Here is a 114673-nt window from a genome sequence, read left to right as displayed (position 1 = left end):
CCAAGCAAGCCGATGTTGATATTGCCCGATACCTTGCGATTGATGTGCTGAACCTCAACCCGAAAGCCCTCGGCCGCCGCCACTAACCGACGCGCCGCGTCGATAAACTGCCCACCCTTGGGTGTCACCGAAAATCCACCGCGCCCACGCTCGCACAGGCGAAATCCCACCCGCGCTTCCAGCGTCGCCAATTGCGCGCTGATGGTGGGTTGAGTGGTATTGAGCGCTGTCTGCGCGGCCGAGATACCGCCCGCCTCAACTACAGTCAGAAAGACCCGGATTAGACGCAAATCCAGTTCCGATACAGTGCCCAGCATGTATGCCTCCGAGTTTCGCTACATAGGCGCGAATCTATGTAAACAGTGCGCCTGCGATATTTTACCGTTCAGACCAACCTCCTACATTGCAATGAAACCGGCGCATTGCCCAGAAAAACAACAATTGCCAGCATAGGAACATTCATATGTCAGGGTCCCCACAGTCTGCGCACGCCCTTGAAGCGAGCGGCGGGTTGGCCATCGAAGGCCACTCGATCGATTACATTCCGGAAAACGAACGTCACGCCAAACTCAGCAGCCAGGGACCTTTCTGGTTTCTGGGCAACTTCCACTTCTTCACCATCTCGATCGGTTTCGTCGGCCCAAGCCTCGGCCTGTCGGCGCTGTGGACTATGTTGGCCGGCGCACTGGGCATCATGTTCGGCACCATCTTCATGGCCTTCCACGGTTCGCAAGGTCCGGAAATGGGCCTGCCGCAAATGATCCAGTCCCGTGCACAATTCGGTTATCGCGGCGTGATACTGGCCCTGATGGCGACGATGTTTGTGTTCGTCGGCTTCAATGTGGTGAACATCTCGCTGATCATGAACGGCCTCGAACATGTGTTCGGCATCGACCCGACCATAGTCGCGGTGGCGGTCGTGCTGATCGGCGCATTGCTGTCGATCTACGGCCACGACCTGATGCACAAAGCCTTCAAATGGGCGTTGCTGGCCACGTTGCCGCTGTACGCGCTGGTCACCATCGCCCTGATGTTCGGCGCTGGCCAAGAGGGCGTCACCCCAGCGGCGGACCTCGGTTTCAACTGGGTAGCGTTCGCCACGCTGTTTGCCATTGGCGCCAGCTACAACATTTCCTATGCGCCCTATGTCTCCGACTACTCCCGCTACCTGCCGAAAAACACCAGCAGACCAAAACTGATCGCTGCCGTGTTCATCGGAGCCTCGCTGTCCGGCAGCTGGATGATCGGCCTCGGCGCGTGGCTGGCGCAGCAGCTTAAAGCGGTGGACGCGCTGGTGGCGTTGAGCCAGGTCGGGTCTTCGATGATTCCTGGGTTGGGCAATGTGCTGGTGATCGTCTCGGTGGCGGGGTTCCTGCCGATCATCGCGCTCAACACCTACAGCGCCATGTTGACGCTGCTGACAGGCGTCGACTCAATCAACAAAATCACCCCGACACCCCGCGCCCGGATCCTGTCCATCACTGCGATTAGCGTGGTGCTGCTGACCTGCGTGCTGTCGATCAAAGGCGACGGCATCGCGTTGCTGAACACCTTCCTCGTACTGCTCCTGTACTTCCTCGTGCCCTGGACCGCCGTCAATCTGGTCGACTACTTCTTCGTGCGCAAAGGCCGCTACGCGATCCCGCACTTCTTCACGCCGAAGGGCATTTACGGCGCCTGGCAATTTCGCGGCATCGTCTCGTACCTGATCGGCTTTGCCGCGATGGTGCCGTTCTTCTACATCTTCGATGCCGCGGCCAACAAAGAAGTATTTGTTGGCCCGCTGGCACGCATGCTCGAAGGCGTGGACATCGCTTGGCTGGTGGGCTTGATGGTGTCGGGCCTGACGTACTTTATCCTCAGTCGATCGCTGGACCTCGCGGCGGAACGTCGGGTCATCGATTCAATTACCGAGGGCGACATCATCTCCATGACCAAACTCACTGTGGAGGAGGTGCGTTGAACACTGCAAAAAATACTGTAGTTGCTTGCTGCCAGGTGGCGCCGAAAATCGGCGACCTCGCGTTCAACCGCACACTCACCGAACGCATTATTCGTTCGGCGGCGCGTCAAGGAGCGCAAATCGTGGTGCTGCCTGAACTGGTGCAAAGCGGCTACGTGTTCAACGACCGTGACGAAGCCTTTTCCTTGGCAGAAACAACCGAAGGACCGACCTTGCGTCTATGGACGGCGCTCGCCCGTGAACTGAACCTGGTCGTGGTCGGCGGTTTTTGCGAGCGGCTGGAAGGTGATGAACTGGCCAACAGCGCGGCGATGATCGACGCAAAGGGTTTGCGTGCCGTGTACCGCAAAGCGCACCTTTGGGATGCTGAGTCTGAAATTTTCAGTGTGGGTAACGCCGCTCCACCGGTAGTCGAAACGGTTCATGGACGAATCGGGATGTTGATTTGCTACGACCTGGAGTTCCCCGAGTGGGTGCGACTTCCGGCATTGGCGGGTGCTGAATTGCTTTGCGCGCCGGTTAATTGGCCGGATGGACCGCGGCCACCTACTGAACGTCCGGCGGAAGTGGTGCGGGTTCAGGCGAATGCTTCGGTTAATCGGATGTTTATTGCTGCGTGTGATCGGCATGGGCATGAACGCGGTGTTGGTTGGGTGCAGGGTTCGGTGATTGTCGATGCGGATGGTTATCCCTTGGCAGGGCCGGCGGAGCAGGGGAGTGAGCAGATTTTATTGGCAGCACTGAATCTTGGTGAGGCGCGCAATAAGCGAATCAGTGCACGCAATGATTTGCATCGGGATCGGCGGGAGGGGTTGTATGGAGGTGTCAGGGAATGACGTGGCAGCCCGATCCTGTTCGGTTACCAGGTGCCTGAACTGTTGACGACGTGAGCATTGCACCACGTGAGAACGTGAGAACGGGGACCGTGAGAACGGGGACGGATCTATTTTCCACAAGGTGGCGATAGAATAAATCCGTCCACTTGTTCGCGCATCCAACCCATTGCCGGCAGTCAGGAATGTCTGCAAAAGCGGTAACTCGCCTGAGTGGGGAGGCCACACCTCAGATTATTAAAACGATGTGAAGAGGTAAGTTGCTATTAAGCGTGTCTCGTCGATATCTCTGGCGTCGTCACTACGATAGGTTGCGTTTCTCAACCGTACAGAAAAGCCTTTAAGCTTTCCCTGGAAGGCATAGCTCACATCCACATCGCGCTCCCATTCCTTTTCAGTGCCGACTTTCTTCAATCCATCTCCATGGGTGTACGCGGTAAAAAAGTTCAGCCCAGGAACACCCATGGCTGCAAAGTCGTACCCGTACCGAAGCTGCCAGCTACGTTCGCCTGCACTTGCGAAATCGTGGTATTGCACGTAGTTCGGTAGGTAGGGGTTATTGATGTAAGGAAAGCCGGTTGCGCCCTCCATAACCTGATAGGCCGCTAAGACGCTATGCCCATTGCCTAAGGTGTAGCCCAGCGAAGCAGCGTATGCACGGTTATCAACTTCTCCGGCTTTGGCTGCGCCAACATCACTGCTTGCGAAAGCACGCAGATCAGTAGTCAACGTGCCTGTTCCGATTCGCGTGCTGTGTATCAATCCAGCGAACTGCTGACGGTAAACATCATCAAGTTCGCCATAAAAGTACGTCGCACTCAGCTCGGGTGTCAGCTTGTATGTGCCGCCGCCATATCGGTAGTAGTCGCCGATGCCAGTTGCACGATATCGTCCGTCCTTTACCGCAAGGTTGATGTCCTGAAGATCGGTTGAGTCAGGTGTGATCGTCTTATCGAACTGGGCCAAGTTTATGGTAAGGCGGTCGACGTCAGTAGAGGTAATCTGCCAACCTTGAAACGTCTGGGGGAGCAGCCGGCTATTGTTGTATTGCAGCACCGGTACCTTTGGCAATGACATCCCGTAGCGCAACGAAGTCTCGGATATCTTGAGTTTTGCGCCATAACCTGCTTTTGAGTATTCGTCAGCGGCCTCACCGGAAGCTCGTTTGGGGAGGAGGCCGCTACCAGAGCGATCTGGACTCGAATCCAGCTTGTAGCCTGCAAAGATCAACGCGTCAGCGCCGAAGCCAATGATTCCTGGTGTGTATCCTGATTCATAGTTGAGCAAAAATCCCTGAGCCCATTCTTCTTTTTTCGATACGCCAGCTCCCTGGCGATAATCACCGTTGTAATAGAAGTTTCGGGCTTCTAAACGAATTTTACTATCAGCGATGAAGCTGTCGGCCATAGAGGTGTCGATGTAGAACGATACGGATGCAAGCACAGCTACATATAAGGCGCGGTTCATTTTTATTATTTTCCTGACGCAGGGAGTCGCTGCTCGGTAGTAGACCGAACAGAGACTTTCTAGGGATGTTGTGATCGATAAGGCAGAAGGGTTACTGCTTAGTACCAAGTTCCTTGGCGAGTTTGTCGCGATCTAGCTCCTTCTCCCAAGCTGATACAACCAGTGCCGCGACACCGTTGCCAACCAGGTTAGTCATGGCAAGGCCGGTACCCATGAAACGGTGGATTCCCAGAATCAGCACCATGCCTGCTACAGGGACAAGTGGGACCACCATCAAGGTGCTGGTTAACATGACAAAGGCAGCACCTGAGACACCGCTGGCACCCTTGGAGGTGAGCATGGCCACGATAACCAATGTCAGTTGCTGCGAAAGTGACAGGTCGATGTTCAGCGCTTGTGCGATAAAAAGAACCGCCATCGTCAGGTAGATGTTAGTGCCGTCGAGGTTGAATGAGTAACCCGTAGGAATGACCAAGCCAACAACGGGTTTTGAGCAGCCCAGACGCTCCATCTTTTCCATAATTTGTGGCAGTACCACTTCAGAGGAGCTGGTTCCGAGAACGACCAACAGTTCCTCTTTGATGTAGGAGATGAAGCGAAGAATACTAAACCCACAGACTCTCGCCACACCGCCCAAAACGACGATCACAAACAATGCGCAAAGCACGTAGAAGCTGCCTACCAGTTTCATCAGTGGCAGCAGTGAGCCAACTCCGTAAGTACCTACGGTGAAAGCGATGGCGCCGAATGCGCCGACAGCGGAGAGCTTGGCAATGATGTGTACGATGCGAAAGAACACGCCGGAGAGACCTTCGATCATGTCGTAGACCGGCCGGCCCTTTTCACCCATAGCTGACAACGAGCATCCGAAAAGCACTGAGACCAGCAATATGCAAAGGACGTTGCCCTCGGCAAATGCCTGCACAAATGTCGAGGGGATGATTCCCATCAGGAATTCGACCATATGCATGTGTTGTGCTTTTTCAGCGAATCCGGTGACCGCCGATGCATCCAGGGTATTGACGTCCACATTGAAGCCACCACCTGGATTGAAAAGGTGACCACCGATAAGGCCAATCAGCAGCGAAACGGTCGAAATCACTTCGAAGTAGAGCAGTGCTTTGCCACCTACTCGACCAACCTTTTTCAAATCGCGCATTCCTGCGATGCCAGTGACGACTGTGCAGAAAACTACTGGGCCGATGATCATCTTGATTAGCTTGATGAAAGCATCACCCAGCGGCTTAAGGTCAGCGGCAAAGGTGGGCCAAAAGTGGCCGACGGCGACGCCTGCGATAATCCCTAGAAGTACTTGAAAGTACATTGCGCGATAGAAGGGCGGCTTGGTCTTCACCTTGATCGGAACGGTTACTTCGACCTGAGCGGTTGCTGGGCTAGGATTCATGGCGGTCACTCACTGAAAGTCTTATTTTTGGAGGTGCAGCGAAGGCTGTTGCGGTTATCGTCCGTAAAGCTTCATGGGGTTCTCGACCAATAGCTTTTGACGCAACTGAGGGTCGGTACAGAACTTGAACATCAGATCTACTAACTCCCCGTCGTTGGGCATATCTTTGCTAATGTTCGGATGCGGCCAGTCAGTGCCCCACAGCACGCGGTCTGGAGCGATTTCAATCAGTCTCTCTGCAAAGGGAACCGCGTCTTCGAATGGGCGACGGCCCACTGATACCCTTTCCGCGCCACATACCTTCACCCACGCCAATGGATTCTCCATCAGTTGCTGCAAGGCAATGAAGGACTGCTGCTCAATGCCATCCTGAGCTTTGACCCGCCCCATGTGATCGATGATGAAAGGTACGGGGATACGCGCGAGTCTTTCCGAGTAGGTCAGGATGTCTTGCGCATCAAGGTGTAGGACTACATGCCATCCCAGATCAGCCAGGCGATCAACAGTGCTGTCAAAGACATCCAGGTCTGGCGCGCCACCCAGATGTGCAACGAAGTTGAATCGCACCCCACGAACACCTCCAGCGTCCATCTCGGCAAGCTGCTTATCGGTTTCACTGCCGTCCACGATGGCTATCCCTCGATACCGCCCTTCGCTACGAGCGATAGCGTCCAACATCGCGCGATTGTCGCTGCCATGACAGCTGGCTTGGACAATCACACCACGAGTGAACCCCAGGTGGTCGTGCAACGCCCGCAAAGTTTCAAAAGGTGCGTCGGGCGGTGTATAGCTGCGATCTTCGGCATAGGGAAATTCAGCCCCGGGGCCAAATACATGGCAGTGGGCATCCCAAGCACCCACAGGAAGTGACTGCATAGGTTTTGTAGGATGGGAATCAGGTGCGAGGCAGGTTTTCATCTCGTGTCCTTTGGTCATTGTTAGCGGAAGCGATAGCCCCGATGGTGGCGGTCTCTACGCTCGACAACAACCAGATGCGGGCTCTAGCAGTTATGCTGATTTAGCATGCGCTTGCTTAGGCTATGCAGATTTCACGAACCAGAGCCATTGTCTCTACTGCCAAGCGAGACAAGGGGCGTTGCTCAAACGTGCCGATGAATAGATGTGTCTGGATAGATGGATCAACGATCTGCGCAGCTTTGAGCCCCTCCAGTTTCCCGTCTCTATTAGCGAGAGCCGAGCGAAAAAGCACACCGTAGCCCATGTTGAGGTTGATGAGTTCCAGCAGTGACGGAATGCTATCGATTTCCAGACATACGTTGAGGTGCACTTCGTGACGTGAGGCTTCACTTTCGATGAGACGACGTATGGAGTGAGGTTCGCTGGGAGTGATCAAAGGGTATTGACCCAAGTCTTTCATCGCTACCTGGGCGGGAAGGTTCGAGTGCTGGCCACCGATGAGCATCAGTGGCTCTGAATGGATGTGCTCATACTGCAATTGAGCGCTGTGGCCAGGATTGAAGAGTAGGGCGAAATCCAGGCGACCGAGTAGCAGCCACTCGCGCATCGAGTGAGTCAGACCCTCTTTGATCCCTAATATGCAGTCGGGAAAGCGTTCGCGAAAGGCCGATACCAGTGCCACGGTGTGTCGTCGGGAAATGCTGGGAGGAAGCCCGACGACCACTTTGCCCGACAAGGTATCGCGTTGTTCGCGGAGATCCTCACGAGCCACTTGCACTTGACGCAAGATTCCTTTGCCATGATCGAACAAGCGTTGTCCGGAAGCGGTAAGCAATACCCCTCGACCATTTCGCAGCAGTAGATGCTCCTGCAGTTCGACCTCAAGTTGCCTAACTTGACGGCTGACAACCGACTGGGAAATGTTCAGTACAGCCGCCGCCTTGGTGAAACTTCCGAACTCGGCCACCCTTACGAAACATTCGAGCTGTTTTAGATCCATGAGCGCGACTCTGGTAAAAGGCTATGTTACCGCTTTTCCTATATAGCGCTTTCACGGGCTACTGGACTGCCATACAACGTGTCGATTAGGTTTGGCCAGTCGAATGGCTCAAGACTTGGGTAACCGATATCAGCGTCACGCATGGCGTCGACGAGCCCTTTTTGAGCATCGACGATGGCAAGACTCATGTTCGGAACAACGTCTACGTCGCGAGAAGTTTTCGCCACCTCCTTCATTTCCTCAGATCGACGCCGACCATGTTCGGCCACACGACTTATCAAGTAGTGAGGCAGAGTGTCGTCCCAACCCATTTGCGGGAAACTTTCGTGCAACGACGCCAGCACCTCATCCTCGGCATGGTACTGGCGAGCAGTACTCAGGCATTCGGTTGTGAGCGCTTCCAGGCCTTTAATCATGATGCTTCGACACATCTTGATTGCTGATGCTACGCCGATCACGTTGGCCACTACCCGCACGTTCATTCCTAGCTCGCCCAATCGTTCGGCAACCTGGTCAGCACGTTCGCCGCCCAAAAGAATGGGGGTTTTCAAGCGCTGGGGGGGGACTGGTGCCATGACAGCCGCATCGATGTAATCGATGCCGTATTGCTGCATGGCCGTAGCCGCTGCACGCTTCGTAGAGGGGGCGACCGAGTTGATGTCGATGAACAGTTGTCCACGCCTCATCAGTGGCGCCGCGTTCAGTGCGACTTCGAGTGCGTTATCCGCCGTGACTGCTGATATTACCCACTCGCCAAGCGCTATCGCCTGAGCCGCACTTTCACATAGTTGAACGCCACACCGTTGAGAGCGAACACGCAGTGCAGTTCGTTGAGCAGGATCTTCAAGGAGTCGATCATAGGCGTAGATTTTTACATCCAGCGCGGCGAGGTCTTGGCCGAAAATAGCGCCTGCTTCGCCGAAACCGATTAGAGACAAGGTTGTGGTCATTATGATTTCACCGAGTTTTGCCAGATATCGCCAGGGATGAGAACGTTACCGTCGAACAGAAGTCGGGCCGTGCGCACCAATCCGCACCCGGCTACCTGACCGGCAATCAAACGAAGCTCGACCGTAAACTCTCCCGTTGGATGCTCAACAGACAATTGCACTCGATCAGCTGTTTCCACTTGGGCTAGGTTGCTTGCAACTGTCCCCCCAACCTGGCAAGCAGAGGCGACACTGACAGCGCCGAACACCCCGATCGATGTGTGACAGCGATGAGGAATGAAGGTACGGCTGCAAATTGCGCCACCATTGCGAGGGGCAGCTATCAATGACATTTTCGGTACTGTGCGCTCGCGGACATCCCCCAGATTCATCAAAGGGCCCGCTTGCAGTCGGATTGATTCCAATAACGCTTTGAGCTCGATGTTGGCGTCCAATTGCTCGGGGAGCTCGTAACCCGTGCAACCCACATCAGCGGCCCTGATCAGTACAACAGGCATCCCGTTGTCGATACACGTGACTTCGATACCGTCGATGCGATCAATGGCGTGACCAGTCGGTAGCAGTGTTCCGCAACTGGAGCCGGCAATGTTTTCAAACTCGACAATCAGTGGGGCACTGGTGCCTGGAACACCGTCGATTCGAGTCTCACCAGCGTACTCAATGATGCCGCCTGGCGTGGGTACATTAGCTACAGCGATCTGGCCGGTATTGACCATGAAAATCCGCACGCTTGTCTGCGATTTGTCGGTGTTTATCAGCCCACGCTCAATCGAAAATGGGCCGACGCCAGCGAGGATGTTTCCACAGTTCTGGCCGTAATCAACTTGAGCTTGATCGACTGAGACCTGGGCAAACAGGTAATCGACATCCGCATCCGGACGATCTGAGCGACTGATGATTGCGACTTTGCTGGTCAGAGAGTTTGCCCCACCGATGCCGTCGATCTGGCGTGCATCGGGAGATCCCATGACGGCCAAAAGTACTCGGTCACGCAGCTTGCCTTCGGGCGGCAGGTCGTCGGCCATGAAGTAAGCACCCTTGGAGGTACCTCCACGCATCAAGAGACACGGAATACGAGTCTGGTGCATGAAGGTTATCCTTGCAGGTCAGTGAGACTGTCGTGGTATCTCAGGCCTCGGTCAGCGAGCTTCTGACGCATCTCGTAGATATCCAGCCCCAATTCACCCGCTGCCAGGCGTACGCGTTTCTCTTCTTCGAGCCGAGCGCGTTTTCGGCTGGTTTCAAACACTTCGGGTAACTCGTCTCGGCGGACAACGACTACGCCATCATCGTCTGCCACGATAACGTCTCCGGGCTCGACCAATTGGCCAGCGCAGATGATTGGCACATTGACTGAGCCCAGGGTTTCCTTGACGGTACCCTGGGCATGAACTGCCCGCGACCATACCTTGAAGCCCATGTCGCGTAGTGTTCGGGTATCGCGTACACCGGCGTCAATGATCAGGGCGCGTACTCCCCTGGCCATTAACGAGGTGGCGAGCAAGTCGCCGAAGTAGCCATCGGAGCAGGGCGACGATGTCGCGACCACAAGAATATCGTCGGGTTGGCATTGTTCGACTGCTACGTGAAACATCCAGTTGTCACCAGGCGCGACCAACACGGTTACCGCTGTTCCGCTAATGCTCTGGTTTTGCTGGATCGGGCGAATGGCGCAATCTAGCAGGCCTTTACGCCCCTGGGCTTCATGCACGGTGGCAACCCCAAAGCGATCCAGTTCGTCGATCAACGCCGAGTCAGCACGGGGAATATTGCGTACGACAATGCCGGTTTTTCCGATCAATGTGCTCATGCCAAGTTCTCCGTTACCCGTGGGAAGATGCTTTGGTAGCCCTCTGCGTAAACGATGTTGCGGGTGGAGGCGATGCCCACGTTGCGTTTGGCCTGCACTCCACGTTGCAGCGCAACACGGGTGTAGTACTCCCAGAGATGTTCCTGGCCTGCCATGCACTGGATGGCGGCATATTTTTTGTCCCAGACCTCAGTGATATCCAGCAGTACATCCGGGCGCCATTCACATTGCTCAGGCTGATGGGGTTCGAAACTGTAGACAGGCGGGGCCCCCACAATTTTCTCGCCAGGTTTGTAGCCTTCAGCCTGGGCGATGATGCGGGCTTCCTGCGTCAGGTTCATCGCTAGCGGGTGATCATAGTTGTAGGGGTCTTTGATCGAGTGACTGAGGACAAACTCCGGTTGAACGCGACGAAATACATCGGCTAAGCGAAACAGCGTTTCTTTGTCGGCCCGCATCGGGTAGTCGCCGATATCGAAAAACTCCACGCTCGCGCCAAGGATCTCCGCTGCGGCTTCAGCCTCGCTGCGACGCGCTGTTTTGACCTTGTCTTCAGACATATCGCCTTTGCGCCAGAGCTTGGCCGACTCACCTCTCTCTCCATAGGAAAGGCACACGATGTGAACAGCGTGACCTTGTTGAGCATGCAGGGCTATGGCGCCACCAGCGCGCCAAACGAAGTCGGCAGAGTGGGCGCTGACAACCAGTGCGGTTTTTGTTTTTTCGATCATTGGAGGGCTCCTTTTGCGGTTGTTTGATAGAGCCCACGTTCGCATTTGAGGAGGGAGTTGAATAATGCGTTCGGCGGTAGTGGGTATACGTTTTACTTATCGCGATGGGTTCTGCATGTTGTGCATCTGCTTCCTCGAAAATTCGGTAGATGCACATGCACAGTCTTGAACTACCGAATCTCATGCAGATTCGGGCGTTCCTTCGTGTCGTCGAATACAGAGTGTTTCCAAGGCATCCGCTGTCCTTTTTCGTGGTCAGCCTGTTGTGACGCTCTCCATCCATTCTTTAGAGAAACGGCTCGGTATTTCGCTGTTTGAGCGACACGTCGATGGTATGCGTCTGACTGAGTATGGTGAGTGCATCGTGCATCGTGCATCGTGCCTCGGACTAGCAGGGCAATGGATGCGTTTTTCGCCCACATCGGCATCACTGTACCTAGCCCAGTGATTGAAACGGGCGATTTGGCGATTTTGCGCGGCGTGTTGTTACGTTCAGACATGCTCGCCGCCAAACAGCTTGAGAGGTTCATAGCTTGCATGGCTTTGACTAGCCTTCAGACATGGCAGCCATTCGTCTGCAAGACGACTCGACCCTTCTTGACAGCCGAGTCGTCTGGGGAAATACTCGACGCAAAATTCATATAGATGACTATATAACAAGGTGAATAAAGTCCATGAGTTCTCTCCCCAGTGATACTCGCCTGCCGCTCTACCAACGCCTGCGTGACCAATTGGCTGAGCAGATCGCCAACAATCGCTGGCGTCCTGGTGAGGCGATTCCTACCGAGGCTGTGCTTTCAGCGGAGTACCAGCTGTCTACCGGCACGGTGCGAAAAGCAATTGATGCGTTGGTCAGTGAGGGCATTCTGGAGCGTCAGCAGGGGCGAGGGACTTTCATTCGCCGACCGCAGTTTCAATCCTCTTTGTTCCGCTTCTTTCGTTTCCAAACTGCTTCCGGTGAGCGCCAGGTACCGGAGAGCCGCATCCTCTCGATCGAGCCAGTTGCCGCACCCTCGGCCGTAGCGCAAGCGCTAGGATTGCCGGTCGATGCGCCGGTAATTCGTATTGTCCGTGTGCGTCTGCTCGATGTTAAGCCAGTGCTCGCTGAAGAAATCTGGTTGCCCCGCAACCGCTTTCAGCCGCTTCTGGAGATCGACCTGAGTCGCAAAGGGCCGCTGCTTTATCCGATTTACGAAGAGGTGTGCGGACAGGTTGTCGCATCGGCCGAAGAAACGCTGACCGCTGAATCAGTGAATGACCTGCATGCTCGATTGCTGCAAGTACCCGTAAACAGTCCGGTGGTGGTGATTGAGCGTCTGGCCCGGGATTACGCCGGTACGCCACTGGAGTGGCGCCGTTCTCGCGGGCACGCAGAGCACTTCCGCTACAGCGTGGATATTCGCTAGCGCCTGCCCGTGTAGCGAATTGTTCAGCGACGCCCAGGTCGTCGCTGGTTTCCTGATTGTTTGCCAAAACTGGCCCTGTAGCGGTGCGGTTCGCTCTCGGCTGCCTTACGTTCTACTTATAAGGATAAGAATCATGTTTAGCTGGTATCGCCAAGTCACTCCTCGGGAGCGCAAAACGTTTTGGGCCTGCTTCGGCGGATGGTCGCTCGACGCATTGGAAGTACAAATGTTCGGCCTGGCGATTCCAGCGCTGATCGCCGCTTTCGCACTGACCAAGGGCGATGCGGGGCTGATCAGCGGAGTTACGCTGGTGACATCAGCCATCGGCGGTTGGGTAGGGGGGACATTGTCCGACCGTTACGGCCGTGTGCGCACGCTGCAGTGGATGATTTTGTGGTTCTCTTTCTTCACTTTTCTTTCCGCGTTCGTCACCGGATTCCATCAGTTGCTGGTCGTCAAGGCACTGCAAGGCTTCGGTATTGGTGGAGAATGGGCCGCCGGCGCAGTACTGATGGCCGAGACCATCAACCCTAAATTTCGTGGCAAGGTGATGGGCACAGTGCAGAGCGCCTGGGCTGTGGGTTGGGGGCTGGCGGTCGGTGTATTTGCGTTGATTTACTCGTTCGTGCCGCAGGATATGGCCTGGCGTGTGATGTTTATCGTTGGCTTGCTGCCGTCGTTCCTGATTATCTGGGTACGGCGCAATGTTGAGGAGCCTGACAGTTTCCAACGTCTGCAAAAAGAAAAAGCCATCCCGCAAAGTTTCTTCAAATCCCTGGCAGGTATTTTCCGTCCCGAACTGATCCGCGTGACACTATTCGGTGGCCTGTTGGGCTTGGGCGCGCACGGTGGTTACCACGCGGTGATGACCTGGCTGCCGACGTTCCTCAAGACTGAGCGTAACCTTTCGGTGTTGAACTCTGGTGGTTACCTGGCGGTGATCATCTTCGCCTTCTGGTGCGGGTGTGTGGTCAGTGGATTTTTGATCGACCGCATTGGCCGTCGTAAAAACATCGTGCTGTTTGCGTTGTGCTGTGTCGTCACTGTGCAGTGCTATGTGTTCCTGCCACTGACCAATACCCAGATGCTGTTCCTGGGATTCCCGCTCGGATTCTTCGCGGCAGGCATTCCAGCCAGCCTCGGGGCATTGTTCAACGAACTGTACCCCGCTGACGTGCGCGGCGCCGGTGTGGGTTTCTGCTACAACTTTGGCCGGGTGCTCTCCGCGGTCTTCCCATTCCTGGTCGGTCACATGAGCGACTCCATGTCCTTGGGGTCTGCGATCGGTATCGACGCAGGAATTGCCTATGGTGTAGCGGTGATCGCGGCGCTTTGTCTACCGGAAACCCGTGGTCGTGCCCTCGAAGCCTCGAATACTTTGGTGCAATCCACGGTCAACGGTAACGAGAGTGCGCGGGCCTGATGACCCTTACCTTCGAATGATGAAAGCCATGCCTGATACCTGTAATACGCCGATCACCGGCATCGATTCCCATGCTCACGTGTTCAATCGTGAGCTGAACCTGGCCGCCGTGCGGCGTTATACCCCTGGCTACGACGCCACGCTCAAGAACTACCTGGCGCATTTGCGAGCCCATGGTCTGAGTCATGGTGTGTTGGTGCAGCCAAGTTTTCTGGGTACCGACAACAGCTACCTGCTAGACGCGTTGCGCCAGGCGCCGGAGGCGTTAAGAGGGGTCGTGGTGCTGGATCGTGACATCAGTCGCGATGCATTGAACGACATGGCTCGGATTGGTGTGGTGGGCGTTCGCTTGAACCTTATGGGGAAAGTCTTGCCTGACTTTCGCGACGCTGCTTGGAAGGACTTCTTTGGCCACATCGCTGAACTGGATTGGCATGTGGAGTTACACCGCCACGTGGAGGATTTACCGAAATTGATCCGTCAGCTGATGCCATTTGGCATCAAACTCGTGATCGATCACTTCGGTCGTCCGGATGCCCGTTTGAGTGTTGATCAACCAGGCTTTCGCGAGATGCTAGAACTGGGGGTAAGCGGGCAGGTATGGATGAAAGTTTCCGGCATCTATCGATTGGAAGGAACGGATCAACAGAACCTGAAATTTGCTCGGATTGCCTTACCACTACTGTTGCAGGGTTTCGGTGTGCGCCGTTTGGTTTGGGGCAGCGATTGGCCACACACCCAGCATGAAGACAGCATTGGTTTCGGTACGGTGGTGGAGCAGTTTCAAGCGCTGGAGTGTTCGACTCAGATTATGCGGTCGTTGCTAGTGGAAGCTCCCGGAGAGTTATTCGGTTTTCATTCTGGCTGTGAACTGTTGACTCTCGGCGGTTAAGGAGAGGGCTGTTAAAGCCCGAACACCGGCGAACTCGTCGAAAGGGCCCGTTGAGGGGCCCATTTCATTAAGCGAAATGAAGCGAGTCCACATGAAACCATGCCTAAAGCCCGCAAAAGCGGGCCTTGGGTTGCAAACCGGAATTACGATTAGCGTGCAGTCAACGCCGAGTAGCTGTTCATCAAGTTGCGATAGTTTGGAATGCGCTGGGACAAGAGATTACCCAGGCCTTCGATGTCGTTGCGCCAGTCGCGCTGTAGCTCACAAGCCACCGAGAACCAGTTCATCATTTGCGCACCCGCCTGTGTCATACGGTTCCAGGCTGCCTGTTGCACAGTAGTGTTGAACGTACCGGAAGAGTCGGTTACTACGAACACGTCAAAACCCTCTGCCAGTGCCGACAAGGTCGGAAAGGCTACACAGACGTCAGTGACCACACCGGCAATGATCAACTGCTTGCGACCGGTGGCCTTGATTGCCTTGACGAAATCTTCGTTATCCCACGCGTTGATTTGGCCTGGGCGGGCGATATAAGGCGCGTCAGGAAACATCTCTTTCAGCTCCGGCACCAATGGACCATTTGGGCCTTGCTCGAAGCTGGTGGTGAGAATGGTCGGCAGCTCGAAAAAACTGGCTACGTCTGCCAGGGCCAGCACGTTGTTCTTGAACTCGTTGGGTGAAAAGTCCTGAACCAGAGAAATCAGGCCGGTCTGGTGATCGACCAACAGCACTACTGCGTCGTCTTTGTTCAAGCGGTTGTAGGTAGCGTTGCTCATGATGAAGTCCTTTTGAAGTGAGTGAATGTTGTCGTTCAACATGGGCTCAGATTAAGGATCTGGAGGGTGGGGAAAAAGCAGGTGAAATGCGTTTAACTGTCAACTGAGATGAGACAGTTCAGATCATTCTTGAATTGGAGGTGTTTTGAGGGCGATGCCTGACCTGCTTCCTCTTCTTTCTTGGGCGGTATGCAAGAGGGCGCGCTAAAATTTTGCGCCGTATCGTTGCCGTATCCATTGAGAAAAATGTCATTGCTTTTGAGTGAATGGTTTAGGGGAGCCATTCAAGGGTATAGGGGAGAGCTTTTATCGTCCGTGCGGGAATTGATCAGAACTTGAAACGCCTTATCGATTAATTTGACTTGTCGTAGCGAACATTAATGCGCTGATACGCAGCAAGCAGCATCTTGGGAACTTGGTTATCGGTGTGCTTTCTTCAGTCCTCTCAAGCACACATTCGCCGTCTGCACAGCGGCCTTTTCATCCACAGCGCTCGCTCAGATCACTTTAACGGCCCGTCCTATGAACTGAATCGGTCCTGTGGGTTTGCCAGTCGGCGATCCATTGGGGTTTTCCAGCGTCAACTCAAAAAGTTGGTTGGGTTCCAGCGGTGGCAATCTATCCAGGGGTACAGAAAGCGTTTGTCCAGGTTTGACCAGTCCAAGGGATACCGGACCTTGCCAGCCGTCACCCTTGGTCCAGAACTCAAGTGCTTTGTCGATTGGGACTTGCGCGACCCCTAATGGTATCAGTTGGATTTCTCTTGGGCTGCTGGCCTGTATCACCCAGCCGGGCGCCTGATTCTGGGGAGCCACCAGAACGACCAGGTAGGTGGTCGGATTCACCGGCGCTGTTTGTGTCAGCAGCATTGTTCCGAGCAACAACGCTGCGGCCAGACCTGTCCCCGCCAGCCCACGCCATAGCGGCAGAAGGTTCCACCATGAGATTCGCTGCGCGCTGGCCGTCACTCGTGGTGCTCGTCGGTCAATGCCGTTCAAGCTGCGCTCGATACGCCCCCAGAGTAATGCAGTAGGTGTTTGCGGTTCAGCCAGTTCGGTCAACGCAAGCAAACGTTGTTCCCACGCATCCACAACCGCTCGCAAATCGGCGTCATGAGCGAGACGCTTTTGTACTTCGCTACGACGCTCTGCCGACAACGTGCCTAACACATACTCACTCGCCAGCTCTTCAATGTTGTCGGGGCTTTCATCCTGTGGGCTCATGGTCATCTCATGCACTCGCGCAATGCCACCAGACTGCGTTTGATCCAGGCTTTGACGGTCCCTAGCGGTGCGCCCAGTTTCTGTGAAATTTCTGAGTGCGAATAGCCGTCGACATACGCATGAAGGATGCAGTTGCGACGTGCCGGCTCCAGTTGCTCGAGGCACACATAAATACGCCCTGAACGGGCTCGATAATCGAAGGCATCCACATCCTCCAGCGATGCCTCCATGGACGCTGAATCTTGCAGTGCTGTTTCCCGTTGCTCACTGACTTGTACCTCCCTGGCGCTATCACGCATGAAGTTGAGCGCCATATGCCGCGTTACGCAGAAAATCCAACCACGGGCAGAGCCTCTCGCCGGATCGAAACTGGCGGCACGGGTCCAAATCTTGATAAAGACATCGTGCACGATGTCTTCGGCCAGGGCGTTATCACGAGCGATGCGCTTGGCAACACCCAAAAGACGAGCACTTTCCTGCTCATACAAGTCCCGCAGTGCCTGCTGCTCGCCTCGGGCGCAAGCAATCAGGCAGGCTTCATAGTCAAAAAAGGGCTCAGGCAAGGACAAGGTTTTCAGCCATCAGCAGGTGGTAAATACCCCAGCCATAGGGCTGGGGTTGCATCGAAACAGAGTAGACGACTTGTGCGCCGACAACCTGGTCTGGATCGTTGGCTTAATTGGCTGCCCAAAAAATATAGTCAGCCTGATATTTCACTACCTCCCGTTTGCCTCTGTTTGCGGCGGAGCATTCGGTCATGGGCGCTACGCCTCCCTTAATGGCCACCCGCTGGATGTAACTGACACCGTTCATCGCGCCTTTACCTTCAGCAGGGTTGGCCTTGACCAATTGATAAGGGAGGTCGCCGGTACCCGAGGGGGCCACTGCCAGTTGTGTCCCTGTGATTTTAGAGCCGTCCTTAGCTTGCCAGGTAGCAGGCGGTCCGAAGTAAGTGCCAACCTGTATGCCGTTGCGATCATTGAGTACCGCTTTGGGGCCGACGAAAGTCCACTCAGTCTGGCCAATGGCGTTAGCCTTGTCGCGACACTCATACGTGATTTCGCCCGTCCCCACGGTCTCCAGCGCGATCTTATGACCGTCCGGGACCCTGATGGTGTCGGGCAGGTCTGTTTGCGCATAGGCAGCTGGCACAGTGACCAACAGGCAGGTAGCTGCAAGCGTAGTACTAACAGTGCACAGGAATCGTTTCGCGTTCATGCAAGTCTCTCCAGAAAGTGGTCAGTTCAGCAGCTATGGCTACTACCTTTACTACCCGCGGGAGGATTATCTGGATGCACCTGATTGAAAAAATATCTGTGGAGAAAAAGTCGTAGCGTAGACCCGCCAATTTGAACGACGGACAGGCGCAGTGTGGAATGGCGGCTTCTGGCCCAGAGTGTGTAAAAACGCCCGGACAAACCCTTGCTATGATTTCTGAGAATTTCATCGCAAGGGAACCCATGAAACGGTTTATCCAGGGTGAACACCGAGGTCAAAACACCTTACTTCCCGAAAGCCTCGACGACTATGTCAGCGATACCCATCCGGTACGCATGGTTGACGTTTTCGTCGATGAACTCAACCTGGCCAAGCTGGGTTTTGATGGCGTCATTCCAGCCGAAACCTGCATACCACCCTGCGATCCTGCTGAAGATCTATATCTACGGTTACCTCAACCGCATTCAGTCGAGCCGACGCCTTGAGCGAGAAGCCCAGCGCAACGTCGAGCTGATGTGGTTAACCGGGCGTTTGATGCCCGACTTCAAAACCATCGCCAACTTCCGAAAAGACAACAGCAAAGGCATTCGTGGGGTCTGCCGCCAGTTCGTTGTCCTGTGCCAGCAGTTGGGGCTTTTCGAGGAAAACCTGATCGCCTTCGACGGCAGTAAATTCAAGGCGGTGAACAATCGTGACCGCAACTTCACCAGCGCCAAACTAAAACGGCGAATGGAAGAAATTGAGTCGAGCATCAACCGTTACCTGACTGCGCTTGATGCGGCTGATCGGAAGGTTCCAACTGCCTCCGTGCTAGATGCCACGCGTCTGGAAGAGAAAATCGCGAAACTTAAAACTCAAATGAAAGAGCTTCTGGTGATCGAGGTTCAGCTCAACGAGTCGCCTGACAAACAGGTCTCACTGACCGATCCTGACGCCCGTTCGATGAAGACACGCGGCAACGGAATCGTCGGCTACAACGTGCAAACAGCGGTCGATACCCAGCACCATTTGATCGTGGTTCACGAGGTCACCAACGCTGGTTCTGACCGAGACCAACTCAGCTCGATGGCGAAGCAGGCTCGGGAAGCGATGGCCTCAGAAACGCTATCGGTACTGGCTGATCGAGGCTACTTCAAGGGCGAGGAAATCCTTGCCTGTCACGACGCAAACATCACCGCCTATGTACCAAAGCCAATGACCTCCAGTGCCAAGGCGGAAGGACGATTCAATAAAGATGCCTTCGTTTATGACCCGACGAAAAACGAATATGTCTGTCCGGCGGGAGAAGCGCTGATCTGGCGCTTCTCAAGCGTTGAAAAAGGCATGAATATGCACTGCTACTGGAGTTCACGTTGCCAGAGTTGCGCGCTAAAACCCCAGTGCACACCGAGTACGGAGCGGCGAGTCCGTCGCTGGGAACACGAGGCCGTGCTGGAGGAAATGCAGCGTCGAATGAATCATGCACCTGACATGATGCGAGTTCGAAAAAGGACTGTTGAGCATCCCTTCGGGACGCTCAAACAATGGATGGGCTCGAAGCACTTCCTGACTCGTAAGTTGGTCGGAGTCAGCGCGGAGATGAGCCTCAACGTGCTCGCCTACAATATGAAACGAGTCATGAAAATCATCGGTACAGAAGGCTTATTGAAAGCGATGGCGACGTAAAAGCCCCAGCATGCTGCTCCAAGAGGCGCTAAAGCGCTTAATAAACGCTTTGCAGCGCTACCGGTGCTAATCATGGCAAATGTTTAGGTAATCGCCTCGCCCAAGAGCGCTGGGCTTAGGCGTCCCTGATACGAAAGTGTTTTTACACACTCTGGACCCAAAGCTGACGTTCGAATTCATCATTCTGGAGCTTGCAGGCATTGATCAGGCGCTATTGATATCTGTTGTTGACGCTCATTCGGGCAATTGACGCGTGCATGGATATGCACATATAGTCCTCCGCATGACAAACCGAATCTCTACACGTTCCCGTGCAATTGATGCTGCAATCGACTCTCTCGATGGAGCCTTCTTCAAAGCTCTGTGCGAGCCGTCGCGGGTAGCTGTGCTCAAGCGAGTCATGCAACTGGGGCGTGCGGATATCGGCGAGATCGCTGAAGGATTACCTCAAGAGCGTTCAGTGGTGTCCCGTCATCTGCAAGTGCTATTAGAGGCGGGCATTGTCCGCGCTACCAAGGTCAGTAGGCAGATGTTCTACGAGGTAGATGGGCCGGCGGTGTTGGCACGGCTCGAAGCCATGCTTCAGCACATGAAGAGTCTGGCTCCGTTTTGCTGCCCTGGTGTATCTGAGTAGTTTTTTTATCATCTCAATATATGCATGAGTGCGCACACATGAACATAATTAATGAGCCCGCGGATGTCATCGTTATTGGTGCGGGCCAAGCTGGGCTCGCGTGCGGTTGGCATCTGCGGCAGCAGAATCTCAGTTTTCTCATATTGGATGCTGAGAGCCAGCCAGGTGGAAACTGGCGCAATTACTACGACAACCTGAGATTATTTTCTCCTGCTGCTTACTCGTCTTTACCTGGGATGCCCTTTCCAGCGGAAGCTCAGCACTATCCGCTACGCGATGAAGTCGTACGTTATTTGGAGCATTACGCGGACGCTTTCCAGCTACCCATTCGGCAGAACATACGAGTCCAGAGAGTGAGTAGGGAGGATGGACTCTTTTTGCTTCAGGCATCTGATGGTCAGCGTTTCTGCTCAAGAGCGTTGATCGTTTGCACTGGCGGATTCAACCAGCCGTTCATCCCTGACATTCAGGGGCTGGGGAGTTTTCGCGGGCAACGTTTACACAGTGCTGATTACCGAAATGTCGACGGCTTCAGTGATCAACGAGTAGTGGTCATAGGTGCTGCCAACTCAGCTGTACAAATTGCCCATGAGTTGGCTCAAGTCAGCAGCGTCGTATTGGCGACAAGGGAATCGATTCGGTTTTTTCCGCAAAAGATCCTCGGTGTGGACTTTCATGCTTGGCTCAAGTGGACAGGGATGGAGAAGACTCGTTGGCTGAATGATCAAAGTACCCCTGTACTGGATGATGGTAACTATCGTCGAGCCATGAAGCAGGGACTTTTTGAGCGCAAGCCGATGTTCACGGAGGTAACGTCAACGGGCGTGATCTGGGCTGATGGGCAGCACACTGACGTGGATAGTTTGGTTTTCGCGACCGGGTTTCGTCCGAACCTTGGTTTTTTGGCAGGTCTGCACGTGGCGGGCAATGAAAGCCTCACCCAACGCAACGGGAAAGCGGAGCATGTACCGGGTTTGTATTTTGTGGGATTACCGAAGCAGCGCAACTTTGCTTCGGCAACCCTTAGAGGCGTTGGGCCGGATGCTTCTCACATCATTCCTGGCTTGATGCGCTTCATTCACAATGCATCGGCCCCAGTGTTCGCTTGATGCAGAATCTGGGTGAAACCCATGGCCCATACGAGCCTGGAGCGATTGATCGGAGGATGAATCTGCTCTGGAAGTGTCACAACCGGTGCGTCCATTTTTTGTTGTCAGTGACAACAAGCTAACGCCTTCCTTTGGCTATCGTCAATCGAGAGATCGGTGTTGACGATTTCGGGAAATCAGGATTACTGTTGCACCTAACAACTAATTTGTGACGGTTATGACGAAGCGAAAAATCGATCAGCTCACTCAGGATTCCGAGGACTTGTACGAGGCGTTGAACCAGTTGGTTCGCGTCCATCAGTTCCGTGATCGAGATCGGATCTGCTGTTACGACGTGTCGGTGACCCAGTGCTATGCCGTCGAAACGCTGGTTAAAAGGGGCGCATTGCGCCTTCAGGTCTTGGCGCAAGAAATGTTCTTGGACAAGAGTACGGCGAGTCGAGTGATAGATACCCTGGAGCGCAAAGGGTATGTGTCCCGCGTTGAGGATGATGAAGATCGGCGTGCGGTGCGAATTCAGGCAACGGATTCTGGACGTGAGCTATACGCGAAAATCAGAGCGGACCTGATAGCTGAGGAGCGAGCGATGATTGAGAACCTGTCAGCTGAAGCCAGGCAGGGAGCACTGAGTTTGCTGAGGCAGATTACGCGGGCCACGGAGATTCGCTGCGGGCTCGTGAGTGAGTGCTGCCCAGCCGTGAAGAGTAAGGATTGAAAGGGAAAAATTTCCCTTTTTTGCCAATAATGTTGTTACTGCCAACGTAATGGGGCTCCAACGATGCGAGTTCGTTTAGCTGAACCGAAAGACACTGTTTCGATAGCTGCCATCTACAACAGGGGGATCGAGGAGCGCAGTTCTACGTTTGAAACGACTCCTCGAAGCCCGGCAGACATGCTTGATCGCATCAAAACAATGGAGCGTTTTCCAGTGTTGGTCATGGTCGACGAGGCAGATCAGGTTGTTGGCTGGGCTGGGCTCAGTAGTTATCGCGCTCGTGCCTGTTACGACGGCATTGCGGATTTTTCTATTTACCTGGACCGCAGCGTTCGCGGCCAGGGACTCGGCAAACAGTTACTTCAGTCACTGCTGAAAGAAGCCGAAGTTCGCGGATTCTGGAAAGTCCTTTCACGCATCTTCACCTTCAATCACGCCAGCCTCGCATTGTGCGAAACCTGCGGTTTCCGCCAAGTTGGGGTGTATGAAAAACACGCCTGCCTTGAAGGACGCTGGCTCGACTGCGCGATTGTCGAGCGCCTGTTCCCGAACAATCAGCCAACCTGAAGAAGGAGTTGATCATGGATAACGCTCACCTTCCCGTCGCCATAATCGGTGCCGGTCCAGTGGGCCTGGCGGCAGCTGCTCACCTGCTGGCGCGAGGTCTCACGCCGCTGATTCTGGAAGCGGGCCCGAAAGCGGGGTCCAGCATTGAAAAATGGGCGCATGTGAAGATGTTCTCTCCGTGGCAGTTCAATGTGGACAAGGAGGCGGCCAAACTTTTGCTGGCCGATGGTTGGACTCCACCACCGGAGAGCGAGTATCCAACGGGCCGTGAACTGCTGGATTGCTTTGTTCGACCTCTCGCGGACCTCGATCAGATCAAGCGTCACTTGCAGCTCAATACCCGTGTTCTGGCAGCCACTCGCGTCGGTCAGGATGTGATGAAGACTCAGGGCAGATCAGCAGCTCCTTTTTTACTGCGTGTCTCAGGGTCAGCGGGTGAACAAAATGTGCTGGCCAGTGCTGTCATTGATGCCTCGGGCACCTACCTGACACCAAACTGGATGGGCGCCCATGGCATCCCGGCCTTGGGCGAGATCGAGCATGCGGAACACATCGAGTATGGCATTGCGCAGGTGCTGGGTCGTGCGCGGAATCGCTATGCCAACAAAAGAGTGCTGGTGGTGGGTGGTGGTCACTCCGCGTTTAACGCCCTACAGGATCTGGTGCGTCTGATTCAGGAGGCACCGCAAACCAAAGTGCTCTGGGCGATCCGGGGTAATTCTCTTGAGCGCATTCTGGGTGGTGGTGCGAATGATCAATTGGAAGAGCGCGGAAAGCTCGGCCTGAAGATTCGCCAATTGCTAAGTGACGGCGTGATCGAGCTGTTCAAAAACGTCGCTATCGATAAGGTTGTAGGCAATGGCCAAGGGTTGGTTGTGAAGGCGGGAGACCAGATACTTCCACCTGTGGACCAAATCATTGTGGCGACTGGATTCCGACCTGACATGAGCCTGCTCGCCGAGTTGCGAATCGCACTTGATCCCGCAACTCAAAGCGCAGTGTTGCTCGCTCCAATGATCGATCCCAACGAGCACAGCTGCGGTACGGTCAGACCTCATGGCGCGATAGAACTTGCCCATCCTGAGGAAGGTTTGTTCATTGTTGGAATGAAGAGCTATGGTCGGGCGCCTACGTTCTTGTTGATGACTGGGTATGAGCAAGTTCGCTCTGTCATCGCGGCGCTGGCGGGTGATTGGGGTGCGGCCAAAAGGGTTGAGCTGATCCTCCCGGAAACGGGCATTTGCAACTCGGATTTCGATGAAGTCGATGATCGCTTGAAGGCTTCGGCAAGTCAGACGTCTTATTGTGGCACCGGAGAGACAATCCTTGAGGCAGCGCCTCGTACCTCGCCGGGTTGTTGCAAAGCCTAGTGCGCAGCTACCGAACCCGCCCTCGATGACCGGGGCTGGTTAGGGGCGACCTTCTTATTTTCTTTTGCACGTCCAGGTAGTCCTTGAACCAAGGAGCGACCTATTTCTGCGTGAGTGACAGATTCATTACAGAAACCATATATACACCGCCGCAGATATTTGAAGAGACACGGAAGGCTGGCTAGCGCCGTAATACACAGCTTTCATTGAAGGTGCTTGGCGGGGTCCAATCGTTTTGATGGATTAATGGGTCGCTGGCTCTTTACCTTGCATGCGGAAAAACATATATTCGTTAAATCGCATATGAGCTGAGGCTTCACAATGGCCAGCAAAGCCCGTGTCCTGTTCGTCTGTACTGCCAACGCTGCACGCTCCCAGTTGGCCCAAGCGTTGCTGAGGCATACCGATTCGGAGCATTTCGAGGCGTTCAGCGCCGGCACAACCCCAACTCAGGTAGATCCGCGCACCTTCGAGTCGCTTTCACACATCGGTGTGAGCACCGAAGGATTACGTAGCAAGTCGATAGACGAGTTCGGTGGTGAGCGTTTCGATTACGTCATCACCTTGTGTGATAAAGCCGCAGCGGAATGCCTGTCTTTACCTGGAACGGGTGAGGCATTGGCCTGGAGTTTTGAAGACCCGGTCACCAGCACCAAACCCGATGCCTTCCGTCACACCCTTCACGAAATTCATGAGCGCATCAAGATGTTCGTCTTGGTCAAAAACAAACATTGAGAAACGATATGGCTGACCATCTGACACCGACCACTGTTTTCAAATGCCTGGCTGACGACACTCGGGTCCGCACGATGATGCTCATCACTCGTGAAGGAGAGCTTTGTGTTTGCGAGCTGACCTGCGCGTTGAACGAGAGTCAGCCAAAGATCTCCAGGCACCTGGCGCAACTGCGTACTTGCGGCCTGTTGTCGGACCGTCGGCAAGGCCAATGGGTGTATTACCGACTGCACCCGAATCTCCCTGATTGGGTTCATCAAGTGCTGACCACCGTGCTGGAAAGCAACAAGCACTGGTTGAGCCCTGATGCCAAACGCCTTGATGAAATGGGTGACCGTCCTGAACGGGCAGTCGTGTGCTGTGAAAGCAAAATCGCCTGATTCCGCCTTCGACTACGAGAACGCTCGATGAAAATCCTGTTCCTCTGCACTGCCAATTGCTGTCGCAGCATCCTCTGTGAAGCGGTCTTCAATCACTTGGCACCGGAAGACATGAAAGCCTACAGCGCGGGCAGTCAGCCCAAAGGTGAAGTGCATCCGTTGAGTCTCAAGACGTTGGAAAACGCTGGTATGTCGACGCTCGGGCTGTTCAGTAAGTCCAGCGATGTCCATGTGAACCTGGCTCCTGATTTCGTCATCACGGTGTGCGACAAGGCTGCCAGTGAGGCCTGCCCGGTATTTTTTGGACCCGCCACCAAAGCCCACTGGGGGCTGGCTGACCCTTCTGAATACCACGGAACTCAAGAAGAGATTGAGGCGGCTTTTGAAGCCACTTTGGAGCAGATCAAAACCCGTATTGAAGCCTTCCTGGCTTTACCGCTATCCCAACTGAGTGCCGAGCAGCTCAAGGCAGAGCTGGCCCTGATTGGCACGCTGTAATCACAGGAGCAATGATCATGAGTAAAAGCCGCCTTTCCTTCCTGGACCGTTACCTGACCCTATGGATTTTTCTCGCCATGGCCTTGGGCATCGGTTTGGGGAGCCTGTTCGAAGGCTGGCCGCAGTGGCTCAACAGTCTTTCTGTGGGCACAACCAACATCCCCATCGCTATCGGCTTGATCGTGATGATGTATCCGCCTCTGGCTAAGGTTCGTTATGAGGAGCTGCCGGAAGTCTTCAAGGACAAGCGCATCCTTGTTTTGTCTTTGGTGCAGAACTGGGTCATCGGACCGGTACTAATGTTCGCGCTGGCGATCATCTTCTTGCGGGACCAGCCGGAATACATGACGGGCCTGATCCTGATCGGGTTGGCGCGTTGCATCGCGATGGTGCTGGTCTGGAATCAGATCGCAGGTGGCAACAATCAATATGTCGCCGGGCTGGTGGCGTTCAACAGCATCTTCCAGATCCTGTTTTTCAGCGTGTATGCCTGGGTCTTCCTTGGGCTGTTGCCGCCGCTGTTCGGGCTGGAAGGTAGTGTGATTGAGACCAGCTTCGTCAGCATTGCCGAGTCGGTTTTGATCTACCTGGGTGTGCCGTTCCTGGCCGGCTTCTTGACCCGCAAGATCCTCATCGCCCGTAAAGGCGAAGCTTGGTTCCAGGAGCGCTTCATTCCAAAGATCAGCCCGCTGACGCTGGTGGCACTTCTGTTGACCATCGTGGCCATGTTCAGCCTAAAGGGTGACGTGGTATTGCAATTGCCGCTGGATGTATTGCGTATCGCGATCCCGCTCACAATCTACTTCGTTGTGATGTTTTTCATCAGTTTCTGGATGGGCAAGCTGCTCAAGGCGGATTACCCGCGCACCACCGCACTGGCTTTCACAGCCGCAAGCAACAACTTCGAACTGGCGATTGCCGTGGCCATTGCCACCTTCGGCCTGGCTTCCCCGGTCGCTTTCGCCACGGTGATTGGTCCGCTGGTGGAAGTACCGGTACTGATTTCCCTGGTCGGTGTGGCCCTTTGGCTGAAACGCCGCTGGTTCGATGAATCCAAGAGCGCCATTGCGCAGGACAATGACTATGTTTGATGACCATATCCCCCAACTCGCTACCGAACTGGTTGATCTCCCATCGACAGACAAACTCGGTATCGAAAAGACCTCCATCCACAAGCCGCGCATTTTGCTGCTGTACGGATCGACCCGTGAGCGCTCCTTCAGTCGTTTGCTGGTAGAGGAAGCCGCTCGGTTGCTGGAGCACTTCGGCGCCGAGGCGCGGATTTTCAATCCGTCCGGTTTGCCGCTGCCAGACGACGCTCCCGACGATCACCCCCGTGTGAAGGAACTGCGCGAGCTGATGCTGTGGTCCGAGGGGCAGGTTTGGTGTTCCCCGGAACGTCACGGCTCGATGAGCGCGGTCTTCAAGGCGCAGATCGACTGGGTGCCACTGGCGATGGGCGCGGTACGCCCGACCCAGGGCAAAACCCTCGCGGTCATGCAGGTATGCGGTGGCTCGCAGTCGTTCAACGTGGTCAATCAGCTGCGCGTGCTGGGACGTTGGATGCGCATGTTCACCATCCCCAATCAGTCCTCCGTGCCGAAGGCCTATATGGAGTTCGACGATAACGGCCGGATGAAACCTTCTCCGTTCTACGACCGTGTCGTTGATGTGATGGAAGAGTTGGTGAAATTCACGCTGCTGCTTCGCGACCGCCAGGACTACCTGGTGGATCGTTATTCCGAACGCAAAGAGTCAGCGGAAGAACTCATGAGACGTGTCAATCAGCGCTCCATTTGAGGATTTTTCACCGTGCAACAACACCCTTATTCCGTACTGCCGCTGGCTCAGTTCAATGGCCAATTGATCTTCACCCCGTGCCCAGGCACGAAGGGCACCAGGCCTTTCGAGGCGTTGCAAACACTTAAGGATGCGGGCGCATCGGCGTTGCTGACGCTGATGCCGACCGAGGAGTTGCTTCAGAACGAGATCGACCTGCTGCCCGAAGAGTGCCAAATGCTCGGCATCGAGTGGTTTCACCTGCCAGTAGAAGATGATCAAGCGCCTGGCGAAGCATTTAAAGCCGCATGGGAACAACACCATCCACGACTTAAGCAGCTGCTGGCCGAAGGAAAAACCATTGCCATCCATTGCAAGGGCGGATCGGGTCGTACCGGTTTGATCGCGGCTCAACTGTTGATCGAGAGCGGTGTGCCATTCAGCGATGCCATCCGCGATGTTCAGTCGTTGCGTCCGCGGGCCATCCAGCATCCTGCCCATATCGAATACATCGGCCAGTTCGACACTCAGTCGAACTCCCACTGACAACAGATACAGAGCACAACAACATGACTATCAAAGTTGGCATCAATGGTTTCGGTCGGATCGGTCGCCTCGCGCTGCGAGCAGCCTGGGGCTGGCCAGAATTCGAATTCGTGCAGATCAACGATCCAGCGGGTGACGCGGCGACCCATGCGCACCTGCTGAACTTCGACTCGGTGCATGGCCGTTGGCAACACGAAGCCAGCGCAGAAGGCGATCAGGTGGTGATTGGCGGCAAGCGCATCAAGGTGACCGCTAACAAAGCGATTGCCGACACCGACTGGTCAGGTTGCGATCTGGTGATCGAGGCCAGCGGCAAGATGAAAACCGTGGCGGTGTTGCAAGCCTACCTGGATCAGGGCGTTAAGCGTGTGGTGGTTTGCGCGCCGGTGAAGGAAAAAGGGGCGTTGAACGTCGTCATGGGCGTCAACCATCAGTTGTTCAAACCGGCTGAACATCGCATCGTTACCGCCGCTTCGTGCACCACTAACTGTCTAGCGCCCGTGGTGAAAGTCATCCACGAGAAACTGGGTATTCGTCATGGCTCGATCACCACTATCCACGACCTGACGAACACCCAAAGCATTCTCGATCAACCGCACAAGGATCTGCGTCGTGCGCGTGCTTCGGGCATGAGCCTGATCCCGACCAGCACCGGCTCGGCCACCGCGATTGCCGAAATCTTCCCAGAGCTGCGTGGGCGCCTGAACGGCCACGCCGTACGCGTGCCGCTGGCTAACGCTTCACTGACTGACTGCGTCTTTGAAGTCGAGCATGTCACCACTGTTGAGGAGGTGAATCAACTCCTCAAGGACGCCTCCGAGAACGAGCTGAAAGACATCCTCGGTTTTGAGGAGCGTCCGTTGGTGTCCATCGACTACCGCACCGACCCGCGCTCATCGATCATCGATGCACTGTCGACGATGGTGATCAATGGCACTCAAGTGAAGATCTATGCCTGGTACGACAACGAATGGGGCTATGCCAATCGCGCCGTCGAACTGGCCAAACTGGTCAGTCTGGCGGACTAAGGAGCGGTCATGAAAGCGTTGTCAGCCCTCGCTCCGGAAGTGCGGCAGTACTTGCTCGTCACGGGCAACTATTGGGCCTTCACCCTCACCGACGGTGCCTTGCGCATGTTGGTGGTGTTGCACTTTCACGCGTTGGGCTACAGCCCACTGCAAATCGCGGCGTTGTTTCTGTTCTACGAAATCTTTGGCGTGATCACCAACCTGGTGGGTGGCTACCTCGGCGCCCGGCTGGGCCTGAACCGAACCATGAACATCGGGCTGGGCATCCAAGTCGCGGCGCTGCTGATGCTGACGGTTCCTGTCGCTTGGCTAACCATCCCATGGGTGATGGGCGCACAGGCGCTGTCGGGGATTGCCAAAGACCTGAACAAGATGAGCGCCAAAAGCTCCATCAAGCTTCTTGTTCCGGATGGGCAACAGGGAAAGCTCTACAAGTGGGTGGCAATCCTCACCGGCTCGAAGAACGCGCTCAAGGGTGTCGGCTTCTTTCTTGGCGGGGCCTTGCTGGCACTGATCGGCTTCAAAGGCGCCTTGTTGGCCATGGCGGGTGTCCTGGCGCTGATCTGGATCAGCAGCTTGATTCTGTTGAAGAAGGACCTGGGCAAGGCCAAAGCCAAGCCCAAATTTCGCGACATCCTGTCCAAGAGCCGGGCAATCAATATCCTCTCAGCGGCGCGGATGTTCCTGTTCGGTGCCCGCGATGTCTGGTTTGTGGTGGCCTTGCCGGTGTACCTGAGCAGCGTGTTCGGCTGGGACTTCTGGGAGGTTGGCGGCTTCCTTGCGGCCTGGGTGATTGGCTACGGCATCGTGCAGTCCTTCGCGCCCAACATCACCGGTAAGAAACGTGGACACGTACCGGATGGTCGTGCGGCATTTTTGTGGGCACTAGCACTGGCAGGCTTGCCTGCGGCAATCGCTCTCGGGCTGAACACTGGTTTGTCGCAGCAGATGGTGCTGCTCGGCGGTTTGATGGTCTTTGGCGCGCTGTTCGCGGTGAACTCGTCGCTGCACAGCTACCTGATCGTGTCCTACGCCAAGGAGGATGGAGTGTCGCTAGATGTGGGTTTTTATTACATGTCGAACGCCCTGGGGCGACTTATCGGCACAGTGCTCTCTGGCTGGGTTTATCAGTTTTATGGGCTGGGTGCGTGTTTATGGATATCGAGTGCATTTGTGCTGCTTGCAGCTTTGATTTCGATTGCATTGCCTCGTCACGCAGGTGAATGACTGCTTTTGGCCGTTTTCTACCCGTCGCGAGAGGCAGAAGTCGACCCAAAGCGGTCAATCGGCTTGGCATAACCGCTATGCCACGGCAACGGACAAAAACATCAAAGAGGTAAAAACCGCGGGTCAACCCATGCTGAACAACTGGCGGATCAGGTTCGGTGTGCTGCCGGTCCAGCGTTTGAATGAGCGACGAAAGTTGGCTGCATCGCTGAAGCTCAGGTAGTCGGCCACTTCTTCGTTGCTGAGTCCTTTGACTTGATAGAGATAGAGCGCCACCTGTTTGCGCACGCGATCCACTTGCTGCTGAAACCCGGTGTCGTGTTTTTGCAGTTTGCGCTTGAGGGTGGCGGGGCTCATGGCGAAGGACTGGGCGGCTTGTTCCAGGCTCGGCGGTTGGCGCACCTTTTCCAGCAAGTAGTTGTAGAGGCAGTCGGTGAAGCTCTGCGCAAAACCAAGCTGTTCGATTTGCCCCATGGCTTCCAGGCGGGCGACCTGGCCGGCGGTGGCTGAGGCATTGGGCCAGGGTTGGGCGAGGTATTTCCTCGGGATGCGCATCAGGTCCAGCGGCCGTTTGAACTGGGTGTCTTCGCCCAGGTGCACCCAATACTGTTCGACGTATCGCGGCTCGGCATGGCTGAGGCTGCACACCCACGGCAGGCGGCGGCCGCTGAGCCACTGACTCATGGCCACCAGCGAGGTCATGCTCGCTTCCAGCAGGAATCGCCATTGCTCGCCCGCGCCGCAACTGTCCAGCCAATAGACATAGGCGAACTGTTCATCGAGCAACAGGCGCGGCGTGGCCAACGGGCTGAGCAACGCCTGTTGCTGCACTAGCGAGTCGAGGGCCTGGTGCAGGTTTTGCGCGTGGCGCAAGGCGTGGCTGACGGCGCCATAGTGCCCAGGCAATAACCGTTGGCCGAACAGGAAGCTGCTGTCGTCGGCATCCAGCAGGCGCCGGCTGTTGCCGATCAGTTGCAGAAACTGCTGCGGGCTGAGGCGAGTCTGGCCCGCCAGAATATCGACATGGAACAACCCTGTGCCGCGTAGCAGGCGATGGCTGTCGATATCCCGGGACAACGCCAGATCGATCAGGGTGGCGGGTTGGTAATGCCCGGGAATGAAACGGCTGTCGGCTTCGTACCAGGTGGTTTTGACGGTCATCGCCGGGCCTCAGGCGCTTTTTTTGGCGAGCGGTTGCCTGGCCCGCGACAGCGCCAGGTTCAGGCGTTTAAGCAGGGCTTCGGGCGTCTCGTCGAGGGCCATCACCACCGCCGTACTGGCCGCGAGTTGCAGGCGTTCGCCATGTTGGCGGGTCTTGTGCGCCAGGCGGTGCACGGCGTGTTGCAGCTCCTGCGCCAGGAGCTGCGCCTGACGCTCGCCGGTGTTGGGCAGCAGCACCACAAAACGGTCGCCGGCCAGACGGCAGAGCAGGTCCTGACGGCGCAGATTGAGCAGCAGCAAATGACTCAGGGCCTGCAGCACGGCGTCGCCCTCGGCGTGTCCGAAGTTCTGGTTGATTGAGGCAAAGTTGTCCAGATCCAGTACCAGCAGCGACAGCGGTTGTTGTTGCCTGATGCTTTCGTCAAGGCTGTCGACCAGTTGCCGTTTGAGGTAGTCGGCACTGCCCAGCGGCGTGAGTTTGTCGAACAGTCGGTGTTCGCGAAACAGCCGCTCGCGTTTCTCCATCTGTGCGCTGATCGCCAGTTGTTCGCGATGCCAGTGATAGATGCCGATGGTCAACAGAATCATGCCCACCGGCATCGGTCCGGACTCCAGCCAGTGGTCCCAGGTGATGCTGTCGGGCAGGCGGATGAACTCGTCGAGGCTGTCGATCCACCAGGAGAAAAAGATGCAACTGAGCCCGAGCGCCAGGTAGTTGGTGACCCGTCCAGCGGGGCGACTTTTGAGCACCAGCCCCAGCCAGACCAAGGCCAGCAGCGCCGAGCCGCCTTCGCCAATGATGTCCAGCCAGACCCACTCACTGACGGCTTTCAGATCGCCGCATGCCAGGTGCAGCAGCAACCCGAGGTTGGCCGCCAGCAGCAGGACGGTGAGTTTCCAACGGTGGGGCTTGAGCACTGAGAACATGACGGCGGTCCTTGGATGAGGAAGCGATGCGCGCCAGCACAGCAGATGTTTATGACAGTCGGGTGACGAGGTACGAAAGTAAGGGGGAGGTCGAATCAGCTCACCGTGAATTGTGTTTTCAGCGCTGCGCCGCGCGTTCCCATGAGCGCTTGCGTGTTTCGAACGGCGCTCCTGCAAGGGTGTGGGCACATCCAACAGCAGGTCAGGCTGACTCACTGTATTGCCAGCAGGTCATTTCAGCTCATTCCCACCCCCGATTCCCGGCAAACAGGCGGTTTAAAGGGCTTGTCGCCCGGTGCTGTCACAGAACCGTCACGCCCCGTGCCTAGCTTGCCCTCCCACTTGCCGGGCCACTTGCCTGGCGTTAAGGGACTCTTTGGGGAAGGGCATTCATGTACCAGCGCAGCAGTCATCCGCGCCGCGGCACCGGCGCAATCTTCAGTTTCACGCTCACGGCGTTGACCATGGCGTTGGTCAGTGAACGGTTGAGCGCGGCAGACGCCACGGCCAATGTCGAGCATGTCGAAGTGATCGGTCAGGCGGCGAGCATCGATTCGGCGCTCAAGGAGCAGCGCCGCTCGGATAACATCGAAAGTGTGGTGCATGCCGATGGCATGGCGCAGTTGCCCGACGAGAACGTCGCCGAAGCGGCGCAGCGCCTGCCGGGGGTCAGTGTCGAGCGTGATCAGGGCGAAGGGCGGTTTGTCAGCGTGCGTGGTTTGGGCCCGGACCTGAACAGCGTCACCATCAACGGCACGCTGGTGCCTTCGCCGGAAAGTGAACGCCGCGCCGTGGCCCTCGATGTGTTGCCGTCGGAACTGGTGCAATCGCTGTCGGTGATCAAGACCCTGACGCCGGACATGGATGCCAACTCCCTGGGCGGTACGGTCGATGTCCGCAGCCTGTCGGCCTTCGATCACCCGGGGCTGTTTTACACCGGCAGCAGTGAAGCCAGTTACGACAAGAACACCCACCAGACCAGCCCGAAATTCTCCGGCGCGGCCAGCGACCGTTTCAGCCTGGGCGACGGTATCGATAACTTCGGCGTGGCGGCAGCCCTGAGCTGGCAGAAGCGTGACTTCGGTTCGGACAACGTCGAAACCGGCGGTGCCTGGGATTTCCAGCGCGGTGCCCGCCTGGAAGAGTTCGAACAACGCGACTACGACATCAGCCGGGAACGCACCGGCGGCGGCCTGAACTTTGACTACAAGCCCGATGACCTGAGCAGCTATTACCTGCGCACCTTGTACAGCCGTTACAAGGACAGCGAGACCCGCAACGCCACCAGCATCGAGTTCGCCGACCCGCAGGCGGCCGGTGAATTGGGCGAAGCGCAAGGCAAGCGCAAGCTCAAGCAGCGTGAAGAGACCCAGGAAATCCAGTCCTACGTGTTGGGCGGTGAACGCCTGTTCGGTCTCTGGACCCTCAGCGGCCAGGCTGGTTACAGCCGCTCCAGTGAAGACAGCCCCGGCCACATCGCCAACGCGGCGTTCGATGCCAATGACGATTTCACCGATAGCGGCTTTTATAGCAACGGCGAGCCGCGGCCGATCATTGGGCAAGGTTTCTACGACCCGAACAATTTCACCCTCGATAAAGTCGACTGGGAAAAACAGAACACCACCGACACCGAGAAAAACCTGCGCCTGGACCTGGCCCGGGATTACGACCTCAACGGGTACGCCGCGCAGGTCAAGTTCGGCGGCAAGGTCAGCCGGCGCAACAAGGACAACGACCTCGACGCCTGGGTCTACGAAGACTTCGACGACTTGGGGTTCAACGATGAACAGCTCAACCTCAGCCAGTTCCGCAAAGGCTCGGTGGATTACCGCCTCGGCGAGTTCGGGCCGGGCATCAGTGGCAGTGCGATCAAGCAGTTGATCGGCGGGCTGGACCGGGACGACTTCTACGATCCAGTCGAATCGGCGGTCAACGACTTCAAGATGAGCGAGGACATCAACGCCGGTTACCTGATGAACACCTTCGACATCGACGACTGGCGGTTCATTGCCGGTTTGCGCTACGAGGGCACCGATTTCGATGCCAAAGGCACCGGCGTCAACGATGGCGAGTTCGAGGCCACCGACACCAAGCGTAAATATCACCACTGGTTGCCGGGCTTGCATGCGCGTTACCAACTGGACAGGAACACTCAGGTGCGTGCGGCCTGGACCAAGACCGTGGTGCGCCCGACCTTCGGTCAATTGGCGCCGGGCTTTGTCATCGACGGCGACGAGGCGACGTTTGGCAATCCTGATCTCAATCCGCTGGAGGCGAGCAACCTCGACCTCGGTATCGAACACTTCATGGGACGTGCGGGCACGGTCTCGGCCTTCGTGTTCTACAAGGACATCAAGAACTTCGTCTACAACACCGATCTGGCAGGCACCGGCGCCTGGGTGGACTTTGCCGAAGCCCACACCTTTGCCAACGGTGACAGCGCAAAACTGTACGGGCTGGAACTGGCTTATTCGCAGCAGTTCGACTGGCTGCCGGCGCCCTGGAACGGCTTGCTGGTCGGGGCTAACGCCACCTTCAGTCGTTCCGACGCCGAGATCAAGGGCTTCGACGCCGCCAGTGGTACGAACCTCAAGCGCAGCATCGATCTGCCGAATCAGTCGGACACGGTCGGCAACCTGATGCTCGGTTGGGAAAACGACACAATCAGCCTGCGCCTGTCGGCCAACTACAAGTCGGACTACCTCTACGAGTTGGCCCCTATCAACGACAAGGCCCACGACCTGCACGTCGATTCCCAGACCTTCGTGGATTTCAGTGCGCGCTACTCGCTGACGAAAAACCTGCAAGTGAGCTTCGAGGCGCAAAACCTCACCGACGAGTCGTACTTCGTCTACACCGGCCACCGCTCCTACAACGGCCAATACGAAGAGTACGGCCCGACCTACAAGCTCGGCCTGACTTTTACCCATTTCTAAAAGCCGGGACGGCAGCCCGGTGCTGCCGTCGCGATGGACGCACGACAAGGACTTTGCCTGTTCATGACTATTTCTTTGCGACACACACATTGGCTGCTGGCTGCAATGATAAGCCTGGCCGCTGACCAGGCCCTGGCGGCGACGCCTGGCCTGACGCTCACGCCTTGGGCGCCGAACCTCAAGGTCGAGGAACTGGCGTTCCTGTCCGCCGATCAACGCCTGGCGGTCAGCCCTCGTGATGGCTTGCTGCTGCTGGATGCCAAAGGCGCCGAACTGGCACGCATGAAGGGTTCATTCAGCAGCCTCGACAGCCGCGCCACCGCGCAGCAGGCGTTTGTCGCCAGCCTCGACACCCGTCGCCAGCAAGCATTGGTGGTCGGCCTCGATACGGCCAGGCGCACGTGGGGCACGCCGCTGTACTTGCCGACGCGAGACTTCGGGGTGAATGGCCTGTGCCTGTACCGCGACGACGCCAGCAACCTGTTTGTATTTTTGGTGGGTGAGGAGGGCAAGGGTGAGCAATGGCTGCTGGGCAACGGCAACGTTCTGAACGCCGGGGCACAAAAGGTCCGCACTGTGCCGCTGCCGCCGTCGGCACAGTTTTGTCAGGTCGATGACGCTGCGCACCAACTGGTCGTCAACGAAGAAAACGTCGGTTGGTGGGCGTACCCGGCTCACGCAGAAGCCGATGTGACCCGCACGCCCGTGGCGATGCGTGACCCCTTCGGCGATATCAAAGGCGCTGCCGGTGCGTTGGCGTTGGTCCCCGGTGGCGTTGTCGGGCTCGACCCGGAAGCGGCGCAACTGAAACTGTACCAGCAGCAGGGCGAGCGCTGGACGGCCCAGGCAACCTTGCCATTGTCCGGACTCAAGGAACCGGAAGGCCTCGCCCTGCGTAACACCGACCAAGGTTTGCAGGTGTTGATTCGCGACGATGCCGACGGGCGTGTGTACCAGGGCCAGATCGACTGGCAAGCCAGACCGGTACCGCTGGCGCCGGTGTTGCCGAGCGTGGCAGCGAGTGTCCAGACCGATCCGGTGGCCCGTCAGGGGGATGCTGCGGACGATCCGGCGATCTGGATTCATCCGCAACAACCGTCCCTGAGCCGTGTGCTTGGCACCAATAAAAAACAGGGCCTGTTGGCGTATGACCTGCAAGGCAAACTGCTCCAGGAGTTGCCCGTCGGGCGTTTGAACAACGTCGATGTACGACCGAACTTCAAGCTTGGCGAGCAAACCGTGGACCTGGCGGTGGCCAGTCACCGCGATCACAACAGCCTCAGCCTGTTCACCATCGACCGTAGCACCGGCGAGCTGGGCGATATCGGCGAAGTGGCCACGCCGCTCAAAGACATCTACGGCATCTGCCTGTTTCAACCGGCCAGCGGTGAGATCTACGCGATTGCCAACGACAAGGACGGCACCTTCCTGCAATACCGACTCAGTGCGGTCAATGGCCGGGCCCAGGGAGAGTTGGTGCGCCAGTTCAAGGTCGACAGCCAGCCGGAAGGCTGTGTCGCCGACGACCAGCGCCAACGACTGTTTCTCGGTGAAGAGGATGTCGGGGTCTGGGCCGTGGACGCGCGCGCCGATCAACCGGCGACTTTGACCAGCGTGATCAAGGTCGGCGCGCAGTTGCAGGCGGATGTCGAAGGCCTGGCGCTGTATCAAAGCGCGGGGCGGGACTATCTGGTGGTGTCCAGCCAGGGCAACGACAGCTACCTGGTGCTCGACGCTGAGCCGCCGTTCGCCAGTCACGGCGCGTTCCGGGTCGGTTTGAACGCGGCGGCGGGCATCGACGGCGCGTCGGAAACCGATGGTCTGGAGGTGACCTCGGTCAACCTCGGTGGCCCCTGGAGTCACGGCATGTTGGTGGTTCAGGACGGCCGCAAACGCATGCCCGAGCAAGCCCAGAACTTTAAATTCGTGCCCTGGGCCGAGGTCGCCCAAGCCCTGAAGCTGCCCTGATCCGGACCGTCATCACTCGGTCATCAAATTTCCATCGAATAGCCTCGCGACCGTTGCGCATCAACGGTCGCGCCGTAACCCACAAGGAGTTTCACCATGCAGGCCACGCTCGAACACATGACGATCTGGGGGCTGATCAGCGACGCCAGTCTATTGGTCAAAGCCGTGATGCTCACGCTGTTGCTGGCCTCGTTGCTCAGCTGGTACCTGATCATCCAGCGTAGCCGTGTGCTGCGCCGCCGCGAGCGCGGGTTGAACAGCTTCATGCAGCGCTTTCGCAGTGCACCGGAGTTGCTGCCGTTGCTGCGTGGAACTGCACAGGTCAAGGATGTGGAGGCCGGGATCGAAGCTGTTTTTCGCGCAGGTTTTCAAGAATTTTGCCACCTGAAACAGCAAGCCGGTCACCACGCCGACGCGGTGCAGGAAGGCGTCGAGCGGGCGCTGTACGTCGCCATCAGCGAAGAAGAAGTGCGCCTGGAAAAGGGTCTGCAGTTCCTCGCCACGGTCGGCTCGGTGAGTCCTTACATCGGCCTGTTCGGCACGGTGTGGGGGATCATGAATTCGTTCATCGGCCTGTCGCAGGTGCAGCAGGCGACGCTCTCGACAGTCGCGCCCGGTATCGCCGAGGCATTGATCGCCACGGCGATTGGCCTGTTCGCGGCGATCCCGGCAGTGATCGCCTACAACCGCTTCGCGGCGCGCAGCCAGACACTGCTTACGCGTTATTACGCCTTCGGCAATGAGCTGCAAGTGCGCCTGCACCGCACGTTGCACGGCGCGCCGTTGAACCTGGCCACAGCGGCCTGAACGGACTTCAAGGAGAGGCAAGATGCTAGTCAGGCCGCAACGCAAGCATGGGCCGAAGGCCGAGATGAACGTAGTGCCTTACATCGACGTGATGCTGGTGCTGTTGGTGATCTTCATGGTGACCGCGCCGATGCTGACCCAAGGCGTGAAAATCGAGCTGCCCAAGGTCGCCAGTGAAGCCTTGGCCAACGATACGCGCCAGCAGATCCTCACGCTGTCGGTGAAAGCCGAGGGCGGCTATTACTGGAACCTCGGCGGTGAACTCGACACCGAGCACCAGACCGACAGCGCCGTGGGTCTTGATGAACTGCGCGCCAAGGTTGAGCAGATCATCGCCCGGCGACAGGACACGCAGGTGTATATCCGAGCGGACAACGACGCAGGTTACGGCAGTGTCGTGGCCGCCATGGCGGCGTTGCAACAGGGCGGCGTCAGCAACCTCGGGCTGGTGACCGAGGCTGCGCAATGACCACGATGATCCTGCACGACACTGCACCGCTGGCGACCGGGAGATGGACCTCGATGAAGCGCAGCGACTTATGGCAGCACAGCTTTGCGGCGGGTCTGGCGGTGGCGCTGCATGGCGTCGTTGTGCTGTTGTTGATCAACAACTGGACCCCCGAAGTGCTAGCGGTAAAACCAGCGAAAGTCATGACCACGCAGTGGGTGATGTTGGCGCCGACGGTCCCGCCGCCTGCGTCAGAACCAGCACCCATGCCAGTGGCCGAGCCTGTGGTCGCGGCTGCAGCAGCCGTGACACCGAGTGTTCCGGTCGAGCCGACCAAACCGCTGATCGACCCGCAGATTCAGGCACGCAAGATCGAACAGGCTGCCCTGGCGCGTAAACGGGTCGAAGAACGCCAGCGCGAACAACAGGCCGAACAGCAACGCCAGCAACAGGCCTCTCGAGCGCGCGAGCAAGCCGCAGAACGACAGCGCCAGGCGCAACAACAAGCGCAACAGGCAGAGCAGTCCCGACTGAGCACCGAGCGCGCCCGCCAACAAGCCGCAGCGGACAGCCGTCAGTACCTGCCACTGAGCAAGGAAGCGCCAGAGTATCCGGCACGGGCTCTGGATAAAAATATCGAGGGCGACTGTTCCGTCGAATACACCGTCAACACGAAGGGCCAGATCGAAAACCCTAAAGTGCTGGACGGGTGTCACCCCTTGTTCATTCGTCCGTCGCTGGCGGCCGCGCAAACCTTCCGATACCAGCCGCGCATCGTCGATGGTGTGGCCGTCGCAGTGCCGTCGGTGCGCAACACCTTTCACTTCAGAATCAAGTGAGACCTGTCGGGCGCGGTGGGGAAGGGGGGGAGATAGACGGGATCATCAGGACTGGGCGGTTTCCGCCCATCACGTAGGGGCCGGCGTATTGGCTATTGCAGGCATGCGCCCTGCGGTACTAGCGATGGTTGTGATAGCGTTCGGTCAAGGATTGCACGAGGGTGACGTAGGATTGCGTCTCGGCGTAGGGCGGCACCCCGTTGTACTCGTCCACGGACGCTTCGCCGGCGTTGTAACCTGCCAGCGCCAGCATCTGGTTGCCGTTGAAGCGCTTGAGCAGCCAGGCCAGGTAACGCACGCCGCCACGAATGTTCTGTCGTGCGTCGAACGGGTCGTCCACGGCGAAGCGCTCGGCGGTGGCGGGCATCAACTGCATCAGTCCCTGGGCGCCGGCTTCGGAAATGGCGTTGGGGTGAAACGCCGATTCGGCATGGATCACCGCGCGCACCAGCGCCCTGTCGACACCATACTGATCCGAAGCGGCTTCGATCTCGCGCTGATAGGAGCGGGTGTCCAGGCGCAGCGAGGCGACCTTGAAATCCTTCGGCGCCGTGCACAGGTAGCAGCCCTTGATGTAATACACCTCAAGCACATCGACCCGTGCGGAGATCCCGACGGGGCGCCGGCTCACGTATTGACGAACACCCTTGTGCATGAAGGTGAAGACCCGAATCCGCATCGCGCCCGAGTCGTCGCGCTGCACAAGCCGTGGCAGGGCCGTAGCCTTGGCACCGGCACTGACATCGGTGCTCGCCATGCCATTCACGCGAGCGCAGCGGGCACTGGCGATGGCCTGGCTGTGGTAGCTGATGGCGCCGTCCCTGTCCTGGCATCTGAACAGGGCGCTGGCGCACAGTGGCGCGACCAGCAAGGTCAACCCGATGCCGCCATGAAGGCTCTTGCGAGCCCATCGCCATGCTCTGCAACTCATCACATCGCTCCGCGTCGAGGGCGCCTGGCCCGGGCGCTGTCTCTGGAGGGCCTGTCCTGTGTGACCAGGCTGTTGTACTGACAGTTATACCCCTTGTAGCCAGCCTTGGAACTTGCGTTGACGTACGGGCTGCCGGCGTTCCCGCAGCGAACTCAATGCTGTGATTCAACCGCTCGTAAATAGTCAATTTGCGTCTGTAACGCTTGCGGGTTTCTATCCGCAGCCTGGATAACCAGCGAGGAAATTTATCTATAGAGTGGTTTCGCTGTCCTCATTGCGGTCAGCCATGCGTCGTCTAAATAGGGAGACTCCAATGACCACTGCACATGTTTTCATCGCCACCAGTCTGGATGGCTTCATTGCCCGGTCCGATGGTGACATCGACTGGCTATTGCAGCGCGATGATCAGAGCGAGGATCACGGCTACCAGGCCTTCATCGCCGACAAGGATGCGATCGTGATGGGGCGGGGGAGCTATGAGAAAGTGCAGACCTTCGACACCTGGTTCTACGACCGGCCAGTAGTGGTGTTGTCTCAACAGTTGGCCGATTCGCAGGTGCCTGAGGCGCTGGAGGGCAAGGTGCGTTTTTCCAACCTCACGCCATCAGACCTGTTGGCGGAACTGGCGAGGCAAGGCGTGCGTCGAGTCTATGTCGATGGCGGGCAGTTGGTGCAATCATTCCTGCGTGAAGGGTTAGTCGCCGATATGGTGATCACCACTGTTCCCGTGCTGATCGGGTCGGGCAGACCATTGTTCGGGGCCCTTGCGCAGGACATTGAATTGAGGCTGGTAACCAGCCGGAGCTTTCCTTCGGGTCTGGTGCAGTCTACCTATCAGTTGACTCCTTGACCTTGCGGAGGGGAGGCCCGATCCAGGGCGAGGGTGAAAGGGCATTTCGTCCACGGTGCTGTCGTGTGACCGTTTCTGGCCGATTACTGTCTGTCACGATGGGCAGAAATCGACCCATAGCTGACGGTGACGAAAGGCAGATATTGGCTGAGTGGTCAGTCAGATATGTTTTCGAAAACAGGGTCGACTCACACCAGCGCAGTCAGCTATGAAGACAGTTATGGTTTTACTGCGTGATCATCGTCAAGGTGGGGAGCGTCCGCTGGTTTCTTCTACGGAACCATAAAACTCACTGTCGTACTGGTGAGGATTTTGTGGGTCGGGTCGGCCACTTCAAGAAGAATCTTGTGAGTTCCAGGCGCTAATCCAACCAGGATAATGGGGTCTTCGCTGGTGTGCGCCCATGTTCCTTTCCAGTCGTCGACGGTCACGTGGAGGTGACCGAGACGTGGTGATACATCAGCAGCCGCTTTGCCAAATACTGGCATGATCCTGGCGTGTTCCATTCGATACTGGATAATGACAACACCGCGGGCAAGCGGCTCGGCAAGCGGCGGATATGCAATGAGTTTTGGCGCAGTCTCAGATTCCAGTGGAAGTATTGCCGCTGGGGTATCGGTGTCTGCTACCGCTAGTCCACACACGGCTGTGCAAAAAAAGACACCTAAAGAGATAACCAATAGATTTCTGGGAGCCAGGGACATGGTGTTTTTTCTCTCGCGTGACTTCATTCAAGCCTAGACGAAACCGAGTGTTTCCCAGTGTTTATTTAAAATCGGAATCACCCACGTATTTCATTGATACCGACTGACAGCGCCTGGCCGATTGTTGCCCATCCCAAAGGGCGACAATCGACTCAAAGCAGTCATTTGTTTGCGGGATATGAAGCTAGAAATTTTCGTCATGTAGAAAAAACGAGGCCGCAATCGCGGCCTTGTTCTTTTCAGGGGGTTACTCGTGCGAATGGCCGTGATCGGCGCTCTCGGAAGTTGCGCCTTTTTCGCCACCGCCGCAGGCCGTCATCAAGCCTAGGAAGCAGATCAGGAACATCGAACGAAGCAGAGTGATTGGGGATTTCATGGGAAAACTCTTCAAAAATGGATTAAATAAATGGTCTGAGGTGCGGATGATTCTCACGTTTTGGTAGTGAGGGCAGCGGTCGCGTATTTGAATTACTGTTTAACGCTCAGGTAGTCACCGCTAGTTTGCAATGAAATGGTCACCACGTTGTTGCTGCGATTGCGCCAGAACCAGCCGTGGGTGCCGTCAAAAATGGCGGTGAATTCACCCTTATCACTTTTGACCTGTTTGCCCTTGTTGTAGCTGTGGAAGTAACCCTTTTCACCGTTGTAGGGCTCGCCATGAGTGTCGTAGTTCACAAGCCCACCAGCGGCTGTCCATTGATAGCTGACCGTCTTGTTTTTCAGCACTTCCAGCTTGATCTCTGTCCCTTCACCCGGTTTGAGCGTGACGGTCATTTGATTCGTCTTTTTAGCTGGGGTAGGAACCGACGCTGATTGGGCTACAGGTATCGCCGCATGTTGGGTTTGCGCAACCTGCGGAGCTGGAGCTGGAGCTGGAGCTGGAGCTGGAGCTGGAGCTGGAGTTACTGCTTGCGGCGGCGCCGCATCCGCCAAAGCCTCCTGGGCAAGGATGATTTTCAATTCGCCCATTTGGGTCAGGCCCAGTACGCGGCCTACACCCGTAGGGTCAATGGCATATTCCGAAGGCATGACCACTGTCACCAGCAGGCCGACCGCAGTCAGCAGGGCAATGACAGTGGAGCGCACCAGTTTGCGAGTGCTGGGCAATTCATTAACAGTGGGAAGCGGAGTATTGAACATGATCAGAATTCCTTACACGGAGACAAACAGGCCGGTGATCTGGTAACCCATCAGGAGGAAACCGGCACTCATCATGGCGACGTTGGTGGTATAGGCGTGGCGCCAGAAACTGCCAGTGCGCCGCCAGTACCCCATCAGAATGAGAATCGCGCTGAGGGCCAGTAATTGGCCGATCTCGACACCAACGTTGAAGGCGATCAGGTTCGGAATCAGGCCATCAGGCGAGATCTCGTACTCCTGGATCTTCGTCGCCAGACCAAAACCGTGGAGCAAGCCGAAGATCAGCGTGGCCACTTTGGTGTTGGGCTGGAAACCAAACCAGCGCTGGAACGCGCCCAGGTTATCGAGCGCCTTGTACACCACCGAGAAACCGATGATGGCGTCAATGATGTAAGAGCTGATGCTGATCTCAGTCAGCACACCCAGCAGCAGCGTGACCGAGTGGCCTATGGCGAATAGCGTGACGTAAAGCCCCACATCTTTCAGGCGGTAGAGGAAGAAGATCACCCCGAACAGAAACAGCAGGTGGTCATAGCCCGTCATCATGTGTTTGGCGCCCATGTAGATGAAGGGCAGCAACATGACGCCGGAGCTTTCCTGGATGAAGCCCTTATCGCCTTCCGCAACAGCGTGAGCCATCGCCTCGGGCATTCCGAGGAAAAGTGCAGCGGCAATGAATAACAACAGCAGTAGTGGGCGGTGCGAAGGCGCAGTAAATGCGCCAACGCCGCTCATCGAGTACGAATGCATAGATTAATCCTACGTTGCAGAGATCGAAGGCCGCTGTGCGGCCAAGGTCAAGATGCGAACGAAGGACGGGGTGGACGCTCGATCAAGAATATCGGCGGCAGGGGAACGAAATGTCGAAGCGAATCGACCCGGATGGGTAGCATTGGGGATGTTGCCAGCATCAACGCGGCGGTGAGTTGCGGCGTTTCATGCTGATGATCTGGTGTCAATGGCGAATGGTAGTGATCTGAAAGACTTGAATAGCTGGATGAAGCCTCTTCGCCGTGGGAGTGATGGGCGTCTTGCGCGATCTCCCAGGCTGGCTGTTTCGACGTCACTGATAACGAATAGGTATGCCCGGCCCAAGCCACCAACATGGCGAGAGCAAGCGCGATTACCACCGTCATTGTCAGTGTTTTGCTGAACATGGCGTTAAGGTTTCAACTCGGGTTATGGGGCTTTTACGCGTTTGACCACATCCCCCTAGGGGGGATAGGATGCCAGCGTAATTCATTGAGGCCTGAGGCTCAAGTCATGAGTGAGCACGAACACGAACACAGCCATCCCCACACCCACCAAAGTCACGAGGCGATCATCAAACGTCTCAAACGGGCGGACGGGCATTTACGCGGCATCATCACCATGATCGAAGAGGGTCGTGAGTGCGTGGACATCGCCCAGCAGCTGCATGCTGTTGAGAAAGCGATTTGCCAAGCCAAGCGCACGCTCATCCAGGATCACATCGATCACTGCCTGGAGGACACCGTCTCGGCGTTGAACAATGGCGAGCCCGCACCACTGGAAGCCTTCAAGCAAATCACCAGGTACCTCTAGGCCAGTCATGCCCAATTTCACTGAACTGCTGCAAGTTATACGTTTGGTTTGAATGCCGGTCATCAGGCTTGGAAAGTCTTGAGGCTTCACAATCTTTTATTGGGCCACCGGCGATGCTGATCATCGATCACGTATGGATGTTCGTGATCCGCTCCTTTCTGGTTGCCGATGTGCGTGTGATCTTCCGGCAGGTTCTCATGGGTGTGCTTGATCGACTCTTGGTCATGGGCTGGACGCCAAATCACGATACTGACCACCAGTGCACCACCTGCCACCACAGCCAACCCAACAAACGACGCCGTGAGGCTGATGTTCGCTCCCAGCCATCCCGCCAACGGGTAGGTAATCAGCCAGCAAGCATGAGATAAAGCAAATTGGGCGGCAAACAAAGCCGGTCGATCTTCGGCATGTGCCGAGCGACGCAACAGTCGACCGCTCGGAGTCTGTGCCAGGGAGTAGCCCACCCCGAGCACTACCCATAACGGCAGCAAGAAGTTATAGGTGGTCATGTTAATGCCGATCAATAAACCTGCGACCAATATTGCGCCGCCAAACAGCATGGCCGTTCGGTCTTTGATGTTTTTCAACAACCGAGGCAAGACGAGTGCCGCGACCATGGAGCCACCCCCAAACGCAGCCAGCGCCAATGCAGTAGAACTTTGAGGCAGAGCGAGGCGCGACTGCACCAGCACCACCGTATTGACTATGACCATTGCACTGGCGGCAGCCACTGTCAGATTGAGAGCCAGCAGCCCCTGCAAGCGGGGCGTGGCCAGGAATATGCGCATGCCACGGGTGATTCGTTCGTAAATGCTGCGTCGTGGTACCTGCTTCGCCTTGGGCAGCGGCACAGTGGCGACCAGGGCGGCGGAGGCAAGAAAGCCGATGACCGTACCAGCGAACAGGTTATGGAAGCTGATCACGGTCAGCAGTGCGGCGGCGAGCATCGGGCTGGCGACACTTTCGAGATCGTAGGCCAGACGCGAAAGCGACAAGGCGCGGGTGTAGTCGTCTTCATCCGGAAGGATGTCAGGGATGGTCGCTTGGAACGTCGGGGTGAACGCCGCCGAGGCCGACTGAAGAACGAAAATCAGCACATAGATTTGCCAGACTTCCGTCACGAACGGCAGAGCCAACGCGATGAAGGCTCGCACCAGATCCAGCGACACCAACATTGCACGACGGGGAAGGCGCTCTGCAAAAGCCGCTGCAATCGGCGCAACGCCAATGTAGGCCGTCATTTTGATCGCCAACGCCGTACCGAGTACGGCTCCCGCTTGGGCACCCGCAAGGTCGAACGCCAGTAGACCTAGTGCGACTGTGGCAAGGCCAGTCCCCACGAGCGCAATCACTTGTGCTAGGAAGAGGTGACGGTAGGTTCGGTTGGCGAGGATTTTCAGCATGAGAAGTCTCACATGAAGAAGCGGATGCCCATCTGGTTGTCGAGCTTTACTCGAAAATGAGAGCGACGAATTTCTCGTTTGCGGGGGATCTTGCATCCCCCCTGGGGGGATATTGAATCATCCTAAGCTAGAGCCAGTGGGAGCTCAAGAAATAGGCGCTCAGCCGTTCATCTAATGCCGGGGAAGCAGTCAGGAAGATACTTGCCGGTGAAGGCAATCAGCCATACTCTGCGGGGTGTGAGATGTCTCACGGATGTAAAAACGAAAGCATGGAGCAGGTACTGATGAAACTGTCCGCCATTTTGATCGCCGCTTTACTTGCGATTACGTCCGTTGCTGCCTTCGCACACAGCGGCGGCACTGATGCAAAAGGTTGTCATCGCAACCATAAAACAAACGACTACCACTGCCACTAAACGACAATGTCGAACAGACCCAAGCCGCTAGATCTGATCTGATATTTCGAATATCTGCCGTAAATTTTTTACGCTTTCTTTACGACTGCTGTTTCCGCCCTCAAAGATACTGGCCGCGACTTTCTAGAACGTCCATGCGCCTTGAGGCCTCAGTGGCCTGGGCATATCGTTTTGCCCAAGGATGGCATGCACTTCCTCCCCGTAATTCGAGAGAAGCGACCCTTGAGTGAAACAGCAGTCGGAGTACATGAAATCCCGCAATCCAAAACGTCAGGACTGGGCTTGCTCGTCGCTGCTGTCGGGGTGGTTTACGGCGACATTGGCACAAGCCCCCTCTACACGCTGAAAGAAGTATTTTCTGGCCACTACGGTGTTCAGGCCAACCACGACGGCGTGCTGGGTATTCTGTCGTTGGTCTTCTGGTCACTGATTTGGGTCGTTTCGATCAAATATGTACTGTTCATCCTGCGTGCCAACAACCAGGGTGAAGGCGGCATCATGGCGTTGACGGCTTTAGCCCGCCGCGCGGCCGCACCTTACCCGCACATGAGCAAGGTACTGGTACTGCTCGGCCTGTTCGGTGCGGCACTTTTTTACGGGGACAGCATGATCACCCCGGCTATTTCGGTGCTCTCTGCGGTTGAAGGGCTACAGTTGGCGTTTGACGGAATCGAGCACTGGGTTGTGCCCTTGTCAGTGATCGTGCTGGTGGCGCTGTTCCTGATACAGAAGCACGGTACGGCTCGCATCGGCATCCTGTTTGGTCCGGTCATGGTGTTGTGGTTTGTCGTTTTGGGCGCGCTAGGGATCTACGGAATTTTGCAGCGCCCGGAAGTACTGCAAGCGCTCAATCCATACTGGGGGGCGCATTTTTTTATCGCTCATCCGGGAATCGGTGTGGCCATCCTTGGTGCAGTGGTACTCGCGCTGACGGGCGCCGAAGCACTGTATGCAGACATGGGTCACTTCGGTCGCAAACCCATTGCCCGCGCTTGGTTCATTTTGGTATTACCAGGACTTGTACTCAATTATTTTGGCCAAGGTGCCTTGATCCTGGAAAACCCTGAGGCGGTGCGCAATCCATTTTATTTGCTCGCGCCGGGCTGGGCACTGCTGCCGATGGTCGCGCTCTCCACACTGGCGACCATCATCGCTTCTCAAGCCGTGATCTCCGGCGCATTTTCCCTGACACACCAAGCCATCCAGCTTGGGTATGTGCCTCGCATGTTTATCCAGCATACCTCCAGCCAGGAGCAGGGACAGATTTACATCGGTACTGTTAACTGGGCGCTGATGGTCGGCGTTGTGCTGCTGGTACTTGGTTTCGAGTCTTCCAGTGCTTTGGCCGCTGCTTATGGCGTTGCTGTAACGGGCACGATGCTGATCACCACCATCCTGTCCTCGGCCGTCGTCCTGCTGCTATGGAAAACCCCGCGCTGGTTGGCCGTTCCGATGCTGCTCGGTTTTCTGCTGGTAGACAGCCTGTACTTCGCGGCCAATGCTCCGAAGATCTTCCAGGGCGGTGCGTTCCCGGTGGTTGCTGGTATTGGCCTGTTCATTTTGATGACCACCTGGAAACGGGGCCGCAAGATCATTGTTGAACGGCTGGACGAAACCGCGCTGCCTCTACCACTGTTCATCGGTAGCATCCGCATGCAGCCTCCTCATCGGGTACAAGGTACAGCGGTATTTCTGACAGCCAGGTCCGATGCCGTTCCGCATGCGCTGCTGCACAACCTGCTGCATAACCAGGTTTTGCATGAGCAAGTGGTATTGCTCACTGTGGTGTCTGAAGATAGCCCTCGTGTGAGTGCTGATCGACGGTTTGAGGTTGAAGCGTACGGCGAAGGGTTCTTCCGGGTCAGTCTGCACTTTGGCTTTATCGAGGAGCCCGATGTCCCCTTGGCGTTGAGTCTCTGTCACTTGGCCGAACTGGACTTCAGCCCGATGCGTACCACCTATTTCCTGAGCCGGGAAACGGTGATCCCGACCAAGCGCATCGGTATGGCCCGTTGGCGAGAAAGCCTTTTCGCCTTTTTGCTCAAGAACGCCAACAGCAACCTTAAGTACTTCAAGTTGCCGTTGAATCGAGTGATAGAACTGGGCACACAGGTTGAGATGTAAGGAGTAAGCAAGGTCGCACTGGCGGTCTTGTTTGTTCCCAGATCAAGCGGTGTGAAGACCACCTTGATCAGCGTCTGATTCAGCAGTTGATCCCGGCCACCATGAATGTCTGCTCCTGGCCGATTGTTGCCCATCCCAAAGGGCGACAATCGACCCGGAGCAGCCGCTCATGAAACAAGGTTTGCCCCGCGCACACGTGTAAGGACGATGACTTTTCCTGACTCGTCATTTCACTCAGTAATTATGAGGGAGGTGCCATTTGCAAAAGCTGATGCTGTCCAATGTTCGCTGTTTGCTGCGTCAAAGAGGCAGTGGAGCCTGCCTCTATGTGGCCGTCAGTTTTTGAGCGGGATGTACATTTCGGTCACGCTGTCCGGGTGCATGGGGCCTAGGAAACGCTCACCGCTGTATTCGAACTCCACCCCTTCGTCTGGCTCCATGCCGGCAGCAGGCAGCCATTCACTGTAAGCGGCGCGGAAGGTTTCCGGCAACGTAGTGACTGTGCCGTGATGCTCTACCTTTGCGTAATAGCGAGCGGGTATCTGCAATTCCACCATGCCTGGCACCAGTGGTGCATCGGCATTCACCGGCAAACCTGCGACATAACGCCATTGGCCGTCATCCAATGGCTGGCAGACACCGAAGGTTCCGACTGGATCCTGCAAACGATCGATTTCCTTCTCCCGTGGAAAGAAGCGTTCCCACATCTGGCCAATAGTGCCTTCGTCCTGTTGTTGCCAGCTCATCCCCATGATTCGCAGCGATGGATAATAGATTCGCTCAGGTGTTTGCATCGCCGGCATGGAACGTTCTGGCTGAGCCAGGTAGCGAGTGAGTTGGTCGAGCACCTGCTGGTCGCGGGCGATGGCACCTTTGAGCTTGCGGGCATGCGCTTCCAGGGACTCACGGTGGCTTACGACACTGTCCAGCCCGCCACTGTTCGCCAGTATGCGGATATCCTCCAGTGGCATACCGAGTTGCTTTAGCCAGACAATTCGGCCCAGGGTAATGATCTGTTCGGGCTGGTAATAACGATAGCCGTTGTCGCGCCCGGTCAGGGCCGGGGTGAACAAGCCAATGCTGTCATAGTGGCGAAGCGTCTTGGTAGTAAGCCCGTGACAACGTGCCATTTGTCCGATGGTAAGCATGGAAACTCCTGTTTCTACTGGTGAAAACGTAGCTTATTCCTTGCCCTAGGGGAAAGCTCAAGCCCCCCAATTCTGCCGGTCGTCACTACGGCGTGTCTGGTCAAGGTATGCATCAGGGCGTCACGCCTTGCGTGATTAAACCGGTTGCCACCTATGCGGCAGCAACTGCTCAATTTCACTCGCCCGCTGCGTCGGCAGGTGCGTGAGGACACCCTTTGGTATGTGCGTATCGAACAGATCATCTATGCGCATTTTACTTACACCGCTTTATAAGAGCAGCCGACATTACGCTCACCAGCGGATCACGATCATCCGCCCAATTCCCCCCTTTCGAGGAAATTCAAAAGAAACGTGCGAATCAGAACAGCCTTGAACCCCTACCGCACAGGGTTGCGAGCATTTGAGCATTAAGTAAATACCAACAATGTCTGTTTGACATTAGTGCCCTTTGTAACGGCGATGAAAAAAATAGCCCCCGTTTGAAAATGTTTTCGAGCATTCGCGTTCATAAATGGGCAACCTGCCAGTATCCGGCCGAGCTTTCAACAAGTGTGGCAGCCCCGCCTCCTCTCAAGGACTTCACGAGTAAATGGATCTTTTAACCAACCTGCCCAGCTGGGACGACATCGAACGAAATTTCGACCAGAAATTCAATGCGTTGAATGAGGGCATTGATGACGGCTTCCAAAGCGCCCACGACGGCTGGAACGGCTTTACCCGCCGCGTCAGCAACGGCGCCACTCAAGCCTAAGGGTACGTGGGCGGGCATCGGATCGATAACGTCCGCCACGCGATGGCCCTATCTGTCCCCATCATGCAGATGAACATCAGCCGCAAATGGGCGTCGATCAATATCAACGAAATTCTGCCGGTGTTGCTCAAACTGTTGCAGGAAGTTGTGATGATCGTGGGCGGTAGCGTGACGATCGGCGCCGCTCTGGGTGGAGCGGTCGGCTCCCTTGGCTTTGGTGCTGGCGCCGTGCCTGGCGCAGCAATCGGCGCCGGTGTCGGATTGCAGGTCGGTAACTTGATCATGGCAGCGCTGGGGTTGTACGCCATCACCGGTTATTTCTCGGCGGGAATAGGGCCCTGCCTATCAACGATATTTGAAGGTCTTTGTACCGCGTGGCAAGCGGAAGACGGCTTGAAAAATCCAGGCCTCGACCCGGCTGGCGGTTCAGCGGCGATGATCCAGGAACGCAAAGAACGCGCAGCCAGACAGTTGGCCCAAGGGCAAGAGCAATTGGTGTTGCTGCTACTGACGGCAATTGTCACCTATCTCACCCGAGGGCAGATGAAAGCGGGTGTGGTCAACAGCGTGGAAAGTATTGCGACGAGAAGTGCCAAGCTTCGATCAGAGATATCCAACAGGCCGTTCGCTGTATGGCTCACGAAAAACGAAAAACTACTTTTGGAGCATCCGGAGCTACAGATTAGGGGGGTCACTTCAGTTGAGAAGCTGGCGCGGGAAAATCAGATGCGCGAGTTTTACGCGAAGCAAGATACTGAATTCGTTTCAGCCGAAAACAAACGAAAGTCGGTAAAGACATTTGAGCCAAGGGGCTTAAGTAACCAGGAAATCCATAATTATCTCCAGAGTGCGGACGGGCAAAAATACATCGCTAAACTCGCATTGGCAGACCCTAAGGCATCATCTGCAAGTCTCTTAGAGAGAGCTTTTGGCCAAGTGGCATCAGGAAGTACTGTACCCGTTACCACTAGCATAAGAACGCCGCTTGTGAAGATCGTACCTGTGGGTGAAAAAGGCATTTCCGACTACTCACCATTTTTCACTACAATGGAAGAATTGCAGGCGGCAGCTAAGTCCGATAAAACTCTAGCGGATTCACTCGGTTTGCCGGTCATCAGTGAAAATGCCAGATATTCTATTTTTGAAATTAAGCCACTTGAGCCTACTGAAGTTTTCGTTAGCAAGGTCGCGCCAACGGTAGAATTTGGGGGTAGAATCACGAGAACGGGAGAGGCGGTACAATATCTGGTGCCTAATCGGCAAGAGTGGTCTGCAGCAAAACTCATTGGCGAAATTGACAATTAGGAATTAGCATGGACATTCTAGCGTTAAAACAGACCGCAATCGAATTGCGAAAACAACTCGAATTGTATAAAGAAAAAGAACCGGCAGCACTGGCTTTGTACGGGCAAATGGAGCATTTGATATCCGCAGCTGAGCGTGGTGAGATCAATACCCAAGTTGAAGCAAGGGATATACCAGGCCATCGCATCATGGATGAATCAAACCTTCGGAAATATCGGGAGCTTTCGGATGCTTACAGCAATTTTTATGTTGAGCTTATCGAGGGGCGTGGCTCGGACACGCTTAAAATGATAGAAGAAATCATGAAAAAAGTCAGGCCGTAAAATAGCTGTCTCTGGGTTAAACTTGCACTGATATTCACCAAAAAACCGGAATTAATCGGCGATATGACAACTGCTCTTACTGTTGAGTGGTCAGCGGTAAAGCTAATGGGTAACCTTCCGGGCACCCGTAAGCGGCTGGCGAACCCACCTCGCCTGATTACGCTGGTTGCCACTTAAGCGGCAGCAACTCGTCAATCTGACTCATCTTCTGCGTCGGCAGCCGCGCCAGTACGAGCCACAGCCGACGCTCTCACGCTGCGACTGCACGCCATTTGTGCGGCCATTGAAGAGGTGACTAAGTGGCTCTCTGAGAATGGAGTGGGGAGTACCGCCGCTAACGCAATTGCGGCCATGGAAACACTGGACACGAATGCTCAAGGCATCACGGACGCCATCATGCGACTAGCGGCATCAATCAATCGGTCGCACCAACCAAGGCATCGGGGCGTATTGCGCAGATCGGCTTTTTGACAGGGCAAACCGTTGAACTCAATCTGATACCACTCATATTCCGCCAGACGACCATTCGCGGTATCGCCGTGGCGCCGCGCTCATCATTTGATCGGATGAACGCGTTCCTCAACGAACACAAGATCCGTCCCGTTATTGATCAGGTATATCCGTTCGAGAAAGCACGAGAAGCTTACGAGCATCTCGCGAGGGGAGCATTTGGAAAGGTTGTGATCAAAATCGCCTAATAACGTTAAGGCGCCATTTGGCGCCTTTTTCGCTTAGCGCAGCAGGTTCAACTCCGGAGTCTGAGCCAATCGAGACTCAGACCCAAACGTCCGCTATTGGCCGATTTCTGCCTGTCACGACCGGCTGAAACCGATCCAAAGCTGACCTTCAGGAAAGCCTTTTTTTGGCCGACTGCTGCCTGTCGCAATTGGCTAGTTTCGAGCAGCGGCCGATTGGTCTTGTGAATTCTGAAGCCATTGCTTTCTGGCGCACGCTAGCTGGTGCTTTATATGGGCTGTTCGTTGCGACAGCCTCTAACTGAATAACCCAAGAGACGACTTTCTTGGGGGGATCGGGGAGGGCTGGGTTCTCCAGGATGATGGACTGCAGTCGAACAGCCGGCTGAACCATCGGGAGAAGGCGCTCAGTTCGGAAAAACCGAGAACGCCGGCAATTTCGCTCAAAGGATGGTGAGGGTTTGCCAGGTAACGTGATGCAAGTTCCTTGCGGACTTGATCCAGCAGCGAGGAAAACGTCTCACCCTCTCGCGTCAGCTGTCGATGCAACGTCCGTCTGTCGCGTCCCAAGTGCGCGGCGACCTGTTCCACCGAGCAGCGCCCAGTCGGCAGCAGCATCCAGATCATTTGATGCACCTGCTCCAGCAATGCTGTTCGGGAATCTTCGCGAATGCTGTTCAGGTACTGTTGTACGTAGCGGGCCATTTCCGGATCGGCACTGGGCAGGGCGCGGTCGAGATCGCTGGTGCGGCAGACGATGCCGTCCATCAAGCAGTTGAACTGTACCGTTGTACCGAACAAACGCTGATGCCGGCTATCTTCCAGCGCGTTGCAGTGACGGAAACAGATCGCGGATGGATGCCAATGGTTGCCGAGCAAAGTCTTGAGCATTCGGTGGGTCACCGCTACCGCCAGCTCTACTGATTGGCGTACAAACAAGTGGTTGACCGACACCAGTTCCAGCCGTAGCACCGCCACACCGCCGCTTTCCTCGATGTCCAGCACCAGCCCCTGATTGTGCAGATGGAGGAATTGCTGGAGCGCCTTCAAGGCTGAGCGCAGGGTTGGTTCGCGCCATAACAACGCCAGGGGGCCGAGGTTGGAGGGTTTGCGACTTTCCGCCATGCGCAGGCCAAAATCTTCCACGCCCGCCTCTCGCGCCGAGCTGTCGAGCAACTGTGCTACGGCTTCGATGGAAATTTTCAGGTCCGGTTGCAGCAAGCAGCGTGGGTCAAGTCCGACAAGACGCAACTGCTGCATGGGATCGACGTTCAACGAGCGGGCAATTTCCGCGTAGTTGGTGAGGCTGGCACTGCGAACAAGACCTTTCATTGAGCGATTACCCATACGTTGCACGTGTCCCGAGATGTCACGCCGCTGCCCCCTGGAGTCAAGCCAGAGGGCACCGGCAGCGTTAGAGTTGAAAGCAACCACTCAACCTTGAGGAACTGCAAATGAATGAAGAACAGACCAACCCTGGCACCCCAACCTGCGATGCCATGCGTGACGCCGGCAGCTGGAATCCCGCCTGGGACCCGCTGGCCGAGCTGGACGCGCAATGGGTGGAAAAGTTTTTCGGCATGGCCACGCACCCGATACGCAAGGGGATTCTGGACCCCAAGACCTTCGAACTGATCGCCATCGCCGTCGATGCTTCCTGCACTCATCTGTATGCGCCCGGTGTGCGTCGGCACATTCGCAAGGCGCTGGAACTGGGCGTCACCGTCGAGGAAATCCTGGCGGTGCTGCAGCTCACCTCGATTCTGGGCATCCACAGCATGGCGCTCGGCGCCCCGATCCTCATTGAGGAAGCCAAAAAACTGGCCGACGAGGGGCCGGTCGCAGGCACCTTTTGAAATCATCACGTCACCTCTTGCTCTGATGCGAAGGCCGGGGCGGCCTTCGCAAACCCGCGCTTTACAGCCCCCAGTGCAGCAATAGAAGAACCAAACCCACGAGAAACACGGTTTCGCCGACCATCAACAGGATCGGTTTGATGCCGATTGAGGCGAGTTCCTTCAGTTGGGTTTTCATCCCCAGGGCACTGATGGAAATCACCAGGCACCAACGCGACAACTCATTGACGAATCCCTGCACCGCCGGTGCTATCCAACCGGTGCTGTTGATACACGCCAGGACCAGGAAGCCGACAGCGAACATGGGCAGCAGCGGAGGGCGCTTTCCCGTTGGGTCCGCACCCTGAGCACGAGTGATCAGCGTTGCGCAAAGAATCACCGGCAGCAGCATCGCCACCCGCATCAGCTTGACCACGGTGGCGGTGTCACCGGTCTCGGTAGACATGCTGTAACCGGCGCCGACGACTTGCGCCACGTCATGGATGGTCGCACCGAGGAACACCCCGGCCACCTGCGGCGACAAGGCAAACCACTCGGCGATCATCGGGTAGAGAATCATCGCTAGCGTGGACAGCGCCGACACGCCGATCACGGTAAACAGCGTGGCGCGTTCCTTCTGCGGGTGATTGGGCAGCGCGGCAGCCAGGGCCAGTGCCGCCGAGGCGCCGCAGATTGCCGTGGCACCGCCGGTGAGCATGCCGAAGAGGCGATTGAAGCCCAAAAGCTTGGCCGCCAGAACAGAAAAGGCAATGGTCACCACCACAACAATCACCACCAAGGCCACAGGCCTCCAGCCCAGGGTCGCAATCTGATCCAGGGTGATGCGCATCCCCAACAGGGCTACACCCAGGCGCAGGACAGTGCGCGCGGTGAACTCGATACCGGCCTTGCACTTGCCTTCGCCGGCGAGAAAATTCAGCGCAATACCGAGCAGCAACGCGAACAACATAACCGGCGCACCATAGTGCTCGGAAAGGAAGGCCGCCGCGGTGGCAACGATCACGCTGACGAAAAATCCCGGTGCCAGTTCGAGGACGCGAGAGTGAATATTGACGAGAGCAATTGAGCTCATGAAGTGAAGTCCTCGCAGGCGGAACCATGGGGATGTGGCATCGGTGTGGCAGTTGATTCACTCTAGAGCGATGGTGGTTTGAGCACTTCTCATTTGGTGCCAGCCACCTTTCATTTGGTGCCAAATGCCGTCGCTTATGTGCCTAAGAGAATGGCGAATGAAAACGGGACAAGGCCTTCATTCGCCATTCGGGTCGCTGGGTTGGGAAGAGGGTTAATGCCCTGACGTAACGTCGTTCAACTGACCGCCGTTAGTTCAGAGGAACTGCCCGCAATCGCAAGTACGCGCAAGTCCTTTCGTAATATCTTGCCCACCGTGGACTTGGGCAGCGCCGACAGGAACCGCACCTGGCGAGGTACTTTGTAGGCCGCCAGGTGCGCACGGCAGTGTTCGATCAGCATGGTTTCATCAAGCGTGGCATTGGCGGCCTTGACGACGTAGAGGCACACGGATTCCCCGCTGCGTTCATCCGGCATGCCGATCACGGCGCATTCGCTGACGCCTGTGCAACTGGCGACAACCACCTCGACCTCGTTGGGGTAAACGTTGAAACCCGAGACAATGATCAAATCCTTTTTGCGATCGACGATCTTGAGCAGTCCATTGGCGGTAAAGATGCCGATGTCGCCGGTGCGGAAGTAACCCTCGGCGGTGAACGCGTGGGCATTGGCCGTGGGCTTTTGCCAGTAACCGGACATGATCTGCGGCCCCTTGGCGCAAATCTCTCCGGCCTCGCCTGGCGCGGCGGGTTGATCATCGTCCTTGAGCAGCACAATATCAGTCGAAGGCAACGGTAGCCCAACAGCTGCCGAAAACTGGCTGCGTCCCATGACATTCAGGCACAGAATTGCCGACGTCTCGGAGAGGCCGTAACCTTCGAGGATTTCCTGACCAGTGATGTTTTTCCACAGAGTCGAGGTGGCCGGCAATACCGCGGCGCCCCCGCCGATGGCCAGACGCAGGCGCGAAAAATCCACTTCGCCGATGCGTGGATGGCGTACCAGCGCGCCGTACAGGGTATTAACCCCGGTCAGCAGCGTCGGGCGGGCCTTGATCAGCGTACCGACCAGGTCATCGCTATTGCGCGCATCGGGTACCAGCCAGTTCTCGGCTCCGGCAGAAAAGCCGATCAGCAGATTGATCGTCAGGGCAAACACGTGGAACAGCGGCAGCGCCGTGACCACTACGTTGTCACCGTCGGGGTCGAACATGTCGGGAAGAAATGCCCGCGCCTGCATGATGTTGGCGATGAGGTTGCGGTGGGACAGCGCCGCACCTTTCGAGGGGCCGGTGGTCCCGCCGGTGTACTGCAGAAAAAGCAAGTCATCACCCGTTAGCTCGACCGGTGTCAACTGCAGCTTGCCGCCCTCGTGCAGGGCGGCGGTGAAACGCGTCATCGGAAATGCCGACGATGACGGGATGTCGAAATCGCCGTTTTCGACGTGCCCGTCCAGGGTGTCGCGCGGCTGCACCACGATGACTTTCTTGATGGTCGTGCTGACCAGGATCGCTTCCAGAGCAGGGAGGGCACTGGCGATGATGACAATGATCTGGACCCCGGCATCGTTGAGCTGGTGCAAGAGTTCTTGGGGGGTGTACGTCGGGTTGACGTTGACCTGGGCTGCACCGGCCCGGAGGACGCCGAACATGGCGACGGGAAACGCCGGGATATTGGGCAGCATCACCGCAATTCGATCCCCGCGTTGCACGCCAAGGTGTTGCAGGTAGGCGGCAAACGCGCCTGACTGCGCGTCGACATCCGCATAACTGAGAGAACGGTCGAAGCAGTGGAATGCCGTGTGGCTGGCGTGACGCTGCATGGCATCTTCGGCCATCGCGACGACCGAAGGCCAGGTGTCGGGGTTGATATCCGCCGGTACGCGGGCGTCGTAACTCTGTTGCCAATGACGGGCGGTGGTGAATGATTGGGTCATGATCAACCTGCTATTGAAGTTATTGGTGGCGGGTGATTGAAGGGGAAGGGTGATTCGAATGCAGTCCTTGGCGACCTCGACGGGATAGGTGCGTACGTTCAACCCGCCACCGCGCATGCAGCCGGTGACCAGGTCGAAACGCAGGCCATGGGCAGGGCACTGCACCCAGCAACCATCGACGTGGCCGAACAACAATGAGGCGCCGTTGTGCGGGCAGCTGTCGTCGATGGCGTAAATCCGGCCATCGACATTGAACAAAGCGATATAGCGACCGTCGGCCTGCACACGCGTGCGCTTGCCGATACCTGGATCGACAGAGACCGGCAGTTCCAGGGTGTTGTTCATGACGAGGTCTCGCAGAGGGTGAGGATGCTTCGACGATGGGCGCTACGTGTCATTGCGCATGCCTCAGGAACAGGGCTGAGCACAGACGCGTTGAAGATCCTGTTGGTAGTTGCGCACCCCCACCATCAGGACCAGCGCGGCGGCAACGCCGGCCAATGGCAGCAGTTGCAGCGCTGAGGCCAGGCCGATGCGATCGGCGAGCAAACCGGTGACGAAGGGGCCCGGGGCCATGCCCAGCAGGTTGTTGGCAATGGCCAGCGTGGCCATCGCGGTGCTGTGCAAGGCCGGCGGCGTCAGGTCGGCGACCATGGTGCCGGACGGGCCGACAATGCCACCGCCAACAAACATGGCCAGGCCGATCATGACCAGTTGTGCCATGCCCACCGGCAGTTGAAAGGCTACGGTCAACAGCGCACTGCAGAGCAAGCAGTAGCCCATGGTCAATCTGATTTTTCGCGTCGGCGAACCGTGGCACAAGCGGTCAGCGATGGCGCCACACAGAGGCATGCCGACCGCCGTGCACAGCATAAAAATAGCCGCGACCGCACCGGCGTTCGTCAGCGGCATGTCGTAGAAGCGATTCAAGTAGCTGGGCAGCCAGGTCAACAGGGCGGCGATGGCGAACAATTGCAGGCCGCTGCCGATGTAGACACTCAGCACTGAAGACGTCGAGAACAGGCTCCTGAGCGGGGGAAGAACCTGACGCTGATCCGAGCCGGCAGCCGGGCGCGGCGATTCAAGGCGGCCAGGCCTGACGACCAGCGCATACACCGCCGTCAGGCCGATACCATAAATTGCCATGCCAACGAAGGACGCGCGCCAGCCGAAATGGGTCGCCAGGACGCCACCGAGGCCAATGCCAAGCACAGAACCGACCATGCTCCCGGCCAGGAACGCGCCGGTGATTGTGGACCTTTGCTGCGGCGGAAAAATGCTCAGAACCACGGCAAGGCCGACGCTGCCGTAGGCCGCTTCGCCGACGCCGATGAAGAAGCGCGCCACGAACATTTCTTGATAGTCGGAGGCAAAACCACACATCAGGGTGGCAAAGCTCCAGATCGCGGCCATGAGGATCAGGCTGCGGATGCGACCGAGGCGATCAGCGACGACGGACAGTGGGAAGGCCAGCACGCCGACGGCGATGGCGACGACGCCGGAGAGGGCGCCGAGTTCGGAATCGGAGAGACCCCACTCAGCTTTCAGCTGCGGGAAAACCACCGTCAGTACCTGTCGGGACATGAAGTCTGACAGCAACAGGCCGAAGGTCAGGGCGAAGACCACCCAGGCGTAGGGTCGTGCGACACGTTGCCAGGTGTCACTGCGTACTTCCATTGGAGCATGCAAAGTCACGGAGTCTTTCCTCTTGTTACGGCCGCGTTCATTCGCAGCTCTTGAAATGATGTGTAGCGGGACTCGCGGGACGCACGCAGAGACGGCTAGCGTGAGCCCCGCAAGGTTCGACTCAGCCGAATTGGGTAAAGCCTTTCTGACCGGATTTGCGGTTAGGCGCGAAGCCGTTCTCGGCCAGCGTCTCATCGGCGTCCTTGTAGAACGTGCCGATTTTGTAGATCTCGCGAGCCTCTTTGCCATTGGCAACTTCGCGACCCATTTCCCGGGAGATGCGCACCAGTTGCTCGATCTGCTCGACATTGCTCATCTTGCGATCACGGCCCTGAGTCCAAAGGTTGTCCTCGGTGCCGCAACGCACATGCATGCCCATGGCAATCGCCATTACGTTCAGCGGCAAGACGTTGAGCATGGCGGTTTCCAGTGTCAGCACCGATCCATCCGGACAGGCACGCACAAAGTTCGCCAGGTTGTAGAGGTTGGGCGCGTCCGAGCCGCCACCAATCGCCACCCAGGTCAGGACCAACGGCACGTTGCAGACGCCGCGACGCATCATGCGCTCGACCGTTTCGAACGAAGGGATGTTACCGAGTTGAAATTGCGTTTGAATGCCATTGGCCGAGAGTCGCTTGATGTGCTCTTCGACCCATTCAGGGCCGGCCGGAATCGTCATCTCGCGGTAGGCGCGATAGATTTCGGGCGTGGCAATGCTGGTGCCGGCAAGATCGGCTTCGCACATCTGCTCGACGATGTTCATCTGGTTGCTGTTGATGGCAATCGTCACCTGATCCGGCTTTGGTGATAGTTCGGCAAGCATGTGACGTGTGTCATCGGATAGCCATTTGGCGACATCGCTGTCATCTTCCGGAGCGAAGGAAATCGAACCGCCGACCTGAATGATCATGTCCGGTACCGCCTCGCGTACACCGGCGATCAGTTCGTTGAACTTGGACAGTCTCTTGGAGCCCTTGCCATCCAGCTCGCGTACATGCAGGTGAAGCACAGTGGCGCCGGCGTTGTAGCAGTCGACCGCCATCTGCACCTGCTCGGCCATGGTGACGGGGATGTCTTCCGGGAAGTCCGAAGGCATCCACTCAGGCGCGTAGGGAGCAACGGTAATGACGAGCTTCTGTTGATTTTCGGGGTGCAGGGATCCGTCTAGAAAGTTCATGCATGTCTCCAATCGGTTGTTGTTTTTATGCTTTGAGGGTGTCGTTGTTGGTGGTGCATAGCTTGTACTTTGGGGCAGCCGGCGGATGTAAACCTCTCATCACGTGCCAAAAACCTTTCATTACGTGCCAATACCAGTGTTCAATCGGTGCCCATATAATCGATTGCAGGCTTTATCGAAGAAGGCAGTCGATATCACGGGAGGAGGTGCGATGGACGCGTTTGTACGGGCTGCAACTCTCAAGAACTACACGGAGGTTGCCCAGAGCCTCGGCCTGAATCCGGGCGAGATGCTGCGTGGCGTCGGCCTGACTGCCGTCATGTTGAATGACCCGGAATGCATGCTGCCGCTGGAGGCGGCACTCAAGCTGCTGGAGTCCTCTGCCGCTCGCTCATCCTGCCCGACCTTTGGCCTGCGCATGGCTGAGGCTCGACGACTCTCCGATCTCGGCGCCATCAGCTTGCTCTTCAGCCATCAGCGCACACTGCGCGACATGCTGCTCACCAGTATCGAGTATCGACACCTGCTCAACCGGACCCTGGCCATGAACCTGGAAACGGTGGGAAACACGGTGCTGATCCGCGATGAAATCATGGCCGAAGCGGGCGTACCCAAGCGCCAGGCGGCCGAACTGGCGATCGGCATCCTTCATCGCACCTGCAAATCGCTGATGGGCAGTCAATGGCATCCGCATAGCATTCATTTCAGCCATGAGGCCCCGGCAAGCCAGCAGGAGCACACGCGATTCTTTCGTTGCCGGGTGGTGTTCGACGCCGAGTTCGATGGCATCGTTTGCGACGCGGAGGATATTGATCAACTCAATCCCCAGGCCGACCCGGCGATGGCTGTTTACGCTCGCCAGTTCATGGACTCGATCGCAGACGCCAGCGAGCACTCGGTGATTTTCGATGTGCGCAAGGCAATCTATTTGCTGATGCCGGTCGGGCGCGCCACCATCAATCAGGTTGCCTATGCCAAAGGCGTCAGCGTGCGAACCCTGCAACGAGAACTCGATGAAGCCGGCCGCACATTTTCCGAGCTTCTGAACACTGTGCGTCGCGAACTCGCCTTGCATTACATGGCAAACAAAAATTATTCCCTGCAGCGTGTCGGCATGATGATCGGTTACGCGGTTCCGACGTCGTTTACGCGCTGGTTTTGCACTGAATTCGGTTGTTCGCCACGGGCATGGCGCAACCGCAGCAAGCAGGCTGGCAACGATTCATCCACCTGAACGGTCGATGTCCCGCCAGGTCAAGGCTCAAGCCCCAAGGCTGGGCGACACTGCGTCTTCCATAAGACGGAGTGTTGCCTCATGAAAATGAATGGTCGAGTTGCCTTGATTACCGGTGGCGCAGGTGGGTTGGGCCAGGCGATAGCCCTGCGTATGGCCAGCGAAGGGGCCAATGTGGTCATTTGCGACATCAACGAGGCGGCGCTTGAAACCACGCGCGGCATGATCGAAGAGCTGGGCGCGCAATGCCTGGCGCTGCGTTGTGATGTCTCGTCGAGCGCTGAAGTGAACGCCATGTTCGACCGGATCGATGCGCGATTCGGCACGCTGCACATCCTCGTCAACAATGCTGCGTTGGTGCCGGACAAACCCCATGATGACGAGCGACGCAAGCGCCATTACGCGCTGGTGACCCAACCGCTGCCCCGTCAGTCGCTGGAGATCACTCGCAACATGGACGATGCAGAATGGAAGCGCTTCTGGACGGTAAACGTCGACGGCGTTTTCTATTGCACCCGCGCCGCCTTGCAGCGCATGGAGCCCCGGGGCTACGGCAAGATCATCAACATCGCCAGCATTGCTGGCATTTCCGCCATGGGCGCGCATAGCCCGCATTACTCGGCAGCCAAAGGTGCGGTTATCGCCTTCACCCGTGCGGTGGCCTACGAGGTCGCCGGCGCCAATGTGCAGGTCAATGCGATCTGTCCGGGTGGCGTCCAGACGCCAGCCTTCGAGCGCTACCTGGAACAGCAATCGCCTGAGGAACTCAGTGTGTTCAAGCAGGTCATGCCGCTGGGGCGTTTGGGCAAGGGCGAGGAGTACGCGGCGCTGGTGTCCCACCTGGCGTCGGACGAGTGTTACCTGGTCGGTTCGATCATCAACGCCGGTGGCGGCACCTACATCTGAGTTTTTCGGGACTGTCTGTCGGACGTCCCGAAATGTCAAACCGATGCCCCGATAAGTCAATCCCGATCACAACGCTGCTCTTAGAGTAGGTTCCGGGACTAGCGCTTATCCATCCGAAGCCTGAACCCCCATTTACCCGTCGTTAGCCGCCAGGTCTGACGGCAAGCCACAACAAAAACAATAAAGGTGTATCACCCGATGAAGAGTCGCAATCTCTGCGCGCGGCGCCAACTGCTCGCCACCGCTATCCTGGCCTCGAGTCTGCCGGCCGCCCACGCTGTCGAGTTGGATATGGGCAGCGAGGACTGGTCCATTCGTTTCGACAACACTGTCAAGTACAACTATGGCGTGCGTACGGAGAGTGCCGACAGGCGCATTCTGGGGACGCCCAACAGCAACGACGGTGATTACAACTTCCGCAAGGGCGGCACCAACATCACCAACCGTGTCGACCTGCTGACCGAACTGGATGTGATCTACCAAAACAAAACCGGCTTTCGTGTCAGCACCGCCAGTTGGTACGACAAGGCTTATGACAATACCGGTTCGAACTCCAACCCGTTCGTGAACGGCAACGATGAATACTCGTCGATTTCCGGTTTTGGCGGGCGTCCGGCGGCACCGGCCATTTTCGGCAGCCCGCACCTGAGCAACTATGCCCAGCGCTACTACAGCGGGCCGTCCGGCGAAGTCCTCGATGCCTTCGTGTTCTACAACACCCAGGTGGGCGACGATTCCCAGCTCAGTATCAAGGCCGGCCAGCACAACGTGTTCTGGGGCGAGACGGTACTCAATCCGGTGCACTCGCTGAGCTATGGCCAGGCGTCCCTCGACCTGGCCAAGGCAGCAGCATCACCCGGTACCGAAGCCAAGGAACTGTTCGTTCCGCGCAACCAGATTTCCAGCACCTTCACCCTCACTCCAGAACTGACCTTCGGCGCCCAGTATTTCCTTGATTGGGAAGGTGCTCGCCTGCCTGAGGCAGGTACGTTCTACAGCGGTTCCGACGTGGTCGGCTTCGGTGCGCAGTCGTTCCTGCTGGGGCATACCGGCGGCGCGGGCCTGGCGGGGCCGAATGGCACCCTGACCACCGTTCGGCGCGGACATGACTACACGCCGGACAATCGCGGTGACTGGGGCCTGATGCTCAAATGGTCGCCCGAGTGGCTGGACGGGACGCTGAGTGCGTACTACCGCAAGACCTCGGACATTCTCCCGCAAGCGGTCCTCGATACTCGGGGCCTGACCAGCGTGGGCGGTGTAGCGGGGCTGCGTAACTCGATCAGCACCGCCACCTATGAATTCGCCTATGGCGATGACATCGATATCTACGGTCTGAGCCTGTCCAAGGAAGTGGGCGGGGTCAGCGTTGGCAGTGATTTGAACATTCGCCACAACATGCCGCTGGCCAGTATTCCGGCGATCATCAGTGCTCCGGGGCCTGGCGGCTTGCAAGCGGGTCTTGGCTTGCTCCCGGCACGTAGCGCGGGTACCGGCGTCATCACCGATGTGCCGCGGAACGGCGACAGCCTGGCCGCCACGGGCGACACGCTGCACTGGACCATCAATGGCCTGGTGGCAATCGCTGACACGCCGCTGTTCGATTCCGCCACGCTGTTGGGCGAGCTGTACTACAGCAACCTGCTGAGCCTCGATAGCAAAAACAAGGCGCTCTACAAGGGCGAAGACACCTATCGCGGTATCGACCAACCCACCCGTGATAACTGGGGTATTGCCGTCAACTTCACACCGACCTGGTACCAGGTGTTCCCCGGTGTGGACCTGAGCGCTCCGATGTCGGTCAACGTCGGTATCGACGGTGTTTCACCTGTGGTAGCGGGCGGCGCGGAAGATGCCGGCAACTACGCCGTCGGGGTGAGCGCTGCGATCTACAACAAGTATTACGTCGACCTCAAGTACGTCGACGCCTTCGGCAAAACCACTGACTGCGACGACGGCGCAAACGATGGTTCGACCCCTAACGCCCTTGACGGTACACAGCGCTACACCTGCTACGCGGGCGGTCTGGCTTCGGCCTCCGGCTCCGGTGCCACCGAGGATCGGGGTGCGCTTTACCTGACCCTGAAAACCACCTTCTGATTCACCCAGCCTCGCGAAAGCAGGAGAACACCAAGATGAAATTCGCCTATACCCTGATGGCCGCTTCCCTGGCCATGGCCCTCGCCGGGCCAACCCACGCTGCTGTCGATGCCTCGGAAGCGGCGAAACTGGGTGCTCAGTTGACCCAGGTCGGCGCTGAAAAAGCCGGTAATGCCGACGGTTCCATTCCTGCCTATCAGGGTGGCTTGACTACCCCGCCGGCCAGCTTCAAGACGGGCGACAAATCGCGTCCCGATCCGTTCGCTTCTGAAAAGCCAGTGGTGGTGATCGATGGCAAGAACGTGGATCAATACAAGGGCCAGTTGACCGCAGTGACCGCCGAACTGGTCAAGCGTTATCCGAGCTTCCGTGTCGAGGTGTTCCCGACCCACCGCACGGCCGCGTTGCCTAAAGGCGTGCTGGACAACACAGTAAAAAATGCCACTGCGGCGCGCTCCACCGAAGGCGGCAACTCCATCGAAAATGCACTGCCAGGCATTCCATTTCCGATCCCGAAGACAGGCGCTGAAGCCATCTGGAACCACTTGCTGCGCTACCAGGGCGTCAATCTTCAAGTTAAGTATGACAACTGGAACGTCGACTCCGCGGGTGTTGCCAGTCTGGCCACGACCGGTATCGCGCAGATCAACTACGCTGCCTATGACGACCTGTCCAAACAGCTGGCGGCCGCGGACACTTATTACCAGACCAAATTGACCTTCACCGGCCCGGCCCGTCGTGCCGGTGAGGCTGTGATGCTGCGCGACTCGGTCAACCCGCTGGTGCAACCGCGCCGTGGCTGGCAATACCTGCCGGGGCAACGCCGCGTGAAACTGGCACCGAGCCTGGCCTACGACACGCCGAACCCGGGCAGCGCCGGGGCCTCAACGTGGGACGACTCCTTTGTATTCAACGGTGCGCTGGATCGCTTTGACTGGAAACTGGTGGGCAAACAGGAAGTGATCGTTCCGTACAACACTTACCGTGTGACGTACCAGAGCGATTTGAAACCGGTAATGACCCCCAACCATTTGGCCCCCGAGTTCGTTCGTTGGGAAAAACATCGGGTGTGGGTGGTCGAGGCGACGCTCAAACCGGGGGCACGGCACATTTACGCCAAGCGCCGCTTCTATCTGGATGAAGACACTTGGGTCGCTCTGGCATCCGACCAATACGATGCCAACGGCCAGCTGTACCGCGGCGTCTACAGCTTCCTCAGCCAAAGCTACGACCAACAGGTGCCGGATGCCTCGCCTTATCTGATTTACGACCTGGTCGGCGGCACCTACAGCGCCGTCGGCTTCCCAGGCCCATACGGCGGTATCAAGTACAGCGAGGCACTGAGCAAGACCCAATGGGCACCGGAATCGCTGGCAGGTGCCGGTATCCGTTAACACCTTCGTCGCTACTGCCGATTGTCAATCGAGCAGTTTTTGCGCCGGGTCGTATGCACGTACCTCCCGGCGCCTTTTTGCCAAGAGGGCGCAACATGGGCTCCTGTAACAAGAAGATCGCGCCACTGGTGCTGGGAATGCTGCTGGGGTTGCTGCAGGGCGGCGCGCAGGCATCGATCTACGTGGACGTGCTGGATCTGCCGGCCCAGACGAGTGCACTGGCAGCGAGCAGCCCCTTGCTGGGTGTTGCCCAGGCGGGGCATCGTCTGGTCACAGTAGGGCAGCGCGGCCACATTCTTTATTCCGATGACGCCGGACAGCACTGGCAGCAGGCCGCCGTACCGGTCAGCTCGGATCTCACGGCGGTGAGTTTTCCGACCGCCACCCAAGGCTGGGCGGTGGGCAACGATGGCGTGGTGGTGCACAGCAGCGATACCGGCGCCTCCTGGACCCGGCAACTCGATGGTCGCCAGATCGGCGAGTTGATGTTCAAGCATTACACCGCGCTGGCGGAGGCTGAACCGGACAACGAACAATGGGCCGTGTTGGCTGCCGACGGTCAACGTTGGATTGAGGAGGGCGCCGACAAACCGTTTCTCGACGTCTGGTTTGCCAACGACAAACTCGGTTATGCGGTCGGGGTTTTCAACCTGATTTTGCGTACCGAGGATGGCGGCCAGCACTGGGTCCCGTTCCAGGATCGCACCGACAACCCGCAAGGGTTTCACCTCAACGCCATCACCTCCACGGGCGATGCGCTCTACATCGCCGGCGAGCAAGGCCTGTTGCTCAAATGGGATGACAACGCCCAACGTTTCGCGGCCGTGCCGACACCCTATCAAGGCAGTTTTTTCGGTGTAGTGGGCCAACCTGGCGAAGTACTCACCTATGGCCTGCGCGGGCATGTGTTTCGCAGCACCGATGGCGGACTGAGCTGGGCCCGGCTCGATAGCGGCCTACAGGTCAGCGTCACCGCTGCCACGCTGGATGCCGATGGCCATTTCCGCCTGTTCACCCAGGCCGGGCACATGCTCATGAGCCGAGGCGGCAATGCCGCGCTGCAATTGATGCCGCAGGCCGGGCAAACGCCGGTCGCCGGTGCAGCATTGGCCGGCAATGGTGCGCTGGTGCTGGTCGGCGGCCGCGGTGTGCGTACGCTGTCCGTCGAATAATTATAAGAATCAGAGTGAGTACCCAGACATGGGCAATTTGAAGCAAGACACCATGCCGGTGATCCGCGAACTGCCGGACTTTGACCGGCACTCCGGCAATCTGCTGGAACGACTGGTATTCAACCATCGCCCGCTGTTCATGCTGCTCATGGCGTTGGCCACCGTGGTGCTGGGCTTCATGGCGGTGACGCGCCTGGAGCTGCGCCCCAGCTTCGAAAAAATGATTCCGCAGAGCCAGCCCTACATTCAGAACTACCTGGAGAACCGCCAGTCGCTGCGAGGTTTGGGCAACACGGTGCGCGTGGTGGTGGAGAACACCCAGGGCGATATTTTCGATCCGGACTACCTGACGGTTCTCAAGCAGGTCAATGACGAACTGTTCCTCATGCAGGGCGTCGATCGCGCCTGGATGAAATCGCTGTGGAGTTCGGCCGTGCGCTGGACCGAAGTCACCGAGCAAGGCTTCCAAGGCGGCGCGGTGATGCCGGACAGCTATAAGGGCTCGCCATCGGACATCGAACAACTGCGGCAGAACATCAGCCGTGCCGGCATCGTCGGCAGCCTGGTGGCCAGTGATTTCAAGTCGAGCATGCTGATCGTGCCGCTGCTGGACAAAACCTCGGCCACCGGCCAGAGCATCAATTACCACCAGTTTTCCCGCCTGCTCGAAGAGCGCTTGCGTGACAAATTCGAGTTCGCCAACGGCGCCGTACACAAGGCCGGGGAGGAGGGTACGGGTCAGTACAAGGTCCGGGTGATCGGTTTCGCCAAGTTGATGGGCGACCTGATCGATGGCTTGATTCAGGTGATGATGTTCTTCGGCCTCGCGGTCATCACCTCGTTGCTGATCATCTACGCCTACACCCGTTGCGTGCGCAGCACCCTGTTGGTGGTCGGCTGCTCGTTGATCGCGGTGGTCTGGCAACTGGGTATTGTTGCCTGGCTGGGTTATGCCATCGATCCGTACTCGGTGCTGGTGCCGTTCCTGATTTTCGCCATCGGTGTGTCCCACGCGGCGCAGAAGATGAACGGCATCATGCAGGACATCGCTCGTGGCACGCACAAATTGATCGCCGCGCGCTACACCTTCCGCCGTTTGTTTATCGCTGGCGTCACCGCACTGTTGGCCGACGCCGTAGGCTTCGCCGTGCTGATGCTGATCGATATTCCGGTGATCCAGGACCTGGCGATCACTGCCAGCATCGGTGTCGCGGTGCTGATCTTCACTTCGCTGTTGCTGATGCCCGTAGCGCTGTCCTACATCGGCGTCGGGCGCAAGGCTGCCGAGCGTGCGCTGAAAATCGACAACCGCGCCGAACACCACAAAGGCTTCGGCAAACTGTGGGATTTGCTCGACCGTTTCACCACGCGAAAATGGGCCACCGGGACCGTGCTGGTGGCGCTGATGCTGGGTGTCGGTGGATTCGTGGTCAGCCTGCAACTGAAAATCGGTGACCTCGACAGCGGTGCCCCGGAGCTGCGCGCGGACTCGCGCTACAACCGCGACAACGCCTACATCACCAGCCATTACGCGCTGTCCAGTGATCAGTTCGCGGTGATGATCAAGACCTCGCCGGAAGGCTGCCTGAACTACAAGACCCTGGTGCTGGCCGACCGACTGGCCTGGAAGCTGCAACAGCATCCGGGCGTGCAGACCACCGTGTCACTGGTCAACGCCGTGCGCCAGATTACCGCGGGCACCTACGAAGGCAACCCCAAGCTGAACAACATCCAGCGCAATCAGGACGTGCTGAACTACGCCGCACAACAGGCCTCGGTCAATGCTCCGGAGCTGTTCAACACCGATTGTTCGCTGATGCCGGTGATCGCTTACCTCAAGGATCACAAGGCCGAAACCCTCGACGCGGTGGTGGCGATTGCCGACCAGTTCGCCAAGGAAAACAGCAGTGACGATCGCCAGTTCCTGCTGGCCGCCGGCAACGCCGGAATTGAAGCCGCGACCAATATCGTGGTGCGCGAGGCCAACCGCACCATGCTGCTGTACGTCTATCTGGCGGTGACGCTGTTCTGCCTGATCACCTTCCGCAGCTGGCGCGCCACGCTGGTGGCGCTATTGCCGCTGGTGCTGACCTCGATTCTTTGCGAAGCCTTGATGGTGGTCATGGGCATCGGCGTGAAGGTCGCGACCCTGCCGGTGATCGCCTTGGGCGTGGGGATCGGCGTCGACTACGCCTTGTACTTGCTCAGCGTACAGCTGCAGTACCAACGCCAGGGTTTGTCGCTATCGGAGGCCTACCGTAATGCAGTGGCATTTACCGGGCGGGTGGTTGGGCTCGTCGGTATTACCTTGGCGGCCGGGGTCATCTGCTGGACGTGGTCGCCCATCAAGTTCCAAGCCGACATGGGCATCCTGCTGACCTTCATGTTCCTGTGGAACATGCTCGGGGCGCTGATCCTGATTCCGGCGCTGTCGTACTTCCTTCTGAACGGTGAACGACGCAGCAAAGAAACGGTTGTCCCGCAAGGTCAAGCCGCAGCCTTCTCTGTCGATACTGGCGAATCCTGAATGTGTAATGTCCAATCTCCAAGCGAGCGATTTCATCATGGCTGACTACAAAGCACCCCTGCGCGATATGCGCTTCGTCCTCAATGAAGTTTTTGAGGTCGCCAAACTCTGGGCCGAGTTGCCTGCAATGGCTGAGACCGTTGATGCGGAAACTGTCGAAGCCATTCTCGAAGAAGCCGGCAAGGTCACCAGCAAAAGCATCGCGCCTTTGAGCCGCGCGGCTGACGAAGAAGGTTGCCACTGGGCGGACGGTGCCGTCACGACTCCGGCAGGTTTCCCACAGGCTTATCAGACTTATGCTGAAGGCGGCTGGGTCGGCGTCGGTGGCGATCCAGCCTACGGCGGCATGGGCATGCCCAAGGCGGTTTCGGCTCAAGTCGAAGAGATGGTCAACTCGGCCAGCCTGTCGTTCGGTCTGTATCCGATGCTGACCGCAGGCGCTTGTCTGTCGATCAACGCCCACGCCAGCGAAGAACTGAAGGCTGCCTACCTGCCGAATATGTACGCCGGTGTCTGGGCTGGTTCCATGTGCCTGACCGAGCCGCACGCCGGCACCGACCTGGGCATCATCCGCACCAAGGCCGAACCTCAGGCCGACGGTTCCTATAAGGTCAGCGGCACCAAGATCTTCATCACCGGCGGCGAGCACGACCTGACCGAAAACATCATTCACCTGGTGCTGGCCAAACTGCCGGACGCGCCAGCGGGGCCGAAAGGGATTTCGCTGTTCCTGGTGCCGAAGTTCATGGTCAATGCCGATGGCAGCCTGGGTGCGCGTAACCCGGCCAACTGCGGTTCGATCGAACACAAGATGGGTATCCAGGCGTCCGCGACCTGCGTGATGAACTTCGACGAAGCTGTGGGTTACCTGGTCAGCGAGCCGAACAAAGGCCTGGCGGCGATGTTCACCATGATGAACTACGAGCGTTTGGGTGTCGGTATCCAGGGCCTGGCCACCGGCGAGCGCTCGTATCAGAACGCTGTTGAATACGCTCGCGATCGTCTGCAAAGCCGTTCACCGACCGGCGCGCAGAACAAGGACAAAGTGGCTGACCCGATCATCGTCCACCCGGACGTGCGTCGCATGCTGCTGACCATGAAAGCCTCGAACGAAGGCGGTCGTGCCTTCTCGACTTACGTGGCCATGCAGCTGGACACCGCCAAGTTCAGCGAAGACGCCACCACCCGCAAACGCGCGGAAGATCTGGTGGCCTTGCTGACGCCAGTGGCCAAGGCGTTCCTGACCGACCTGGGGCTGGAAACCACCGTGCACGGCCAGCAAGTGTTCGGCGGTCACGGTTACATTCGTGAGTGGGGCCAGGAACAACTGGTGCGCGACGTGCGCATCACCCAGATCTACGAAGGCACCAACGGCATCCAGGCGCTGGACCTGGTGGGGCGCAAGATCGTCGGCAGCGGCGGGGCGTTCTACAACCTGTTTGCCGACGAGATTCGTCACTTCACCGCCACCGCCAGCGCTGATCTGGCGGAGTTCACCAAGCCGCTGAATGACGCCGTCACCACCCTCGACGAACTGACTGCATGGCTGCTGGATCGGGCCAAATCCAACCCGAATGAAATCGGCGCGGCGTCGGTCGAGTACCTGCAGACTTTCGGTTACGTCGCTTACGCCTACATGTGGGCACTGATGGCCAAGGCGGCCCTGGGCAAGGAAACCCAGGACGATTTCTACGCGAGCAAACTGGGCACTGCGCGGTTCTATTTCGCTCGCCTGCTGCCGCGGATTCACTCGTTGAGCGCTTCTGTGAAGGCCGGTAGCGAAAGCCTGTACATCCTAAATGCCGATCAGTTTTGATGCGGCACGTATCACGCCATCTGAATATCAAGGAATTACCATGAACGTTTTAATCGTGCATGCCCATCCCGAGCCAAAATCCTTTACCGCTGCGCTGCGCGACCAGGCCGTTGAGACCTTGCAGGCCCAAGGGCATCAGGTACGGGTATCCGACCTTTACCAGATGGACTGGAACCCGGTGGCCAGTGCCGAGGATTTCTCCATCAGAGAGAATCCCGAGTATCTGGTTTACGCGCTCGAACAGCGACGGAACAGCAAAGAACAAACCCTCGCCGCTGATATACAGCAGGAGCTTGATAAGTTGTTATGGGCAGACCTGCTGATCCTCAATTTTCCGATTTACTGGTTCTCGACACCGGCCATTCTCAAAGGCTGGATAGATCGGGTATTGGTGTCCGGCATCTGCTATGGCGGTAAACGGTTCTACGACCAGGGAGGCCTGAGCGGCAAAAAAGCTCTGGTATCCGTGACACTGGGCGGGCGGGAACATATGTTCGGTGAGGGCGCGATCCATGGTTCGCTGGAAGACATGTTGCGCCCGCTCTTGCGAGGGACTCTGGCATATGTCGGGCTGGAGGTGCTGAGGCCTTTTATCAGTTGGCATGTGCCGTACATCAGTGCTGAGGCTCGACAAGATTTTTTGCTCAGCTATCGCCAGCGCCTGGAGAACATCGATGCGGATGAGTCGATTGAGTACCCGCGCTTGAGTCAATTCGATGATCGGCTTTATCCCATCAAACCTATTTCCGTAAAACCGGACACTGACAGGCAAGTCTGAACTAAGCTTTTCCGTGTGCTTGCGGATGCAGGGTCTTGGCCATCCTGGCACGGTTGAAGTCCGGGATGGAGCCGCTGGAACAAGTCAGACGAAAACAACGTGTGAAGCACCGACCCTGCTGGGAATCCGCGATTGGGTCAGACGCCTTACGGTTCATTCCTTCGCACGCTCAGCGCTCATCTTCAACTCCGTTGCGGCGCTCGCATTCACTCTTTTCACCGGCCCGCGCTATGCCGCAACCGAAGCAATGGCACCCCCGGAGTCACCGCAACGTGAGCAACTGACCCTCTCGACCGATAGCGCAATGAAACCGTGGACTGGCGATCTCGACGGGATGCTCGATCGCAGGCCTTCACCAATGATTTCATTGCACGTCACGGTCAGGGAACCGCCATCGGGAACATGATCCTGACGCGTTTCTTTAGAAGCGAAAAATATGTAAAGGCGTCTGTCTCCGAGTCCGAACGCAAGAAATTTATCGCATTGGTTCAGTACTTTCAGCGGTACGGGGACAAATATGACGTGGACTGGTTGCTGATGGTCGCCCAGGGATGCCAAGAATCCCAACTGAATCAGGCAGCCAAGAGCAAGGTGGGGGCCATTGGCGTCATGCAAGTCATGCCCGCCACCGGCAAGGAACTCGGGGTCGGCAACATTGCTGAAGTCGAGCCAAACATTAACGCCGGGATCAAGTACATGCGTTGGATGATCGACCAGTATTATGGCAAGGACCCATGACCAACCTGGACAAGGCCTTGTTCGCATTCGCCTCTTACAATGCAGGTGCGGGCAAGGATCTCGAAACTTCGCAAAGAAGCCGCCCTTCGTGGACTGGATCCAAACGTCTGGTTTCACAATGTTGAGTACGTGGCCGCCGAGAAGATCGGTGCGGAGACGGTTACCTACGTCAGCAATATCTACAAGTACTACATAGCCTATCAGTGGATCATTCAAGCCAACGCGGCGAAAGCCGAGGCTGCGCAGACATTGAAAGACCAGAGCAAAGAGGCGCCTTGATACTGCGAACCATTATCGAGTGTATGCGCCAACCGCACGCTATGCGCAAGTCTATACGTCGACACTACATTCTGTTCGTTCGTGGTTGAATTTGTTGTCGGGGTATAATTCCCATTCCCGTGCGAGCTGGGCTGCCCTCCATCCTTTGCTTGTTTTGCAAATTATCCTCTTCTTTTTGGTCGTGACAGGACGCACCACCAAGACAGATGGTAGCGGCAAGTACAAATATAGGACTCAAATGCTTGATCATCGAATTCTCCACGCTTGGGAAGATCGAGTAGATTCTCTCCATGTAATCGCATCAGGTAAGAGCTTAGTCAAAGCTAGGGGATACTTGTAGATTTGCTGCCCAATAGTCGGACCAAGCTGATTTTGTCTAAATTGCCTTAATGACTGGGTGATTGCTTTTGGCCGGTAAATGCCGGCCACCAACGTCCGCTTCTGGCCGATTGTTGCCCATCCCAAAGGGCGACAATCGACCCATAGCTGCCAGTCATGCTCGAAGCAGCAGCCCGAGGTAAACATCATTCGGAAAACTCGCGCATGGGTATGCCAGTTCACGGCAATTACCTATGCGCGAGTTGAAAGGTGCAATTGCTTCAGCATTTTCAATCAACAGGATTGAGTACCGCACGCAAAAGCGCTTGCGCCTCGCTGGTGACGCCTTTGCTGATTAGCTTCTCTGGCAAGCTGGAGTGATCAAGGAAAAGATCACGCAGACGATTCAAAGGGGCTGGCACACCGTGATAAAGACGCCCAAGGAACCGAGCGAACGCCGTAGTCTGATTGGTGTAGTTAACGCGTTGGTCGTCATACCGTCGCAGCCCGATCTCCAGCGCCTTGGGGTCGCTGAGGTCGCGCCCTCGCAGATACTTCGCAAGGAAATAACCGTCTTCAATCGCCATTCCGGCACCGTACGCAGCGTAAGGAGACGTCGGATGAGCGGCATCGCCCATGATTGTCACGCGCCCATTTGACCATTGCTTGAGTGGATCTCGATACTTCACTACCCAGCGAAACAGATTATGCGAGGTATCCGTGGCCTCAAGGATCTGCGGCACAGGGTAGGAAAATCCGTTAATGCGTTCACGTACGTAGGCAGCAGGATCTGTCGGCTCAACCTGGTTCTCTTCGCATTTTTCGACGAACCACCATTCAAAGCAGTCCTTGTCCTTGTATCGAAGCGGTGCGTAGCCCATCTGATAGGCGTGGTTGTGCTGGATGACGATTTTTTTGCGCTCAGGCCCCTGAAGTTCGCACCAGCCCAGCCAGACTGCGATGCCAAGGTGCTTGAGTTCTGAGGCTCCCCACAACTGCTCGCGCACTTTTGACTGTACACCGTCAGCGCCAATCACAAGATCCGCGTCGTAAGTCCGTCCTTCTGCAAAGTGAACAGTCACGCCCTCGGCATGTTCCTCGTAATGGCTGAAGGTGTGGTTGGGTACGACCATGTCTGCCGGGGCCGCCGCAAGCAGACGCTCATAAAGTTCGGAACGCATCATTCCGGATTGCCAACCGGTTACGCCGGCCTGTTTCAACAAGTCCATATCAATGTCAAAGTTGACCCTTACTCGTCCATCGTAACGGCGAAACTCTGGAAGGCCAGCAGCAAAAATATCATCCACCTGTACACCCAAACTGCGCAGGATGACGATGCCGGTGGCATTAAGAATAATTGCGCCACCCAGAGGTCGCAGTTCGGGATGTCGCTCGAAGACCTTCACCGAAAAACCTGCCTGGTGCAAAGCCACACCCGCAGCGATACCGCCAGGACCGGCGCCGATTACAGCCACGCGCTTGCCTTTGATGCCTAAGCTGGTCGGTGCACTGACGTTGGATTCACTCATCTTGGAATACCTCGCTTTTGTTTTTATCTGTGCGCTGCTGTTGCGAGCGATAACGCATTGCGAGATACCTTAGCGACCCTCGTATTGGCAGCGCCAATCGCATACTTCGTTATCAGGCATCGTAAAATGCCATACCAGGTATCTAGATTTATCGTTTGTCTTGTGAACACGAAGCCAATGGTTCTGGATTTGAGGCGATATCTTTTTTCCATTCCTGGCTTGATACCCGCCTTCCGGACTGACTGCTTCTGGCCGATTGCCGCCTGTTACGATGGACAGCAACCGAGACAAAGCTGACGGTTACGAAAGTCAGAAATCGACCCAGGCTGTGTGAAAACGTCCTAAATACTGTCGGGAGTTTCTTGCATTGGCGCTGGGAGGTCTCAGCGGTGCCCGGCAGCAGCGTGCCGAGAGGGGCGGAGCGGGAAAGGGCAACCATCGACGGCGCTGGAGCCATCGGCGACGAATCACCTGCAGAAGCCGAAGCGGCCTGCTATCGATAGTTCGACTATTCTTCCATGGCGGGCGAAACCCACCCCAAAAAGCCAGCGCAATTCCCGGGGCGGTTCCTGATGAAAAGCTGCGACGTAGAAACCAATGTCCGTAGTAGCTACGGATTACCTAGGCGCGCCAGCGACGATTGGTAAAGCTCAGTTGATGAGGTTGCGCGATGCATCGCATGGTGAGACACGTTCTCTCAGCAACGGCCGTCGCAGCGGCGCTCGCTGGCTGCGCCTCTCAGCCTCCGCCGACGGCGAGCCTTGACTACAAGAGCAGCGCCGTGACACGCAGCGATGGTGGCTTGCGCGTGTCGACCGCCGTACTCTCGGCCGCCGAAAGCGAGGCGGTCTACGGCGTGCCTCTGGCGAATAGATCGATACAGCCGGTCTGGGTCGAAGTCAAAAATCAGGAAGACCGCGCCTACTATCTGCTTTCGCCGGGCCTCGATCCAAATTTCTTCCCCGCATCCGAGGCGGCCGAAGCATTTTTCTCAGGGGCCCCGCTGGACGAGCGGACTGCGCTCGACCGGCACTTTCGTCGGCTGGCCTTTCGCAACCCTGTCGCACCTGGCGCGACAACCTCGGGCTTCGTGTTAACCAATCTCGACGAGGGGTTCAAGTTCGTTAACCTCGATCTGGTGGCAGACGGGCGGTCGAGGCATTTCTCTGTCCTGGCCATCGTTCCGGGCCTGCGCACCGATTACCACATCAGTGAAGTGTTCAGGCAGGGCATCTATCCGCCCCAGGACATTGTGAACTACACGGATGACGCCAGCTTCCAGGCGGCGCTGGAGGCTCTGCCATGCTGCGTCACCAACGAGGAGGGTTCCAGGAACGGCGATCCGCTGAACCTCGTGGTCGTCGGCGGGCTCGATGATGCCTTTCCCGCATTCGCACGTCGCGGCTGGCGTGGGACCGAGGAGAAGTGGTCGGGGTCGATCATGAAGGTGGTCAATTCGGCGCTTTCCGGCGAGCGCTATCCCTATGCGCCGGTGAGCGATCTCTATCTGTTCGGGCGGGCTCAGGACCTTGCCTTGCAAAAGGCGCGTGACAACGTCCACCAGCGCAATCACCTGAGGCTGTGGCTGAGTCCGATGCAATACCACGGCAAGCAGGTGTGGGTCGGACAGATCAGCCGTGATATCGGCAGCCGGATGACCGTGCATACCGCGACGCTGACCACGCACAAGATCGACCCTGACGTCGACGAAGCGCGCAGTGCGCTGACACAGGATATGGCGTATTCGGTGACGCTGGCCAAATTCGGTTTTGTGAAGGGGGTAGGGGCCGCGCCCCAGAGCGCGCCGCGCGAGAACCTGACGACCGATCCTTACTACACGGATGGGTTGCGCTGTGTCCTGGTATTCGATCAGACGCACACCTCCCTGGCGCAAATCGAATTCTTTCTATCACAGGGCATCTACGAGAATGGCGGACAACCACCGGGGCGGGTCAAGCCATGAGCCGCTTGCCATTCGCGCCTCGCGCCAGGGGTTCTCTGCGATGTGCAATACGCTGCTTGTGCACCCTGAGTTGTGCAGCGACTCTTGCGCTCGTCGTTGCTTGTTCGACCTGGCAGGCGCCCGCCGATTTCAGTACCTCCGGATTGCGAGAACGTGCGCAGACGGCCACCCGTCACGAGATACGCGTCAGCGCCGCCGTGCTCAGTGCCGAAGACAGGCGGCAAATGCTGGGGGTCGAGTTGGACAAGACGCGCGTGCAGCCCGTGTGGGTCGAAGTTCAGAACCGGACTGCCGAGCCGCTCATGTTGCTGCGGCCGGGAACCGATCCCGATTATTTCTCGCCACTCGAAGTCGCCTGGTCCATGCACGGGATATTCGCCCCGGCAGCAAACGCGCGCATCAATGCACACCTGGACCAACTCGGGTTCAAGAATCCCGTCCTGCCAGGCGAAACGAAAGCGGGCTTGCTCTTCATCAACCCGGAGCGCGCTACGCGGCTGCTGAATATCGATCTGCTGCAGAGAAAGACGCTGATCCCGTTCTCTCTCTTCTTGCGGGTGCCGGACGATGCCGGGGAAAAATGGTTTGCCGAAGGCTTGTTCCAGCCTCACGGTTCCGAGATCAAGGACTATGACGATCTGGCCGCGTTGCGTGCCGCGCTGGAGCGCCTTCCCTGCTGCGCCGCTGACGCGAACGGCAGGGCGAACGGCGATCCGTTCAATGCGATTCTCGTCGGCGAGTTCGCCGATATCGCCACCGCCTTTGTGCGTCGCGGCTACCGGCGTTCCACGCACCCCGCGGATGCGCTGGAGCGTGCATTCGGCCGCATGCCCGATGCCGTGGTGCGCAAGCAATCGCAAGCCGGAGCGCCGGCGACCTGGGTGCGTGTGTGGATCACGCCAATGCGCTTCGACGGTCACTCCGTCTATCTCGCGCAGGTCGCACGACCTACCGGCGGACGCTTTGCACCGCGCGAGGCGCAAAACCTTGTCTTGCATGAAGACGTCGATGAGGCGAGGAATTTCCTGATCCAGGACATGATGTATTCGGCCGGCCTGGACAAGCTCGGGTTCGTCACCGGCGTCGGTCCCGTATCCCAGGCACAACCGCGAACGACGTTCAGCGGAGCCCATTACTTCAGCGACGGTCTGCGTGCGGTCATGTTCTTTGCGACGCGGCCGCTCAGCCTGTCGCAGGTGCAGATGCTCGATTGGGAACCGTATCTGGACTGGCGCCAATCGCCTGCACGCAAGGAGATCGACGATGCCCGCAAGTAACCTGTTCGGCCGGCAGGATGACTCGGCCGGCTGTTTGCGCGGTGTCCACCCGTTGCTGCGCAGCGCTGGCATGGCATGGCTGATGATCGCTGGCTGCCATGCACTCACCGCCTGCGCACCCGCGCCGCTGATGGCCTACTCGCCGGACACACCGCCGCTGGTGCTGGTCCCTGCGTCGCAGGCCGGCGTGCAGGACAAGCGGGGGCGCTTTCGCGAGATTTTTTGCTCGATCCTCAATACGCGAGGAAGCGAGATTCCCGATAGCCGCCCTTGCGAGGAGGCACTGACACGCGTCGGCAGCGAACCTGCTGGCACTGGCAAACCCGTCGATCTCGGTCAATCGAAACGCCGTCTGATCGGCGCTGTGGTGGCCGGCGTCGGCTACGAATGCTTCGAGCAATGGCTGCAAGCGCCCGGCAGCGTAGGGGTTCATCTGCGCCAGTTCGGCTATGACCTGGTGCAGATGAAGGTCGACGCCTTATCGAGTTCCGCAAAGAACGCTCGGCAAATACGCGACGCGATCATGGCGATGCCAGCCGAAGCCGGACCGCCGCGCCTCGTCCTGATCGGTTATTCGAAGGGCGCGCCCGACATTCTCGAAGCGATGGTCAATTACCCGGAAATCCGCGGCCGCGTGGCGGCAGTGGTCAGCGCAGCCGGCTCGGTCGGCGGCTCGGCACTGGCCAACGATGCCGAGCAGTACCAGGCGGACCTGTTGCGACACTTTCCCGGTGCGACCTGCGATTCGGGCGACGGTGGCGCGATCGACAGCCTGCGACCGGCAACGCGCAAGAACTGGCTGGCGCAGCACCGGCTGCCGTCCGAACTGAACTACTATTCGCTCGTTACCTTCCCGCAGCCGGATCACATCTCGGCCATACTGAAATCGAGTTACAACAAGCTGGCGAGCATCGATGCGCGCAACGACAGCCAGGTGATCTTCTACGATCAGATAGTCCCTGGTAGCCGCCTGATGGGCTATATCAACGCCGATCATTGGGCCCTGGCAGTGCCGATCGCCCGAACGCATTCGACCCTGGGTTCTCTATTGGTGACACAGAATGCCTATCCGCGCGAGGCGCTGGCGGAGGCGATGCTGCGCTTCGTCGAAGAGGATCTGGCGGCATCTGAGCATTTGAACATTAAGTAAATACCACCAATGTCTGTGCGACATCATTGCCCTTTGTAACGTCGATGAGAAAAATAACCCCCGTTTGAAAATGTTTTCGAGCAGCAGACCCTAAGGCATCATCTGCAAGTCTCTTGGAGAGAGTTTTTGGCCAAGTGGCATCGGGAAGTACTGTACCCGTTACCACTAGCATAAGAACGCCGCTTGCTGTTGAGTGGTCAGCAGTACAGCTAATGGGTAACCTTCCGGGCATCCATAAGCAGTGCTTCGCGGCAGTTACTAGCTGACAACCTGTAGATCCATATCTTGCGCAGATCTGGAATGTGTTGGCCTTCCTCGCCGCCGATCCTGGTAGGAGTTCCATGACTGAGCACGCAAGTTACCACCACGTTAGTGAAGTGCCCGGCCTCGTGCTGGGCTCGGCGCGCCTGACGGATGCCGGTTTCGATCGCCATTACCACCTCGACTTCCACGTTGGCTTCGTGACCGAAGGCATCCAGCGTCATCGAGCCAAAGGCGAGTCGTTTCTGCTGGGGCCGGGCAATATTGCCCTGATGCCGCCGGGCGAAATCCACGACGGTGTGGCCGAAGGCGGCGGCGCCTACACGCTCAAGACATTCCGTTTGTCCCAGGCGCTGGTCGCGAGCCTCGCAGAGGACATCAGTGGTCGGCCCAGTGAGCTGGAGCTGGCCGGCATGTTGCTCGAAAACACCGGGCTTGCCGGCCACCTGCGCGGCTTGCACGAGGCCATGCAGCAGGCCATCGGCCCTGGCGGTCTCGCGGTGCAGGCGCAATGGCTGACCCTTGTCGAGTGTCTGTTGCGTCAGTCGCGGGTGATCGTGCCCGAGGTGATTTCTGGAGCGCTCTCGGCCCTGCAATGGTCACGCCTCAGGGACTATTGTTTCAGTCACATCGATCAGCGCATTACCCTGGATGACCTCGCCGGTCTTTGCGGGCTGGGCCGGTTTTCGTTCCTCAAGCAGTTCAAACGGACCATCGGCATGACACCGCACGCATGGCTGCTGCGACTGCGTCTTGAACAAGCCTGTGGCCTGCTGTCGCGCAGCGAACTGCCAATCATCGATGTCGCCCATGCGGTCGGGTTTTACGATCAAAGCCACTTCAATCGTGCGTTTCGACACGCATTCGGCGTCGCGCCTTCACGCTACAGACATTGAGTGTCGACATTTCACCGGCCGGCAATTTTTTACAAGCCTGGGTACCGTCCCTCACCCTAGGATGCGCAAAACCGGACGACTCTTCTTCGCCCGTGCAGCCGAGGACAGGTAGATGAACGCTGAATCAAACCAACCGCCCGCATTGAGTTTTGCCAGCGACAACATCGCGGGAGCTTCGCCGGAAGTGGCGCAGGCCATGATCAGGCACAGCACCGGCCAGGCGAGTGCGTATGGCGCGGACGAACTCTCCCTGCAGGTCAAGCTCAAGCTCAGCGAGATATTCGAGCGCGACGTGGAGGTCTTTCTCGTCCCTACCGGCACCGCCGCCAACAGCCTGTGCCTGAGTGCGATGACGCCACCCTGGGGCAACATCTATTGCCATCCCGCCAGCCATATCAATAACGATGAATGCGGCGCCCCGGAGTTCTTTTCCAACGGCGCAAAGCTGATGACCATCGACGGCCCCTCGGCCAAGCTGGATGTAACCCGCCTGCGCGAACGGACAGGTGAAAAGGTCGGTGACGTGCACACCACCCAACCTGCCTGCGTCAGCATTACCCAGGCCACTGAAGTCGGCAGCCTCTACAACCTGGACGAAATCGCCGCCATCGGTGAGGTGTGTAAGGCAAGCGCCCTGGGATTCCACATGGACGGTTCCCGGTTTGCCAACGCGTTGGTTGCCCTGGGCTGCTCCCCCGCGCAGATGACGTGGAAAGCCGGGGTGGATGCCTTGTCGTTCGGGGCTACCAAGAATGGTGCGCTGGCCGCCGAAGCAATCGTCCTGTTCAACCCAACACTCGCTACCGAGATGAGCTTTCGCCGCAAGCGCTCCGGCCATCTGCTCTCCAAGATGCGTTTTCTGTCGGCGCAGATCGATGCGTACCTCACCGACGACCTCTGGCTACGTAACGCACGCCAGGCCAACACAGCCGCCCAGCGCCTGGCACGTGGGCTGGCGGGTCTGCGAGGCGTTGAAGTCATGGCCGGCGCCGAGGCCAACATCCTGTTTTGCAAGCTGGATTCGGCAATCATCGAAGCCCTGCTGAAGGCCGGGTTCGGGTTCTATCATGATCGCTGGGGACCAAACATCGTGCGCTTTGTCACCTCGTTCGCGACCACTGCCGAGGATGTCGATCATCTGCTGAATCAGGTCCGGCGAGTGATCGATACGCTGAGCGCGTAAGCGTTTGCCGCGCCGTTAGTGTGATCGCCTTTAGCAAGCATTTGTCCAAGGCGTTCACGCTCTTTGGCGCCGGGAACTAGCTCCCGGCCGATTGCTGCCTACCACGAAGCAGCCATCGGGCCGGACTCAAATAGCAGTCAGCACAACGACTTCTGGTAATAGAGCCGGGTATGCCCCGGTGGATAGTCTTCCAGGCGTCCGAATTCGCAGTAGCCAAGTTTTTGATAGAAGCCGGGGGCCTGAAAGCTGAAGGTCTCCAACCAGATACCCGTGCAGTTCTTTTTCTGCGCGATTTCTTCGGCCATGCGCATTAGCCGTTCTCCGATACCCTGGCCACGCATTGACTCGGGAACGCTGACAAGATCGATGAGCAGCCATCGATAGGAGACCTTGCCGTACAGCCCACCAATAACTTCGTTACTGTCAGGGTCGCGTAGCAACAGGCAGGAAGTACGAATGGAGGGCCGCAATGCGTGGCGGCACCCGTGGCCGAGCCCGTTCCGGGCTGATCTCCTGCAGCGGCAGGTTGCAGTGAAGGCACAGGCTGAAGGGTCGCGCACAACGCGCCAGGTCGAGGCGCTCGAACAATTCGCGGTCGCGCGTCAGCACGATGGGTCCATGCTGCGCAGCGATCTCGGCGATCTCGCCATCTTCGAAGGCATTGTCGTAGAGGGTGTCGAAGCCGCTCATGCGCAGCAGCCGGGCCAGCCCGTCAAGGTGCGTGTCAGCGACGCGCAGCACCCGTAAAGGTTGCGCACGCACCTTGAGCAGCAGCTTTTATCCGCGATTTGCTGAATCGCTCGGGACGACAGGATTCAAGGGCAGGGGATACCTTGTCGTCGACTATTTCCTCGCTGGCAAGTCGGCCCACGATCGCCGCCAGCGTGACGCCAGGATGCATTGCGCAAGCGTACACTGCGCCAATATCGGGCAGATAGCCGATGATGGGGATGCCATCGACAGGCATTGGCCTGAGTCCGACACAAGCCAACTCCGGTTCAATGGAAGTCATCCCATGCAGTTCATCCTGGATGGCCCGGGCAGTTCGTAGCGCTATTTCCAAGGGCTGGTTTTGCAGGGCGTCTCCCAGATAATCTTCCGCCGCCAGCAACGCCCCATCTGGGCTTTGCCTGACTTCCATCTGTGGGCTGGAGATGATGCTCTTCACCAGATCGGGTTGGGTCTTGTAGCGAATGAATATGGCCGCAGAGGCCTCTATCGGCAGGAACATGTTCAACTTCTCGGCCAGCTTAGGAATGCCTGTTCCCGCAGCCAGCACGACAACATCAGCCTCGATGATGCCCGTTGAGGTTTCGACGCCCGTCACCCTGGCGTTCTGAATTGAAAAGCCAAGCACCCGCGTATGGGTAAAAACTTTCGCGCCATGCTTGCAGGCGCCTGCGATCAAGGCGTGAGTGGCTTGCACGGCGTCCAGCGCGCCTTCTTCGGCTGCGTGCAAGGCATGCTCAGGCGGATGCTTGAGGTTCGGCTCAAGAGCGAGGATCCGCGGGCGAGAGACCAGGCTTGCCGACGGCGTGTTGCCTGGGGCTTGCAGCATTTCATCCAGGTTCGCGCTGTAGGACAGCGAGCCTGTCCATTGTATGTTCAGATCCGGCAGCTCGGTTTGCAGGCGGTGATATTCCTGGATAGCGGCGCCACGCAATGGCGCAATCACATCGGGACCTCCATGGGAGGTGTTGATCCATGCGAATGAGCTTGCGGTTACGCCGGACGCGATACCTTCAGCCTCGACCAGGGTGACCTTCGCGCCTTTACCAGCCAGGTGATACGCCAGGGACGCGCCCACAATGCCTGCCCCGATGACGACCACTCGCTTGCCTGCGTTATTTTCCATGACAGCTTCCGTTCTGTTGGCCTGATTAAAGTACTGGATCCGGGCTAGTGCTCCAATGTCTTCGCCATGATGATGGTGCGCTCGGATTGGTGAAATTCGTCGCGGATTTTCTTGAAGCCAAGTGCAGCGTAAAAACCTTGCGCAGTGATTGAAGAGGGGACACGCAGGAGGCTGACGCCATCTTTTATGGCGATCGATTGAATCATCGACATCAACTGTCTTCCGATGCCTTTCCCTTGCCAGGTTGGGTCGACAAACACGCTTCGGACGACGTCCTGATCAAGACTGGCTGTTGCAACGATATGACTGTCGGTTGTTGCGACAAGCACCTGACGCCGGGTCAAGAAATCAAGGATCGCCGATGGAGAAAAACTTAACGCCACTTGATCGATGATTGCGGATGAATAGTCCAGGGCATTGGACTCGCGAAGGGTGCCAATGATGATCCGACTGATTGCCAGGGGCATCTGCGTTCGTTGCGTTTCGAATCAGGCAACTCATTCTGGTGGCTCCTTGCGTGTGATCCCCTGATCGTAAAGGGATGTGGCGTTACTGGCGAGGATGAAGGCCCCTGATGTATTGCGAACGCTGTGTTCCAGTCAGGCAGACCACCCACTGATAGCGCGCCCAACGATGGGCTGTTCACTACTTGCTTGATGCGTACAGCATCACGTGCACCCGCAATGATCAAGTGACGCCACCGCTTACATGCGGTGATGTTCCAACAAGAAGTCCACGAACAACCGCACCCGAGCCGGCATTGCCGAGCCACCTACGAACACCGCATGAATCGGCTCCTGGTCGCCGGGGTTCCAGGCTTCCAGCAGCGGTATCAGGTCACCGCGCTGCAGATCCTCGCTCACGCTGAACTCGCCGATACGCGCAATGCCGGCACCTACTCGCGCGAGTTGTGCCAGCGCTTCACCACTGCTGCATTCGATGTTGCCGCTGACCTTCAGGGAAAACTCCTTTCCATCGCGGATGAACGGCCAGTTGGGTTCGGCACGCCGGAAGTTGAAGCGCAGGCAGTTGTGCTGTAGCAGGTCTTCCGGTTCCTGGGGGATGCCGTGGCGCTGCAGATACTCGGGCGAGGCCACCACTACCTGGCCGGTGTCGCCGATCCTGCGCGCGGTCAGCGGGCTGTCGGGCAGATAACCAAAGCGGACTGCGACGTCGGCCTGGCCGCCGAGAATGTCGACCACTTCGTCGCCGAGGGTGAGGTCGACGACGATGTTCGGGTAACGGGCGCTGAATGCTGCAACCAAGGGAACGATGGCCAGCCGCCCATGGCCAAGGGCGGCACTGACCCGCAATCGCCCTCTGGGTACGCCCTGGTCGGCGATGGCTTCTTCGACCTCGTCCATGTCGGCCAGGATACGCCGGGCGCCGCGCAGGAACGCTTCGCCCTCGGCAGTGAAGGTAATCGCTCGGGTGGTGCGCAACAGCAGGCGGGTGCCAAGACGTTGTTCAGTACGCGCGATGATCCGACTGACTGCCGAGGGTGTCAGGCCCAGTGCACGCGCGGCGGCCGACAGGCTGCCTTCCTGCGCCACGGTGGTGAACACGCTCATCTCACCTGACCTGCCGTTGAAATCCACTTGTGCCTCCTGCGCAAAGGTGATTGCCAAAAATGCTATCTACCGGCTGAAAAGACTGGATCGTAGCATTAGCGGCATAGATAAGGAGCCTTCCATGCGTATCAATCCACCCCTTGTCGCGCTCGCCATCGGTGCCTTTGGCATCGGCGTAACAGAATTCGCCCCCATGGGCATGTTGCCGAGTATCGCTGCGGATCTGGGCGTTTCCATTCCCGCCGCGGGCTTGCTGGTCAGTGCTTATGCGCTGGGCGTATTGCTCGGCGCACCGCTGATGACCCTGACCACCGGCAGGATTCCCCGGCGCTATCTGCTGATCGGGCTCATGGCGATTTTCACCCTGGGTAATCTGATGTCAGCCCTGGCCACCGATTACTACAGCCTCATGGTCGCCAGGGTGGTGACCTCACTGAACCATGGTGCATTTTTTGGCGTTGGCTCCATCGTCGCCGCCAGCGTGGTCGCCCCAGAGAAACGTGCCGGGGCGGTTGCGGCGATGTTCATGGGCCTGACCCTGGCGACCATCGGCGGTGTGCCGCTGGCCGCCTGGTTTGGTGAACTGTTCGGTTGGCGCACCGCTTTCTGGGGAATTACCGGCCTCGGCGTGATGACCATGGCCGCATTGTGGTTCGCCCTGCCTAACCTGAAGACACCGCAAAGCGTCGGTGTAATGGCCGAAATTCGGGTACTGGGGCGTGGTCCGGTGCTGGGCGCATTGGCCCTGACCGTAGTCGGATCGAGCGCAATGTTTACCGTCTTCACCTACATTGCGCCAATCCTCAGTAGCGAGACCCACGCGTCCACCGCTTACATCACCGCCATGCTGGTGCTGTTCGGTGTGGGGTTGACGCTGGGCAACATGTGGGGCGGCAAGGCCGCCGACCGCTCGATAGATCGCACCCTGATCGTTTCGCTGAGTGTGCTGATTCTCGTCTTGCTGGCGTTCACCGTGCTGATGCGTTGGCCGCTGCCGGCCGCCGTTGCCATCCTGATATGGGGTATCGCCAGCTTCGCCCTGGTGCCGCCGCTACAGATGCGCGTCATGGAGGCTGCCAAGGACGCGCCCAATCTGGCCTCGGCGGTGAACATCGGTGCCTTCAACTTGGGCAACGCGATTGGTGCGGCGCTGGGTGGAGCGGTGATCAATACGGGTCTGGGTTATCCGGCGATTTCCCTGGCCGGAGCGGCAGTGGCGGGTCTGGGGCTGCTGATGGTGTTGGCTTTTGCTTGGCGTTCCAGAACGATTGCAGCTGCGGTGGTGTGAGGGGGGTGTTAGTCACCATTGATGAGTGACGACTAGCGGCCAGTTGTTGCCTGTCGCGAAGGACTGCAAACGACCCAATATAGCGGCCGGTGGGGACAGACAGAAACCGGCCAAGAGTAGACGTTCGTGATGTGCGGTAAGGGACCAAATCGCGCCGGAAACGGCTGCTTTAGCATCTGATAGCCCGCAAAGTTGCACTCTGCTTGACCTTCTATTTGCTTTCAACCCCTGCTCTGGATGGCCGAAAGATCCAATGTGGGTCGCGTCAGCGAGTGCTACCGACCCGAGCTGAAGATCGACAATCAATGAGCACACACCCTTGACCGTCCATCCCGCAGGGTTGTTACTCATAAGAACCTTCCAAACGCAGATGCGGAAGAATGGAAGGTCATTTTTTAGGGCAGCAGCGCACATTAGCCGTCTACGATAAGTTGTACCAATGCATGAAATTCATCAAATGGCCTGCTATTTCTCAACCACCCCCTCGATCAAGTAGACGTCTGCCTTCGCAGATCTTTGACGTATCTTTCTCAGCTCCGTGTACTCAGGAGAGTTGTACCAGGCTTGTGCTTTCTCAACGCTATCGAATTCGATAACCACGCGCCGACGTTTCGGGGCGTCTCCCTCCAATGAGATGGTCTTACCCCCGCGCACGATGAAGTGGCCACCATAAGATTTGAATGTCGATTCAACATGGGTGCTGTAAGGCTGTATACCCTCGGGATCGGTTACCTCGAATTCCGCCACATAATAGGCATGGGGCAGTACAGCTGCGGCTTGCGCTGAATACAGGAGGCTACTGCCAGTCGAGAAAAGTGCCAGCCCCGCCAGTGTTCCAGTAACGACCTTTGCGAGATTCATCTATTCATTGCTCCAACTAATACTCGACTGATTAATTCCGACGTTGTCCCAGCCGATGGGCTCCAAGCGCTATCAAGGACAGCACTAACCCCAGTGCACATACGGCTGACCATATTCAGCGTGCGCCCAACCGAGGCTCGCAAGAGAGGCACGCAGCGACCCGCCTAGAAAGATGCTGGTGACGTACAAGACAGCCAAAAGAGGCTGGGCGTAATACAGGTTCGCTTCCGAGGCTGGCTCTCTAGACTCCCCGGAAAGTCGAGCACTGACCGACATCAGGGCGCCTTGGCGCTAAGCTGTACCGGTTGGGTCTCGATTAGCTCCCTGGACAAAATCATGTTCTTTGTCGTGGCTACGTACTTCTGGAAATGAGCAGACGCAATGTGGCTACGATAAGCCGTCTCACTCGCGTAAACCTCGAAGAAATGAAGTCGATTCGGATGGTCTTTTTCGGCAACACAATAGATCGATATCACACCCGGTTCGAGGCGTACTGAATCGGCCATCTCTTCTTTGACAGCAGCGTGATAAGCGTCCAGTTGGGCCGGGTCGATAACAATCTGTGCGATTCGCACAACTTTGTCAGTTGGCTCAGCACCAATGGCTGTCTGCACCAACATGCAAGACAGTGCAAACACACCCAGAAAGGCTGGCATCCGCATTCAATTCATTCCTGTTCAAGATTGAAGCCAGAGATTCTACAGCGCCAGCCCTCTAGGCATTCATGAGCGCAGCAGATAACTATTATCAGACGACTGCCTCACGTATCACCTCCTGCCCGCAAAGACTTCCTTGAGTACGGGCATCGCGGAGAACACATTTGGCCATTTGGCTAGTCCTTCACTGCTAAGCGCGCGGCCAATTCGTGGACGGCAGCATGGATGGCGTCGTAGGTAACGCGGCGACACAGATTGACTATCGTCACTTGGATATGCACATCGCTGGGCTTGGGGGTACCTTTAAGCAAGGCTGTCGCGGCCATCACCTGACCAGACTGGCAATAGCCGCACGGTCCCTCAATCGGTCCCTGCCTGATACCGCGCTCTGCCGCTGATTTTTTCCAAGGCCACTAGAATACGCTCAGCTCCATCCGGCTCACCGGCTCTCTTCAGTTCGCTAGCCACCTGATGCAGCTGCTGCACTGTCAGGCCAACATTCATGCTGATTTTCAGATGAGACTCCAGCTGCGGCTCTAACCCTGGCATCGCGGCGATGGCCCCTACGGTGGCCAGTTCACGGTCAGTCCATTCAAGGTTGTCGCGGGCGAAAATGTCGCCAAACAGGTGGCCTTTCAAAAACTGATCAATGGCGGGGGCGAATTCAAACAGCGGTCCTGACACCGGCGCGCCCAACAGCCGGGTTTGATTGTCGGTGCCAAGATCGAGCAAAGCGCGCCCCGAGGGAACAGGGCCTGGATCGCGCCCCGGCGCGTCATGAATACCCCGTACGGCACGGTCTTCCAGGACTTTCATCAGCAACGACAAGGCATTGAGGCTGCGCGGGAACCCGGCATAGGCATAGAGCTGAACCAGGATTTCCTTGCTCTCGCTAATCGTCAGCCCGGCATCGAGGCCGCGATTGAGCGCGTCGTGCAAACGGGACATATCGCCGACCGCCATGCTGGCGCCAATTGGGGCAATTACCTGTTGCTTGGCGGTTAAAGTCTGCTCACTCACTAGTTGTTTCTCCGGTTCATGGGAGGTATTGGCGCTGGATATCTGGGCCCAGGCGAAACTGACCAGGATTACGAAGCCCAGCGCGCCTAACCGGACATCGCAGCGGTTACTTGGCTGGGTACTGTTCATCGCTCACTTTCTCCATCCAATTGACGTTGTTACCATTCTTCGTGCCGGTGATAGCCATGTGCGTCATGGCAGTCGATGGCGCGGCGCCATGCCAGTGCTTGACCCCCGGCGGGCACCACACCACATCACCAGGACGTAATTCCTGCACGACTTTTCCCCATTCCTGAGTACGTCCTACCCCCGCTGTCACGACCAGATATTGTCCAGCAGGGTGCGTGTGCCAAGCCGAACGAGCGCCAGGCTCAAAGGTGACGTAGACCGCTGAGGTATTGAGGTCGGCGGTTACGGCAGTCAAAGGGTCAACCCGAACGCGGCCAGTGAAATAATCAGCAGGCCCTGTCATCGAGGCTTGCTCTCCCGCACGAGTGATATGCTGAGTAGTCGAGTTCTGCTCGGCCGCGGCGGCTGGCCCGAAATACGTGCCCGTGAGCAGCGCCAGTGCGGCTAGGGTTGAAGCGGAGCGTGTGGGCGTCATGGAAAACTCCTGAATCAAAGTTCAAGTGTGGGGCTGACGTGCAGCGCTTGAGTAGTCGTGGTCGCGTTAACTTTGCATCCCTAGTCAACGGAAAATGTCACGCGAACATCGTTGCGGCCTAGGGCCTTGGCAAGGCCTGCCGAGTTGTCGATGCGGCCGAGACGGGAATAGGAATAGGACGAGGTAAAGGTTGTATAAAAGACCACCAAGGTGTCTGCTCCGTACAAGAGCACATCACCGCTGTGGATGGTTCCTGGCCGGTAGGCTTGGGTGGGTAATGGATGCTGCAAGGTGGCGTACTTCTCGTTGTTGTGCAGCTCCGTCATGTCCAGGCTGAGCGGCAATCGGGCGACTAGCTCACGAGTGGTCGGGTTGTCTTCAAGAGATATGGCGAAGCGCTGTTGGCCGACGGTCATCCACATCGTTGTGTTCTCCATGCCTATTGGAGGGCTTGCGATTTCCGTCACAGCGGCGAGGGGGGAAGCCGATAGGGCAAATGGCATCAATGTCACCAGCCAGAGGCCCTTCCAGCCTTGGGAGTAATCGGTGCCAAGACTGCGCGTATGCATGGCCTTGCTCCGTCGAGTGGATGGGTCACCGGGTATGCGGCACCGGCGAGCGGGAGGTCAGAAAGGTCAACAAGGCGGCTAGCATCAATAGCGCTGCGCTGGCGATGAAAGTGCTCTGGTAGCCGAGAGTGTCAAACAGTACGCCGCCCACGATGGAACCCACTGCGATGGCCAACTGCACGATTGCCACCATCAGTCCACCGCCCGCCTCGGCGTGATTTGGCAAAGCGTGCGCGATCCAACTCCACCAGCCGACTGGCGCTGCCGTCGCGATAAATCCCCAAAGCCCCAGCAGGACCGCCACGGCGATAACCCAAGTGCCAGCAGGAATCAGCGCCAAAGCAATCACGGCCATCAGCAGTGAGATGGTACTCAGGATTCCATACAGGCTGCGTTTCAGCACCACGCCGATCATCGTCGTGCCACAAAAGCCAGCTATGCCGATCACCAATAGCAGCAGAGAAAGGGTCGGCACGTTGACCAGGGTGACTGTTTCCAGAAACGGGCGCAGGTAAGTGAACAGCGCAAACTGGCCCATAAAAAACAGGCCGCTGGCGGCCATGCCCAGTGCCACCGTGCGATTTTTCAGCAGTTTGAAAACATTGCCAGCACCTGGCGAGCGCTCCTGCGTTGCCATACTTGGCAGGCTGATCCATTGCCAGACCAGGGCAATCAGCGCCACCGGAACCAAGCAGAAAAATGCACCACGCCAACCTACTACTGAACCCAGATAACTGCCCAGTGGCGCTGCCACCACTGTCGCCAGGGCGTTGCCGCTGTTGAAAACAGCCAGCGCCCTGGGCACCTGAGCGGCCGGAACCAGGCGCATCGCGGTGGCTGCCGACATCGACCAGAAACCGCCAATCACCACGCCAATCAGGGCACGCCCAACCATGTAGATCAGGTAGTTCGGTGCAAGTGCCACAACGGTGCCCGATACAGCCATCAAGCCAGTTAGCGCCAGAAGCAGCGTCTTTCTATTTACGGTGCCGGCGACCCAGCTGATGGACAGGCTGGCCAACACTGCAAACGCGCCAGAGATGGCAAGCCCTTGGCCCGCCAAGCCTTGGCTGACCTGCAGGTCGTCTGCCAATGGAGTCAGCAGGCTGACTGGCATGAACTCCGATGCGATCAGTGCGAACACGCACAATGTCATCGCATAAACGCCGCCCCAGTGACCAGCACGCGTGCCTGTTTCGCTGGCTGAGGTGGCGCCCAAGCGGGTATCAGCGCAAGTGTTATTCATCGTGGGGTTGATTAGCCTTGGGGGTGCCTGCCGGTTGCTTCAGGTGGTTCTGGAAGAACTGGGTCAGCTTGGCGAAAGGAATCAGATCTACCCGGTCATACAGATCGACATGGCCGGTGTTGGGCACAATGACCAACTCTTTAGGTTCACCCGCCAGGCGGAACGCCTCTTCGCTGAACTCGCGGGAGTGGGCGTTTTCACCTGTGATAAACAACATCGGGCGGGGCGAAATACTCTCGATATCTACGAATGGGTAGAAATTCATGAACTTGGTGCTGCTGCTCAGCGTCGGGCGGGTGGTCTGCTGGGATGTGGAGTTTGTCGGGGTGAATTCGCCACGCGGGGTGCGGTAGAAGTCAAAGAACTCACGCTGAATGGGGTGGGTGTCGGCATTGAGCTCCTGCACGGTGCCGCCGGTATATTCGATCTTGCCGCCTGTGAATTCCACATAACGCTGTTCGGCCGCAGCTGCGATGACCTGCTTGCGCTGCTCAAGCGTTTGCGAATGCTTGAGACCGTTGCGGTTGGCGGCGCCCATATCGTACATGCTGACAGTGGCGATGGCTTTCATGCGCGGGTCGATCTTGGCCGCGCTGATCACAAAGCTACCGCTGCCACAGATACCCAGCACGCCGATGCGCTGACGGTCGATAAAGGGCCGCGTGCCGAGATAATCCACGGCGGCGCTGAAGTCCTCGGCGTACATGTCCGGCAGCACCGCATTGCGTGGCATGCCTTCGCTTTCGCCCCAGAACGACAAATCCAGCGCCAGGGTGACGAAGCCTTGTTCCGCAAGTTTTTGCGCATACAGGTTGGAGCTTTGCTCCTTCACCGCGCCCATCGGGTGGCCCACGATAATCGCCGGGCTACGAGTGGCGTTGTCCAGACCTTTAGGGATGAACAGATTACCTACCACATTGAGCTGGTACTGATTTTTGAAGCTGACCTTTTGCACGGTCACCTTGTCACTTTTGAAGAAATTATCTGCACCGTTGGACATATCGGCTCCTAACGCGGTGAATGAACTGAGCAGAAACCCGAGCATTACGACGAGTCTTTTCATGCAGCGACCTTTTCAGAGGAAAGTTAACGGCGACGTAGGCAGTTAGCGCGAGGCTTCGCCCTCTTCACGCAGGCCTGGGATGCCAGCTATTGTTGCTGAATATTGAGATTTTGATTAGCTAATGAATGCTTAATGCGGATATAAGTAGACCTAATCAATAGCCCGAGGCTATCGCTATGGCTAAACACAATTTCAACGATCTGCTGGCCTTTGTGACCGTGGCACGTGTGGGCAGCTTTACCCGCGCTGCGGTGCAACTTGGGGTGACCCAATCGGCCGTGAGTCAGGTGGTTTCGGCCCTGGAAGCACGTCTAAAAATTCGCTTGCTTACCCGCACCACGCGCAGCGTTTCTCTGACTACGGCGGGTGAGCGGCTGCTGGAAGCGGTGGGCTATCGCTTTGATGAAATCGAAGCCGAAGTGGAAGCCTTGACCGAGTTGCGCGACAAACCGGCCGGCACGGTACGGATAACCTGCGGTGACAACATCATCAAGACCACGCTGCTACCCAAGCTGACGCCGCTGCTGCAGATGTACCCGGATATCAAGCTGGAATTCGATATCAACTATGGCTTTCGCGATATCGTCGCCGACCGCTTCGATGCTGGCGTGCGCTTCAGTGACACGGTGGCCCAAGACATGATTGCCGTGCCCATTGGTCCGGCTATACGAATGGCCGTAGTGGCAGCGCCAAGCTACTTCGCCCAAAACCCTGTCCCTGAACACCCTCGCGATCTGGCAGCACATCGCTGCATCGACATACGTTTCCCCACCTATGACGGCATGGACGCGTGGGAATTCGAGCGCCAGGGCAAGAAACTGAAAGTGCGGGTAGACGGCCAATTGGTATTCAATTCCACCACCCATATCGCCGATGCTGCGGTGAGTGGACTGGGTATCGCCTATCTACCCGAGGATGAGTTTGCCCCGCATCTAACCGAAGGGCGACTTGTTCGGGTATTGGAGAACTGGTGTGAACCCTTCGGCGGTTTTCACCTGTATTACCCCAGCCGCCGACAACCCTCCCAGGCGTTTTCGCTGGTCGTTGAGGCATTACGGGTGGACCGCTTACCACCGGATGACAGCCTGACCGCCTCGGATGCGTGACCACGACGATTGGAGCGAGTACGCGGAGAAACGCCTAGCGTTTGCACGGGACACATGCAGATCGCCGTTCTTGACGAACTGGCGAGTAGTTTACCTACTTAGGGTGCTGACGCACGGTGCTTAGCAGCGGGATATCAGCAAAGCTTCGAGGGCAATGCGCAGGGTTCTGACTTGATGGGGTTCAAAATGAGGTTTTGACATTTGCAATGTAGGGAATGCAATGAGCGTTTACATCGGTAGATGCGCGAGGGGCATGTCCGCTTTTGGCCGGTTTCTGCCTGTCACGACCGGCTGAAACCGATCCAAAACGGTCGGTCGCGGAATTGCGACCATAAGTAGATATCGTGGTACAAACAGTGCCGAGCAGAGATGGGCAGCCATCCCACTGCTTGTGGGGTGTTATCAACGACAAGGAGTCCGTTCATGAAGATGAACACATTAGTTCCAGAGATGATTGTCTCTGACTTAAAACGAAGCTTAGATTTTTACTGCCTGATTCTGGGCTTCAAAATTGAATACGAAAGGCCTGAGGACAAGTTCACTTTCCTGTCCTTTCAAGGGAGCCAATTGATGCTGGAGCAGGATGACTTGGAAGAGTCTCCATGGCGTGTTGGCCCTCTATTATCACCCTATGGCCGAGGGATGAATCTTTCGATCCAGTGCTCTGATACCAAAGCTTTGGCTAGGACCATCGAAGATGCTGGTATTGAATTGCGCAGACCCATTGAAGAGTGCTGGTACCGAGATAAAGAGCGCCTGCACGGAGAGCTTAATTTTTTGGTGCTTGATCCAGATGGCTATCTGTTGCGGTTCACTCAGAGCTTAGGTTTCAGAGCAGTCGAGCATCAAGCAATAGCCTGAACAAGTGACGTTGCATAGCGCGATTCTGAGCATTTCAACGACCGCTTCTGGCCGATTACTGCCGGATGCCAAGGACAAAAAAGCCCGCTCAATAGCGGGCTTCGTAAACGGCTTTTCCTATGGCGCGAGGCTCAAACTCTTGCGGAATTCGTCCTCCAGCTTTCGACAAACGTCCGCGATAATGTTTTTCCCGGCTGCCGGGCCTGGATATCTGTTGACTTCCTCCTGGCATCGTTCGACGGCCTCTCGGGGCTGAGTGTTTTCCTTGCTTTGTGATGTGTTGCTGACTAGCAGCGGTTTTTGGCGCTGATGCGGTTTGATCCAAGCTAACGGAAATCGTTGACCTACCTGAGATCCGCTTCTCCCTTGATGGCCAAAACGCTGCAGGGCACCTGATAAAGAACATGCTCCGTGGTACTGCCAACCAGCTTGTCCACTCCTTTGTGATGGGTATTTCCCATTACGAAGACATCCGCTCGAGTATGAGTGGCAAAATCGGCCATTGCTTTGGTTGGCGGCCCTGCTATGAAGTGTTGTCGCTCAGGTGGCACGCCGTGGCGTCCAGCCAAGGCAACAAAGCACTTTTCAAGTGACCGGCGCACGTCGTCGCTGAAGCCTGGCATCGTCACGGCACCAGCACCTGCATCAGAGAAATGTGTGTGTGTCAGTTCGTAGGCATACAGCATGTGCAATTCAGCCTCACATTGCGTAGCCAGTTCGTTCGCCGCCTGAATGACGCTGTCGTTGATTCCGCTGATCTGACCCTCTGGATGCGATGGATCAACCGCCGCCACAATCACCCGAGGAAGCGGACACCTGACTTCGCTGACCAGATGTATGGGGGTCGGACATCCACGCAACAACTGCCAATCCAAAGGCGTGACGAATACGCGTTTGAGCGCTGATTCATGATGTACGTCCTTGATAATCATGTCCGGCAGCATTACAGCCACATGCCCAAGGATCTCTTGCAGCGGGTCACGGGTCAATGCAACTTCGATGGTCACATTGATGCCCTTCCTGCGCATGAGTTCGGCCTCATCCGTCAACCACTGCAGGTTCTCCTGCCGGCAACTCTCACGAAGTTGTTCGCTGTTGCTCATTAGCCGCATAAGGTCGAAGTCTTCGATGAACACTGCGATATGCAGCGCTGCGCCTGTAGCGTCGGCCAGTGCGATCGCCCGCTCCATCGCCGGCGAGTGACGCATTGTGGGACCTGCGATCAGAAAGAGTCGTTGATACTGCCTCATGTGACACCTCCAACGTTCCGGGTTATCCGCTAGCGCCCCCAGCACTCTCGCTTGTCCCACCATTGGCGATCTTTTATCGCCCAACTACCTGGATCGACACTACCAATATACGCCTGCATCGCCGGCTTACCAGTTGCCAAGGCTGTCGAAGGGGGTAGCAGACCTTTGCATCACGATCGAGCAGGAGACGGGATTGCTGGAAACGCGCGCCACGCCACGATAACCCCCGGCTTGATGAGGCTGTTCGGCAATCGGTGTTTCAGGCCGCAGCCCTCACACCTGCACCTTTACCCTGCGCCTGCACGTCATGCAGGGAAATCCGTGACGTCTCCGGCAATGCCAGCCCACCCGCCAGCGCCAGCAAGGCAATCGCGATCAGGTAGAACGCCGGCGACAGGTTGCTACCGGTGGTGCTGATCAACCAGGTAGCCACCAGGGGGGCGGTGCCGCCGAAAATGGTGTAGGCCATGTTGTAGGTGATCGCCGAGGCGGTATAGCGAGTGCGGGTGGGGAAGGTTTCCGAGAGCAGGGCCGCGGTGACCACGCCACACAATACCGCGCCGACCGCCAGTAGCATCACGCCGGCAACGGACGCTGCGAACGAGCCGGAGCTGGCCATCAGGAACGCCGGGTACACGGCAACGATCAACAGGGCGCACGCGGTCATCACCGTCATTCGCCGCCCGACCCGGTCCGAATACAGCCCGGCCAGCGGGCAGATCGCCGCGGCGAACAGCAAGGCAATCAGCGACACCAGCAACGCTGTCGCGCGACTCAGGCCACCTGCAACTTGCAGGTAGGTCGCGAAGTAGGTGGTGAACATGTAGAACGACAGCGCCGTGAGCGACACAAAGGCGCCCAGGCAACAGATGGCCGCGCCATGGTTGCGCAAGGTTTCCTTGAGTGGGGAATGGGCCACGGCATGTTCCTCGGTCACCGCCTGGAATGCCGGTGTCTCATCGAGCTTGCAGCGCAAATAAAGACCCACCAGGCCCAGCGGCGCGGCAATCAGGAACGGCAAGCGCCAGCCCCAGCTGCCCATCGCTTCGGCCGACAAAGAGGCCTCGAGTGCGTAGGCCACCACGGCGGCCGCGGCGAAGGCGGAAAACGTCGACACCGGAATGAAGCTGCCGTACCAGGCGCGTTTATCGCTCGGTGCGTGCTCCATCAGGTAGGCACAGGCTCCTGCGTATTCGCCGCCGGCGGAAAAGCCCTGGGCGCAACGGATCAGCGACAGAAGAATCGGCGCCGTGACCCCGATCGCGGCATACGTGGGTAGCAGGCCGATCAAGGTCGTCGCACCGGCCATCAGCAGGATCGTCATCGCCAGGGTGCGCTTGCGGCCGATCCTGTCGCCCAGCATGCCGAAGAAAATCCCGCCAAGGGGCCGAAATGCAAAAGCTACGGCGAATACCGCGAAGGTCTTGAGCAGCGCGGCACTGGTATCGCCGCTGGGGAAAAATTGCTGGGCGATGGTCGTGGCCAGAAAGCCGTAGACGGCGAAATCGAACCACTCGACGAAATTGCCGATGCCGGCAGCCACTATCACTCTTCTCAGTGTTTTCGGGCTGACTTGTTCCGTAGTTGTGCTCGTCATGCTTGACCTCGACAGTTCGTCAGTAAGCTATCGATTATCGAGGCAGGCGTTGAAGCGGTTGGCTTCAAAAGTGTCATCCACGTAGTCAGGACCGACTTGGCGTGCCTCGGGTGTTCGAAGGTCGAATATCGGTGTTTTGGTTTTAATGGATCCATTAGAGTTGTCGGCGCCGTAAAAAGCTTGACGGATATCAGGTTTATCCGATCAAATGGATCCATAAAAACAAGCCTGTCCCGGAGAACCCTATGTATCCGAAAAACACCTGGTATGTCGCCTGCACCCCTGACGAGATCGCTTCCAAGCCTTTGGGGCGGCAGATATGCGGTGAGAAAATCGTTTTCTATCGTGGCCATGAAGGGCGCGTTGCCGCCGTCGAGGATTTTTGCCCGCACCGCGGTGCCCCGCTTTCGCTGGGTTATGTCGAGAACGGCAACCTGGTCTGTGGCTACCACGGACTGGTCATGGGCTGTGACGGCAAGACCGTCGAAATGCCGGGGCAGCGCGTACGGGGTTTTCCGTGCAACAAGACCTACGCCGTTGAAGAGCGTTACGGGTTCATCTGGGTCTGGCCCGGCGAGCAGGACAAGGCTGACCCTGCACTGATCCATCATCTGGAGTGGGCGGTCAGCGACGAGTGGGCCTACGGCGGCGGGCTGTTCCACATCAATTGCGACTATCGGTTGATGATCGATAACCTGATGGACCTGACCCACGAAACCTATGTGCACGCCTCGAGCATCGGCCAGAAGGAGATCGATGAAGCGGCGCCGGTCACCACCGTCGAGGGTGACGAGGTGGTCACCGCGCGGCACATGGAAAACATCATGGCGCCGCCGTTCTGGCGCATGGCCCTGCGCGGCAACAACCTGGCCGACGACGTGCCGGTAGACCGTTGGCAGATCTGCCGTTTTACCCCGCCCAGCCACGTATTGATCGAGGTGGGCGTGGCCCATGCCGGCAAGGGCGGGTATCACGCCGAGCCGCAACACAAGGCCGCGAGCATCGTGGTCGACTTCATTACCCCGCAAACCGAGACGTCGATCTGGTACTTCTGGGGCATGGCACGCAATTTCAATCCCCACGACGAAGAACTGACCGCCAGCATCCGCGAGGGCCAGGGCAAGATTTTCAGCGAAGACCTCGACATGCTCGAACAACAGCAGAAGAACCTGCTGGCCAATCCCCAGCGCAACCTGCTCAAGCTCAATATCGACGCCGGTGGTGTGCAGTCCCGTCGCGTGCTGGAGCGAATCATCGCCCGTGAGCGCGCGCCGGCTGCCGAGCTGATCGCCACGGCCAACTAGCCCTGGGGCGCTAAACCAGTCCTCTTCTATTGATCTTGTTCACGGCCACTTCGGTGGCCAGTCCTGAAGGTGCGCCATGATTGAAGTCGTCGTGACATCCCGCAACAACGAAGCGCTGGATATCTGCAGCTACGAGCTGGCCTGTGCACAAGGCGGGCAACTGCCCGGCTTCAGTGCCGGGGCCCATATCGACGTGCACCTGCCTGGCGGATTGATCCGCCAGTACTCGCTGTGCAATCACCCGCAAGAGCGTCATCGCTACCTGATCGGCGTGCTCAAGGACTCCGCCTCACGCGGTGGATCCCAAGGCCTGCATGAGCAGGTCAACAGCGGTGATCGGCTGTTCATCAGCGAACCGCGCAACCTGTTCCCGCTGGTAGCCGAGGGGCGGCGCAGCCTGTTGTTCGCTGGCGGCATCGGCATCACCCCGATCCTGTGCATGGCCGAGCAACTGGCCCACAGCGGTGCCGATTTCGAGCTGCATTACTGTGCCCGCTCCAGTGACCGCGCGGCGTTCGTCGAGCGACTCAAAGGGGCCTCCTTTGCCGATCGCGTGCACCTGCACTTTGATGAAGAGGCCGATTCGCGCCTGGATGCCGCCAGGGTCCTGGCCCATCCGCAGCCTGATGTGCACCTGTATGTCTGCGGTCCTTCGGGGTTCATGCAGCATGTGCTCGACAGTGCCAAGGCCCAGGGCTGGAGCGATGGCCAGTTACACCGTGAGTACTTCGCCGCAGCGCCGGTGGATACCAGTGCTGATGGATCGTTCCAGGTCAAGCTGGGCAGCAGCGGGCAGGTGTTCGACGTTCCGGCCGACAAGACGGTGGTCCAGGTGCTGGAAAGCCACGGTGTCGAGATTGCGCTTTCCTGCGAGCAGGGCATCTGCGGCACCTGCCTGACCCGTGTGCTGGAAGGGGTGCCGGATCACCGTGACCTGTTCCTCACCGAAGAAGAGCAAGCGGCCAATGATCAGTTCACGCCTTGCTGCTCGAGGGCCAAGACCAGGCTGTTGGTGCTGGACCTCTAACCCGCCGATCACTCGCCGCGGGCGATCACTTTCATCCGGTCGCTGTTGCTGATCGCACCAAAGACCTCGGCGTAACGCAGTGTGGCATTGGCGTGCTCACGCATGATGGCTTCAGCGCGTGCGCCCTGGCGGCTGACCAGCGCGTCGTAGACCGAGTGGTGTTGCATGTGCGCGAAGTTGAAGCGCCGATATTCGCGCGCCATGTCCTGGCGATCGATCGCCAGCGCTGACACTGAAGCGAAGGGGCGATGGTCGTTGCGCGCCAAGGCTTCGGCAATCGCCGGGTTGGCGCTGCTCTCGACGATTACCTGATGAAAGCGCATGTTGAGGTCGTGGAACGCCTCGAGGTCTTCTTCTGTCACGTAGCCTTTGTCGAACAGTGCATCGCCTTGCACCAGGCATTCGCGCAGCGCCGCCTGCGCTTGTTCACTCAAGCCGCGTTCGGCGCTCTGCCGCGCCGCCAGACCCTCCAGTACCCCGCGTACCTCCACGGCGCCGGCGATATCGTCTGCACTCACCGAGCGCACCTGATAACCCCGCCCGCCATGGCGTACCAGCAAGCCTTCCTGCTCCAGCGTGACGAAGGCCATGCGCACCGGCATGCGCGAGACGCCGAAGCGTTCCGCCGTCGGGATTTCCATCAGCCGTTCGCCGGCCGCCAGTTCGCCCGAAGCGATCATCTTGCGCAGTGCGACCAGCACCATTTGACCCGGTTTGCTCATGCAGGCGACTTCCAGAGGTAGGTTCGCCATAGTAGCGCAAGGAGGGGAGAGATACAGGGGCGACACGCGCCCCTGGCGGGGGATCAGAGCGACAGGGGGTAGCTGACGATCACGCGGGTCTGATCGAAGTCGCTGTTGAAACTGCGACGGTTGGTGGCGTTGTTGACCCGCAGGCTGAGGTTTTTCAGCGGGCCGCTTTGCAAGGTGTAGCTGACCTCGGTGTCACGTTCCCACTCCTTGCCATTGCTGCCGGCCTTGGTGGTGGCGTTCTCGCCGTGACCGTAGCGGGTCATCAGCAGCAGGCCGGGAATGCCGACGGCGACGAAGTTGTAGTCATAACGCGCCTGCCAGGAACGCTCGTCGGCGTTGCTGAAGTTGCCGTTGAACATGTCGTTACCCAGGGTCCGTCCACTGCTGCCGTACACGGACATCCAGCCGGTATCGCCGCTGACCTTCTGCAGCCCCAGGTACAGGGTGTGGCCACCCAGGTTGGCCGAGAACAGCCCATAGGCGGTATGGCTCTGCACGTTGCCGATCAGGGCGCTGCCGTCATCCTTGTCGATGAAATACCCCAGGTTCGCGCCGAGGGTCCAGTCACCGAATTTCTGTTTGTGCAGCAGGTTCAGATAGCTTTGCTGGTAGATGTCTTCTAGTTGCGAGTACCAGGCACCGATCTGGGTCTGTTGTTCGTTGAAGCGGTATTCGGCGCCCGCATAGTTGAAGCCGTCCGACTTGACGGTGGGCGCAGCCCACGCCGAGAGGTCTTGCATGTCCGAGGAGTTGCGCAGGCTCACGGCGTTGTATTGACCGGCCTGCAGGCTCAGGCCGGGGAGTTCCCGGGACACCAGCATGGCGCCCTGGAAGGTCTGCGGCAGCAGGCGGCCGTCGTCGTAGCGCAGCAGGGGAATGTCCGGCATCAGTTCGCCGAGCATCATTTCGGTGTCGGAAACGCGCATTTTCGCCGCCAGCCCCGCGCGCCCGTAATCGTCGGCGGCGCGGCCATCGTCGTGCACCGGCAGCAACTCCGAACCGCTGCGTTGCGGACCGCTGTCGAGCTTGATGCCCAGCATCGCGATGCCGTCGAGGCCAAAGCCGACAACCCCCGGGGTATAACCGGAACTGAACTTGAGGATCGCGCCCTGGGCCCATTCTTCGATCTTGCTCTTGCTGGCACCGGGATCGTTGAAGTCGCGATTGAAGTAGTAATTTCGCAGGGTCAGGCTGGTCTTGGAATCTTCAAGAAAACCGCTGCTTTGAGCTTGCACCGAAGGCATCAGGGCAAGCGCTATTGCACCGCCGAGCAGGGCCCGGGGAGGGAGAGGAAAGTAAGTCATTATTGTTGTTTTCCTGGAGGATGTTGTCAGTAGCGAGGGCAGGGCCTCGCTACTGCTTTGTAATGGTCAGGCCTGGCTGGGTTGGGCGGCCGGTTGCGCCGGTGCCTTGGGCCGCAGTTGCAGCAACACGGCGGCGGCAATCACGAAGACCACGGCAAACACCCCATACAGGTGCAGTGGCTGCCAACCGCTGTCGAGCAACAGGCCGGCGACGGTGGGCGACAGGATCGCGCCGATGCGCCCGATACCGATGCCCCAACCGACCCCCGTGGTGCGCACGGAAGCGTCGTAGACAATCGGCGACAGCGCATACAAGCCCGCCACGCAACCGTTGGCGAATAGTCCGATCAGCAGGCCCAGGCCCAGTGCCATGGATACCGATGAAGCGGAGCCGACAAACAGCACCAGCAGGCCCGCGGTAATCAGCATGAACAGCGACAGCACCCGGGTCAGCCGCCAGCGCGAGGCCAGGCCGCCAATCAGCGCGGCGCCGAAGATGCCACCGACGCTCAGCAGCACGCCGCCGCTGATGCCTTGCTGTGCCGACAGCCCTGCCGAGACCAGCAGCTTCGGCGTCCAGCTCATCACGAAGTAGAAGCCGAACATCACCAGGAAGAACAGCAGCCAGATCAACAGGGTGGTGCGCCGTGAATCCGGCGAGAGCAACTGCGCCAGGCGGCCACGACCTGAAGTTGGCGCCGAGAGGGCCACGGGCAGATCGCGCAATGCGGGCTGGCCGAGGCGGGCGGCCAGGCGATTGATGCGGACCAGGGCATTTGCGGGGCGACGGGCGATCAGGAAGTCCAGCGATTCAGGCAAATACAGCAGCACCAAAGGAATCACCGCCAGGGTCACGGCGCCCCCGAAGATGAACACCGAACGCCAGCCAAAGTGCGTCAGCAGCCACACCGACAACAGCCCGCCCAGGGTCGCGCCCAAGGCATAACCGGTGGATTGCAGGCTGACCGCCAGCCCGCGCCAGCGCTTGTTGGCATATTCACTGGCAATCACGTTGCTGCTGGCCAGGATTCCGCCGATCCCCAGGCCGGTCAACCCGCGCAGCAGCGCCAGTTGCAGCGGCGTCTGGCTGAGGGCCGACAACAGCATGCCGGCACCGGAAAGCAGCAGGCAAAACAGGATCAATGGCCGACGTCCATAACGATCCGCCCACGGCGCAATGAACAGCGAGCCTGCCGCCATGCCAAACAATCCGGCACTCAGCAGCAAACCGATCTGCGCGCCATTCAAGCCCCATTCGGCAGACACCGAGGAGGCCGTGAAAGCCATCACCAACACGTCGAAGCCATCGATCATGTTCAGGACAATACAGATGCCTATGGCCAGCCATTGGAAGTGCGCCATGGGGCGCTCATCTACCACGCTCTTCAGGTCGACACTCATGGCTGCCCCTCGAGACGAGGCTGGCTAAAGGTAAAGCGAGAAAGGCACACGAAGGTGGGTGCAAGCCGAAGCTCGAACCCGATTGAGAAGTCATTCATCCCGACACCCTTGTTATTTTTATGAGCGGGCAGGCGCTGTACCTGACACCGTACAGTGCCAGTCAATCAATTTATGGATCCATTGAGAAGTGGGTTGTGAGGGTTTTTTATCTTTGTATTTTTTATTTTTTGCTTTAATTCGTTATAAAACAAATAGTTATCGTGTTTTATAAAGTGTTCGATTATCGGTCACTTTCACATTTTTCGATGATTTTTTGATAAGGGATCCATTGATTCCTGATTTCCAACCCAGGCAGCTTGTCGGACTTGTACGTCATGGCGCTGGCAACGGACCCGGTACGCTGGCTGTGTTCAATGTGGCACCGGTGTTGTGCCTGTTGCATCGGGTTCGAAAACCATACAGTTCACCCGCGTGATTTCTTCAGCCCTTTCAAACGCGCTTTAGCCCTTTGCACCGCGGCCATTTTTTCCGGTCGCTTCATGCGTTTCCACTGCCTGATGTCGTCTTTGCTGCGCCCGCAGCTCACACACAGGTCGCCGCTCAACTGGCAAACCGAGATGCATGGGTTTTCGATTTCCTTGGCCATTGTCAATAACCCTTGGACACGCTGAATTGCGCCAGGCGCTTGTGCCAATCGCCACCCTGGGTGCGTTGGCACTCCTCCTCAGAGTCCAAGCGCACAGTGCGATCTGAGGGCACAAGATCGATGTCTGCCTCCTTCAGCGCGATGGCCGTCAGCTCAAGAATCCGCACTTTCGCGGTAGTCTCGGCGAGTTTCCTGTCGGCCAGCGTTTCGAACACCCAGGTCACTTTCAGCGTTTGGGCAAGCGCGTTCAAGTCAGCCGTATGGGTGAGCCAGGTAAAGCCCTTGATTTCAGATTTTGCTGTTTCGCAGGCGTCGGTCAGTGTCGCTATCAAGCGGCGCTCGATCCGTGCAAGTTCACGTTTACCCAAGGGCATGGCGAGCTCCTTCAGATCGAAACTCGACCGTCAAGTGGCTGACTTCGTGAACAGGCTTCAATCGTTCACGAATGCTCTCGGCGTCTGCTGTGGCCTGGCCAATGACACTGACGATCGCGGCATGCGCTTGTGGCCCAACCCGCCAGACATGCAGGTCAGTGATGGTGGCATCGCCAGGTCTCTCAACCAGCTCGCGGATTTCCTCTGCGACGAGCTCATCGGTTTGATCGAGCAATACGCTGGCGGTGACGCCCATCAAGCTCCATGCCCAGCGTGCGATGACAATGGCCCCCACGATGCCCATTACCGGATCCAGCCATACCCATCCGAGGTATCGGCCAGCGAGCAATGCCACAATGGCCAGGACAGACGTCAGCGCGTCCGCCACGACGTGGAAGTAGGCTGATTTGAGGTTGTTGTCGTTCCCGTGATGTCCGTGGCCATGATGGTCATGGTCATGGTCATGGTCATGGCTGTGACCGTGGCCAAGCAGAAGCGCGCTCACGATGTTGACGATCAGGCCGACAATCGCAATGAGCGTCGCCGTGCCGAATTGAACCTCAGTCGGCTGCAAGAGCCGCATGACCGACTCTATTCCGACCGCCAGGGACACCACGCCGAGAATCAGCGCCGATGCGAACCCGCCCAGGTCCCCAACCTTTCCGGTACCGAAGCTGTAACGCTTGTTCGAGGCGTGGCGCTTTGCGTAGCCGTAAGCCGCCACCGCGATACCCAACGCACCGGCATGGGTCGCCATGTGGAAGCCATCGGCGAGCAACGCCATCGAGCCCGTGATGTAGCCGGCGGTAATTTCACCCACCATCATCACCAGGGTAAGCGCCACGACCCAGAGGGTGCGCTTGGCATTCTCATCGTGGGAGGCGCCAAGAAATACGTGGTCGTGTACGTGATTGAGGCTGGAGTTGTTCATGAAGCTGTACCTGTCGACTTCATTTTGAGTAGCGGCGAATGGCTTCAAGCAGCTCTTCGACACCCTGGTTGCGTTCCGCTTCGCTGAGCGCAGGGTTCGCTACATGCTCGCGGGCGTGATCCTCGATGATTTCCTCCATCAATCCGTTGATAGCGCCGCGTGTGGCAGCGACCAGATGCAATGTTTTCGCGCAGTCGAGATCCGATTCCAATGCGCGCTCAACGGCCTGGATTTGTCCGGCGATGCGTTTGACGCGCTTGAGGAGATCGTCTTTGTTGGCAGCAATATGACCCACGGTATACCCCCTTTACCTGTTCAGATTTAAGTATAGGTATACCCCCTATACCTATGCAAACTCCGTGAGTGCAGAGGCGGGCTTTTCGACCCTTTGTCGCCTCTCGGGTCAGCCCGCCTTTTAGGGGCTCTACTTTCAGTCAGGCCTGCAGTGGCACCCCGGCAGGTGCCGTCGACTCAAATCCAGACGTCGTTCAACGCCGTCCGCTCGCCACCTTCGTGACCGGTATTCAGAACCCCTCGCGGCTCGATCATCATGATTTTCGTTTCTCCGTGCGCTGCTGTCCTGTGTTCCACTCCACGCGGCACGACATACAGTTCACCCGGGTGTACATGAACGCAGCCCTGCGCCAGATCGATGCGCAAAATGCCTTCGAGCACAAGGAATGCTTCATCAGTCTCCGGGTGCGAGTGCCAGACGAACTCACCTTCGATTCGCACCACCTTGAATTGGTAGTCGTTCATTTCTGCGACGACCCTTGGGCTCCACTGTTGCTCGATCAGTGAAGCCTTTTGGGCCAGGTTCACGGGGTGTGGTGCGCGTTGCTGATTGAAGTCGGACATGACTGATCCTCTGTAGTTGAAGTGGTCAGCCTATCCAACGAAAAGCCTGCAGCTCTTGTACGATCCTGCAAGTCAGCAGGCAGGACGCAAGCGTTCAAGCCAGCGCAAAGGCGACACGCCGTAGCTGCGAGTAAAGTGCCGGGTCATGTGGCTCTGATCGTGAAAGCCTGCGGCCAGGGCGGCATCGACCAGCGTGAAGCCATCGAGGATCAGCCGACGAAAACTGTCCAGGCGCCGAAGCGTGACAAAGCGGTAGGGACTGGTGCCGTAAAGTGCCCGGAAGTCCCGTGACAGACTCCATTGTTCACGCCCACTGGCCTTTTCCAGCATCTCCAAGGTAATGCCCTGGTGAAGGTGCTCCATGATGAACGCCCTCGCGCGCTCGGCCGAGCGGTAATCAAGGCGTTTGCGGCCGCATGGTTTGCCACCGACCGCACGCAATGCCATTGCCAGGTCGTACAGGGCGTCCTGCTCCTCAAGACTTTCCAGAGGATGATCCAGTGCCTGCACGAAGGCTTCACTGGCGCGGTACAGGCGCAGGTCGGATGACAGTCCGCCAGCAATGAAGGGCAACGGCTCACCGCCGAGAATGTTTTGAATAAGCGCCGGATCGATGTAGGCCATGCGGTAGCGGAAACCCGCATCAGTACCCGCCATGCCGTCATGGATTTCGTCAGGGTGCAGCACAAGTGTGTTGCCCGGCACGCCGTGGCACAGCGCGCCCTTGTAGTGAAAACTCTGCACGCCAGCGAGGGTGCGGCCGATCGAGTAGGTATCGTGGCGATGTGGGTCGTAGCCATGGCTGCCGAACCACGCTTCGATGCGTTCCACGCTGCCAGGTTGAGCGCTACGTATGACCCAATCTGAGGTGGCTGGCCGACCTGCTGTTCCTTTCATGATCAGATTTTTCCGCGGGTGCCATCTTGTAGGGTATACGGCATCTAACGTGCGCAACTATACCGCTGCCTCGGTTCAATTGTCCTTTGAGCGTTCGTTACGGGTCGAAATCAGCTCCGGTAAGCAGCGCCTCATCATTCAGTTGCTGCAGCGTTTCACCTCTACTTGTATCCTTGTTCAAGGACGAATGGCTGCCGCTATGGGCCTGGCCCGATAGTCGCTGGAACGGAAAAGCGGACTTTCCATAAGGTAGTAATGTGAAGCGTGATACCCATCTTGTTGTGCTGTTGCTGCTGGTTATCGGTTGTTCCCTGGCGTCACTGACTGTCTGGAAGGTAGTGGCCTCTCGAGAACAGGCGTTGCAGGACGTGGATGTCCATGGCTTGAACCTCACCCAGGCGCTCGCGACTTACTCCGAAGGCATTGTCCGGCAAAGCTCGCTGCTGTTGCTCGGGCTTGTCGAACGCCTGGAAACCGAAGGCAGCGGCCCTGCGCAGATTGAGCGGCTCAGTGCGTTGGTCGACCGGCAGGTGCCGCTGATGCCACAGCTCAGTGGCATCACGATCTACGATAATCAGGGCCGCTGGTTGATGTCTTCCAACCGGCCGATTCCAGTCGGGGCGAACAGCACTGATCGTGACTATTTCATTCATCACCGCGACGACCCCTCCCGCGAGATCTTTATCGGCCCGCCCATCCAGAGCCGTTCCAATCACGAATGGGTGATCACCGTCAGCCGTCGTTTCAATGGTCCTGGCGGCGAGTTTGCCGGCGTCGTGGCGGTCACCTTGGGGGTTGAAAACTTCCTGCGCCTGTTTGGCAAGATCGACGTCGGGCAGGAGGGCGCTATCGGCTTGTCCTATACCGACGGTACGTTGCTGGTTCGTTATCCTTTTCGCGAGCAGGACATGGGGCGCAATTTTTCCAGGTCGCCCATCTTCGCCAAGTACCTCGTCGATCGATCAGTCGGCACCGCGTCGTTTGCCTCCAGCCTGGACGGCGTGGAGCGGCTTTACGCCTTCCGCAAGAGTGAGCTGCTGCCGCTGGTCACGACCGTGGCACTCGGCAAGCACGAAGCCCTCGCCGCGTGGCGAACCGAGGCGTTGCTGTCCGCGGTGGTGGTGACGGGGCTGCTGGGACTGACCGGTCTCATCGGTTGGTTCCTGATCCTGGATATCCGTCGGCGTACCCAGGCCGAAGATCGGTTGCGTGGGGCCCAGCAGCAGTTGCTCTCATCGAATCGGCAACTCGAGCTGCTTGCCATGAAAGATGCCCTTACCGGTTTGGCCAATCGGCGCTGCTTCGATGAGAGCCTTGCCATGGAAGCCCGGCGAGCACAGCGTGAGGGAACGTCGCTGGCTTTGCTGATGATTGATATCGACTACTTCAAGCGCTTCAACGACTCGCTCGGGCATGTGGCTGGCGACGCCTGCCTGCAGACGGTGGGTCGGATTTTCGAGGCGTGCGTGCGGCGGCCGTCAGACCTGGTGGCACGTTATGGCGGAGAGGAAATCGGCATCATATTGCCAGACACCGACGGTGACGGTGCCGCGGTGGTGGCGCAGCGTATCCTCGATCGTTTGCAACAGGAGAATATACCGCACCACTCCAGCCCGTTCGGACGGCTGACGGTGAGCATCGGCATTGCTGCAACCACGGGGTCCCAGCTGGACCCTCTGCAAGCCTTGGTCAAGGTGGCAGACCAGGCGCTGTACAACGCCAAGGCGTTGGGGCGTAACCAGTTTGTGCGGGGTGGGTGAAAAAAGTAGGAACAGAAAATTTTCGATAGAGGAGGGTGACCGCCCACTCCATCAAGGCATTTCTGCTCCTACGAAGCTTGTGAAACGAGAGTCAGGCTTGATGATGGACAACCAGGGCGCCCGGCGAAACCACCTGTAATGGGTAGGGGTGGGCAGAAGTCAGCATTGTCGCCCGCAAGCGTGGATGAGCCGGCCCACCCCACGCGGGTGGGTCGGTGTCGGGTGGCCATGGCGTAACCTGCAACCCTGATTAGAGGCCTCGTGCGCAGTGTGCGGGGCTGTCAGGAGCAAGGGGTTGAGCGTCGTGAGTCGTAGCATTTCCACTCTGGCAGGCACCTGTCGCAAACTGGACGGCGGCGTTCTGTTCGGCCATACACCGCGGCAGAAATGGTCGCAATGGATGACGCCAGACCTGGACAACCGGGTCGACCTTGCGTCACGTGCATTGCTGGTGCAGCAGGAGGGGAAAAACATCCTCGTGCTGGCTGGTGCCGATGCATTGCTGGCGCCGATACCGCGTGCCTGCCGCTGCCAGCCATCCGTTTCAGGGTTGCTGGAAAGCCTGGCGCAGCATGGCCTGGGCGAGGACGATATCGATGCGGTGGTGCTGACCCACCTGCATGCACCCCTGTCCGAAGAGCTGCTTGAGCGGGTCAGGGAAGGGGAGATGCCACGGCTGCTGTTTCGCAAGGCGCATTACCTGGTGGGCGAACGTCACTGGGTGCGTGCACGCCAACCCCACCCACGTGATCGGGAGTTGTTCATCTCGCCGCTTTTGCATCGCCTGGAAAACAGCGGGCGGCTGATCCTGATCGATGGCCATAGCTGCGACCGCCTCGGTCACGGCTGGCATTTTCATTTCAGCGACGGCTACACACCGGGGCAACTGTTGCCGGAAATCCTGCTGCCGGGCGGGCCTGTGGTGTTTGTCGGCGAACTGATCCCGGGAACGCACTGGCTGAGCCTGAACGTCAACAGCGCTTATGATCGCTACCCGGAATGCGTGGTCGGCGACAAGGAGCGCTTGCTCGATCATCTGGTGGCTACACGGGGTCGCCTGATCTTTTCCCAGGACCCGGACGTTGCCATGGTCAAAGTCATGCGTGACCGCCAGTCACGCTACATACCGTTCGATCCCTACACCTCGTTGAGTCGATTCGACAGCTGAGAGCGCCGTTTCACATAGGGCGCAACGGCGTTCAGTGCGCAAGATTTCAAAAGTTGATCTTGAATCCGAGCATCGCGTCATATCCATGGCTGTCCCCATCGAACCCCTGGCGATAACCTGCCGAGGCCGTGATCGTGGTGCGCCGGTTGGCCTGGTAATCCACCCCCAGATTCACCTCGCCCCAGGTGCCCTGGATGTCGGCTTCGAACGGGACGTAACCTGATTCAGAGGAAAACTCGGTCTTCGGTTGGCCCTTGAACTCATGCCAGACACTGGGGCGAACCCATGCGTTGGTGCGCCGTTCGCTCTTGTCGACGCCCTCGGTGTCCCAGTCCTTGGCGATGCGCACGCCGAGCCGGCCGATCAGCGAATCCACGTCCTTGAAACGAATGTTGGCGCCGACGTCGTCGCTGCTGTCCAGATCGACGTAGCTGTAGATGGCCTGCAACTGCGGTTCGACGTACCAGTCTTTGTCGAACTCGTAGGGGTAGCCGTTTTCCAGCGAGGCGGTGTAGCCCCAACCGCGGGTTTTCAACTTGGCCAGGTCGTTGGGCTTGGCCTCGATGTCGAAGCGGTTGACCTGCAGCACGCCGTCCAGATACCAGCCGGACGGGCCGAAGTGCGTCCAGTACGCGCCCACGCCATAGGCACGCAAAGTGTCTTCACCGGCGGGACGGCGGGTGTAGTGGCTGACGCCTGCGTCGATGGTGCCCGCCGACAGCGACACACCGGCCTGTTCATGACTGCCATCGGTCCTGACTTTACGGTAGAGGTCGGTGCCGACCTGAAAGGCGGTCAGGTCGTAGTTGTACTCGGGGGTGTTGCCCAGGGCGTTCTTGCGATCGCCGTCCTGTTTGCCACTGCGATAGATCACCCTTCCCCAGCCCATGGACGGGGCCACAGTGGACTCATCTTCCTTGGGCAATGGATCGCCGGCGTTGAGACGCTCTTCGCCGACCCGCTCGTGCAAGGTATCGACCATCGTCCTGCCGTAGACCAGCGCCAGCGCCGGAACCGCGCCGTACAGCGAAACCTCCGGACGAAAATTCGGCACGTGATCGGGAACCGGAGCGGGATCAGGCGTTGGATCAGGGTCCGGCGTCGGATCGGGGGTCGGGTCTGGCGGAACAGGGGGGGCAGGAGGCGTGGGCGCATCCGAGCGCAGGAACCAGGTGTCCCTGGCGCTGCCATCCTCGGCACCCTGTTGCAGGCGATACTCATAGGGCCCCGCGACGGCCCGGCTGGCCAGGCGAAAGGCGTTGGGGTCACTTGCCCCATCGGTCTTGTTGAGCAATTCGACGACAGCGATGCCGTTGCCCTGGGTCAACTCGCCCTGTCCGCCGACATTGCTCACGGTAACCCGGGTGGCACCGCCACTACCGGTGCTGGTGGAGTCCACCACCAGCATGTCGGAACGGCTGTTGCTGCCGCCTGCGTTCAAGGTGGTGTTGAGCAGCAGACTGCCGCCATTGGAGACGAACGTCCCGCCGCCATCGGTACCGGCGGTGGTCGCGCCACTGATCAGCAGCACATTACCCACGGTGCTGGTGCCGGCCGCAAGGTCGAGCGTGCCGCTATGGGTGAAGCTGTTCACGCCGAGCAATTGGCCCTGTACCGCGCCACCCGGCGTCGGCGTATTGGCCGCCTGGCCCAAGGGCAGATAGGCACCGCTGGCATTGAAATTGACGATGCCTGTAGCGGGTTGCGCCGCCAGGCGAATGACGCCGCTGTTGTCGATACTGTTGTTGCCCGCCGACCCCAGGTTGCTGGTCGAAACGCCCCAGGTATCACGGGTGCCGCTGCCGGTGCTGTCGGCGAAATTGCGCAAGATCCAGGTGCCGTTGTTGGTCACGGTACTGGCGGCACTGACGGCATTGACCGAACCGGTCATCTGACCGGTGTTGTCGAGTATGAAGTTCGTCCCGGGCGTGGTTGCATCGGCACGCACCGCTGAATCGCTGAGCGCGCCGATCACGCCGGTGTTCGTCAACGTCTGGGTGGCACCGCCCAGGGTCACGCCGCCGCTGTCTGCCCATCCACCTTGAAGGGTTGCGCTGTTGCTGACGCTGACCGCTCCGCCTTCGGTCAACGCATCGATCGCCGACGACCCTGTGCCCTTCGTGGTTATTGCCCCGGTGTTGGTGACCGAGAGCGTGGCCGCGCCGGATGCTTGCGCCAGAATGCCCTGGCTGTCGCTGGCACCCAGCGTCTGAATCGGCCCGGTGTTGACGATAGTCTGCTGGCCACTGACGGACAACGTACGGATGCCACGCTGCTGATTGCCCCGAGCGATCAGTTCCCCACTGTTACTCACATTCAGGGTACCCACGCCAGTGCCCGAGTTGAACGCATTGCCCGCCAGAATCGCCGCGCCCTGGCCATTGACGTCAATCAGCGGCCCGGTGAACGCAACATTCGTATTTCCGCCCAGGGTCAGGGCCTGTATGCCAAAGGAGCCAATGCCACTGCCGTCGCCCGACCCGGCATCGGAATGCGTGATGATCGTGCCGCCAGCGTTGACGTCCACGGTGCCTGTGGGTGATTGGGTCGAGGCATAGATCCCGTTGGCATTGCTGTTGATCGTTTCGATACGGTCGCCGGAGTAGTCGACCCGGACATTGCCGCCCGTCGAGTCGACCCGGATGCCGCCCGCGCCAAAACCACTGGCGAAGATGTTGCCGGAATAATCGATAAGGACATTGTTGTTTTCGGCGCTGACGATGATGCCGTAGGCGCGCGTGGTGTTGAGCCCGCCGAGTACGGTGAGATTGCCGCTGCCGGTGATGGTCGCGTCACCGGTGCCGCGCTTGATCACGTAGATCGCCCGCGAGCCGGCTGTATTGGCCGTGTTGCCGACGTTGATAGCGGCGTTGTTTTCAATACTGATTGAGCCGGTGGCGCCAACGTTATCGTTGGCATAGATACCATGTCCGCCGCCCCCGGTGGTGGTGATCGCACCGGTGTTGACGATGTCGATGCTGCCAACGGTGGAAAAGGAGCGAATGCCGAAACCATTGACGCCATTGGCGCTGAGTGTCCCGCTGTTGCTCAACCGGGTATTGCCGGCGCCGCCTTCGGTGAACAGGCCGAAGGCGTTCATGCCGACGGCCTGGACAGTCGCCGCGTTCACCAGGGTGGTGTTGCCATTGACCGCGCGGGTGTGGACGCCGGCGTGGTTGCCGACGCCAGCGGTAGGCAAGGTGTCATCGGTGATGGGATCGCCGGCGGACAGCGCATCGTCGTTGTTGACCAGGATGCTGACCCCGGCACCCACACTGACGCTGGTTGCTCCGCTGCCGGTGGCCTTGGTCCAGATGCCGTTGCCGCCGAGCAGTGTTATCTGACCACTGCCGTCGTGGGTAACGTTGATCCCACCGCCGCCACTGGCATTCACATCGATCCCGTCATGTTCATTGCCAACCACGCTGTTGAGGATGTTCAGCGTGGTGCCCGAAGTGACGGAGAACGTCGACAGCCCGCTGCTGGCATTGGTGATGGCCATTGCGTCGAGTGCGCTGCCACCCACGTTGACCGTGTTGGTACCGCCATCGACGCTCAGGGACGCATTGCCGGTAGATCCGATTACGTTAGAGAACACCGCGTTTGCAGCCGTCGGTGGCGTGCTGTTGATCGTGGTGCCGCTGAGGGTGACGGTTGAGTTGGCGTTGTTGCCTCGACTGAGCACCGAGGATCCGGCAGTGGTGGTGATGGCCGTACCCGCTTGAGTACTGATCGAGGCGTCGACGCCGGCGGCAGGCGTACAGGTTTGCGATACATTGTAGGTGCCGACGGCAAGCGGCCCACAGGCGGCCTGGGCGTCCGCCAGCATCAGGGCATTGGCCATGGCGACCAGCAAGGCGCTACGTTTGAAATGGGGGGCAAACCCGACATGGAAATGGTTGCGAGCGCTTTTCATCAAAACCTCCCTGTTCAACCGCTTGCCGATGCCTGCCAGCCAATGGGCGATGGCATGGCGATTACCGCTATAAACCTTAGTTGGTAATTCGCAGATTGGGGAAAAAAGGGAGGAAACGAGGCCAGTTCACTCCTGCGCCTGCAGGAGCTGCCGCAGGCTGCGATCTTTTGCTCTTGCCTTTAAAGATCGCAACCTCGTTGCACTCGACAGCTCCTACCAAATCAAAAGTAGTACCCAATGTTGATGTTGGTCCGGTAGTACCACTGGTTACTGCCGATCGAACTGGTATTGGTGAACCCCGTGCCGTTTTCCGCGCCGCCATAGGGGTTGGCGTTTTTAGCCCAGGTGAAATCAACCCACCCCATGATCGGCATCGCCAGGAACTGTGCGCCCACGGTGTACATCTGCGAGTCGTCCCAGCCGCTCTCGTCTTTCATCATGCGGCTGTAGTCGTTGTAGAGTTTGATTTTCTTCAGCGGTCCGAGTTTCGGCGTGGGAATGTCGTAGGCGACGTTCAGCGATGCGATGGTGGCCTTGGCGGCAATCAGGTAGGCGGGCGTCAGGCCGTTGCTGCCCATCAGTATCGAATTGTCGCTGACGCCGGCCGGATTTTTCGGGTCGTACTCGTAGCGAATGCCCTGGGTGCTGACGGTCCACTGGCCGGCGTTGATGATGGCGTGGATGCCGCCGGCCCAATAGTCGCCGTCATCTTTGGTGGTAGCGTTGTAGAGCTGTGCGGTGGCCAACGACGCGCCGATTTCGGTCTTCCAGCCATCGTTGACAAAGGTCCGCGCGACGCGGGCGTTGAGCTGGTTGTGTTTCTCGTTGTCCTGGC

The 114673-nt window shown here is 57.9% G+C and carries 104 protein-coding genes and 7 pseudogenes (2 of these 111 running past the window's edge); 56 read left to right on the top strand and 55 right to left on the bottom strand.

Going from position 1 to position 114673, the window contains the following annotated elements; genetic code table 11:
- Positions 1 to 317, bottom strand: the beginning of a protein-coding gene (locus NQL71_RS21965; RefSeq protein ID WP_077182587.1) for a LysR family transcriptional regulator. The gene continues 586 nt to the left of window position 1, outside the view; the window shows 317 of its 903 coding nt (coding positions 1-317); the start codon lies at positions 315 to 317; the stop codon falls past the left edge of the window.
- 146 nt (positions 318 to 463) lie between these two features.
- Between NQL71_RS21965 and NQL71_RS21960 the strand changes: the two genes are divergently transcribed.
- Together NQL71_RS21960 and NQL71_RS21955 are read left to right on the top strand one after the other, a co-directional pair.
- Positions 464 to 1963 (top strand): purine-cytosine permease family protein, encoded by a 1500-nt coding sequence (locus tag NQL71_RS21960; protein ID WP_274643277.1) that lies wholly within the window; start codon positions 464 to 466, stop codon positions 1961 to 1963.
- Positions 1960 to 2799: a nitrilase family protein gene (locus NQL71_RS21955; RefSeq protein ID WP_077182588.1), complete on the top strand. Its 840-nt coding sequence runs from the start codon at positions 1960 to 1962 to the stop codon at positions 2797 to 2799. The genes NQL71_RS21960 and NQL71_RS21955 overlap by 4 nt, the downstream gene beginning before the upstream one ends.
- Positions 2800 to 3033: 234 nt before the next feature.
- Here the strand turns inward: NQL71_RS21955 and NQL71_RS21950 are convergent, their stop codons facing one another.
- The 8 genes from NQL71_RS21950 to galB all read right to left on the bottom strand — a co-directional run bounded on the left by NQL71_RS21950 (position 3034) and on the right by galB (position 11077).
- Complete coding sequence (locus NQL71_RS21950; protein WP_046815137.1) at positions 3034 to 4263, bottom strand: OprD family porin; 1230 nt, start codon at positions 4261 to 4263, stop codon at positions 3034 to 3036.
- Between the two features lie 91 nt (positions 4264 to 4354).
- On the bottom strand, positions 4355 to 5668 hold the full coding sequence (locus NQL71_RS21945) for a dicarboxylate/amino acid:cation symporter (RefSeq protein WP_046815138.1): 1314 nt from the start codon (positions 5666 to 5668) through the stop codon (positions 4355 to 4357).
- Positions 5669 to 5722: 54 nt separating this feature from the next.
- Entirely contained in the window at positions 5723 to 6586 is an 864-nt protein-coding gene (locus NQL71_RS21940; protein ID WP_077182589.1) for an amidohydrolase family protein, read from the bottom strand.
- Between the two features lie 115 nt (positions 6587 to 6701).
- Entirely contained in the window at positions 6702 to 7586 is an 885-nt protein-coding gene (locus NQL71_RS21935; RefSeq protein WP_166620251.1) for a LysR substrate-binding domain-containing protein, read from the bottom strand.
- A gap of 38 nt (positions 7587 to 7624) precedes the next feature.
- Complete coding sequence (locus NQL71_RS21930) at positions 7625 to 8536, bottom strand: NAD(P)-dependent oxidoreductase (protein ID WP_046815141.1); 912 nt, start codon at positions 8534 to 8536, stop codon at positions 7625 to 7627.
- Positions 8536 to 9624 (bottom strand): 4-oxalomesaconate tautomerase, encoded by a 1089-nt coding sequence (locus tag NQL71_RS21925; protein WP_046815142.1) that lies wholly within the window; start codon positions 9622 to 9624, stop codon positions 8536 to 8538. Before NQL71_RS21925 ends, NQL71_RS21930 begins: the two co-directional genes overlap by 1 nt.
- Before the next feature lie 5 nt (positions 9625 to 9629).
- On the bottom strand, positions 9630 to 10346 hold the full coding sequence (locus NQL71_RS21920) for a 4-carboxy-4-hydroxy-2-oxoadipate aldolase/oxaloacetate decarboxylase (RefSeq protein ID WP_046815143.1): 717 nt from the start codon (positions 10344 to 10346) through the stop codon (positions 9630 to 9632).
- Entirely contained in the window at positions 10343 to 11077 is a 735-nt protein-coding gene (gene galB / locus NQL71_RS21915; protein WP_046815144.1) for a 4-oxalmesaconate hydratase, read from the bottom strand. The genes NQL71_RS21920 and galB overlap by 4 nt, the downstream gene beginning before the upstream one ends.
- A 155-nt stretch (positions 11078 to 11232) precedes the next feature.
- On the opposite strand from galB, the pseudogene NQL71_RS21910 reads away from it, so the two are divergent.
- The 4 genes and pseudogenes from NQL71_RS21910 to NQL71_RS21895 all read left to right on the top strand — a co-directional run.
- Positions 11233 to 11453: pseudogene (locus NQL71_RS21910) on the top strand (helix-turn-helix domain-containing protein); the annotation flags it as partial.
- A gap of 298 nt (positions 11454 to 11751) precedes the next feature.
- A complete protein-coding gene (locus tag NQL71_RS21905; protein WP_046815146.1) occupies positions 11752 to 12483 on the top strand; it encodes a GntR family transcriptional regulator in 732 nt (243 codons plus the stop codon).
- A gap of 133 nt (positions 12484 to 12616) precedes the next feature.
- Positions 12617 to 13906 carry an MFS transporter gene (locus NQL71_RS21900; RefSeq protein WP_046815147.1) on the top strand — a complete coding sequence of 430 codons (1290 nt, stop codon included), beginning with the start codon at positions 12617 to 12619 and terminating at the stop codon, positions 13904 to 13906.
- Positions 13907 to 13934: 28 nt separating this feature from the next.
- Positions 13935 to 14798: an amidohydrolase family protein gene (locus NQL71_RS21895; RefSeq protein ID WP_046815421.1), complete on the top strand. Its 864-nt coding sequence runs from the start codon at positions 13935 to 13937 to the stop codon at positions 14796 to 14798.
- A 149-nt stretch (positions 14799 to 14947) separates the two neighbouring features.
- On the opposite strand, the gene ycaC is transcribed toward NQL71_RS21895, so the two are convergent.
- The 4 genes from ycaC to NQL71_RS21875 form a co-directional block, all read right to left on the bottom strand.
- Positions 14948 to 15574 (bottom strand): isochorismate family cysteine hydrolase YcaC, encoded by a 627-nt coding sequence (gene ycaC, locus NQL71_RS21890; protein ID WP_274643276.1) that lies wholly within the window; start codon positions 15572 to 15574, stop codon positions 14948 to 14950.
- Between the two features lie 497 nt (positions 15575 to 16071).
- Complete coding sequence (locus NQL71_RS21885; protein WP_274643275.1) at positions 16072 to 16803, bottom strand: anti-sigma factor; 732 nt, start codon at positions 16801 to 16803, stop codon at positions 16072 to 16074.
- The gene (locus tag NQL71_RS21880) at positions 16800 to 17366 is read right to left on the bottom strand and encodes a sigma-70 family RNA polymerase sigma factor (protein WP_080956957.1); all 567 of its coding nucleotides are present in this window, start codon (positions 17364 to 17366) and stop codon (positions 16800 to 16802) included. The genes NQL71_RS21885 and NQL71_RS21880 overlap by 4 nt, the downstream gene beginning before the upstream one ends.
- Positions 17367 to 17472: 106 nt before the next feature.
- Positions 17473 to 18015: a DUF3455 domain-containing protein gene (locus tag NQL71_RS21875; protein ID WP_046815149.1), complete on the bottom strand. Its 543-nt coding sequence runs from the start codon at positions 18013 to 18015 to the stop codon at positions 17473 to 17475.
- A 242-nt stretch (positions 18016 to 18257) separates the two neighbouring features.
- On the opposite strand from NQL71_RS21875, the pseudogene NQL71_RS21870 reads away from it, so the two are divergent.
- The 14 genes and pseudogenes from NQL71_RS21870 (at position 18258) to arsJ (ending at position 30268) form a co-directional block, all read left to right on the top strand.
- A pseudogene (locus tag NQL71_RS21870) lies at positions 18258 to 19680 on the top strand (IS1182 family transposase).
- A 283-nt stretch (positions 19681 to 19963) separates the two neighbouring features.
- Positions 19964 to 20314, top strand: a complete 351-nt coding sequence (locus tag NQL71_RS21865) for an ArsR/SmtB family transcription factor (protein WP_046815150.1) — start codon at positions 19964 to 19966, stop codon at positions 20312 to 20314.
- Between the two features lie 38 nt (positions 20315 to 20352).
- Positions 20353 to 21423 (top strand): flavin-containing monooxygenase, encoded by a 1071-nt coding sequence (locus NQL71_RS21860; RefSeq protein ID WP_274643274.1) that lies wholly within the window; start codon positions 20353 to 20355, stop codon positions 21421 to 21423.
- A gap of 217 nt (positions 21424 to 21640) precedes the next feature.
- Positions 21641 to 22138 carry a MarR family winged helix-turn-helix transcriptional regulator gene (locus NQL71_RS21855; RefSeq protein WP_046815152.1) on the top strand — a complete coding sequence of 166 codons (498 nt, stop codon included), beginning with the start codon at positions 21641 to 21643 and terminating at the stop codon, positions 22136 to 22138.
- Between the two features lie 63 nt (positions 22139 to 22201).
- Positions 22202 to 22705, top strand: coding sequence for an arsinothricin resistance N-acetyltransferase ArsN1 family A (locus NQL71_RS21850; protein ID WP_274643273.1), 504 nt, complete (start codon positions 22202 to 22204; stop codon positions 22703 to 22705).
- Between the two features lie 14 nt (positions 22706 to 22719).
- Complete coding sequence (locus NQL71_RS21845) at positions 22720 to 24075, top strand: FAD-dependent oxidoreductase (RefSeq protein ID WP_274643272.1); 1356 nt, start codon at positions 22720 to 22722, stop codon at positions 24073 to 24075.
- Between the two features lie 321 nt (positions 24076 to 24396).
- Complete coding sequence (locus NQL71_RS21840; protein WP_046815155.1) at positions 24397 to 24810, top strand: arsenate reductase ArsC; 414 nt, start codon at positions 24397 to 24399, stop codon at positions 24808 to 24810.
- Between the two features lie 8 nt (positions 24811 to 24818).
- Positions 24819 to 25190, top strand: coding sequence for a metalloregulator ArsR/SmtB family transcription factor (locus tag NQL71_RS21835; RefSeq protein WP_046815156.1), 372 nt, complete (start codon positions 24819 to 24821; stop codon positions 25188 to 25190).
- 27 nt (positions 25191 to 25217) lie between these two features.
- Positions 25218 to 25688 carry an arsenate reductase ArsC gene (locus NQL71_RS21830; protein ID WP_248686898.1) on the top strand — a complete coding sequence of 157 codons (471 nt, stop codon included), beginning with the start codon at positions 25218 to 25220 and terminating at the stop codon, positions 25686 to 25688.
- Positions 25689 to 25705: 17 nt separating this feature from the next.
- Complete coding sequence (arsB, locus tag NQL71_RS21825; RefSeq protein ID WP_077182596.1) at positions 25706 to 26779, top strand: ACR3 family arsenite efflux transporter; 1074 nt, start codon at positions 25706 to 25708, stop codon at positions 26777 to 26779.
- The gene (gene arsH / locus NQL71_RS21820; protein WP_077182597.1) at positions 26772 to 27488 is read left to right on the top strand and encodes an arsenical resistance protein ArsH; all 717 of its coding nucleotides are present in this window, start codon (positions 26772 to 26774) and stop codon (positions 27486 to 27488) included. The genes arsB and arsH overlap by 8 nt, the downstream gene beginning before the upstream one ends.
- A gap of 12 nt (positions 27489 to 27500) precedes the next feature.
- Positions 27501 to 28013: a cyclin-dependent kinase inhibitor 3 family protein gene (locus NQL71_RS21815; RefSeq protein WP_077182598.1), complete on the top strand. Its 513-nt coding sequence runs from the start codon at positions 27501 to 27503 to the stop codon at positions 28011 to 28013.
- A gap of 23 nt (positions 28014 to 28036) precedes the next feature.
- Positions 28037 to 29041 carry an ArsJ-associated glyceraldehyde-3-phosphate dehydrogenase gene (locus NQL71_RS21810; RefSeq protein ID WP_274643271.1) on the top strand — a complete coding sequence of 335 codons (1005 nt, stop codon included), beginning with the start codon at positions 28037 to 28039 and terminating at the stop codon, positions 29039 to 29041.
- 9 nt (positions 29042 to 29050) lie between these two features.
- On the top strand, positions 29051 to 30268 hold the full coding sequence (arsJ, locus tag NQL71_RS21805; RefSeq protein WP_046815162.1) for an organoarsenical effux MFS transporter ArsJ: 1218 nt from the start codon (positions 29051 to 29053) through the stop codon (positions 30266 to 30268).
- A gap of 123 nt (positions 30269 to 30391) precedes the next feature.
- On the opposite strand, the gene NQL71_RS21800 is transcribed toward arsJ, so the two are convergent.
- Entirely contained in the window at positions 30392 to 31429 is a 1038-nt protein-coding gene (locus tag NQL71_RS21800; protein ID WP_274643270.1) for an AraC family transcriptional regulator ligand-binding domain-containing protein, read from the bottom strand.
- Positions 31430 to 31438: 9 nt separating this feature from the next.
- Complete coding sequence (locus tag NQL71_RS21795) at positions 31439 to 32356, bottom strand: GGDEF domain-containing protein (protein WP_274643269.1); 918 nt, start codon at positions 32354 to 32356, stop codon at positions 31439 to 31441.
- A gap of 392 nt (positions 32357 to 32748) precedes the next feature.
- On the opposite strand from NQL71_RS21795, the gene NQL71_RS21790 reads away from it, so the two are divergent.
- The 5 genes from NQL71_RS21790 (at position 32749) to NQL71_RS21770 (ending at position 39354) form a co-directional block, all read left to right on the top strand.
- On the top strand, positions 32749 to 35292 hold the full coding sequence (locus NQL71_RS21790; RefSeq protein ID WP_274643268.1) for a TonB-dependent receptor: 2544 nt from the start codon (positions 32749 to 32751) through the stop codon (positions 35290 to 35292).
- A 105-nt stretch (positions 35293 to 35397) separates the two neighbouring features.
- Positions 35398 to 37260, top strand: a complete 1863-nt coding sequence (locus tag NQL71_RS21785; RefSeq protein WP_274643304.1) for a phytase — start codon at positions 35398 to 35400, stop codon at positions 37258 to 37260.
- Positions 37261 to 37356: 96 nt separating this feature from the next.
- Positions 37357 to 38067, top strand: coding sequence for a protein TolQ (tolQ, locus tag NQL71_RS21780; protein WP_046815167.1), 711 nt, complete (start codon positions 37357 to 37359; stop codon positions 38065 to 38067).
- 22 nt (positions 38068 to 38089) lie between these two features.
- Positions 38090 to 38536, top strand: a complete 447-nt coding sequence (gene tolR / locus NQL71_RS21775; RefSeq protein WP_046815168.1) for a protein TolR — start codon at positions 38090 to 38092, stop codon at positions 38534 to 38536.
- A complete protein-coding gene (locus NQL71_RS21770) occupies positions 38533 to 39354 on the top strand; it encodes an energy transducer TonB (protein WP_274643267.1) in 822 nt (273 codons plus the stop codon). The genes tolR and NQL71_RS21770 overlap by 4 nt, the downstream gene beginning before the upstream one ends.
- Positions 39355 to 39472: 118 nt before the next feature.
- Here the strand turns inward: NQL71_RS21770 and NQL71_RS21765 are convergent, their stop codons facing one another.
- Entirely contained in the window at positions 39473 to 40285 is an 813-nt protein-coding gene (locus NQL71_RS21765) for a lytic transglycosylase domain-containing protein (protein WP_274643266.1), read from the bottom strand.
- A 313-nt stretch (positions 40286 to 40598) separates the two neighbouring features.
- On the opposite strand from NQL71_RS21765, the gene NQL71_RS21760 reads away from it, so the two are divergent.
- Positions 40599 to 41135 carry a dihydrofolate reductase family protein gene (locus NQL71_RS21760; protein WP_046815171.1) on the top strand — a complete coding sequence of 179 codons (537 nt, stop codon included), beginning with the start codon at positions 40599 to 40601 and terminating at the stop codon, positions 41133 to 41135.
- Positions 41136 to 41407: 272 nt separating this feature from the next.
- On the opposite strand, the gene NQL71_RS21755 is transcribed toward NQL71_RS21760, so the two are convergent.
- From NQL71_RS21755 to NQL71_RS21735, 5 genes are all read right to left on the bottom strand, one after another.
- The gene (locus tag NQL71_RS21755; RefSeq protein ID WP_166618892.1) at positions 41408 to 41839 is read right to left on the bottom strand and encodes a DUF6130 family protein; all 432 of its coding nucleotides are present in this window, start codon (positions 41837 to 41839) and stop codon (positions 41408 to 41410) included.
- Positions 41840 to 42086: 247 nt separating this feature from the next.
- Positions 42087 to 42215: a hypothetical protein gene (locus NQL71_RS21750; protein WP_274643265.1), complete on the bottom strand. Its 129-nt coding sequence runs from the start codon at positions 42213 to 42215 to the stop codon at positions 42087 to 42089.
- Positions 42216 to 42307: 92 nt separating this feature from the next.
- Entirely contained in the window at positions 42308 to 42979 is a 672-nt protein-coding gene (locus NQL71_RS21745; RefSeq protein WP_274643264.1) for a transmembrane anchor protein, read from the bottom strand.
- Between the two features lie 12 nt (positions 42980 to 42991).
- A complete protein-coding gene (locus NQL71_RS21740) occupies positions 42992 to 43729 on the bottom strand; it encodes a HupE/UreJ family protein (RefSeq protein WP_274643263.1) in 738 nt (245 codons plus the stop codon).
- A 47-nt stretch (positions 43730 to 43776) separates the two neighbouring features.
- A complete protein-coding gene (locus tag NQL71_RS21735) occupies positions 43777 to 44136 on the bottom strand; it encodes a hypothetical protein (protein WP_166618889.1) in 360 nt (119 codons plus the stop codon).
- 106 nt (positions 44137 to 44242) lie between these two features.
- Here NQL71_RS21735 and NQL71_RS21730 point away from each other — a divergent pair, with 106 nt between their 5' ends.
- The gene (locus tag NQL71_RS21730; protein WP_274643262.1) at positions 44243 to 44542 is read left to right on the top strand and encodes a metal-sensing transcriptional repressor; all 300 of its coding nucleotides are present in this window, start codon (positions 44243 to 44245) and stop codon (positions 44540 to 44542) included.
- A gap of 86 nt (positions 44543 to 44628) precedes the next feature.
- On the opposite strand, the gene NQL71_RS21725 is transcribed toward NQL71_RS21730, so the two are convergent.
- Positions 44629 to 45945 (bottom strand): MFS transporter, encoded by a 1317-nt coding sequence (locus NQL71_RS21725; RefSeq protein WP_274643261.1) that lies wholly within the window; start codon positions 45943 to 45945, stop codon positions 44629 to 44631.
- A gap of 284 nt (positions 45946 to 46229) precedes the next feature.
- On the opposite strand from NQL71_RS21725, the gene NQL71_RS21720 reads away from it, so the two are divergent.
- Positions 46230 to 46361 (top strand): YHYH domain-containing protein, encoded by a 132-nt coding sequence (locus NQL71_RS21720; protein ID WP_166618886.1) that lies wholly within the window; start codon positions 46230 to 46232, stop codon positions 46359 to 46361.
- Positions 46362 to 46583: 222 nt separating this feature from the next.
- Complete coding sequence (locus NQL71_RS21715) at positions 46584 to 48485, top strand: potassium transporter Kup (protein ID WP_166618885.1); 1902 nt, start codon at positions 46584 to 46586, stop codon at positions 48483 to 48485.
- Between the two features lie 335 nt (positions 48486 to 48820).
- Here NQL71_RS21715 and NQL71_RS21710 read toward each other — a convergent pair whose 3' ends face one another.
- The gene (locus NQL71_RS21710) at positions 48821 to 49633 is read right to left on the bottom strand and encodes a MerR family transcriptional regulator (protein WP_046815172.1); all 813 of its coding nucleotides are present in this window, start codon (positions 49631 to 49633) and stop codon (positions 48821 to 48823) included.
- A 589-nt stretch (positions 49634 to 50222) separates the two neighbouring features.
- Between NQL71_RS21710 and NQL71_RS21700 the strand changes: the two are divergent.
- From NQL71_RS21700 to NQL71_RS21685, 4 genes and pseudogenes are all read left to right on the top strand, one after another.
- Positions 50223 to 51689: pseudogene (locus NQL71_RS21700) on the top strand (DUF6861 domain-containing protein).
- Between the two features lie 8 nt (positions 51690 to 51697).
- Positions 51698 to 52012 carry a hypothetical protein gene (locus tag NQL71_RS21695; protein ID WP_046815174.1) on the top strand — a complete coding sequence of 105 codons (315 nt, stop codon included), beginning with the start codon at positions 51698 to 51700 and terminating at the stop codon, positions 52010 to 52012.
- Between the two features lie 255 nt (positions 52013 to 52267).
- Positions 52268 to 52483 (top strand): hypothetical protein, encoded by a 216-nt coding sequence (locus NQL71_RS21690; protein ID WP_143512386.1) that lies wholly within the window; start codon positions 52268 to 52270, stop codon positions 52481 to 52483.
- Positions 52420 to 52710: pseudogene (locus tag NQL71_RS21685) on the top strand (zinc-binding dehydrogenase); the annotation flags it as partial. The gene NQL71_RS21690 and the pseudogene NQL71_RS21685, both read left to right, overlap by 64 nt.
- 294 nt (positions 52711 to 53004) lie before the next feature.
- On the opposite strand, the gene NQL71_RS21680 reads toward NQL71_RS21685, so the two are convergent.
- Positions 53005 to 54039, bottom strand: a complete 1035-nt coding sequence (locus tag NQL71_RS21680) for an AraC family transcriptional regulator (protein ID WP_274643259.1) — start codon at positions 54037 to 54039, stop codon at positions 53005 to 53007.
- 122 nt (positions 54040 to 54161) lie between these two features.
- Here NQL71_RS21680 and NQL71_RS21675 point away from each other — a divergent pair, with 122 nt between their 5' ends.
- Positions 54162 to 54563: a carboxymuconolactone decarboxylase family protein gene (locus NQL71_RS21675; RefSeq protein ID WP_077182624.1), complete on the top strand. Its 402-nt coding sequence runs from the start codon at positions 54162 to 54164 to the stop codon at positions 54561 to 54563.
- A gap of 61 nt (positions 54564 to 54624) precedes the next feature.
- Here NQL71_RS21675 and NQL71_RS21670 read toward each other — a convergent pair whose 3' ends face one another.
- From NQL71_RS21670 to NQL71_RS21655, 4 genes are all read right to left on the bottom strand, one after another.
- A complete protein-coding gene (locus NQL71_RS21670; RefSeq protein ID WP_077182625.1) occupies positions 54625 to 55635 on the bottom strand; it encodes a YeiH family protein in 1011 nt (336 codons plus the stop codon).
- A gap of 236 nt (positions 55636 to 55871) precedes the next feature.
- A complete protein-coding gene (locus NQL71_RS21665) occupies positions 55872 to 57914 on the bottom strand; it encodes an AMP-binding protein (RefSeq protein ID WP_274643258.1) in 2043 nt (680 codons plus the stop codon).
- Between the two features lie 63 nt (positions 57915 to 57977).
- A complete protein-coding gene (locus NQL71_RS21660; protein ID WP_274643302.1) occupies positions 57978 to 59246 on the bottom strand; it encodes an MFS transporter in 1269 nt (422 codons plus the stop codon).
- Between the two features lie 130 nt (positions 59247 to 59376).
- Entirely contained in the window at positions 59377 to 60432 is a 1056-nt protein-coding gene (locus NQL71_RS21655) for a beta-keto acid cleavage family enzyme (RefSeq protein WP_274643257.1), read from the bottom strand.
- 211 nt (positions 60433 to 60643) lie between these two features.
- On the opposite strand from NQL71_RS21655, the gene NQL71_RS21650 reads away from it, so the two are divergent.
- The 10 genes from NQL71_RS21650 (at position 60644) to NQL71_RS21605 (ending at position 73376) form a co-directional block, all read left to right on the top strand.
- On the top strand, positions 60644 to 61666 hold the full coding sequence (locus NQL71_RS21650; RefSeq protein WP_274643256.1) for an AraC family transcriptional regulator: 1023 nt from the start codon (positions 60644 to 60646) through the stop codon (positions 61664 to 61666).
- 81 nt (positions 61667 to 61747) lie between these two features.
- Complete coding sequence (locus tag NQL71_RS21645; protein ID WP_274643255.1) at positions 61748 to 62572, top strand: SDR family NAD(P)-dependent oxidoreductase; 825 nt, start codon at positions 61748 to 61750, stop codon at positions 62570 to 62572.
- A gap of 198 nt (positions 62573 to 62770) precedes the next feature.
- Positions 62771 to 64672, top strand: coding sequence for a DUF1302 domain-containing protein (locus NQL71_RS21640; RefSeq protein WP_274643254.1), 1902 nt, complete (start codon positions 62771 to 62773; stop codon positions 64670 to 64672).
- A gap of 35 nt (positions 64673 to 64707) precedes the next feature.
- Positions 64708 to 66066 carry a DUF1329 domain-containing protein gene (locus NQL71_RS21635; protein WP_077182633.1) on the top strand — a complete coding sequence of 453 codons (1359 nt, stop codon included), beginning with the start codon at positions 64708 to 64710 and terminating at the stop codon, positions 66064 to 66066.
- Between the two features lie 95 nt (positions 66067 to 66161).
- Entirely contained in the window at positions 66162 to 67238 is a 1077-nt protein-coding gene (locus NQL71_RS21630) for a WD40/YVTN/BNR-like repeat-containing protein (protein WP_274643253.1), read from the top strand.
- Between the two features lie 28 nt (positions 67239 to 67266).
- Positions 67267 to 69765 (top strand): efflux RND transporter permease subunit, encoded by a 2499-nt coding sequence (locus tag NQL71_RS21625; RefSeq protein WP_077182635.1) that lies wholly within the window; start codon positions 67267 to 67269, stop codon positions 69763 to 69765.
- A 37-nt stretch (positions 69766 to 69802) separates the two neighbouring features.
- Positions 69803 to 71581, top strand: a complete 1779-nt coding sequence (locus tag NQL71_RS21620) for an acyl-CoA dehydrogenase C-terminal domain-containing protein (protein WP_077183118.1) — start codon at positions 69803 to 69805, stop codon at positions 71579 to 71581.
- Between the two features lie 40 nt (positions 71582 to 71621).
- Complete coding sequence (locus NQL71_RS21615) at positions 71622 to 72359, top strand: NAD(P)H-dependent oxidoreductase (protein ID WP_077182636.1); 738 nt, start codon at positions 71622 to 71624, stop codon at positions 72357 to 72359.
- A gap of 402 nt (positions 72360 to 72761) precedes the next feature.
- A complete protein-coding gene (locus NQL71_RS21610) occupies positions 72762 to 73097 on the top strand; it encodes a transglycosylase SLT domain-containing protein (protein ID WP_077182637.1) in 336 nt (111 codons plus the stop codon).
- A gap of 129 nt (positions 73098 to 73226) precedes the next feature.
- The gene (locus NQL71_RS21605) at positions 73227 to 73376 is read left to right on the top strand and encodes a hypothetical protein (RefSeq protein WP_218639270.1); all 150 of its coding nucleotides are present in this window, start codon (positions 73227 to 73229) and stop codon (positions 73374 to 73376) included.
- Between the two features lie 608 nt (positions 73377 to 73984).
- Here the strand turns inward: NQL71_RS21605 and NQL71_RS21600 are convergent.
- Positions 73985 to 75223 (bottom strand): FAD-dependent oxidoreductase, encoded by a 1239-nt coding sequence (locus tag NQL71_RS21600; protein WP_274643252.1) that lies wholly within the window; start codon positions 75221 to 75223, stop codon positions 73985 to 73987.
- Positions 75224 to 76004: 781 nt separating this feature from the next.
- On the opposite strand from NQL71_RS21600, the gene NQL71_RS21595 reads away from it, so the two are divergent.
- The 5 genes from NQL71_RS21595 to NQL71_RS21575 all read left to right on the top strand — a co-directional run bounded on the left by NQL71_RS21595 (position 76005) and on the right by NQL71_RS21575 (position 81953).
- Positions 76005 to 77186 (top strand): LssY C-terminal domain-containing protein, encoded by a 1182-nt coding sequence (locus tag NQL71_RS21595; RefSeq protein ID WP_274643251.1) that lies wholly within the window; start codon positions 76005 to 76007, stop codon positions 77184 to 77186.
- 239 nt (positions 77187 to 77425) lie between these two features.
- Positions 77426 to 78463 (top strand): LssY C-terminal domain-containing protein, encoded by a 1038-nt coding sequence (locus NQL71_RS21590; protein WP_218586519.1) that lies wholly within the window; start codon positions 77426 to 77428, stop codon positions 78461 to 78463.
- Positions 78450 to 79613: a lipase family protein gene (locus NQL71_RS21585; RefSeq protein WP_166618880.1), complete on the top strand. Its 1164-nt coding sequence runs from the start codon at positions 78450 to 78452 to the stop codon at positions 79611 to 79613. The genes NQL71_RS21590 and NQL71_RS21585 overlap by 14 nt, the downstream gene beginning before the upstream one ends.
- A gap of 341 nt (positions 79614 to 79954) precedes the next feature.
- Positions 79955 to 80770 (top strand): AraC family transcriptional regulator, encoded by an 816-nt coding sequence (locus NQL71_RS21580; RefSeq protein WP_274643250.1) that lies wholly within the window; start codon positions 79955 to 79957, stop codon positions 80768 to 80770.
- Between the two features lie 112 nt (positions 80771 to 80882).
- Complete coding sequence (locus NQL71_RS21575) at positions 80883 to 81953, top strand: threonine aldolase family protein (RefSeq protein WP_046815178.1); 1071 nt, start codon at positions 80883 to 80885, stop codon at positions 81951 to 81953.
- 137 nt (positions 81954 to 82090) lie between these two features.
- Here the strand turns inward: NQL71_RS21575 and NQL71_RS21570 are convergent, their stop codons facing one another.
- From NQL71_RS21570 to NQL71_RS21550, 5 genes and pseudogenes are all read right to left on the bottom strand, one after another.
- Entirely contained in the window at positions 82091 to 82423 is a 333-nt protein-coding gene (locus NQL71_RS21570) for a GNAT family N-acetyltransferase (RefSeq protein WP_046815179.1), read from the bottom strand.
- Positions 82398 to 82724 (bottom strand): annotated as a pseudogene (locus tag NQL71_RS21565) (Mut7-C RNAse domain-containing protein); the annotation flags it as partial. The pseudogene NQL71_RS21565 and the gene NQL71_RS21570, both read right to left, overlap by 26 nt.
- Entirely contained in the window at positions 82678 to 83847 is a 1170-nt protein-coding gene (locus NQL71_RS21560) for an NAD(P)/FAD-dependent oxidoreductase (protein ID WP_343228884.1), read from the bottom strand. The gene NQL71_RS21560 and the pseudogene NQL71_RS21565, both read right to left, overlap by 47 nt.
- Before the next feature lie 5 nt (positions 83848 to 83852).
- A pseudogene (locus NQL71_RS21555) lies at positions 83853 to 84309 on the bottom strand (GNAT family N-acetyltransferase).
- A gap of 203 nt (positions 84310 to 84512) precedes the next feature.
- Positions 84513 to 85406, bottom strand: coding sequence for a LysR family transcriptional regulator (locus tag NQL71_RS21550; protein WP_274643248.1), 894 nt, complete (start codon positions 85404 to 85406; stop codon positions 84513 to 84515).
- Positions 85407 to 85500: 94 nt separating this feature from the next.
- Here NQL71_RS21550 and NQL71_RS21545 point away from each other — a divergent pair, with 94 nt between their 5' ends.
- Complete coding sequence (locus NQL71_RS21545) at positions 85501 to 86667, top strand: MFS transporter (protein ID WP_046815183.1); 1167 nt, start codon at positions 85501 to 85503, stop codon at positions 86665 to 86667.
- Between the two features lie 465 nt (positions 86668 to 87132).
- On the opposite strand, the gene NQL71_RS21540 is transcribed toward NQL71_RS21545, so the two are convergent.
- The 8 genes and pseudogenes from NQL71_RS21540 to NQL71_RS21505 form a co-directional block, all read right to left on the bottom strand.
- The gene (locus tag NQL71_RS21540; RefSeq protein WP_274643247.1) at positions 87133 to 87528 is read right to left on the bottom strand and encodes a DUF1330 domain-containing protein; all 396 of its coding nucleotides are present in this window, start codon (positions 87526 to 87528) and stop codon (positions 87133 to 87135) included.
- A gap of 275 nt (positions 87529 to 87803) precedes the next feature.
- Positions 87804 to 88190: a putative quinol monooxygenase gene (locus tag NQL71_RS21535; protein ID WP_077182655.1), complete on the bottom strand. Its 387-nt coding sequence runs from the start codon at positions 88188 to 88190 to the stop codon at positions 87804 to 87806.
- A 170-nt stretch (positions 88191 to 88360) separates the two neighbouring features.
- Positions 88361 to 88537 (bottom strand): annotated as a pseudogene (locus tag NQL71_RS21530) (2Fe-2S iron-sulfur cluster-binding protein); the annotation flags it as partial.
- Between the two features lie 7 nt (positions 88538 to 88544).
- Positions 88545 to 89333 carry a carboxymuconolactone decarboxylase family protein gene (locus tag NQL71_RS21525; RefSeq protein ID WP_274643246.1) on the bottom strand — a complete coding sequence of 263 codons (789 nt, stop codon included), beginning with the start codon at positions 89331 to 89333 and terminating at the stop codon, positions 88545 to 88547.
- Entirely contained in the window at positions 89311 to 89808 is a 498-nt protein-coding gene (locus NQL71_RS21520; protein WP_274643245.1) for a (R)-mandelonitrile lyase, read from the bottom strand. Before NQL71_RS21520 ends, NQL71_RS21525 begins: the two co-directional genes overlap by 23 nt.
- 80 nt (positions 89809 to 89888) lie before the next feature.
- The gene (locus NQL71_RS21515) at positions 89889 to 90377 is read right to left on the bottom strand and encodes a cyclophilin-like fold protein (protein WP_248686926.1); all 489 of its coding nucleotides are present in this window, start codon (positions 90375 to 90377) and stop codon (positions 89889 to 89891) included.
- 25 nt (positions 90378 to 90402) lie between these two features.
- Positions 90403 to 91533 (bottom strand): MFS transporter, encoded by a 1131-nt coding sequence (locus NQL71_RS21510; RefSeq protein WP_274643301.1) that lies wholly within the window; start codon positions 91531 to 91533, stop codon positions 90403 to 90405.
- Positions 91534 to 91615: 82 nt separating this feature from the next.
- On the bottom strand, positions 91616 to 92686 hold the full coding sequence (locus NQL71_RS21505; protein ID WP_274643244.1) for an alpha/beta hydrolase: 1071 nt from the start codon (positions 92684 to 92686) through the stop codon (positions 91616 to 91618).
- Between the two features lie 176 nt (positions 92687 to 92862).
- On the opposite strand from NQL71_RS21505, the gene NQL71_RS21500 reads away from it, so the two are divergent.
- Both NQL71_RS21500 and NQL71_RS21495 read left to right on the top strand, forming a co-directional pair.
- Positions 92863 to 93792 carry a LysR family transcriptional regulator gene (locus NQL71_RS21500; protein ID WP_274643243.1) on the top strand — a complete coding sequence of 310 codons (930 nt, stop codon included), beginning with the start codon at positions 92863 to 92865 and terminating at the stop codon, positions 93790 to 93792.
- Between the two features lie 423 nt (positions 93793 to 94215).
- A complete protein-coding gene (locus NQL71_RS21495; RefSeq protein WP_077182659.1) occupies positions 94216 to 94653 on the top strand; it encodes a bleomycin resistance protein in 438 nt (145 codons plus the stop codon).
- Positions 94654 to 94997: 344 nt separating this feature from the next.
- Here NQL71_RS21495 and NQL71_RS21490 read toward each other — a convergent pair whose 3' ends face one another.
- Both NQL71_RS21490 and NQL71_RS21485 read right to left on the bottom strand, forming a co-directional pair.
- On the bottom strand, positions 94998 to 95903 hold the full coding sequence (locus NQL71_RS21490) for a universal stress protein (RefSeq protein ID WP_077182660.1): 906 nt from the start codon (positions 95901 to 95903) through the stop codon (positions 94998 to 95000).
- A gap of 259 nt (positions 95904 to 96162) precedes the next feature.
- Positions 96163 to 97500 carry an MFS transporter gene (locus tag NQL71_RS21485; RefSeq protein ID WP_046815193.1) on the bottom strand — a complete coding sequence of 446 codons (1338 nt, stop codon included), beginning with the start codon at positions 97498 to 97500 and terminating at the stop codon, positions 96163 to 96165.
- A 245-nt stretch (positions 97501 to 97745) separates the two neighbouring features.
- Here NQL71_RS21485 and NQL71_RS21480 point away from each other — a divergent pair, with 245 nt between their 5' ends.
- Together NQL71_RS21480 and NQL71_RS21475 are read left to right on the top strand one after the other, a co-directional pair.
- On the top strand, positions 97746 to 98804 hold the full coding sequence (locus NQL71_RS21480; protein WP_046815194.1) for a Rieske 2Fe-2S domain-containing protein: 1059 nt from the start codon (positions 97746 to 97748) through the stop codon (positions 98802 to 98804).
- Positions 98805 to 98880: 76 nt separating this feature from the next.
- Positions 98881 to 99831, top strand: a complete 951-nt coding sequence (locus tag NQL71_RS21475) for a PDR/VanB family oxidoreductase (protein WP_077182661.1) — start codon at positions 98881 to 98883, stop codon at positions 99829 to 99831.
- 8 nt (positions 99832 to 99839) lie between these two features.
- Here NQL71_RS21475 and NQL71_RS21470 read toward each other — a convergent pair whose 3' ends face one another.
- The 9 genes from NQL71_RS21470 to NQL71_RS21430 form a co-directional block, all read right to left on the bottom strand.
- The gene (locus NQL71_RS21470; RefSeq protein WP_046815196.1) at positions 99840 to 100553 is read right to left on the bottom strand and encodes a GntR family transcriptional regulator; all 714 of its coding nucleotides are present in this window, start codon (positions 100551 to 100553) and stop codon (positions 99840 to 99842) included.
- 83 nt (positions 100554 to 100636) lie between these two features.
- Positions 100637 to 101827 (bottom strand): OprD family porin, encoded by a 1191-nt coding sequence (locus NQL71_RS21465; protein ID WP_248686964.1) that lies wholly within the window; start codon positions 101825 to 101827, stop codon positions 100637 to 100639.
- Between the two features lie 126 nt (positions 101828 to 101953).
- Entirely contained in the window at positions 101954 to 103288 is a 1335-nt protein-coding gene (locus tag NQL71_RS21460; RefSeq protein ID WP_274643242.1) for an MFS transporter, read from the bottom strand.
- A 463-nt stretch (positions 103289 to 103751) separates the two neighbouring features.
- Complete coding sequence (locus NQL71_RS21455; RefSeq protein WP_046815199.1) at positions 103752 to 103934, bottom strand: DUF1289 domain-containing protein; 183 nt, start codon at positions 103932 to 103934, stop codon at positions 103752 to 103754.
- Positions 103935 to 103936: 2 nt separating this feature from the next.
- Positions 103937 to 104308, bottom strand: a complete 372-nt coding sequence (locus NQL71_RS21450) for a hypothetical protein (RefSeq protein WP_046815200.1) — start codon at positions 104306 to 104308, stop codon at positions 103937 to 103939.
- On the bottom strand, positions 104295 to 105239 hold the full coding sequence (dmeF, locus tag NQL71_RS21445; RefSeq protein WP_046815201.1) for a CDF family Co(II)/Ni(II) efflux transporter DmeF: 945 nt from the start codon (positions 105237 to 105239) through the stop codon (positions 104295 to 104297). Before dmeF ends, NQL71_RS21450 begins: the two co-directional genes overlap by 14 nt.
- Positions 105240 to 105258: 19 nt before the next feature.
- Entirely contained in the window at positions 105259 to 105534 is a 276-nt protein-coding gene (locus tag NQL71_RS21440; RefSeq protein ID WP_046815202.1) for a metal/formaldehyde-sensitive transcriptional repressor, read from the bottom strand.
- A 176-nt stretch (positions 105535 to 105710) separates the two neighbouring features.
- Entirely contained in the window at positions 105711 to 106097 is a 387-nt protein-coding gene (locus NQL71_RS21435) for a cupin domain-containing protein (RefSeq protein ID WP_046815203.1), read from the bottom strand.
- Positions 106098 to 106169: 72 nt separating this feature from the next.
- Positions 106170 to 106994 carry an AraC family transcriptional regulator gene (locus NQL71_RS21430; protein ID WP_046815204.1) on the bottom strand — a complete coding sequence of 275 codons (825 nt, stop codon included), beginning with the start codon at positions 106992 to 106994 and terminating at the stop codon, positions 106170 to 106172.
- 257 nt (positions 106995 to 107251) lie between these two features.
- Between NQL71_RS21430 and NQL71_RS21425 the strand changes: the two genes are divergently transcribed.
- Both NQL71_RS21425 and NQL71_RS21420 read left to right on the top strand, forming a co-directional pair.
- On the top strand, positions 107252 to 108754 hold the full coding sequence (locus tag NQL71_RS21425) for a sensor domain-containing diguanylate cyclase (RefSeq protein ID WP_274643241.1): 1503 nt from the start codon (positions 107252 to 107254) through the stop codon (positions 108752 to 108754).
- 304 nt (positions 108755 to 109058) lie between these two features.
- Positions 109059 to 109922: an MBL fold metallo-hydrolase gene (locus NQL71_RS21420; protein WP_274643240.1), complete on the top strand. Its 864-nt coding sequence runs from the start codon at positions 109059 to 109061 to the stop codon at positions 109920 to 109922.
- 46 nt (positions 109923 to 109968) lie between these two features.
- Here the strand turns inward: NQL71_RS21420 and NQL71_RS21415 are convergent, their stop codons facing one another.
- Together NQL71_RS21415 and NQL71_RS21410 are read right to left on the bottom strand one after the other, a co-directional pair.
- Positions 109969 to 113838: an autotransporter outer membrane beta-barrel domain-containing protein gene (locus tag NQL71_RS21415; protein WP_274643239.1), complete on the bottom strand. Its 3870-nt coding sequence runs from the start codon at positions 113836 to 113838 to the stop codon at positions 109969 to 109971.
- 221 nt (positions 113839 to 114059) lie between these two features.
- On the bottom strand, positions 114060 to 114673 hold the 3' end of the coding sequence (locus NQL71_RS21410; RefSeq protein ID WP_274643238.1) for a putative porin. Its footprint extends 616 nt past the window's final position; only the last 614 of its 1230 coding nucleotides appear in the window; the start codon falls outside the window, past its right edge; its stop codon occupies positions 114060 to 114062.

It is taken from the genome of Pseudomonas serbica (genome assembly GCF_028823535.1).
Lineage (GTDB): Bacteria > Pseudomonadota > Gammaproteobacteria > Pseudomonadales > Pseudomonadaceae > Aquipseudomonas > Aquipseudomonas serbica.
Note: the sequence above shows the minus strand (reverse complement) of the source record. Positions and strands in the feature narration are given on the sequence as shown.

What these genes read in the sequence shown, in the direction of transcription:
- NQL71_RS21960 (WP_274643277.1), top strand. Translation starts at nt 464, where the DNA reads ATGTCAGGGTCCCCACAGTCTGCGCACGCCCTTGAAGCGAGCGGCGGG.
- NQL71_RS21480 (WP_046815194.1), top strand. Translation starts at nt 97,746, where the DNA reads ATGTATCCGAAAAACACCTGGTATGTCGCCTGCACCCCTGACGAGATC.
- NQL71_RS21415 (WP_274643239.1), bottom strand. Translation starts at nt 113,838, where the DNA reads ATGAAAAGCGCTCGCAACCATTTCCATGTCGGGTTTGCCCCCCATTTC.
- NQL71_RS21745 (WP_274643264.1), bottom strand. Translation starts at nt 42,979, where the DNA reads ATGTTCAATACTCCGCTTCCCACTGTTAATGAATTGCCCAGCACTCGC.
- NQL71_RS21640 (WP_274643254.1), top strand. Translation starts at nt 62,771, where the DNA reads ATGAAGAGTCGCAATCTCTGCGCGCGGCGCCAACTGCTCGCCACCGCT.
- NQL71_RS21655 (WP_274643257.1), bottom strand. Translation starts at nt 60,432, where the DNA reads ATGAACTTTCTAGACGGATCCCTGCACCCCGAAAATCAACAGAAGCTC.
- NQL71_RS21695 (WP_046815174.1), top strand. Translation starts at nt 51,698, where the DNA reads ATGGACATTCTAGCGTTAAAACAGACCGCAATCGAATTGCGAAAACAA.
- NQL71_RS21575 (WP_046815178.1), top strand. Translation starts at nt 80,883, where the DNA reads ATGAACGCTGAATCAAACCAACCGCCCGCATTGAGTTTTGCCAGCGAC.
- NQL71_RS21750 (WP_274643265.1), bottom strand. Translation starts at nt 42,215, where the DNA reads ATGAAATCCCCAATCACTCTGCTTCGTTCGATGTTCCTGATCTGCTTC.
- NQL71_RS21755 (WP_166618892.1), bottom strand. Translation starts at nt 41,839, where the DNA reads ATGTCCCTGGCTCCCAGAAATCTATTGGTTATCTCTTTAGGTGTCTTT.
- NQL71_RS21855 (WP_046815152.1), top strand. Translation starts at nt 21,641, where the DNA reads ATGACGAAGCGAAAAATCGATCAGCTCACTCAGGATTCCGAGGACTTG.
- ycaC (WP_274643276.1), bottom strand. Translation starts at nt 15,574, where the DNA reads ATGAGCAACGCTACCTACAACCGCTTGAACAAAGACGACGCAGTAGTG.
- NQL71_RS21765 (WP_274643266.1), bottom strand. Translation starts at nt 40,285, where the DNA reads ATGAGTTGCAGAGCATGGCGATGGGCTCGCAAGAGCCTTCATGGCGGC.
- NQL71_RS21520 (WP_274643245.1), bottom strand. Translation starts at nt 89,808, where the DNA reads ATGACGCCCACACGCTCCGCTTCAACCCTAGCCGCACTGGCGCTGCTC.
- NQL71_RS21600 (WP_274643252.1), bottom strand. Translation starts at nt 75,223, where the DNA reads ATGAGTGAATCCAACGTCAGTGCACCGACCAGCTTAGGCATCAAAGGC.
- NQL71_RS21670 (WP_077182625.1), bottom strand. Translation starts at nt 55,635, where the DNA reads ATGAGCTCAATTGCTCTCGTCAATATTCACTCTCGCGTCCTCGAACTG.
- NQL71_RS21430 (WP_046815204.1), bottom strand. Translation starts at nt 106,994, where the DNA reads ATGAAAGGAACAGCAGGTCGGCCAGCCACCTCAGATTGGGTCATACGT.
- NQL71_RS21460 (WP_274643242.1), bottom strand. Translation starts at nt 103,288, where the DNA reads ATGAGTGTCGACCTGAAGAGCGTGGTAGATGAGCGCCCCATGGCGCAC.
- NQL71_RS21505 (WP_274643244.1), bottom strand. Translation starts at nt 92,686, where the DNA reads ATGAAAAGACTCGTCGTAATGCTCGGGTTTCTGCTCAGTTCATTCACC.
- NQL71_RS21585 (WP_166618880.1), top strand. Translation starts at nt 78,450, where the DNA reads ATGCCCGCAAGTAACCTGTTCGGCCGGCAGGATGACTCGGCCGGCTGT.
- NQL71_RS21710 (WP_046815172.1), bottom strand. Translation starts at nt 49,633, where the DNA reads ATGCTTACCATCGGACAAATGGCACGTTGTCACGGGCTTACTACCAAG.
- NQL71_RS21810 (WP_274643271.1), top strand. Translation starts at nt 28,037, where the DNA reads ATGACTATCAAAGTTGGCATCAATGGTTTCGGTCGGATCGGTCGCCTC.
- dmeF (WP_046815201.1), bottom strand. Translation starts at nt 105,239, where the DNA reads ATGAACAACTCCAGCCTCAATCACGTACACGACCACGTATTTCTTGGC.
- NQL71_RS21905 (WP_046815146.1), top strand. Translation starts at nt 11,752, where the DNA reads ATGAGTTCTCTCCCCAGTGATACTCGCCTGCCGCTCTACCAACGCCTG.
- NQL71_RS21435 (WP_046815203.1), bottom strand. Translation starts at nt 106,097, where the DNA reads ATGTCCGACTTCAATCAGCAACGCGCACCACACCCCGTGAACCTGGCC.
- NQL71_RS21720 (WP_166618886.1), top strand. Translation starts at nt 46,230, where the DNA reads ATGAAACTGTCCGCCATTTTGATCGCCGCTTTACTTGCGATTACGTCC.
- NQL71_RS21840 (WP_046815155.1), top strand. Translation starts at nt 24,397, where the DNA reads ATGGCCAGCAAAGCCCGTGTCCTGTTCGTCTGTACTGCCAACGCTGCA.
- galB (WP_046815144.1), bottom strand. Translation starts at nt 11,077, where the DNA reads ATGATCGAAAAAACAAAAACCGCACTGGTTGTCAGCGCCCACTCTGCC.
- NQL71_RS21525 (WP_274643246.1), bottom strand. Translation starts at nt 89,333, where the DNA reads ATGAACAGTACCCAGCCAAGTAACCGCTGCGATGTCCGGTTAGGCGCG.
- NQL71_RS21950 (WP_046815137.1), bottom strand. Translation starts at nt 4,263, where the DNA reads ATGAACCGCGCCTTATATGTAGCTGTGCTTGCATCCGTATCGTTCTAC.
- NQL71_RS21830 (WP_248686898.1), top strand. Translation starts at nt 25,218, where the DNA reads ATGAAAATCCTGTTCCTCTGCACTGCCAATTGCTGTCGCAGCATCCTC.
- NQL71_RS21470 (WP_046815196.1), bottom strand. Translation starts at nt 100,553, where the DNA reads ATGAGCAAACCGGGTCAAATGGTGCTGGTCGCACTGCGCAAGATGATC.
- NQL71_RS21770 (WP_274643267.1), top strand. Translation starts at nt 38,533, where the DNA reads ATGACCACGATGATCCTGCACGACACTGCACCGCTGGCGACCGGGAGA.
- NQL71_RS21935 (WP_166620251.1), bottom strand. Translation starts at nt 7,586, where the DNA reads ATGGATCTAAAACAGCTCGAATGTTTCGTAAGGGTGGCCGAGTTCGGA.
- NQL71_RS21940 (WP_077182589.1), bottom strand. Translation starts at nt 6,586, where the DNA reads ATGAAAACCTGCCTCGCACCTGATTCCCATCCTACAAAACCTATGCAG.
- NQL71_RS21675 (WP_077182624.1), top strand. Translation starts at nt 54,162, where the DNA reads ATGAATGAAGAACAGACCAACCCTGGCACCCCAACCTGCGATGCCATG.
- arsJ (WP_046815162.1), top strand. Translation starts at nt 29,051, where the DNA reads ATGAAAGCGTTGTCAGCCCTCGCTCCGGAAGTGCGGCAGTACTTGCTC.
- tolR (WP_046815168.1), top strand. Translation starts at nt 38,090, where the DNA reads ATGCTAGTCAGGCCGCAACGCAAGCATGGGCCGAAGGCCGAGATGAAC.
- NQL71_RS21455 (WP_046815199.1), bottom strand. Translation starts at nt 103,934, where the DNA reads ATGGCCAAGGAAATCGAAAACCCATGCATCTCGGTTTGCCAGTTGAGC.
- NQL71_RS21875 (WP_046815149.1), bottom strand. Translation starts at nt 18,015, where the DNA reads ATGAACGCGAAACGATTCCTGTGCACTGTTAGTACTACGCTTGCAGCT.
- NQL71_RS21630 (WP_274643253.1), top strand. Translation starts at nt 66,162, where the DNA reads ATGGGCTCCTGTAACAAGAAGATCGCGCCACTGGTGCTGGGAATGCTG.
- NQL71_RS21665 (WP_274643258.1), bottom strand. Translation starts at nt 57,914, where the DNA reads ATGAACAACACCCTGGAACTGCCGGTCTCTGTCGATCCAGGTATCGGC.
- NQL71_RS21925 (WP_046815142.1), bottom strand. Translation starts at nt 9,624, where the DNA reads ATGCACCAGACTCGTATTCCGTGTCTCTTGATGCGTGGAGGTACCTCC.
- NQL71_RS21920 (WP_046815143.1), bottom strand. Translation starts at nt 10,346, where the DNA reads ATGAGCACATTGATCGGAAAAACCGGCATTGTCGTACGCAATATTCCC.
- NQL71_RS21895 (WP_046815421.1), top strand. Translation starts at nt 13,935, where the DNA reads ATGCCTGATACCTGTAATACGCCGATCACCGGCATCGATTCCCATGCT.
- NQL71_RS21490 (WP_077182660.1), bottom strand. Translation starts at nt 95,903, where the DNA reads ATGAGGCAGTATCAACGACTCTTTCTGATCGCAGGTCCCACAATGCGT.
- NQL71_RS21835 (WP_046815156.1), top strand. Translation starts at nt 24,819, where the DNA reads ATGGCTGACCATCTGACACCGACCACTGTTTTCAAATGCCTGGCTGAC.
- NQL71_RS21680 (WP_274643259.1), bottom strand. Translation starts at nt 54,039, where the DNA reads ATGAAAGGTCTTGTTCGCAGTGCCAGCCTCACCAACTACGCGGAAATT.
- NQL71_RS21760 (WP_046815171.1), top strand. Translation starts at nt 40,599, where the DNA reads ATGACCACTGCACATGTTTTCATCGCCACCAGTCTGGATGGCTTCATT.
- NQL71_RS21650 (WP_274643256.1), top strand. Translation starts at nt 60,644, where the DNA reads ATGGACGCGTTTGTACGGGCTGCAACTCTCAAGAACTACACGGAGGTT.
- NQL71_RS21845 (WP_274643272.1), top strand. Translation starts at nt 22,720, where the DNA reads ATGGATAACGCTCACCTTCCCGTCGCCATAATCGGTGCCGGTCCAGTG.
- NQL71_RS21465 (WP_248686964.1), bottom strand. Translation starts at nt 101,827, where the DNA reads ATGCCTTCGGTGCAAGCTCAAAGCAGCGGTTTTCTTGAAGATTCCAAG.
- NQL71_RS21850 (WP_274643273.1), top strand. Translation starts at nt 22,202, where the DNA reads ATGCGAGTTCGTTTAGCTGAACCGAAAGACACTGTTTCGATAGCTGCC.
- NQL71_RS21865 (WP_046815150.1), top strand. Translation starts at nt 19,964, where the DNA reads ATGACAAACCGAATCTCTACACGTTCCCGTGCAATTGATGCTGCAATC.
- NQL71_RS21635 (WP_077182633.1), top strand. Translation starts at nt 64,708, where the DNA reads ATGAAATTCGCCTATACCCTGATGGCCGCTTCCCTGGCCATGGCCCTC.
- NQL71_RS21860 (WP_274643274.1), top strand. Translation starts at nt 20,353, where the DNA reads ATGAACATAATTAATGAGCCCGCGGATGTCATCGTTATTGGTGCGGGC.
- NQL71_RS21790 (WP_274643268.1), top strand. Translation starts at nt 32,749, where the DNA reads ATGTACCAGCGCAGCAGTCATCCGCGCCGCGGCACCGGCGCAATCTTC.
- NQL71_RS21800 (WP_274643270.1), bottom strand. Translation starts at nt 31,429, where the DNA reads ATGACCGTCAAAACCACCTGGTACGAAGCCGACAGCCGTTTCATTCCC.
- NQL71_RS21945 (WP_046815138.1), bottom strand. Translation starts at nt 5,668, where the DNA reads ATGAATCCTAGCCCAGCAACCGCTCAGGTCGAAGTAACCGTTCCGATC.
- tolQ (WP_046815167.1), top strand. Translation starts at nt 37,357, where the DNA reads ATGCAGGCCACGCTCGAACACATGACGATCTGGGGGCTGATCAGCGAC.
- NQL71_RS21610 (WP_077182637.1), top strand. Translation starts at nt 72,762, where the DNA reads ATGATCCTGACGCGTTTCTTTAGAAGCGAAAAATATGTAAAGGCGTCT.
- NQL71_RS21735 (WP_166618889.1), bottom strand. Translation starts at nt 44,136, where the DNA reads ATGTTCAGCAAAACACTGACAATGACGGTGGTAATCGCGCTTGCTCTC.
- NQL71_RS21495 (WP_077182659.1), top strand. Translation starts at nt 94,216, where the DNA reads ATGAAGATGAACACATTAGTTCCAGAGATGATTGTCTCTGACTTAAAA.
- NQL71_RS21785 (WP_274643304.1), top strand. Translation starts at nt 35,398, where the DNA reads ATGATAAGCCTGGCCGCTGACCAGGCCCTGGCGGCGACGCCTGGCCTG.
- NQL71_RS21740 (WP_274643263.1), bottom strand. Translation starts at nt 43,729, where the DNA reads ATGCATTCGTACTCGATGAGCGGCGTTGGCGCATTTACTGCGCCTTCG.
- NQL71_RS21930 (WP_046815141.1), bottom strand. Translation starts at nt 8,536, where the DNA reads ATGACCACAACCTTGTCTCTAATCGGTTTCGGCGAAGCAGGCGCTATT.
- NQL71_RS21625 (WP_077182635.1), top strand. Translation starts at nt 67,267, where the DNA reads ATGGGCAATTTGAAGCAAGACACCATGCCGGTGATCCGCGAACTGCCG.
- arsH (WP_077182597.1), top strand. Translation starts at nt 26,772, where the DNA reads ATGTTTGATGACCATATCCCCCAACTCGCTACCGAACTGGTTGATCTC.
- NQL71_RS21660 (WP_274643302.1), bottom strand. Translation starts at nt 59,246, where the DNA reads ATGGAAGTACGCAGTGACACCTGGCAACGTGTCGCACGACCCTACGCC.
- arsB (WP_077182596.1), top strand. Translation starts at nt 25,706, where the DNA reads ATGAGTAAAAGCCGCCTTTCCTTCCTGGACCGTTACCTGACCCTATGG.
- NQL71_RS21900 (WP_046815147.1), top strand. Translation starts at nt 12,617, where the DNA reads ATGTTTAGCTGGTATCGCCAAGTCACTCCTCGGGAGCGCAAAACGTTT.
- NQL71_RS21545 (WP_046815183.1), top strand. Translation starts at nt 85,501, where the DNA reads ATGCGTATCAATCCACCCCTTGTCGCGCTCGCCATCGGTGCCTTTGGC.
- NQL71_RS21645 (WP_274643255.1), top strand. Translation starts at nt 61,748, where the DNA reads ATGAAAATGAATGGTCGAGTTGCCTTGATTACCGGTGGCGCAGGTGGG.
- NQL71_RS21540 (WP_274643247.1), bottom strand. Translation starts at nt 87,528, where the DNA reads ATGAATCTCGCAAAGGTCGTTACTGGAACACTGGCGGGGCTGGCACTT.
- NQL71_RS21580 (WP_274643250.1), top strand. Translation starts at nt 79,955, where the DNA reads ATGACTGAGCACGCAAGTTACCACCACGTTAGTGAAGTGCCCGGCCTC.
- NQL71_RS21475 (WP_077182661.1), top strand. Translation starts at nt 98,881, where the DNA reads ATGATTGAAGTCGTCGTGACATCCCGCAACAACGAAGCGCTGGATATC.
- NQL71_RS21535 (WP_077182655.1), bottom strand. Translation starts at nt 88,190, where the DNA reads ATGCGGATGCCAGCCTTTCTGGGTGTGTTTGCACTGTCTTGCATGTTG.
- NQL71_RS21885 (WP_274643275.1), bottom strand. Translation starts at nt 16,803, where the DNA reads ATGACCATGAGCCCACAGGATGAAAGCCCCGACAACATTGAAGAGCTG.
- NQL71_RS21795 (WP_274643269.1), bottom strand. Translation starts at nt 32,356, where the DNA reads ATGTTCTCAGTGCTCAAGCCCCACCGTTGGAAACTCACCGTCCTGCTG.
- NQL71_RS21725 (WP_274643261.1), bottom strand. Translation starts at nt 45,945, where the DNA reads ATGCTGAAAATCCTCGCCAACCGAACCTACCGTCACCTCTTCCTAGCA.
- NQL71_RS21615 (WP_077182636.1), top strand. Translation starts at nt 71,622, where the DNA reads ATGAACGTTTTAATCGTGCATGCCCATCCCGAGCCAAAATCCTTTACC.
- NQL71_RS21485 (WP_046815193.1), bottom strand. Translation starts at nt 97,500, where the DNA reads ATGACGAGCACAACTACGGAACAAGTCAGCCCGAAAACACTGAGAAGA.
- NQL71_RS21510 (WP_274643301.1), bottom strand. Translation starts at nt 91,533, where the DNA reads ATGACATTGTGCGTGTTCGCACTGATCGCATCGGAGTTCATGCCAGTC.
- NQL71_RS21500 (WP_274643243.1), top strand. Translation starts at nt 92,863, where the DNA reads ATGGCTAAACACAATTTCAACGATCTGCTGGCCTTTGTGACCGTGGCA.
- NQL71_RS21515 (WP_248686926.1), bottom strand. Translation starts at nt 90,377, where the DNA reads ATGCATACGCGCAGTCTTGGCACCGATTACTCCCAAGGCTGGAAGGGC.
- NQL71_RS21620 (WP_077183118.1), top strand. Translation starts at nt 69,803, where the DNA reads ATGGCTGACTACAAAGCACCCCTGCGCGATATGCGCTTCGTCCTCAAT.
- NQL71_RS21450 (WP_046815200.1), bottom strand. Translation starts at nt 104,308, where the DNA reads ATGCCCTTGGGTAAACGTGAACTTGCACGGATCGAGCGCCGCTTGATA.
- NQL71_RS21730 (WP_274643262.1), top strand. Translation starts at nt 44,243, where the DNA reads ATGAGTGAGCACGAACACGAACACAGCCATCCCCACACCCACCAAAGT.